We start from the raw sequence: 115,343 nt of genomic DNA on the forward strand, positions 1-115,343 counted from the left end.
GGAAGAGGTGTTCATCCATGCCCAGAAGGACAAGAACGTTCATATCAAGCACAACAATGGGGTGTTTGTTGGCAATGATCGCAGTGAGAAGGTCGAGCGCGATGAGCAGATCGAGATCGGCCACGACCGCAGCGAACGGGTCGGTAACGATGAGCGGGTTGAGGTTGGGCAGGATCAGTATTTGCAGGTGGGGCGTGATCGCTTTCAGACCATTGGCCGCAACCACTCGCTCAACATCGGTGGCGATCATATCGAGGAGGTAGCCAACAATCGAGTAGAGAAGATTGCCGCTGACTATCACTCCGAAGTTGGAGGCAACGCCCAACATTCGGTGAGAAACGCCTATCAGCTGTCTGCCCGCCACAGTATCGAGCAAAAGACTACCCGCTTCGAAGTTGCCGCAGGCGAGCGAATCGAGCTCAAGGCCGCTGGCGGGAGTATCACCATCGATTCCAGGGGCATCACCCTCGACGGATTGACCATCCATTTCAAGGGAACGGTGACCAGCGATGCAAACGGATCGGGTAATTCGTTTACCCATGCACCTCCCTCTCCCGCTCCACTCGGCAATTTCTTGGGCCGCTACACGCTGGTGAAGAACGATCAACGCGCCTTCTCAGGTTACCGGTACCGCATCAGCACTGGCGCGAGCGTACTCGCCGAAGGCTTGACCCGCACTTCAGGCGAAACCGATTGGGTGACAACCGAGAACGTCCAAGCCGTGCAGGTCCATAAGGCCGTCATGCGTGAAGACCAACGGATCACCGAGGACTGGCAGTCAAAAGTGGCTGCGATCGACTGGCAAGCTGCTGAGTACAGTGCCGATGAATTGTTTCCGGACGCATTGATTGACTATTACATGGGAGTAGAGGACTGATGCCAGCCCCCGCCGCTATTGCGCGTGTCATCGAGGCCGCCTATCGCGCCTACAGGGCGCATCAGGTTTCTGAGGCAGTAAAGAGCGCAGCAGATCTGGCCGAATTCGCGCACGAGATTACTGAACGCAGAAACAAGATCAAGCAAGTTCTTCAAACCACCATAGAGAAGATGGCGCAGGAAGTTGACACTAAGAGTTCAACCTTTGCTCAAGTCGACCACGGTGGCAATAGCACCGTCTCCAGAAGAGGCAATGAAAATATAACGTTCAAGGAGTTCATTGAGCGCAAGGTTCCCTTTCGCCCTGCCATTAGCCAAGTGTGTACCACTGCGTTGCAAATCCCCATCAAAACACCTCGACGGATTCGCAAGAAGATGGGTGATGAATTGGTCAACAGCACAATCGAGATCGCACTCAAGCAACTCACTGCCTCATTGTTTTTCGAAGCCATTGACGAAGCGCTGGACTGGCACAGCCCACTCAAGGCTGAACCCAATTACAACCGTGCCAGCAGCAAAGCTCTGCTAGGTGAACCACCGACACGGCCCAAGCGCTTTGGCAAGGTGACGTCATTTTGGCCGCGACCTCGGGGAAGCCTTGCACCGGACTTGGTGGTAGTCGAGTACCGACAAGAACCCTTTGAAATCGAAAACGTTTTTGCGGCAGTCGAAATCAAGTTCCCCAGGGATTGGGCCAAGGCGATACAGATAAAGGAATACGTCGACCTCATGACGCCAAAATCCGGGGTGAATCGAGAGAAGATCGGCAAAGAAAAAGTAGCACTGCTGCGGGTTCCGGAAGATTGCACTGGCTTCGAAGCGGAAGAAAAGAAAAAAACTGTACAGAAAGGCAAAGGTGGAAGGAGCTAGCCATGAGCACTACGCACGAACTATTTGATGACGAAGAGCGCCGCGACTTTATTGATTTACTCAAGGAGTGGCCAAATTCATATTGGGGGACAGATGAGGCTCGGCACAGTATCAGCCCATTTATAACCTTCTATTTCTTACCCAAAGAAGAAGAAAACAAAGAAGTTTCAGCACTGTTAGTTGATATTCACGAGGAGTTTGAACAGCTGGCCGGGTACCCCTATAGCATCTTCATGCACGGCGCCGCTGCACGCCCTCGTCGCTATGATGCATTGCACCGCCCTGACCTTAGAAAACTGGCCAGCAAGACTGAGCCGTACGAATACTTTGTCTTCGAGTTCACCGATGAAGAAAACCATGCCTCTTCACCGACGACGGCCGGCTACTTTTGGCGCAGCAAGTTCAAAGCGGCCGACTGGAAAACAGCCTATTCATCGATTGTCTTTTACTACCGCTGGCAATGGTGGCTGGACAACCGCGAGGCGTGGCGCACATTTGTGCTCAAGACCATCGACCGGCTCAAAGCCGACCAGGTCTATAGCGGCTTTGCCATGGCCAACCCGCTGGAGTTCGGCACACGTGCCGCCGTCACCACCTGGGAGCGCGCCTTGACACCTGCGTTCTACGGCTTGGATATCGATTACCCGTACGGGATGGACAACGAGTTACTCGACGGCATTCGCCCACCCACGTGGGCCTTTTTGCTCGCCGACCCCTGGCGCGAGAAACTTGACCTGACGCGTGAGCAAGTGCACAACGCCCTGGCGCATCCGCGCATCAGCATCACCGAGTTGCAAAGCGGCCTATGGATCGAACTGGGCGAACAACCGGAGCTCTATCCCGCCGAGTATGGCGTGCCTGAGTTGCCAATGCTGTTGAACAAATTGTTAAAGCCCATTCGCTACGACGACTTGGGCTTATTGGGATTTGGTCAATGGGACGGCGATCCCAACGAGCGCTTCACCGACGCGGACGGCCGTCGCTGGATGGGCCGCTTTGATGCCGACAGCGACTGGCCTACACCCTTCATGCGCGTTGGCGCGCTGCCGACGAAGACGTGCACTCTACCCCCTGCACCGGCATGCGCCGTCGCCGGTATGCCATGCCTCCAAGCCGGGGTTTGGCGCATGGTCGGCCAGGCGGACAGCCGCCGAGTGTTTGAACAGGGGGACATCCTGCCCCACTTGAGCAATGAGTCGGATGACGGCTTTGTTATCTGGCAGCGCGACCCCGACCAGACCCCGCCGGAACCGGCTCGTTACGCCAACAGCCATGAGCCAGCTCCTCGCGCAGGGCGCTGGGAACTTGAGAGCGACCCGTGCGTGTCATGCGAACTGCGCGTGAATGATCTGCTCCCGCTTCATGCAGATCAGATTGTGCGCTGGCGCTGGCTTGGCTTCGGGCTTCGTGTACTCAGTGGGTCACTGTGTCCATATCCTGGAACATGGGTATGTGAGTACAAAACTGGCAGCAAGCGCTTTTTCGAATACGAGGCCCCTATGCCGACCATCGACGGCGAAAAAGTCGTCTGGTTTTGGTTGACCCTATCGCCCCTGTGAGACTTGCTACTTGGTGATCATTGACTGCAACAACCACTCGCTACAGCCCAAGCAGAACGTACAAGCCGCGACCAAAACGCCATAGAGAGCACTTTCCAATGTACATATTCGACGACGCTATGAAATATAGTCCACCCTTTCTCGACAATCCGGCTCCAGGGCGCAAGTACGACCTGCCACGTCCGAACCAGCCACCAACTATGGAGCTGCCTGGGGGGTACTCCCGGTAGCATACGATTGGGATGACCTCCACGCAGAAGCCTGTAGAGGCTGTGTTCCTGGAACAGCCAGAGTAGAGAACATAACAATTAGTGTTCTTAAGCCAGGTACAAACGAGGTATTAGATCGTTTCCCGTTTTCCTGTGACATTCTACAAGGCGAAATGTACTGGGCCATGGCCCAACTATTCATGCAGCAAGGCCCGCAGGCATTACCCCACTTCACTCGCCCACCCCGGGACTGGAACAACGAAAAGGTCACCTTCAATCTCACCCGCCGCCTCGCGCCCAAGGTGAAATGGCCGGAAGATCTGGACCTGGAATCACGGACGGCCCCTTGATGCCCGTAAAAGAAACAGCCCCTAGTCAACAAAAATCCAGATCTCATCCGACATATCTGACAGACAAAAGCAAAGAGCTATGTAGGACGCTTCTGATTTCTATCTCGTCTCTTGAGGCACCAAGCCCCACCCACCTAGATTCCCCTGACGCGTCCCCTGCAGCCTCAGGCTCAGGCTCAGAGCGCTACCCCAATCAACGGCAAGGATGTCGACATCAATTCAAGGACCCACGATGGAATTTCACAACCAGACGCCCTTTGCCGCGGTGTGTTTCAGCGCGCTCGACCCGCGGGGCAACGAACATCCCGTGGTGGTCATCAAGGTTGGTTATCGCCTGCTGCCGATTGCCGGCCAGCCGGGGCACTGCAGTGCCGAAGTGATGGCTGAGGAACCGGCCCTGCTCTGCGCCGCCGATCGCTACTTCGGTGAACAAGGCCGCAGCAGTGTCTATGAAGAAAGCGACCTGGCGCCGTTCAAACCGCGCTGCGATGTGATCGTCAACGGCCATGCCCACGCCCCCGGCGGCGAACCGGCAACGTCCTGGACCGCCGGCATCCGCTTGAGTGCGCCCCAGGGCGAAACCGCGGGCGAAATCCTGCTCGACAAACAGCTGCGTTTCAGCGGCCCGCGCTACTTTGAACACGGTCTGTTCAGCGGCTGGCGCCTGTCTGCCGCGGAGCCGGCCACCTGCGTGCCGCTGCGTTGGGAGTATGCCTTTGGCGGCAGCAGCGTGTTGGCCAACCCCGGCTACCCGGGCACCAGCGCCGAGCCCTACCTGCTCCATCAGGTCTGCTACAGCAACCCCCTGGGCCGGGGCTGGATCGAAAAGCGTCACGAAAAGCACGCCTGGTCCCTGCAAACGCCACTGCAACGCCTGGCAGCCCCGCAAATCGAAACACTCGAGCGGCCGGTGACCCACCTGCACATCACTCACCACCCGGACGGCGACATCAGTGCGGCCGACATGGCCCAGCTGTCGGCCACCTACGGTTACTGCCCGGCAGGCTTCGGGGTGGTGGGCCGGGACTGGGCACCACGCCTGGCCCTGGCCGGTACCTATAACAAAGCCTGGCAGGCAAAGCCCTGGCCCGGGCTACCCGCCGACTTCGACTTTGCCTACTGGAACGCTGCCCCTATCGACCAGCAAATTGACTTTCTTCCCGCCAGGCTGCGCATCGAACTGTTCAACCTCACGGCTCCAGCCCTGGGCCACAACGGCCAACTCTGCGTCGAACTGCCCGCGCACCGGCCCTTCGTGCTGATGCACCTGCGCAGTGGCGAAGTCCTGGCGCTGCCCCTGTTCACCGACACCCTGCACATCGATACCGATGCCATGACCCTGTCGTTGACGCACCGGATCAGCCTGCCCCGCCCGGATGACATCGAGGCACTGGAGGCCTGCTTCGATGCCGAGCCGTGCGCGGCTGACTGAAAACTCCACGCCATTCCCTCCCGACGCTTTTTCGTTTCTGCGTCGCTTTTACGTTTCTGTGCGACACATCCCACTTCAGGCACTCCCGTACCAGGCCCTCATGGTGGTAGCTTGGAAATGTTTTGTTGCACCCATCCTTTCTCATTATTTGCCTGCAAAGGAATGCCCCCCGCAATGAATTTCGCCCTGAAAAAACTGGCTGCGGCCACCTTGATGCTGGCTGGCCTGGCGTCAATCACCACGCCTGCCTATGCCAACATCACCCCACAGCAAAGCGCGGCCATTCTCAAAAGCTTCAGCGACACTTCGGTCAAGGACTTCCGCCAGTTCCTCGCCAGCCTGGCGAAAAGCGAACTCGGCAAGGCCGACAAACTCGACCAGAGCATCGCCGCCTTCCTCGCCAACCAGCAGCTGACGGCTGAACAACAGAACGAAATCCATCGCCTGCTGGGCATCTATGCGCGGGTCAAGTACGGCGATGCGGCCACTCAGACCCTGCGTGAGCTGGTGGCCATCCCGACCTTCCGGGTCGACGGCGTCGAGCAGCACGACAACCCCGAGTTCATCAAGATCGCCGAGAAGATCAAAGGTCTGGCCAAGGCTTTCAACCTGAACTTTCGTAACATCGACAACCGTGTCTATGAGATTTCCCTTGAAGGCAAAGGCGATGAAGTGGTCGGCATCCACGCCCACGCCGACGTAGTACCGGTGACGCCAGAGAACTGGGTACTCAAGGACGGCACCCGCCTTGACCCGTTCAAGGTCACCCTGATTGGCGATCGCATGTACGGCCGCGGCACCGAAGACGACAAAAACGGCATCGTCGTGGCGATGTACGCGATGAAGATCATCAAGGAAGAAAAGCTGCCACTGGCGCGCAACTTCAAGCTGCTGGTCGACACCACCGAAGAGACCACCGGCGACGCCATCCCCTACTACTTCGAACGCAACCCCACGCCCAACTACAACCTGGCGCTGGACGGTGGCTACCCGGTGGTGATCGCCGAGAAAGGCTACGGCACGGTCATGGCCAGCTTTGCCCGCCGCGCAGGCGAAGGCAACGGCGCTGAAATCACCACCCTGAGCGGTGGCCTGGCCACCAACCAGATCCCTTCGACTTCGGTGGCGACCCTGGTGACCGACAAGCCCGCCGAACTGGCAGCCAGCCTGCAAAAAGCCGGCGCTGAGTACGTCAAGGCCAATGGCGGCAATTTCGAGGTCGGCGCCAAGGTCGACGGCAAGGATGTAAAGCTGACCGTCACTGGCGTCTCGGCGCACTCCTCTGAACCTGAGTCCGGGGTCAACCCGGTGGCGCGGATGCTCGGCTTCATCAACGGCCTTGATGGCAAGGTTGCGCTCAAACACAACCACATCACCGACGCCGCTCGCTACGCCGCCGACAACTGGGGCCTGGACTACCTGGGCGGCAAACTGGGCGTGGGTTTCTCCGACAGTTTCATGGGCCCGCTGACCACCTCGCTGACCTACGTTGGCCTCGATGACAAAGCCTTGAAACTGGCGGTCAACCTGCGGGTGCCAAAGGGCAAAAGCCCGCAAACCCTGAAGAGCGAAATCGCCGGCAAGCTGGATGCATGGAGCAAGCAGAGCCACATCAGCCCGACCTTCGACTACTCGATCGCCGAGCCGATGTACCGCAACCCCGAGGGCGAGTGGGTCAAGGCGCTGCTGGCGGTTGCCAGCGAGAACCTGGGCATGAAGCACGAATTCGGCACCTCCGCAGGCGCCACCTCGGTGCATGAACTGCCCAACGGCGTGCAGTTCGGCCTGGCCATGCCCGACGTCAAGTACACCGGGCATAACGACAACGAGTTCAAGACGGTGGAGCAGTTCCTTCTGGACCTGCAGGTGGTGACGGAAATGATGGGGCGTGTCGGGCAACTGCCCAAGCTCTGACCCATGCAGCAGGCCCGCTGTTGTGGCGGGCCTGCCTTGCGCAGTTTGTTAGACGCTATTGCACCACTTGCAGGTTATGATCCACCAACGTCCCTCCATGGAATGGATAAAACATGCACAAGCCCCCACCCAGGTCACGATTGCTCAGGGCCGCAGTGTCTGCACTGGCCATCGCCAGCATCAGTGGCTGCCTGACCAGCAAGTTGTACGAGCCGCGAGCCAGCGATGAAGTCTATACCGAGCAGGTTGGCCAGCTCTATGTGACGGCAGACCAGAAGAGCTTTGTGGTGCTGGGCAAAAAGTACCATTACTTCATCCTCGTCGAACCCGCGCTGTTGCAGGCGATTCGCTCAGGGTTGCATGCCAGGATGCAGGTCGAGTTTCTGCCGGTTCACGTCAGCATGTATGAAACCCTGGACGGCGAGTTCGAGCTCAGGATTCCCGGGCTTGCGCAACTCCAGGCACATGAGATCAACGAGGCAAAAGCGCTGGGCTTTATGGCCTCAACGCAACAGGACGCCCTGGTGCGTCGCTACAAAATTCAAGGCAGCCGATTCGAGGCGAGAAAGGACATCAGCGCCCTGGAGGGCAACACGCTGAACAGCACCTACACCCTTCAGGTTTCGGCCTACAGGGAAAAGAGCAAGGTCACCCAGGTGCTGCTGACACCGGTCACTGTCACTGCGGATGGCGTGTTGATGATCCTCGCCGTGCCGCTGCTGCCGGTGGCGTTCATGGCGGCGCAACCGTTCCGGGTCAAATAGCACTTGTACAGGCAAGTGATATCATTTTGACGTCAACTAATTTACCATCGCCGCGCTCTTCTGCGTGGCCCTGTCTTTTTGTCAGCGCAAGGTCCAGCCCCGCACGGAAGCGAAGCACTTAAAACGCCGCTAAAGGAATGAACCGTGACCCCCGTGATGTTCCGCAAAACCCTGCTCGCCCTGGCCGTAACCGCCACCGCCCTGCCCGCCCTCGCTGAAACCGTGCAACTGACCAACGCCGGCTTCAAAAGCGAGCACCAGCGCTACAGCGGCAACCTCGAGATCAACGGCGCCTACAGCGGCGGCAGCGACGAAGATGCCATCGAGCTCAATGGCTCGAGCATCGAGAAAGACCTGATTCTCAACGCAACCATCAACAGCACCGGCGACTTCGCCGGCGGCGTCGATATGGACGTGTGGGAAGGTACGCAGCCGTGGGTGGCCAACAGCGTTGGCGGCGACGTGATCAACAAGGGCAGTATTTCTGCCATCGGCGGTGGCGCCAACGCGCTGATGATCGACCCGGCCAAGATCGGCGGTAGCGTCATCAACGAAGGTTTGCTGTACGCCGAAGGTGCGCCATTGAGCGACGACGGCGGCCGTGATGTTGCCCGCGCCGTGGATTTCTCCGGCTCGTCGGTGATCAAGGGCGACCTGCTCAACGCCGCCAGCGGCAAGATCATCGCCAAGGGCGAAGATGCCAAAGGCATCAACCTGGAAGGCGGCGAGATCGTCGGCAAGGTCATCAACCGCGGCCTGATCGAAGTCACCGGCGCCGGCGCCACCGGCATCGACGCCACCACCAGCGGCTCGGGCATGTACACCGACATGGTCGACCTGGCCGGCATCGAGAACCACGGCACCATCATTGCCAATGGCGACGACGCCGAGGGCATCCGCATCGACGGCGCCAGCTTCACCGGCATGAACAACCACCTGGTCAACACCGGCACCATCCGCGCCGAAGACGCCGCCATCGCCATCGGCTTCAGCGACTTCGACAGCCCGGGTGCCCAGCCCTGGTACAAAGCCGAAGGCGACTTCAACATCTTCAACAGCGGTTCGATCATCTCTGCCGACGAAGCCATCGACGCCTCGCAAAGCAACCGCCCGGTCGAGCTGATCCTGCGCAAAGGCAGCGTCATCGTCGGCAACCTGATCGACCTGAGCAACATCGAGATCGAAGGCGACACCTCCTTCACCGGTACCGACAGCCGCGCTGACGGCGCCAACATCCGCATGAAAGACGGCGGCTGGATCGATGTCGGCGGCCTCAGCGAAGACCTGAAAACCACCCTGACCTTCGAAGCCCCGCACACCAGCATCGACGGTAACCTGTACGTCGCCGGCAACTCGGCCCTGGGCCTGAACCTGAGCAGCGCCACCGACGCCAACCGCGCCGTGCTCAAGGTCAGCGGCACCACTCAGTTCGGCCAGGGCGCCCAGTTGCAACTGGCGGCCAAGGGCGAAGACTTCAACGCCAATGGCAGCCGCTACACCCTGCTCCAAGCCGGCCAGATCGAACTGCTGGGCACCGACGGCGAAACAGTCGACCCGAATGGCAAACTCAACCTTGTCAGCAGCTCGGCGCTGCTCAAGGTCGACAGCTTCACCGTCGACAACAACCAGGTGGTGGCCGTGGTCACCGGCAAGGGCAAGGAAGAAGTCGAACAGATCATCACCAACCAGGGGGGCTCGGCCAACAGCCAGAAAGCCCTGGGCAGCCTGACCGCCGACGGCATGATCGCCAAGCTGGCCAACAACGACCCGTTCAAGCAGGCGCTGCTCAACGCCGACGAAGCCCAGGTCGCCAAGCTGGCCTCCGAGCTGACCCCGGAAACCAACGGCGGCGCGACCCAGGCGGCCACCACCAGCCAGAACCTGGTCAGCAACGTCACTGGCAGCCGCACCAGCTCGCTGCGCGGCGCCTCCTCGGGTGAAGGCTTCAAGGAAGCTGGCGTCTGGGTGCAGTCGCTGTACAGCGATGCCAGCCAGGACCTGCGTGACGGCGTGGCCGGCTACAACGCTTACAGCCGCGGTATCGCCGTCGGTGCCGATGGCAAGCTCAACGACAACCTGACCCTGGGCCTGGCGTACAGCTTCATCAACACCGACGTCAACGGCAAGAGCGGCAACCAGACCGAAGTCGACAGCCATGCTTTCACCCTCTACGGCGGTTTCGAGCACGGCAACTACTTCGTCGATGCCAGCCTGACCTACGGCTTCAACGACAACCAGAGCAAGCGCAGCATTGCCGGCACCCAAGCCAAGGCCGACTATGACAGCGACCTGCTGGGCCTGAACCTGGTCGGTGGCTACACCTATCACATCAACCCGCAAGTGCTGGTCGAACCGCGCCTGGCGGCCCGCTACAGCCTGGTCAACATCGACGGCTACCGTGAAAAAGGCTCTTCGGCAGCGCTCAAAGTCGAAGACCAGCGCTATGAAGCCATCGAGCTCGGTGCCGGCCTGCGCGTGGCCGGCAGCGTCGCCCTGGGCGCCGGTACCCTGGAGCCGCAAGCCAAGCTGATGGCGTATCACGACTTCGCCGCTGACGAAGCAAAAAGCACCTCGACCTTCCTGCTCGGCAGCACGCCGTTCGTGACCAGCGGTGCCAAGGCGGCGCGTGACAGCTATGAAGCCGGCGTGGGCGCCGACTACAAGCTGGGCGCGGTAACCCTGGGCGTCAACTACGACTACATCGGCAAGTCGGGCTTCGATGCCGACGTGTTCTCGGCGAAAGTCCGTTACGACTTCTGATGAGTCAACACCTTGCCGGCCCACACCCGTGGGCCGGCGTCGGTCGAACCTTGGGGGCGCTGCTGGTCAGCGCCCTTCTTGGTGCCTGCCAATCCCCCTTTCAAGCGCTGCAGGAGCTGGCTGAACAGCACGGTCGCCACGTACAAATCGTGCCGGGCCAGGCGTTCCCGCTGGTCCTCTTGCCGCCGTCTGAGCAACGCCCCAGCGAGCGCCTGCGGGTGTACCTGGAGGGCGACGGCCATGCCTGGGCCACGGCTAGCCAGCCGAGCCTCGACCCCAGCCCGCGCAACCTGCTGGTGGCGCGCCTGGCGATCAATGATCCAGCCCCCAACGCCTACCTTGCCCGGCCCTGCCAGTTTGTCTCGGCTGCAGGCTGCACGGCGGCGCTGTGGACCGATCGGCGTTTTTCCCAGGAGGTGGTGACCAGCCTCAGCCAGGCCCTGGACCGGCTCAAGCAGCGCGTTGGCAATCGCCAGTTCGAGTTGGTGGGCTATTCAGGTGGTGCGGCATTGGCCGTGCTGCTGGCCGCGCAACGGGACGATGTCGCGCAGATCCAGACCCTTGCCGGCAATCTTGATCCAGGCTTATGGGTACAGCTTAAAGGCTTGTCGCCCCTGAACGGTTCGCTCGACCCGATGGTCTATCGCCAACGCCTTGTAGCATTGCCCCAGCGCCATCTGCTGGGCGGCCGCGACCAGGTGATCAGCGCCGAGATCAGCGCCAGTTTTCGCGGCACGCAGGCCTCCAGCCGGTGCAATCAACGGGTGATCATCCCGGCTGCAACCCACGAGCAGGGTTGGGAGACCGCCTGGGCGCTTTGGCAAGGCCAGGCGATCGGGCCCTGCCCCTGAACCCAGGCATCGCCTCACTGTGCCCAGCGCGCCTCGCTGTTTTGTAGCGCCGAGGCAATGGTCGCCAATTTGCCGTCCGGCAGGGTGTCCGGCAACAGGTCGGTACCGGAGCTGACGTACAACTGCGCATAGGCATTACGCAATTCGGCATACGACAGGTCGCGCTTCAACTGTGTCTGCAGGTTGTTCAGCTCGCCCTGGATCAGCTCCAGCTCACCAATGTTCTGGGTCTGGTAGCGGTTGCGCAGTTGCTCGGCGATCTGCCCGTCCAGTGCCGCCAGCTCTTCGCTGGTGCGAAACTGCCGCGCGGCCTCGTTGTAGTTGGCGTTGGCCACGTACAACTGCGCCAGCACCGCCATCGACATCGCCTGGCGGCGCGCCGCCGCGACGTCTTCGCCGGCCTTGGCGACCTTGATGGCCGCCGGGGCCGAAAGCACGTTGAACAGGTTCCAGGTCACCTTGACGCCGTAATCCGCCCAGCTCTGGTTGACCAGGAAGGAGTTGCTGTCGTAGTGCCCGCCGGCCGAGAACTCCAGCCCCGGCAGCAGGCGCAGCATGGCCTTGCGGGTTTCGGCGGCACTGATCCGCGCCTGGTAGTCCTGCTCGCGCAGTTCCGGGCGGCTGGCCAGGGCCTGTTGCTCCAGGCGCGTGAAGTCGCCCTTGAACTGCGGCACCGTGTAGCCCTCTTCCGGCGCCAGGCTGAAGTCGGTGTTCAGCGGCAGGTTGATCAGCGCCGCCAGTTCCGTCTTGGCCAGCGACAGCGCGCGGCGCTGCTCTTCGAGCTGGCGGGTCGCCTCGATCAACGCACGCTGGTAGCTGAGCGACTGCACCGGGTCGCCAATGCGCTGGCTGCTCATGTGCTGGCTGTTGTCCCGGGCCTGGGCCACGCGGCCCATCAGGCTGTCGATCTGGGTCAGCAGGCGCTGCGCCGCGACCGCCCGCCAATAGGCCGAGCGCACGTCCTGGGTGATGGTGTGGATGACCTTGCGGCGCCGTTCCTGGAGGATCAGGCGCTGGTCGGCCTGCTGCTTGGCACTGACGTAGCTGACACCGAAATCCAGGACGTTCCAGACCATGGTCAGGTCCGCCACTTCACGGTCGCGGTCCTGGGAGGTCGACGGCTCCAGGGACTGGGTGCCGGTCTGCACGCTCTGGCTGCTCGAAGCGCTGACATTGTTGCGCCCGGCGTAGCCGGCTTCCATGGCCATGCGTGGCAGCATGTCGAAGCGCGCCAGGTCGACCTGGCGCTTGGCCAGGGCTTCTTCCATGACCTTAAGGCGTGATTCGAGGTTGTACTTGACCGCCCGGGCCATGGCCTGGTGCAGGGTCAGCGGGCCGTTGAGCGGCTCCTGGTCCTTGAACATACTGACCAGGTCGGTGCGCGCGCGCTCCTCGCTGATGCTGCGCTCGATCGGTTCGCTGGTAACCGCACATCCGCTGATTGCCAGCGCCAGCAAGCTGGCGCTGAACAGTTTCTGACTTTTTTTCATCCTTGGGCCGCCCCCTGGTACGGCTCGATCATCTCTGAATAAGTGCTGGCGTTTCAGGTCCGGTTGCCGATCTGTGTCGGCTGTGCCAGAGCCATGGCCAATTCGCGTACAGGACGCTGTTCGGCGTCCTTGATGTCCTGCAACTGCTGCTCCAGCGAGGCGGCGCCAAACACTGCGCGCAAGCCTTGGGCAGGGTCGGTGGTGCGCCACTGCTTGCCGTCGAAAACCCGCATCGACTCGCCCTCCGGCGCCGCCTCGCGGGCAAACAGGGCGGCAAAGGTACTGGTGCCGAACACGCCCCCATCACCGCCGCCAAAGCCGAGAAAGCCCTGCCCCGATCCGTCGCCGCTGCCATCGCTGCTGGCAAATACCTGGGCGATGAAGCTCGGCGCGCTGAGACCGTTGTGAATGAAAATGCTGCCCAGGGTGTCGATGCCACTGCCCAGCGTGCGCTCCTCGAACAGCGGCGCGGGCAGCATCGGCGACGTGCTGGCAACCGACGGCAACTGCGGGACTTGTGGCTGCAGCAGCGGTACGCTCACCGCCGGGTTGCTGACGGGCGAATTGACCCGGAATTCGAGATCGCCGACATCCTGGTTCGGCAACTGATACAGCGGGCTGCTCATCGACACCGCCAGGGCATTGCCGGCGCCGTCGCGGATGCCGCTGTTCAGCGCGTTGAGGCTCAGCCCCAGGCCGCCCTGGCCGCTGATACTGCCCAGGGTTACCCGGTAGGTACGCGCATCCAGTTGCTGCACCGACTGCACCACCCCCGTGGCGCTGCCGCTGGACAGCACGCTGAAGTCAGCGGCATCGACGCCGCTGACCGCCTCGTCAAAGCTCAAGGTGTAGCTCAGCGTCCGCTCGCCAGGCGTTGCCGGAGTTTGCACGACGATCTCGGCAGGCCGCGGTGCCCGGGCATCGACGAGGATGCCGGCGGTGCTGGCGACGTTGCTCAGGCCAGTGCCGGCATCGTTGCCGCGTGCATCACGCACGGTGCTGCCATTAAGGTCCAGGCTCGGCGCCACGCTCAGGCCATTGCTGGCCTGCAGGCCCGGGCTGATGGTCAGGCGGAACACCAGGGTGTTGCTGCCGGAGCCGGAAACGTAATCGGCATACACCACCCGGCCATTGTCCAGGGTGACCGCCAGGCGCGGCGCGCCAGCGGCGGTATCAACCAGCACCGCTTCGTCCAGCTGCACGCTGAACTCCAGCCCCTGCCCGGCGACATAACTGCCCGCCGCCGGCACCGCCACCGCAGTCACGCTTGGCGCCACGCGGTCGATACTGTAGCTGCTGCCTTGCAGGCCCCCTGCAAGGGCATTGCCGGCCGCATCGGTGATGCCGGTGCCGGTCGGATTCAGGTCCAGGCGCAGGGTGCCGACACCGCTGAGGTTGTCGACCAGGACGCTGTAGGTGCGCCCGTCAAGCTGCGTCACGCTGCTGATCCGCCCGCTGGCACTGGCGCTGAACGCCAGGCTGAAGTCGGCCAGATCGACGCCGCTGACGCTCTCGTCGAAGCTTACGGTGTAGCGCAGCGAACCGCTGTTGCTCGGGCTGACATCGACGCGAACGATATCCGCCACTTGTGGCGCTGCGGTATCGATACGCACCCCTGTGGTGCTGGCGAGCCCGTTCAGGCCCAGGTTAAGGGGGTTGCCTGCCGCATCGCGCACTGTGCCACCGTTCAGATCCAGGGTGCTGCCGACCTGGATGCCATCGGCATCGTTGTTACCGGCTTGCACGCTGTACTGGAACACCAACTGGCCGCTACCAGAGCCGGACACATAGCTGGCATAGCGGGTCAGCCCGCCAATAGTCAGCTGCAGGCGCGGCGTGCCGGCAGAGGTATCGACGATCAGCGCTTCACTGGCGTTGACCGTGAAGCTCAGCACGTCGCCAGCGTTGTAGCTGCCTGCTGCCGGTACCGACACGCTGGCCACCGTCGGCAGCACAGCGTCGACCAGTACGCCACTGGTGCTGGCGACGTTGTTGAGGCTGATCAGCGCGTCATTGCCAACGCTGTCGCGCAGTGCACCGCCATTGAGCACCAGGTCGCTGCCCAGGCTGATGCCGGTGCTGTCGAGCTGGCCGTTGCTGACCGTCAGGCGGAACACCAGCGCGCCAGTGCCAGAGCCGGACAGATAATCAGCGAACACTGTGCCGCCAGTGTCGAGGGTGATTTGCAGGCGCGGTGTACCGGTGACCATCACCGCCTCGCTGAGGTTGACGGTAAAGTCCAGGTGCTGGCCAGCGACATAGTTGCCGTCGGCCGGCACCGTAACGCTGTTGACCGTCGGTGCCACCCGGTCAATCTGGTAGCTGGCGCCGCTCTGCCCATTGCTCAGGCTGTTGCCGGCCGCGTCGCTGATGCCTGTGGCGCTGCTGTTGAGGTCCAGGCGCAGGCTGCCAACGCCGCTCAGGCCGGACACCAGTACGCTGTAGGTGCGCCCGTCCAGCGAGGTGACGCTGCTGATGCTGCCATTGGCCGTGCCACTGAACACCAGGCTGAAGTCGCTGGCATCGACACCGCTGACCGCTTCGCTGAAGGTCACGCTGTAGCGCACGCTGCCGGCATTGCTCGGGCTGGCATCGATGGCCAGCAGCGCTCCAGCGCTGGGTGCCAGGGTATCGACCAGCACGCCGGCGGTACTGCCCAGGCCATTGAGGGCCAGCACCAGGCCGTTGCCGGCGGCGTCGCGCAGCGTACCACCGTTGAGGTCCAGGGTGCTGCCGAGCTGAATGCCGTCGGCATCGTTGACGCCGGCATCGACACTGTACTGGAACAGCAACTGGCCGCTACCGGAGCCGGACACATAGCTGGCATAGCGGCTCAGCCCGCCAATGGTCAGTTGCAGGCGCGGCGTACCGGTGGAGGTATCGACGATCAGCGCTTCGCTGGCGTTGACGGTGAAGCTCAGCACGTCGCCGGCCTTGTAGCTGCCCGCAGCCGGTACCGCGACGCTGCCGATAACCGGCGCCACGGCATCGACATTGACGCCCGTGGTGCTGCCGACGTTGTTGAGTGTCGCGACTGCCAGATTGCCCGCCTGGTCGCGAACCGATCCGCCGTTGAGCACCAGGTTGCTGCCAAGGGTGATGCCGTTGCTATCGAGCTGACCGCTGCTGACTGTCAGGCGGAATACCAGCGCGCCGGTCCCGGAGCCGGAAAGGTAATCGGCGAACACGCTGCCGCCAGTGTCCAGGGTGATCTGCAGGCGCGGTGTACCGGTCACCGTCACTGCCTCGCTGAGGTTGACGGTGAAGTCCAGCTGTTGGCCGGCGACGTAGGTGCCATTGGCCGGCACGCTGACACTGGTAACCTGCGGCGCGATGCCGTCGATGACCAGGTTGTGGTTGGCCCCCAGCGAGTGGGCGGTGCCCGGCGTTGGCAAGGTCAAAACGGCATTGTCGAAGGTGGCGTTGCGAATCACGGCACCATTGAGGGCCAGGGCGGCGCTGCCGGCGTAGTCGAGGTCGGCGCTGGTATCACCGGCCTGCACGGTGTACTGGAAGGTCAGGGTGTTAGTGCCCGAGCCGGCCACATAGGTGGCATAGCGATCGATAAGGCCGGTTTCCAGCAGCAAGGCCGGGATGCCGCCAGTGGTGTCGACGCTGACCATCTGGTCGAAGGTCAGGGTCAGGGTAATGCTGTCGCCGGTCTTGTAGCTGCCATTGGCGCTCTGCGCCGAGACATCGGTAACCCGCGGGTTCAACGAGGCGACGTTGATGCTAACGGTGTCGGTGTCGGTCTGCGCCCCGCCGCTGCCGCTGCCGCCCAGGTCGCTGGTGGTGATCTGCAGGCTGGCCGTACCGTGATAGCCGGCCACCGGGGAGAACACCAGGCCGTTGAGCGCGGCATTGATATCGCTCTGCGAGCCGGTGAAGGTCATGCTCGCATCGCCCGCGCCGCTGCCGACGGTAAACACCAGGCCGCTGAAACTCGATAACGTCAGCAGGCCGTTGCTGGCGGTCAAGGTCACCTGCAGGGCGGCGCCGCCGACGTCAACATCGCTGATGCTGATCAGGTTGCCGTTGCCGTTGTTGAAGGTCAGCGAGCCGTCCTGAAGGACGTTCTGGCTACTCGGTACCTGGTTGACCGGCGCATCGTTGACCGCACCAATGGCCAGCGTCACCACCCGCTGAGTGAGCTGCGCCCCGCCGCTGCCCGTGTTGCCGCCATCGTTGTAGGTCACCGTCAGGTTGACGTTGCCGTTGCCGTTGGCGGCGCCGATGTAGGAGACCCCGTTGGCGGCGATAAAGGCGTTGATGTCCGCTACCGAGCCGGCCAGTATCAGACCGCTGCCAAACGGGTTAACCGTGACGCCGGCGCCGCTATTGGCGCGCAGTTGCCCGAAGACCACGCTCAGAGTCAGGGTGACCTGCCCGCTGCCGGCATCGGCATCGCTGATGGAAATGCCCGACACCGTGCCAGAAGCATCTTCATTGAAGTTCAGGCTGCTCGGTACGCTGAGGATCCCGGCGTCGTTGACGGCCTGGATATTGACGGCCTTGCTGGCGACGGCGCTGTCGCTGTTGCCGTCATTGACCGAGAACGACACGGTGCGTGTCGAGGTGTCGGGGTTGTCGGAAACGTTGCGATAGCCCACCGATTGCAAGGCGACCTGCCACTGCCAAAGGGTCGCGGTGGCCCCCGCCGAAGTCAGGGTCAGGACGCCGGTCGCGGCGTTGTAACTGGCGTTGATGTTGCCCGTAATCGGCGAACCGGAGCTGAACTCCAGTACATCCTGGCCGGCGCGGAAGTTGCCGGTGATGCTGATGGTAGCGCTGGCCAGGGTGTTGCTGTCGACGTCGCTGAGCGTCAGCCCGCTGTCGATTGCCACGGGCCCTGCGTTCTCGAAGTAGGTTTCGCTGCCGCCGCTGGTGGCGATCACCGGCGTGTCGTCTACTGTCGCCACGGTCAAGGTGCGCGTCGCGGCCGGGCTGTCCAGGGTGCCGTCGTTGACCACGAAACTCAGGGTCCGGGTAGCCGTGCTGGGCGATTCGCTCTGGTTGCTGAACGTCACCGAGGCCAATGCCGCCTGCCACTGCGCGAGGGTGGCAGCGGCGCCTGCGGAGGTCAGGGTCAGCACGCCGGTGGAAACGTCGTAGCTGGCGCTGATGTTGCCCATGGTTGCCGGGTTATTGGTAAATGCCAGCACGTCGAAACCGCCCTGGAAATTACCGATAATGCTGACCCTGGCGCTGGCCAGGGTGCTGTTGTCGGAATCGCTCAGGGTCAGGCCGCTGTCGATGACTACCGGGGTCGAGGGGCCGTTGTTGCCCTCGACGAAGTGCGCGCTGCCAGCGCTGGTGCTCAGGTTCGGCGCGTCATTGACCGCCGTGACGGTGATGCTGGCAGTGTCGCTGGCGATGGAAAACGCCGTGCTGGCGCCGCTGGCCGTGGTGTCGACCTTGCTGCCCTGCTGCCCTGCCGAGGCGCCAGTCTGGTCCCAGGCCTTGTAGGTCAGGGTTGCCACCATGGCGCTGGCGCCGTCGGGCACCAGGCGCAGCTTGTCGCTACCGCGCAGCAGCAAGGCGCTGTTGCCGGCCACGGCGCCGATATCGCTCCAGGTGCTGCCATCGGTGCTGTACTGCCAGGTGCCGGTGCCGCTGTTCAGGCCGGTGATGGCGATACCGACAAGGGCGCCGGTGTCGACATCGGTTACGCCACTGAGGAAGCTGGCAACGGTTTGCCCGGGGTTGTTCAGCTGGCCATCAGTGATGCCGATGAGCACCGGTGCAGTCGGGGTCAGCAGCGGCGCGTCGTTGACCGCGCTGATTGTGATCTGCGCCTGCGCGGTGCCGACCGAGAAGCTGCTGCTGCCGCCGTTAATGGTGGTGTCGCCAGTGTGGCGTACTGAGCTGCTGGAGGCCGTGCCGCTGGTCTGGTCCCAGGCCCGCAAGGTCAGGCTGGCGCTACCGGCATTGGCGCTATCGGGGACGAAACGCACTTGCGTAGTGCTCGACAGCAGCAGGCCGGCGCTGCTGGAGACCACGCCGATGTCGGCCCAACTGAATCCGTTGCTGGAGTACTGCCAGAAGCCATTACCGCTGCTGCCGATCACGGCGACGCCGCTCAGCGAACCGGCGCCGTCGACATCGCCATGGCTCAGCCCGGCGAGAATGCTTGCAATCAGCTGGCCGCTGGAACTGCTGTCTTCATCGGTGCCCGGCAGCACGAACGGCCCGCCCGAGAGGCTGGGCGCATCGTTGCTGGCCTGCACCGTGACCGTTGCGCTGATGGCCAGCGAAGTGCTGTCGGCACCGCCATTGCCGGTGCCGCCGGTGTCCGCCACGCCGCTCAAGGTGATCACCCGGGTGCCGATGGTCGGCGCATGGCTGAGGTTGCTGTATTGCACGCCATCGATCAGCGTCTGGGTCAGGCCGCTGCTGATGCCGGCGGCCTTGGTCAGGGTCACCGTCGCGGTCGCGCCGCTGAGCGTCACCGAATAGCTGAAGCCGTTGATGGCCGTGGTGCCCGAGGCGCCGTTGACCAGGTCGATGTTGCTGCCGTCGAGGGTCAGGCGCTCGTTGCCGGGATCACTGACATTGCTGACGGTGAAGGTCAGCTGCTTGATGCCCTGCCCGGCCTCGACGGTAGACACCACCACCGCGCTGAACAGGTCGACCGGCGCGCCACCTTCGGTGAAGGTCGGGGTGCCGCCGCTGGCGGTTACCGTCGGTGCATCGTTGACCGCGCTGACATTGACGCTGACCAGGGCGCTGGCGTCGCTGGCGCTGTCGCCATCGTTGATGCTGACCTGCACCGTACGCGCCGCGGTTGAGATATCGCCATTGTTGCTGTTGCTGTAGGTCAGGTTGCGCACCAGCGCCTGCACCGCAGCGGCGGTCGCGTTGCTGTTGAGCGAGATCACCAGGTTGCTGCTGGCGCTGCCGCCGGCAAAGCTGCCGATGATCACCCCGGCATAAGTCACGTTGCTGCCCGAGACACCGATCTGCCCGGCCCCGCTGCCCTGGTTGAAGATCCCCAGCAGGTCTTCGCCGCTGACCCGGTTGGCGGTGATCGCCACAGTGACGTTGCCGCCGTTGAAGTCCGCCGAGTCCAGGTCGGTGAGCAGCGCATTGCCGCCGGCATCGAGCAGCACCGGCGCCCCACCCTCGATAAAGGTGTTGCTGTCGCCATTAAGGTTGCTCAGCACCGGCGGGTCATTGGACTTGGTGGTGAAGTTCAGCGTGGTGTTGTTCTTCACCCCCTTGAAGATCGCGCCATCGCCATCGACGAAGGTCTTGGCGTCCAGGCGGATGGCATAGCCGGTGCCCAGTGCCAGGGGGACCGGCAGGGCGATGGTCCAGGTGGTGCCGGAGCCGCTGATCTGCGCACTGCCAATGGCGATGGTCTGGACCACGACATTGTCGAAGGTGCGCACGATGTAGATGTTGCCGCTGCTACCCTTGCTCACCGCTTCGTTGAAGGTCAGCACGATGTTGGCGTTGGTGTCGACGTTGCTGGCGTTGTCGCTGGGCGTCGAGCTGACCACGATCGGTGGGCGGTCGTTCTGTACATACAGGTTGCCGGCGGTGCCGTTGAACCCACCATACAGGTCGATATCGCCGTCGCCGTCGAAGTCGGCGGCGCGATAGGTGGTGCCGGTATGATCGACCAGGCTCAGGCCGGCCAGCGGCGACTGGGCCAGGGTCTGCAGGGTGAAGGTGCCGTCGCCGTTGCTGCGCGCATAGGCGAAGGCTGTGCCGTTGCCGCCAGTCTGGTAGAGGATGTCGGCATCGCCATCGCTGTCGAAGTCGGCCAGCACCATGCGGCCGAACGCTGCCGGGGCCGGGAACGAGGCGGTTGACTGGCTGCTGAAGGAGGCGCCGTCATTGCGCAGGTAGACCCCGGTGGTGGCGTTACTGCCGGCCAGTACGTCGATGTCACCGTCGCCGTCGATGTCGGCGGCGTAGTAGTTGCTGCCGTTGTGGTCCGGCAGCGTCAACCCGGCAAAGGGTGATTGCGCCAGGGTCAACAAGGTAAAGGTGCCGTTGCCGTTGCTGCGCGCATAGGCGAAGCCGGTGCCGTTGGCGCCGGTCTGGTACAGCAGGTCGGCGTCGCCGTCGTTGTCGAAGTCAGCGGCGAGCATCCGTGAGCCGGCCGCTGGCGCCGGGAAGCTTGCCGTCGACTGGCTGCTGAAACTGCCGCCGTCGTTGCGCAGGTAGGTGCCGGTAGTGCCGTTGACCCCGGCCAGCACATCGAGGTCGCCGTCGCCATCGAAGTCGGCAACGTGGTAGTTGGAGCCGGTATGGTCCGGCAGCGACAACCCGGCAAAGGGCGACTGCGCCAGGCTTTGCAGGGTGAAGCTGCCGTTGCCGTTGCTGCGCGCGAATGCCCAGAGCGTACCATTGCCCCCGGTCTGGTAGAGGATGTCGGCGTCGCCGTCGTTGTCGAAATCGCCCACCACCACCCGGCTGCCGGCGGCGATGGTGGTGCCGCTCAGCGGCGCGCTGCCGGTACTCCAGGAGGTGGCCAGCAGCCCCTGGTAATCGTTGAGCGCCAGGGCCGTGGTTGCCAGCGGGCCGCTGCTGCGCTCCAGGGTCCAGTTGCCGCCCAGCGCACCGCTACCGGTGTCGTCGCTGGAGGCGCCGATGTCGGCACCGGTCAGGCTTGCCAGCTGGCTGACAAAGGCCTGGCCAGCATCGTCCTTGCCGACCTGGCAGCCATACAGCATCAGGTCGCCGTCGGCCTTGAGCGACTGGCCGATGGACTGCAGCGTCTCGCCGTGATCGGCAAGGTTGCTGCTGCTCAGCCAGACATTGCCCAGCTGCACGGTACCCGACGCACCGTGGGAAAATACATGGATGGCATCCAGGTCGCTGCGGCCCTTGAGGTAGTCGGCCATTTGCTGCAGGCCGTCCTTGCCCGGGTCGAGCACCACCACTTCACTGCCCGCCGGCAGGCCCTTGAGGGCTTCCTGCGGGTTGCTGATCTGGCCATCGACAAACACCACTTCATGGCGTTCGCTGGCACTGGCGCCACGCGTATCGGCCGTGGCCAGCGCGGCCTTGTCGGCCTGCGCGGTATCGCTTGCGCTGTCTTTGCCGGTGTCCTTGGCGGCCTCGGCAGTTGCCTCCTGGGCAACCACCGCAACCGAGGCGTCGAACATGATCCGCGGTTCCAGGGCAAACAACAGCGGTGCCTGAACGGCAGGGGTGGGCACTGGCCGGCCCTGGCGTTTGAATCGGTCGATGAACTTCATGTTGCACCTCAGGCTGTACGGGTTGTTGCCCTAAAACTGCTATGGAACGGCTATGGCAGCGGTGGCGCGCATCACGCGCCACCGCGCCGGCTCATCAACCGCGCGAAGGAAAGATGCCTTCGGTGGCGATGATCATGCTCAGGCCCAGGTACGGGCTGAGGTTGTTGAAGGGCTGATTGCCACCGGCAACGCCACAGCTTTGCGCTGCCAGGTTGGTCAGCGCCGTGGGGTTGCCATAGATGTTGACCGTGCCCAGGTTGGCATCGCCGCTCTGCGCCAGAACCAGGCTTGCCGTGCCTTTGTCGGCGCCGGCAGCTTCCGTCGAGACCATTAGCGGATGGCTGTGCATCGGCATTTGCTGCACGGTCAGCGTGGTGTTCTGGCTACCTCCCGTTTCACCGAGATCGACTTCACCCAGGCCCGGGCCCTGGCCCCAACCGACGGGCGAGCGGCCGCGCAGGTCGGGCAAGCCGAAGGTGACCCGGCCGTCGCCGCCATAGATCGTGCCTAGGATCGAAAACAGCGCGGCGTTTTGCGATATCGCCATCAATTGCCCACTGCACATTGCATAACCACGGGGCGCAAAGTTGCCACCGAACATCTTGATCTCACCGAGGAAGGGATCACTCATCTGGCATTACCTGTTTTTGGGTTGTGGGTGTGAACAGATCAGTTCAGGGCGCTCAGGCCTGCGGCTCCCGCTCACGGTGCAGCACCGCCTGCAGCACATGGCGGCCATCGGGCTCGGGCTGCACCGGGGTCATCAGCAGCAACCATTCCTGCTGCTGCGGACCGATAACGCGGTACACGCCCTGCTGCGGCAGCAGGCCGGCGGGCAAGGCGAAAAACACCAGGAAGCATTCGTGGCGGGCGCTCATGGCCACGCCCTCACTCAGTTGCACGCGTTCGACGGCTACGCGCTGCTCCGGCCCCAGCCAGAGCGCAAAGGCATGGCGGTCGGCCGCTTGCAGCTCGGCGAAGGTGGGCATGGGGAACTGGCCGGCGGCGCTCATGAGGCCTGCGCCATCAGGCAGCCAGGCACCGGCTCACGCCGCAGGCGGCGGTAGACCCCCGACTCGCCGACCGGGATAAAACCAAGCCTTGCATACAGCCGTTGCGCCGGATTGTAGTGCTCGACACACAGCTCGCAGGCCAGCCCGCGCTGGTCGGCGCGGCGCAGCAAGTCGTCGAGAATGGCGCTGCCAGTGCCGTGGCCAATGCAGGCGGGCAACAAGGCGATATCGATGAGGTTGAGTGCAGTCTGCCCCCAGAACAGGTACAGGCGGCCGATGGCCTGGCCCTGGCGTTCGACCAGGAGGAACTCACCGTCCGGGTAATGGGCCTGGTAATACTGGTGCTGGGCATTGAATTGCTGGCGCAGAAACTGCGCAATCTGCGCGGCCGACCAGCCGCTGTGGCGCATTTCGCCGGCGCGGGTGGTGGCGTACAAATGCTCAAGGAAAGGCAGGTCGCCTTGGCCGATGGGGCGGAAACTCAAACCGAGTGGGTTCATCGTGTGTAGCGTCCCTGCGAGATGCTGAGCATTGATCCGTCCGCCCCAATGCCCCACGCCTGGCGTGAGATCATTGTGATGGCATTTTATTCTAATTGTCTGACAATCGCACTATCAAAATCCGCTTTCTCTTACCCCCAGCGCAGCCATTCGTCGCCATGCCGATGCCAGCAACGATTGACCCTTGCCTTCGAGCACCACCAGCCCGCGAACCGGGCGTTGCAGGCCCCCAGGCGGGCTGTTTTCGAGGGCAAAGCGTACGCCGTATTGCCCCTGCAGCGGCTGCGCCCGGCGGTTCTCGTCGCGGCGGATGGCGATGGGGCCCTGGTGCTCGGAAACCAGCGCCTCCTGATCGATGGCGCTGACCCCGGTGGTGTCGATATCGCTGAGGCTGACCCGCAGCGAATCGCGCAGCGGATCATCGGCAACAAAATGCCCGGGCGCGCCGGCCTCGACCCGCCACAAGTCCGCTTCGGCCAGGTAACCACGCAGGCGCAGGCCCTCCTCGACCACTGCAGCCAGCGGCAACTGCGCGGCAATCCAGCGGCCCGGTGCCAGGCCCACGGCCAGGTCGCGTATCACCCCGGCGTGCGGCGCGCGCAGGTTCAGGCGCTCGCGCTGGGCGGCCAGGCCGCGGTATTCGGCCACCGCCTCGGCCAGGCGCTGCTCGAGGATGCCGCTGTCGGCGGCGGTTTCACTGCGCCCGGCCTGGCGACGCAATTGCAGCTGCAGGATCTGGATTTCGCGCCGCACGATCTGCAGGCGCGATTCCAGGTCCGGTGACTCCAGCACCACCAGCAACTGATCGCGGGCCACGCGCTGGCCGTCCTGCACATGCACCTCGCGGATACGCGCTGCGGTCGGTGCATGCAGGGCACTGACCCGCGACGCTTCGAGCAGCGCCGGCACCTCGACATCGCTGCGCCACGGCAACACCAGCACCAGCAGCACCGCCAGCAGGCCGAGGCCCAGGCCCAGCACCTTGCGCGGTTGCGCTCGCTGGCGTTGCTGCCACCAGTGCTGGCCCTCCTTATAGACCGGCAAGGCGATGAACCAGGTCAGCTCGACCAGCATCAAAAAGATGCCCAGCGCCTTGAAAAACAAGTGATACACCGCCAGGGCGATGCCGAAAAACAGCACTGCGCGCCACAGCCAGGCGGCGTAACCCCAGCTCAACAAGCGCCGGCGCATGGCCGCCGACCACGGCTCGGGCGCCGCCTCGCCATAACCGAACAGCGCCTCGCGCAAGCGCCAGCGGCACAGGGCGAAGGCCCGGCCCTGGAGGTTGTCGACCGCCCACAGGTCGCTGAGCAGAAAGTAGCCGTCAAAGCGCATCAACGGATTGAGGTTGATCGCCAGGGTGGTGATCCAGGTGGCGCTGGCCAGCATGAACGCCGCCGTGCGCCCTGCCCCGTCCGGCAACAGCGACCAGGCCAGCAGGGCCAGGCAGGCCAGCAGCAACTCGGCGAGCACCCCGCCGGCGCCGATCAACAGGCGGGTGCGGCGGTCCTGCACGCGCCAGGCATCGCTGACATCGGTGTAGAGCATCGGCAACAGCACCATGAACGCCAGGCCCATACTCGGCACCCGGCAGCCGGCGCGTTTGGCCATGTAGGCGTGGCCGAATTCGTGGCACAACTTGGCAAAGCCCAGGGCGATGGCAAAGGCTGCAGCACCGCCGAGGCTCAACAGGTGGGGAAAGGTTGCGAGAAAACGCTGCCAGTCGCGCATGACCAGAAACAGCCCCAGGCACAGTACCGTGGGCAGGCCGTAGCGCAGCAGGTTCGGGCCGAACCGCGCCAGCCACGGCCAGGTACGGTTGAGAAAGGCATCCGGGCGCCACAATGGAATACGAAAGAACAGGTACTTGTGCAGCAACTGGGTCCACAGCCCCTGTCGCTGGCGGGCGGCCTTGTCGGCGTAGCTGGCCCGTTGCTCGTCATCACTGGCGGTGACCAGGTCATGGCCACGCAAAAAGCGCAACAGCTCCTCAATGGCCGTGCCCGGCAGCGGCATGCCCGGTTCGCGATTGGCTGCGGCCAGCACCCGCGCCGGATCGCCCAGCGCCCAGTGCCGCAACAGGCGCATGGCGGGCGCGCCGAGCTTGAAATAGCGCCCGCGCAGCGGGTCGGCCAGGGTCCATTGCGCAGCGCCGTCCAGCCCTGGCGCGGCGGGCGACAGTTGCAGGTCCGGGCGCAGTGCCGGCAGCATCAAAGGCCCACCGTCTGGCGCAGGGCCGCCAACGGCCGGCGCAGCAGGTACAGCGCCAGCGGTGCACGCTGGCCAAACAGCTTGGCGGTGCCACGCAGGCCGATGCGCGGCGGCGCGTCGGTAAAGCGTGCGTCCAGGCGATAAGCCAGTTGCCCGGCCGGAGTGTTCTGCGCTTCGTAGGCGGCGCGTTCGAGCTCGGCGCCATGACGGTGCAACGGGTCGCTATCAAGAAACAGCGCCACTTCGGCGCCGGGCTCAAGGCTCAAGGCATCGGCCACCGGCAGCTCGATGCGCAACTCGGCCTGGGCCGGGTCGGCGATTTCCAGCAGGCGCTCGCCGGTCTGCAATGGCTTACCGGTCAGGCGCTGGGCGTCGGCGAACACGGCAATACCGGCACGCTCGGCACGCACCTCGGCGCGCGCCAGCAGCTCGCGGGCATAATCGCGCTCGGCGCGCTTTTGCTCGACACGGGCGGCCAGCAGGTCAAGCCGGGCGCTGGATTCAGCATCGGAAAAGGCTCGCTGGGTGTTGGCCTTGAGCTCGGCCTCGGCGACTCCGAGGGTACGCTCGGCAACATCGGCCTGGGCCTTGAGGCTGGTGGCGTCGAAGCGCACCAGCACCTGCCCGGCCTGCACCGCCTGGTTGGGCTTGATCAGGAACTCGGCGATCACCCCATCCAGCGGTGCGGCCACCACCTGGCCGTTGCGTGGCACCACTTCGGCCGGCGCCAATACCGACTGGCGCACCGGCACCAACAGCACCAGCAGGGCTGCGGCGCCGATCGCCCAGCGGCTGCGTGCCGGCCAGCGCAGGCGCCATGGTTTGCCCGGCTGCAAGGCCAGCCAGGCATGGCTGTAACACTCGCCCAGGTGGTTGAGCAAGCTGTGCTCGGCCTCGACCCAAGGGTTGTCGCGGGCCAGCCACAAACCGCCAAAAACCACACCCTGGCGGTCCTTGAGCGGCAGCCAAAAGGCGTGGGCAGCTGACAACGACTGCCAGTCATCGCGGCTGGCCTGATCGAAACTGTCCGGGTTCAGCGGGCCGCTGGTGTCCAGGCGGGCACTGTTGCCCAGTTGCGCGGCGGCATGTTCGATGAAGGCCACGAACGGCGCGTTCGCCTCGACCACGCTGATCGCGGTCAACGCCCGCACCTTGCCGGCGATCAGCAGCGCGGCGTGGCGAAAGGCGAACAGTGGCTGGGGGTCGTTGACCATGCTGAAGGCCAGCGCCTCGACCGAGGCCGCAGCACGGGCCTGGTGCTCCAGGCGCAGGTAATGCGCCAGCAGCTGCTCCATGCCATTGGCTACTGGCGCGTTCATGGCTGGCCGGCGAAGTGCGCGGTGCCGCTCATGCCGGCCAGCAGGCCGCGGCTGTCGGCCGGCAGCGTGCCGATCAGCAGCAGGGTCTGGCTGCCTTCATCGATGCGCGCGCCCAGGCGCTTGACCACCGCCTGCAGCGGCGCGCCGGTTTCATCGGGGACGAAGCTGAAGGTCTGTTCCGGCTTGAGCTTGCCCAGCCAGCGCGAAGGCACCAGCAGGTGCACCTCCAGCGAACGGTTGTCGACGATTTCCAGCAACGGCGCGCCGCTGGCCACGCTTTCGTGGGCCTGGACCTTACGGGCAACCACCTGGCCGTCGAACGGGGCCTTGACCTGGCAGCGCTGCACCTGCACCTGATAAACCTGCGCCTCGGCCTGGGCCTGAGCCTGGCGCGCTTCGGCCAGGGTCACTTCGAAGCGCCCGACCGAATTGAGCGCCGCCAGTTGCTGCTTGTTGCGCAGCTCTTCACGGGCCGCACGCACGGCAGCGCCGGCGGCATTCTGCTGGGCCTGGTAAGCGCTGCAATCAAAACGCACCAGCACATCGCCCTTGCTGAACGACTGGCCTTCGGCGAACGGCATGTCCACCACCCGCCCGGCCAGCTCGCTGGCCAGCACCGCCTGCGAGCGCGCGCGCAGCACGCCGCGCACTTCGCTGACGCTCGAGGTCGCGCCCTCGAGCAGCGGATCGCTGTCGGCAGCCGCCTGCGCCAGGCTTGCGACCATCACCAACGCCAGGCACCAGGCTCCGTGCTTCATCTCGCTGCATCCTTTCATTATTGGTTGTATGCGTTGTGTATCGGTTGCAGCGGCGCGAACCTGATTACCGTTGGTCAGCAGCCGCTGGCTGGCAACCCAGGCACCGCCCTACGTGCCAGGCACAGGTGGCATGGCGAGTGTAGTAGCGGGGAACATGCGCGATGAAATGCGCGAACTGCAATCAAGGTAAGTGGCAGGATGCTATCAGTGTTTTTCGAGGCGCGGTAGCGGGTGCGAGGGGGTAAACACTATATTTTTTTGGCCCGGCGAGCTGGCCTTCGTCAGCGATGAGAACGATGCTGCTTTTGCGCACGGTTCTCTACCAGCAGCACGCTCAAACACGTCTGAATACATACTCCATAAAATACGAACTTACATCTTGTCAAAACATTTGCATTGACGCTTCAGCCCCTCTGGCGAAAACAATAAACCCAGACCGAGCGATACACAGAAGTTTGAAAAGCAAACATTAAAGATGCTTCCTACAAACAATAAAAAACATTAAACAACTTCCCCCAATACGTTGAATGTAAACGTTCACGCAGGGCCGCACATGCCATTAAAAAGTCGCTATATGGAAGAACGCCGGCGCCTGCGCGAACTGGCCGACGAATTTGCCGAAGACGATCCGCGCCTGGCGCACTTTCTCGGCAGCGAAGCCTCTGACCCCGACGTCGAGCGATTGATGGACGGCTTTGCATTCCTGACTGCAAAGCTTGCGATGAAGATCGACGACCACCTGCCGGAAATCACTCAGCCGCTGCTGCAACTGGTCTACCCCAATTTCCTTCGGCCCTTGCCCAGCGTCACCCTGGTGCGCTTCGACCCGATCGACCATGCGCTGAGCGAAAGCCAGCTGATCCCCAAGGGTACCACGCTGTTCTCCAGGCCGGTCGACGGCGTGAACTGTACCTTTCGCACCTGTACCGACGTGACCCTCTACCCCTTGGTCATCGATGAGATCTGCCACATCGACAGTGCCGACAAATCCATCGTCCACATCGACCTTGGCGCGCTGACCGAGCAACCGCTGCGCCAGCTCGACTGCGACCGGTTGAGCTTTCATCTGGGAGGCGCTGCAAGCAACGCCCTGACGCTCTACCAATGGCTGTCACAGCACCTGCACAAGGTGGTTTTGCACATCAACGACCATCGCTATTCCCTCCCGCCCGCGACCTTGACCTTTGCCGGTTTCGAACCCGGCGAGGCACTCCTGCCAAGCCCGGGCGAGCACCTGGATGGCTACCGCCTGATACAGGAGTACTTTTACTTCCCGCAGCGCTTTCACGGCTTCAACCTGACCGAACTGCGCCGCTACTGGCCGGACGCCGCAGCCGAGCATATCCGCCTGGAACTGCGTTTTGACGCGCCCTTCCCCAACGGTTTCCAGCTCGACCGCGACAGCCTTTCACTGTACTGCACACCGGCCATCAACCTCTTCGACCACCCGGCCAGGCCCATCCCGCTTGACGGGCAGGCCGTCTGCGAAGCCGTGCAACCCAGCGGGCGGCAAGCGCAGGCCTATGAGATTTTCAGCGTTGACAAGGTCGCTACCCGACGCCGGGACACGCAGACCTCGCAGGATCAACAAAGCCTGGAGTTCGCGCCCTACGAAGCACTGCCCCGGCGTGTCGAACGCGCCGAAGAGCGTAGCGCACACTATTACAGCGTGACGCTCGAACAAGACCTGATCAAAGAGCGGGCGCGCCATGTCATCCGCCTGCTGCACGGTGATCAACGCCCCTACCGGGGCCAGCAGCAGACCCTGAACATCGACCTCACCTGCTGCAATGGCAACCTGCCCCTGCAACTGGACATCGGCGATATCAACCTCACCACCCAGGCCACGCCCTCGTTTGCCACCTACCGCAACCTGACCCGCCCGACCCGCTGTTACCCACCGGCGCTGGATGACGACCTGCACGGGGATGTGCAGTGGGTACTGCTTTCCAACCTGGCCCTGAATGACCTGTCGCTGTCCTGCGCCGACGCGCTCAAGGCGGTGCTGCAAGTCTATGACTTCGTGGCGCCCTATGACCTGCAGCACAAGCGCGCAACCCAGCGCCGCCTTAACGCTATCGAACACGCCAGCACGGCGCCGACTGACTGGTTGATCAAGGGCCTGCCCGTGCGCGGCATGCTCACCACGCTCAGGGTCAACCCCAACGCCTTCGACAATGAGGGCGACCTGCAGCTGTTTGGCAGCGTGCTCTCGCACTTCATGGCGCTGTATGCCAGCAGCAACTCCTTTCACCAGCTGGAAATCATCAACAGCGTGCGTAACACCAGCTTCGTCTGGCCCGCACGCACCGGCCAGCAGCCGGTGATGTGAACCCGGCAGGCCGCCACTACCTGAGTATGAGCCGGGAAAAACTACGCGTGCGATGCGCTTAGTTGCGTTCAATAACGTGCACTTAAACCGCTCTGTAATCAGCAGAGCAAACGACTACGCCTGCAAAAAACACCCCAAAAACAACAAGTGACTTTTCCCACAAGCATTTAGGAAGCCCAACAAAGACAAGGCAGTAAGTTACCTCTTACTGTCTCCCCCCTCTGTAAGAACAAATCTTGTTGGACGTTCCATCCACGTCCATTCGACCTGCCCGACGCAATGAACAGCAGGAGTTGCCATGCCCGGCCAGCGCGATGTGCGTTTTACCTTCAGCTCGACGGCTGACATTGACTTTGATGTGGTGTCTTTTGAACTGAACGAGGGTATTTCCCAACTCTATCGTTTGACCATCGAGCTGGTCAGTGCAACCGCCGACGCCGACTTTGCCACCCTGCTCGACCAGCCTGCGGCTCTGACCCTCTGGCAGGGCAACCAGGCCGTTCGCCATGTGCATGGCCTGATCAGTCGTTTCGAACAGGGCCAGACCGGCTTTCGCCGCACCCGCTACCGCGCCGAGATCGAACCGCAGTTGGCCCGCGCGCAACTGCGCTCCGACTGGCGAATCTTCCAGAAACGCAGCGTGCCGCAGATCCTTGAGCAACTGTGCAAGGAGCGTCAATGGGGCCAGGCCCGCCAGCACCTGAGCGAAACCCACCTGCCCCGCGAGTACTGCGTGCAGGCGGGCGAACTGGACCTGGACTTCTACCTGCGCCTGGCGGCAGAAGAAGGCTTGCTGTCGAGCTTCGAGCACAGCGAAGCCGGCCATCGGCTGATCCAGGCCGACCATATCGCGACCTTCGGCGCCATCGAGGGCGGGCCGGTGCTGTATGAGGCCAATCCGGGCGGCGAAGCCTGGCAACCGTCCCTGCGCCAGTTCACCTACCGCGAACAGGTACGGACCAGCTGCCAGACCCAGCGTGACTACACCTTCAGCCATCCGCGCTACAACCTGGAGCAAAACGTGCTGGCCGCCGAGATGGGCAGCCAGACCGTCGACTACGAGCGCTACGACTACCCCGGTCGCTACAAGCACGACGACGCCGGCAAACCCTTCACCCAGACCCGCCTCAAGGCCCTGCGCGGTGATGCGCGCACCGCCGAGGTCGAAGGCGACGATGCGCGTCTGCTGCCGGGCAAGGCCTTCACCCTCAGTGGCCATCCGCGCGAAGACCTCAACAGCGGCTGGCGGCCAATCCAGATCAAGCACCAGGGCCGCCAGCACACCGCCCTGGAAGAAGAGTCTGCCGAAAGCGAACACGGCACCTGGTACAGCCTGACCGCCACCTTGATCCCCGATACCGTTGAATGGCATGCCCCGGCGCGCCCCAAGCCATGCATCGAAGGGCCACAGATCGCCATGGTGGTCGGCCCGGCCAAAGAGGAAATCTACTGCGACGAGCATGGCCGCGTGCGCGTGCAGTTTCCCTGGGACCGCGAAGGCTGCGAAGACGATCGCAGCTCGTGCTGGGTGCGCGTCGCCCAGACCTGGGCCGGGGCGGGCTGGGGGCATGTGGCCCTGCCGCGGATCGGCCAGGAAGTGGTGGTGGGCTTTCTCCACGGCGATCCGGACCAGCCAATGATCATGGGCCGCAGCTATCACGCGATCAACCGCACACCGTACCGCTTGCCCGAGTTCAAGGCACTGAGCCCGCTGCGCAGCAAAGAGCACCACGGCCAGCGCCACAACGAACTGCGCCTGGACGACACCAGCGGGCAGATCAGCGCCACCTTGATGAGCGATCACGCCGCCAGTGCCTTGAACCTGGGCTACCTGACCCACCCCCGGCCCGGTGGCGGGCAGCCCCGGGGTGAAGGCTTCGAACTGCGCACCGACGCCCACGGCGTGGTGCGTGCCGGCGGCGGCCTGCTGCTGACCAGCGAACTGCGCGCCCGCGCCGCCTCCCACCACACCGACCTGCCGCAAACCGCCGAACGCCTGAAGACCGCCCAGCAATACCACGCCACTTTCGCCAGCGAAGCCCGCGACCACCTGGCCCAGGAAAGCGGCGACCAGGACGAAGTCGCCGATGCGCTGCAGGCCCAGCACGACGGCATACGCGGCCGCGGTACCGGCAACCCCAATGCCAATCAATACCCCGAGTTCAGTGAACCCTTCCTGGTCCTCGACAGCCCGGCCGGGATCGCCAGCAGCACGCCGCAATCCACCCACCTGGCCAGCGGCGAACACCTGGGCCTGAGCAGTGGCGGGCATACCAGCCTGGCCGTCGGCAAGCGCCTGCTGATCAGTGTCAGCCGAGGCCTGCGCACCTTCGTGCAAAGCCTCGGCTGGCGCCTGGTCGCAGCCTCCGGCGATATCGACATCCGCGCCTTGAAAGACAGCATCAACTTGCTGGCCAAACTCAAGGTCACCGTCAGCGCCGAACGCATCATCCTCAGCGCCAAGGAGGAACTGGTGATCCAGGCGGCGGGCAGCAGCACCACCTACAACGCCGGCGGCATCAGCCACGCCACCAGCGGCGTGTACACAACCCACGCCACAGACTTTGTCTACAAAGGCGCAAAGAGCCAGGCGGCGGCCTTTCCTGAAGGGCCAAAAGCCGGCAAAGGCAATCTTGAGCTGTTCCAGCACTACGCCAATGGTTTTGCGTTCAAGGGCTCGGAGTATCAGGTCGAGGATGCACTCGGGCAGGTTTTCAAGGGCACGCTGGATGACAACGGGTTTGCGGCGGTGGCAGGCCTGGCGCCAGGACCGGTCAAGGTGCTGTTCGGCACAGACCAGACTCGCGCCGCCTCGGCAGCGCCATTTGCAGAGCAAGCAGCACGATCAGCCGCGACGCCAGGCGCCATGACTACCTTGCGGCCGTCGCAGGTCATCCAGCAGACGCTGGACCGCCTCTTCGCAATGGAGTCCGCAGATAAAGGACTGCCCCTCTCCCTTCCCGCTATTCCCGCAAATCGAACCAGTAACGGAGGCGGCCCGAATGGCTCGATGTGAAGGTGCGGTCGCGCCCAAGAATACTTTTACCGAAGAGGATGTAAGGGCTGGCACCGACAAACTGGCGCAGTGGCTGACCGGGCTCACCGGTGATGCCGTCAACTGGCGCACTGTTATTACTGTCGGTGAACTGCTACCCGTCGCGGGCTCGATCTTCGCTGCGGCCGATGCGATCGGCGACATCATTGAGCTGGCCCAGGGCGACGCCACCTACAGGGCCGATCTCTACAATTGGGTCGGCCTGGGGATCAACCTGTTCGGCCTGGTTCCGCTCCCTGGAGTCGGAGCAGCCCGAGCGGTCATGCGCCCTTCACTGAAGACCCTCAGAACCACCAAAGGCGACATCAGCCAGGCGCTGCTGACCACCATAGAAAGCGCGCTGGCCGATGTCTGCCCCGGCGATCTCGAGGCGTTCATCAAGGAGGTTGAAGCCACCCTGCACAGCATCCTCAAGGCCTTTGCACAAAAGGTCATCGAGGTTTGTAAATTCCTTGCTGACCTCATCCGCTCGGTGGCAAGCGGCGCTGTACAGGACGTGGCACTGACCGTGCTCTTTCCCGGAATCAGCCTGGTAGTTGAAGCGGCCGATGCCTTCAAGAGACGCACCGGCTTCGGCTTTGGAAAAGACGATATCGGCTTAGGCGACAGACAAAAGCAACAGTTGCAGAAAACCCTTGAGCCCGTTGCGGCGAGCATCGAGCAGATTGGCAATATCGCCAGCGACAAGATCATCCAGACAGGCAGTGAAACCAATCCGGACAGCCTTCTTAGCATCATCAGGGCGCTTTCCAGTGCCTTGCAGCGACGCAAGAATGCCCCACGCCAGGCCAATATGGCGCCTGGCAGAACCAACGAAGCCAGAAGGCCACAGCCGCAAAATGGCACTCAAGCCAGTCCGGCCCAGCGCTCTGCCCGTGCTGACGGTAACTGCCAAAAGCAGGGAAGCAAAGCTGGCACCCAGTGCAGCATCAGCTTCGCCATGGGCAGCGAAACTATTGTCCATACCGACTTCGAGCTTCCCGGCACCTTCCCCCTGGTGTGGAACAGGACCTACCGCTCCTCACTCTCAGCCTTCGACAACAACCCGTTCGGTGCCCGCTGGATCACGCCGTTCTCCAGCCGCTTGGATCTGAGCGAAGATCAACTCACCTACCATGCGACCGATGGGCGTAGCCACCACTACCCGCTTCCCGACGTTCACCATCACCATCTCGACCCGATTGAAAACCTGGTCATTGCGCGCACCAGCAAAAACAAATTGGTACTGCTTCGGGGGCATGACAGCCAGGAGCACTACGAACGGGTAAGCAATCAGTTCCGCCTGACAGCCATCAGCCTGCGCGGCGGTGCCCGCATTGCCTTGCACTACGAGCACCAACACGCTGAACACAGCGTGCTCTCGGATTTGCTCACCTACCAGAACGACACCCCGCACCAACACATCCATACCCAGATCGACGACCAGGGCCGAATCAAGGCACTTTGGCTCATGCATGACGGCCAAGCGCTTCGACAGTTGGCACGTTATGAGTTCGACCACCAGGGTGACCTGCGCGCCGCCCGCGACGAGCACGATGCTCAATGGAACTATGACTACCAGCACCATCTGCTAACCCGCTACACCGACCGCACCGGTCGCGGCATGAACCTGCAATGGCAAGGCAACGGGCCGGATGCCAAAGCGGTTCGAGAATGGGCCGACGATGGCAGCCAGGACACCCGCCTGAGCTGGGACCCGAACATCCGCCTGACACGCCTGCTCGACGCCAACGGTCAAGAGACGCTGTATTACTACGATGTCCTCGGCTACACCTACCGCATCATCCATCCCGATAGCAACGAGGAGTGGTTCTATCGCGACGACGCCAAGAACCTCACCCAGCACATCCACACCGACGGCAGTGTCGACAGCTACGCCTACGATGACCGCGGCAACCTGGTCCAGCACACCCGCCCCGACGGCACCAGCGTCCACCATGCCTACGACGACCAGGACCTGCGCTTCAAGACCCGCGATGCCGAGGGCGGGCTGTGGAAGTACGACTACGACCCGCGTGGCAACATCATCGAAACCCTCGATCCGCTGGAGCACAAGACCCAGTACAGATACAACAGCGACAACCTGCCCGTTGCCATCATCGACGCCAACGGCGCAGAGAAAAAACTCGCCTACAACGCCGACGGCCAGCTGATCCGCTACACCGACTGTTCCGGCAAAACCAGCCAATGGCGATACAACGCGCTGGGGCAACTGTCCCAAGTCACCGACGCCGCGGGCATGGTCACCAGCTACCATTACCAGGCAGGTCAGCTCAGCCGTATTGTTCACCCGGACAAGACCGAGGAGCGTTTCGAGCGCGATGCCGAAGGCCGTCTTCTCGACCACATCGACGCCCTGCAGCGCCGCACCGTCTGGCAATACAACGAAGCGGGGCTGATCCAGCAACGCCGGAACGCCGATGGCAGCATCCTCAACTACCGCTGGGACCGGCTTGGCCAGCTTGTCGAGCTGCGCAACGAGAACAACAGCACGGCTACCTTCAAGTACGACCCGGTTGGCCGCCTGCTGAAGGAAACCGGTTTCGACCAGCAAACCACCCACTACCTCTACGACAACGGCAGCAACCAGCCTACCCGCCGCCTTGATGGCGATCGCGTCACCTGTTTCGAATACGACCCCCTGGGCCGACTGCTAATGCGCCAGGCAGGCCAGAGGACGGCGCAGCAATGGCAAACCGAAACGTTCGCCTACGACGGTAACGGCAATCTGCTACTCGCCGAGAACGACGCCTGCAAGCTGCAATGGTTCTACGATAGCGCTGGCAACAACACGCGCGAACACCAGTACCTGCGTTACCTGAAAAAGCCCCATGTTGCCATCTGGCGGCACGAGTATGACGCGCTGAACCAGCGGGTTGCCACGGTCCGCCCTGATGGCCATCGGGTCAGTTGGTTGACCTATGGCAGCGGCCACCTGCTGGCGCTGAAGCTGGACGATCGGGAACTGCTGAATTATCAGCGTGACGACCTGCACCGAGAAATTGGCCGCGAGCAAGGCAACGGCCTGCAACAACGCCAGAGCTGGACACCGAACGGTCACTTGCAGGAACAGACCGTCGCTCGACGCGGTGAGTCAAGCCGCTTGTCAGTGCGCAACTACCGTTACGACGTTGCCGGTCAGCTCACCAACATCCAGGACCTGCGCCGTGGCGCCATCAACTACCGCTACGATCCTGTTGGCCGCCTGCTCGAAGCAGGCAGTTTGGCAAATAGCGAACATTTCGCCTTCGACCCGGCCAGCAACCTCCTCGACCCGCAGGCACCCCAGGAGCGCAACGGCTACCCGCGCAGCAAACTGCTCGACAACCTGCTGCGCGACTACTGTGGCAAGCACTACCTCTACGACGAACGCGGCAACCTCAAGGAGCGCATCGAGAACGGCAAGAAAGCCAGCTTCAGCTGGGACCTCTACGACCGCTTGACGCACTACGAGGATGATCGGCTGACTGTCTACTATGCCTATGACGCCCTCGGCCGGCGCCTGTGCAAGCGCTCCCGCGCCAAGTACCAACACCGCCGCGAGGCCGGTCCCGCATGGAACCAGAACGAACAGCGCAAACTCGATCAACAGTACGGTTGTGGCAACACCCTCTACGGCTGGGATGGCGACACCCTGGCCTTCGAAAACCGCACCCATGACCTTGGCGCCCGCCTGACCCACTACGTGTACGAGCCCGGCACCTTCGTGCCCGTTGCTCAAGCGGTGGAGCACCGCTCCATCAAGTTGCTGCTCGAGCCCGTCTACGACTTTCCCTACGACATCGAGCGTGACCCCGTCTGGCAGCACAAGCCCGCGCCAGCGCCCTTCGATGCGTTTGCCTGGTACCAGTGCGACCACCTGGGCACGCCCATGGAGCTGACCGACGAACAGGGCGAAGTGGCCTGGAGCGGCACCTACAAGGCCTGGGGCGCGACACAGGAGAAGCGCAGCGACACCGCCAAGCGCGCGGGCATCCACAATCCGTTGCGCTTTCAGGGGCAGTACTTCGATGTCGAGACAGGGCTGCATTACAACCGGTATCGATACTATGATCCGGGGGTCGGGCGGTTTGTTGGGAAGGATCCGATCGGGTTTGCGGGTGGGTTGAATGTATTTGCTTATGCGCCGAATCCAACCCATTGGACAGACCCATTAGGATTAAAGGCAAAGATCAACTGCCCAATATGTTGTGATGGATCACACGGAAGATCAAATAAGCAGGAGCGGCTTCTAGAGCTTGCAAACGACCCTAATCAGCCCAGACATGTTCGCGGATGGATACGCAATGAAATTCGTCACATTGAAACAGGGAACCGCACATCAATTCGCCTCCCTGGGAATTCGAGGAACTCCAGAGCTCCTGGCCGAGAGCTCGCCCATGGACGCAACACTCCCGCGAAAACAGGACACTGCTATCGTCACTCAGCTCTCCAGGACGCCGACTTGCACAAAGCACAACACAAAATAGGAGGTTATTAAGTGCAACACCACCCCAAAAAAATCAGCAACATCGTATCTCTATCAAAGAAAGAGCGATACGAGTATTTCCTTCGAAAAGTCACTGACTCCATGAAACTATGGGGACTATTCGATGCTGGATGGGCAACCCTCCAAGCCGAGAATTCGACTATAGTTCCTCTCTGGCCCGAGGAGTGCTTTGCCAAAATTTGCGCCACCAATGAATGGAGTAACCTAGAACCCCAACACATTGATCTGCAAAGTTTTATAGACAAGTGGATTCCAGGACTAGAAGGTGATACCCATTTGTGCTTAATATTCCCTACCCCTAGCGATCAAGGAATGATAATCACTGCCCACTCTCTACATCACGACTTGAAGAGGGAACTTTCCCAATATGAATAACCCGACACTACGATCATGGGTAGTTTGTTGTTGAAACGCAAACTGTTGAGAATCGCTCCATCAGCAGTACCTTTGCCTGGAACCAGTGCAATCACCTCGATACGCCGATGGAAGTTACCGACGAACGATGTGAAGTCGCCAGCGCCGCAACACTCTGACTGGCTGAATGCTCTTTAAAACCCAATCGACTTACCTAATTCTAGCGCGGCGCCGAAACCGACTAGAAGGATCAAACCATAACCCCACCGTAAAACAACTTAATTCTAGCTTCGAAAATAAAATGCAACTGAAAACGACCTACCGAGGTTCAATTCAGACCATAATGCCCCTGCAAAACCAAAGGACAACCTTAAGTGGACATAAATATATTCATGACACTCGATGAATTCATTGAAATAGTTACGAAATTAACATCAAGCACCCAGCTAAATCTATATGCATCCGATGACTATTCCAAACCGTACACACCAATCGAAACCACCACGCTACCTACTAGACATCATCAAACTTCCTTCCTTGTTGGCCCAAAGGACAAAGACGAAAATACACTGGGGCCTGAGCAAAAAAACCTAACCAGAGAGAACAAGGTTGGATTTGTAACAGCTACATTTGGCGGAGAGGACGAGTTTGCCATTGGCGCATCGCACTTTGGGGCTGACTCTTCTCAAACCGCAACATTAATTAATCGCGAGCTAAGAAAGCTACTCAAAACTCTCGCACACAAAAATCTAATTGACGCTAACGGCAATACAATTCACAACCACTACTGGACGAACTCCGCCCTCGCTAGCGGAAAGAACTGGCATCGCTTCTTACGTAAAGGTGAGCAAAAGCGACACAACTTAAACTTAGGGTACCGCCCCGGACCAACCTAGCCCTACAAACAGTATATATTCTATTGTTGAGCACTGAATGAGATCCATAATAAGAATTGACGATATAACGGACCACGGCGGTTCAGTTATTAGCTCTATCCCTCACACCAGCCTTGGCGGTCGCTCGATGGCCGGCAAAGGCAACCTAGTCTCCTGCCCGCTCTGCAAAGGCATCTTCCCCATCATAGAAGGCAGCAGCACCTACAGCGTCAATGGCATCCCCGTTGCGCTCGACGGCATGAAAACCGCCTGTGGCGCCAGCCTGATTGCCAGCGCCTCTCACGGCAGCGTGCATCAATAACCCGAAACCAAAGAGCACTTTGTTTCGCACGGATTGCGACCACACCTCAGCGTCATGGACCAACTGAAAACCCGAATTGCCGAGCTGAAGCAAGCCCTGCATCAGCTTGTCGAGCACAACGTCCACAACCCGGACGACGATGACCACTGGAGCGGCGTGCTGTTCTTCTGCGCCACTGACGAACGTACCCGTACATTTGTCAAAAATACCAGGAAAGTCCATCGATTTATCCGGAAACTGCTCCCCCCTAAAGGGAACCACTGCAAAGAGATACGCAAACGCATCTCAAGAGATTTTGATTATTGGAAACGTCCCACCATCAGCGATACGGTTAGTAAGGTGACCACAATGGACATAGACGAAAAATGGGAAGAAGCCATAGTTTCTTTAACTTTAGCCGCAAGAACCAACGCGGGTGTATCCCAAGACAGGATTGACCAAGCACTGCAATGCACAATTGAGCTTTGTCACAAATACAAAGGAAAGAGAGGCATCCCAATGAAAATTGTGAATACATTAATTGACATGCAGTCCAGCCTAATTACTTGTGGGGATAGACACCTTAACGAACTAAACAATGAGGACCAAGCTAGAAAAATTTACGGTGTAGCGACGAACCTGTCCTCCATTGCTCGAGAGATGACCACATGACCCACGTTTGTCGTGCATGTTAGTGCAGCGATTTGCCTGCATTTATTTGATAAGTAAACTAATTGCGCGACGCAATTCCTCCGAACAATAACACTCAGTTGGGCAGCGCGTAACGAGAAAGATAGTTCGCCTTGGAGATTCCACAGATCACGGAGGCTCAGTCATTGAGTCCTTATCTCCCACCAACCTCAACGGCAAACCAATAGCCGGCAAAGGCAATCTAGTTTCCTGCCCACTCTGCAAAGGCATCTTCCCCATCATCGAAGGCAGCAGTACCTACAGCGTCAATGGCATCCCGGTTGCTCTCGACGGCATGAAAACCGCCTGTGGCGCCAGCCTGATTGCCAGCGCCTCTCACGGCAGCGTGCATCGATAAACAGAAACCAAAGAGCACTTTGTTCGCACGGATTGCGACCACACCTCAGCGTCAACGGAGGATGAGGCCATGGGCCAACTGAGAACCCGAATTGCCGAGCTGAAGCAAGCCCTGCATCAGCTTGTCGAGCACAACGTCCACAACCCGGACGACGATGACCACTGGAGCGGCGTGCTGTTCTTTTGCGCCACTGACGAACGTACCCGTACATTGGTCGAGCAAGTTGAAATCCTCGCCAGCGAGCTGTTCTTCGAACATCCTCGACAACCTTTTGCGCGACTATTGCGCCAAGCACTACGTCTACGACGAACGCGGCAACCTCGGGTGACCACTCAACCAATTTGCAAGACAATGTGTCCAGGCGACCGGTCAGTCGAGTGTATGAAATGTCGTTGAGGCGCGTACCAGAGCCTTGGCTGAAAGCATTTAGCAAAACCGGCAGGCTTCGCGCCCTGACCACTTGCGATTTCTCCCCATCCCGCCGCTTGCCCTGTGCACGCTCCTTGCCCGAAGATCCAGCCTGGCGATAGCAGATCGTCGAAACAACTCAGGCAAAGGACTTACCGTGAACAACAAGAAATCGCCAAACTCAGGCGACAGCCTCTCACCGCCCTGGACCACCCATATGCCGCGCGCACTGCACCAGCTGGAGCAGTTTCGCCGCGAGTACACCCGCAATTGGCGGGTCAATGCCAACAGCCACCGCAACCAGGGACACTATGCCTGGATGACCGCTCAGGTTGAGGGCTACCTGCGCCTCCTGGAGATTGGTTGCGGCGTCGGCCATTCCACCCTGGCGCTGCTGAAGAATGGTCACAGCGTGGTCTGCGTGGAAGAGAACCCCCACTGCATTGCAGCCACTCAGGCCCTGCTCTCAGAACACGGCTACTCGGTCGCGGTCATTGCACGCGAATCTGCCCAAAGCCTGGACGACAACGCCTACCGACTCGACTACTGCGCGCCGGGTGATGCGCCCAAGGCCGACTGCCTGCTGATCGAAGGCGATGCCCTGGGTGACCCGCAGCTTGAGCAGTGGCTCAAGGCCCAACCTCGATTCGACGCAGTGGCCTGCTGGCTGCTCGGCACCCACAACGCCCGAGGCCACAACGTCGCGGTGGACACTCGCCTGATGCCAACCGCCTTCGAGCACCGAATTTTCGTGCAGAACAGCGTCTATGAACTGGCCGATGAAGTGCTGCGTCCCGGCGGATTGTTGAGCGTGATCGACCGTGGGCAAACACCCGACACGGACGTTCTCAAGCACGCCGTCCTTGGCGGTCACCGTGATCAGGCCAGTGTCACCTCATTGCAGGTCGAGAAGCTGGAGCACACGCCCTACATGCACACCCGCGAGGAAGGTGCGATGGGGATGCAACTGACAGCCCCCGTAGCCTCTGCCGTAGCGACCGGTCCCGTGACGCTGTCGCTGACGGCGGTGACTTCGCGCAAACCCTGAAGCGGCTGCCCCGTCCTGCGTGGGCGGGCACTGCCACTTCACAGACCGTCAATGGAGAGCCAATGGACAACCCGCACCGAAACCTCAAGGCCGCTGCCGATATCCGCCAAACCCTGAAGGCCCTGCAAGAAAGCCTGCCACTTTTGGTAGCCAAAGGCTTTGCCAAGGAAGCGCATCGAATTGGCGAAATCGTCAAAGACACGCAGAAGACGATGGACCGCATTGCCGTAGACACGGATGGTGAATTCACCTCAAGGCACTGATGGTTCACCGATGCGTCAGAGCCCTGGACCAGACACCTGCCCAGCACCGAACAGCAGAAACGAAAAAAGGCCCCGAAGGGCCTTTTTTCTATCACCACAGCACTCTGCTGAATGCTGTAGCGCCATATTTGGAGCGGGAAACGAGACTCGAACTCGCGACCCCGACCTTGGCAAGGTCGTGCTCTACCAACTGAGCTATTCCCGCGTCGTGATGGGGGCTATTGTAACGATTCAATAAATCTCGTCAAGCCCTTGATTCAAAAAAGCTTTATTTCTGCTCCGAGCCTTCGCGCAGGTGCGGCCAGGCGGCGCGCAGGTAGTGCACCATCGACCACAGGGTCAGGCCGGCAGAAATCATCAGCAAGGCGTAGCCAAGAATCACCCAGAAGGTCAGCACCGGCGGGTTGGCCAGCAGGATCACCAGGGCGAGCATTTGCGCTGCGGTCTTCCACTTGCCCAGGTTCGACACCGCCACGTGCGCCCTCGCCCCAAGCTCGGCCATCCACTCGCGCAGCGCCGAGACCACGATCTCGCGGCCGATGATCACCGCCGCCGGCAGGGTCAGCCAGAAGTTGGCGTGCACTTGCACCAGCAATACCAGGGCCACCGCCACCATCAGCTTGTCGGCCACCGGGTCCAGGAAGGCACCGAACGGCGTGCTCTGCTGCAGGCGACGGGCCAGGTAACCGTCCAGCCAGTCAGTGGCCGCGGCGATGGCGAAGACACTGCTCGCTGCGATATAGCTCCAGTGATACGGAACATAGAACAGCAAAATGAAGATCGGAATGAGCAGGACACGAAGAACGGTAAGCAGATTTGGAATATTCATCGGCACAACTGGCTGCAAAGTGAGCGGGCATTCTACTCGCTATGCAGGTTGGCATAAATCGACTCGGCAAGCTTTTTACTGATTCCCGGTGCTTTGGCGATTTCTTCGACGCTGGCGCGGGTCAGCTCCTGCAAGCCACCGAAGTGTTTGAGCAGGTCGCGGCGGCGTTTCGGGCCGACCCCGGCGACGCCTTCAAGGGTCGAGGTGCGGCGGGTCTTGCCGCGGCGGGCGCGGTGGCCGGTGATGGCGAAGCGGTGGGCTTCGTCGCGAATCTGCTGGATCAGGTGCAGCGCTGGCGAGTCGCCCTTGAGGGTGAACTCGTGGGCCACGTCGTTCAGGTACAGGGTTTCGAAACCGGCCTTGCGCGTGGTGCCCTTGGCCACCCCGAGCAAAATCAGGTCGGGCACCGCCAGTTCCTGCAGCACTTCACGGGCCATGTTCAGCTGGCCCTTGCCGCCGTCCACCAGCAGCACGTCGGGCAGCTTGCCCTCACCGTCCTTGAGCCGGCCAAAGCGCCGGGTCAGGGCCTGATGCATGGCCGCATAGTCGTCGCCCGGGGTTACGCCTTCGATGTTGTAGCGGCGGTAATCGGACTTGAGCGGCCCTTCCGGGCCAAACACCACGCACGAGGCGACGGTGGCTTCGCCGCTGGAATGGCTGATGTCGTAGCACTCCAGGCGCTGCGGGGTTTCGTCCAGGGCCAGCACCTGGGCCAGGGCCTCGAAGCGCGAGGCCATGTGCTGGCGGTTAGCCAGGCGCGCGCCCAGTGCCTGCTCGGCATTGGTCACCGCCAGTTGCTGCCAGCGCGCACGGGTGCCGCGCACCCGGTGGCTGATGGTCAGCTCGCGGCCGCGCAGGGTTTCGATCGCGGCGGTGATGGCGGCAAAATCCTCGTGGACGACGTTGACGATCAGCTCGCCCGGCAATTCGCGCTCGGCGTTGCCCACGTAATACTGCGAGAGGAATGCGGCCATGACCTCGGCCACCTCCTCCTCGATGCCCACTTGCGGGAAGAAGTTCTTGCTGCCCAGCACCCGCCCGCCGCGCACGCTGATCAGGTGCACGCAAGCACCGCCGGGGTTGACGAAGGCGGCGACGACATCGACGTCGCCGCTGCCGCCTTCCATGCTCTGCTGGTCCTGCACGCGGCGCAGCAAGGCGATCTGGTCGCGCAGCTCGGCGGCCCTCTCGAATTCCAGAGCCATGGCCGCCTGTTCCATCTCGGCGTTCAGCTCGTTGGTCAGCTGGTGGCTACGGCCTTCAAGGAACATCACCGAGTGGCGCACATCCACCGCGTATTCTTCGGGTTCGACCAGGCCGACACAAGGCGCCTTGCAGCGCTTGATCTGGTACTGCAGGCACGGCCGGGTGCGGTTGCTGTAGTAGCTGTCTTCACACTGGCGGACGAAAAAGGTCTTTTGCAGCAGGCTCAGGCTTTCGCGGATGGCGCCAGCGCTGGGGTACGGGCCGAAGTATTTGCCCTTTTGCTTCTTCGCCCCACGGTGGATGCCCAGGCGCGGGTAGTCGCCGTCGGAAAGAAAGACATAAGGATAGGATTTGTCGTCGCGCAGCAGGATGTTGTACGGCGGCCGCCATTCCTTGATCAGGGTCTGCTCGAGCAGCAGCGCCTCGGTCTCGTTGGCGGTGATGGTGGTTTCGACCTGGGCGATGCGCGCCACCAGGGCAGCCGTCTTCGGCGCCAGGCCAGCTTTGCGAAAGTAACTGGCGAGGCGCTTCTTGAGGTTCTTGGCCTTGCCCACATACAGCAGCCGGGCCTCAGCGTCGAACATCCGGTAGACGCCCGGGCGACCGCTACAGGTCGCCAGGAATGCGCTTGAATCGAACACAGGTGTCATGAATGCGCTCAGAGACTGGCGTCAACCATGCCGTGGCGGACCGCCAGCAGCGTCAGCTCGACGTCGCTGGTGACCGAGAGTTTTTCGAAGATCCGGTAACGGTAAGTATTGACCGTTTTCGGTGACAGGCACAGCTTGTCGGAGATGATCTGCACCTTCTGGCAACCGACGATCATCAGTGCGATCTGGATTTCCCGCTCCGACAACGCATCGAACGGCGAGCCTTGCGGCTGGAACGACTTGAGCGCCAGTTGCTGGGCAATCTGCGGGCTGATGTAGCGCTGGCCGGCAAACACCAGGCGAATGGCCTGGACCATTTCGTCCAGCCCGGCGCCCTTGGTGAGATAGCCGGCGGCGCCAGCCTGCAACAGGCGGGTGGGGAACGGGTCTTCTTCGCAGACGGTCACCGCCACCACTTTCACGTCCGGGTGGCTGCGCAGCAGTTTGCGCGTTGCCTCCAGGCCGCCGATACCGGGCATTTTCACATCCATCAGGACCACGTCGGGCTTGAGCTCGCGCGCAACCTTCAGCGATGCCTCGCCAGAGTCGGCCTCGCCCACCACCTGCAAGCCATCGATATCGGCCAGCATGCGCGTGATGCCCGTACGCACCAGATCGTGGTCATCGACCACCAGCACCCTAATCAAGCAGACACCTCGCACTGCGGCGGTAATTGGATCCCGCCACCTTAGCAAAAAATACAGCCGTAGACCTAACGGAAGACGTCATTTACCTGACGTCATTTTTTCATTTACCCGACAGTCGCCCGTACATCCCGCGCTCATAGCCGCCCGCTCTCGCCGGCGGCATCTGGGCACGCTCGGCCAGGCTGCCGAGCAACTGCCGGACGGCAGCCTGGTCGGCCTCTTGCAGCAGGCGAAAACTGCTGAGCAACTGTTCTTCCTGGGTGTTCAGGCTGCTGTGTTCGACCGGCGTGTGCACTCCGCTCAATACATACAACGCGTCGACCCCGCGCGCCGCCACTGCCGCCAGGTAGTCGGCCTTGGGCGTGCGCTCGCCGCTTTCATACTTGCCCTGGGCGTTGGGCTCTACCCCGCCAATGTCGCCAAAGGCGCGCTGGGTCAGGCCCAGCCGTTCTCTTTCTTCCCTGATACGCGAACCGATTCCGTTCATTTGCTTGGCGTCCTTTATCCAGCATCCGGATGGATGAGCACACAGCCGTCAATGGCGTGCCTCGAACGAAGCCCGAACTATGCCGCGATCAGCCGCGCGGCACAAGTCAAAGCCCGCCCTACCTGTCCGGGGTTGTCTGGACAACCTGCAACTCTGCCCCACACTTGTTACTCAAGGCGCTAATAAGCCAACAACTTTGCTTAATAGCTAAAGTGCCATCACCGACGAAATCAACCGCCACTAATACAACAGCGCGGGGAGAATAAAGAAGTTCCATAGCGCATGCAAAAGCCCCGTCAAAAAAACCGTGAAAATCGTCAAAAGCCACAGATGCAACGGCTTTCTGGCGCCATTTTCTCGGCAAAATGCCGATATCGGATTTTTGACGCCGAACTAACCACAAACTTTATCTTATTGATTTATAAGGGTTTTTAAACTTTAACAGAGCAGATTTAAACTTTATCCAAGCAAGAGTTAGAGACTGCTTGCCGAAGTTAAAAAAACTCCCTTAGGATGTAATAAGACAACGAAAAAACGCTTGCATCGCCTCCTTTTAGCGCGCTGCTTTTTCTTGCGCGTCTGCCGCGTCGACCATGCCGTTTAACTGAGTATCTCGGTCAGCTTTCGCTGCACCTTGGGAGAGGGAACTATGAATATCAGTATTTTTGGATTGGGTTATGTAGGCGCTGTCTGTGCCGGTTGTTTGTCTGCACGGGGCCATCAGGTGCTGGGCGTGGATATCTCGCCGGCCAAGATCGACATGATCAACCAGGGCAAGTCGCCCATTGTCGAGCCGGGCCTTGAGCAACTGCTGCTCGATGGCGTGCGCCATGGCCGCCTGCGCGGCACCACGGATGTCCAGGCTGCAGTACTGGCTACAGAGATGTCGCTGTTGTGCGTGGGTACCCCAAGCAAGAAAAACGGCGACCTGGACCTGGTCTACATGGAAGCGGTGTGCCGCGAAATCGGCACCGCCATGCGCGACAAGGCCAGCCGTCATACCGTCGTGGTGCGCAGCACCGTGCTGCCCGGCACGGCCAAGAACGTGGTGATTCCGATCCTCGAGAAGTACTCCGGCAAGCGCGCCGGCATCGACTTCGGCGTGGCGGTCAACCCCGAGTTCCTGCGCGAAAGCACCGCGATCCAGGACTACGACTTTCCGGCCATGACCGTGATCGGCGAACTGGACGCGCAATCGGGCGACCTGCTGCAGTCGCTGTACCAAGGCCTGGACGCCCCGGTGATCCGCAAGTCGATCGAAGTCGCCGAGATGATCAAGTACACCTGCAACGTCTGGCACGCGACCAAGGTCAGTTTTGCCAACGAGATCGGCAACATCGCCAAGGCCTCCGGCGTCGATGGCCGTGAGGTGATGGATGTGGTCTGCCAGGACTACAAGCTCAACCTGTCGCGCTACTACCTGCGCCCCGGCTTCGCCTTCGGTGGCTCGTGCCTGCCCAAAGACGTGCGCGCCCTCACCTACCGCGCCGGCCAGCTGGACGTCGAGCACCCGCTGCTGGCCTCGATCATGGCCAGCAACCGCAACCAGGTGAAGAACGCCTTCGAGCTGATCACTCGCCAGGACAAGCGCCGCATCGGCCTGCTGGGCCTGAGTTTCAAGGCCGGCAGCGACGACCTGCGCGAAAGCCCGCTGGTGGAGCTGGCGGAAATGCTCATCGGCAAAGGCTACGAGCTCACCATCTACGACGCCAACGTCGAGTACGCGCGGGTGTTCGGTGCCAACCGCGAATACATCGAGTCGAAGATCCCCCACGTTTCGTCGCTGCTGTGCAACGACCTGCAGCAGGTGATCCGCGACGCCGAGGTGGTGGTGCTGGGCAACAACGATGACCGTTTTGCGCAAGCCCTGGATGCCAGCGACGGCAAGCAGATCATCGACCTGGTCGGCTTCATGGCCCACGGCAGCGATGCCCGGCGTGAAGGTATCTGCTGGTAAGGCCCCGTACTCCAGCACAGAGCACTCCAGCCAGAAAGTACTCCATCCAGAGAGTACCCGGCGATTGACCCAGGCGCCCCGCCTGACTGACTGCCCACCTGCCTCCTGCCCGGCCGGCCTTGTCCTGGCCAGGCGCGAACAGTGCGCATGTCATTCAGCCGGGTGCGGCCCGAACACAGGAGCAACGACTACATGGAACGACAGCAACAGCCGCCCTCGGGCCGGCCGGACTACCTGCAGGCAGGCGCGCGGTTTTGCGCCTGGGCCTGCCTGTTCGGCCTGATTGCGCTGGCGTCGGAGATGGTCGCGCCGCAGTACCTCGACCCTGCGCACCATAAGTTCATCTTCATCATCGGTGCACTGGGCATGTGGCGCTATGGCAACGCCATCGTCCATTACCTGCGCGGCATGTACTTTCTGCACTGGAAGTTCCCGCGCATGCGCAAGGCGGTCGAGCGCATGGGCGATGCGGCGCTGCCGGCGCACATGTTCATGGTAGTGACCAGTTTTCGCATCCCCACCCACACCACCTTCAAGGTTTACCAGTCGGTGTTTCAGGAGGTGCAGCGGCTGAAGGTGCCGTGCACGGTGATTGCCTCGATCGTCGAGAAAGGCGACGAGCAGTTCATCAAAGAGATCATGCGCAACGAGGTCAAGGACCGCGATGACATCAAGCTGGTCATCGTCCGCGCCCGTGGCACCGGCAAGCGTGACGGCCTGGCCCATGCCTTTCGCGCCCTGTCACGGCAGATGCCGCTGGAGGATTCGGTGGTCGGCGTGGTCGATGGCGACACCATGATGCTGCCCGGCTGCGTCGAGCGTGCAGTCAAGCTGTTTGCCTACCTGCCCAACGTCGGCGGCCTGACCACCAACGAGTTCTGCGAAGTCGAAGGCAGCAGCCTGATGCGCCAGTGGCACTCGATGCGCTTCGTCCAGCGGCACATCAACATGTGCTCGATGGCCTTGTCGCACCGGGTGCTGACCCTGACCGGACGGCTGTCGTTCTTTCGCGCCAGCGTCATGACCGACCCGGACTTCATCCGCGACGTCGAGGCGGATTTTCTCCAGCACTGGCGCCTGGGGCGCTTTCAGTTTTTGACCGGGGACGACAAGTCGTCGTGGCTGAGCCTGATGCGCGCCGGCTGGGACACTTTCTACGTGCCCGACAGCAACACCCTGACCGTCGAGCATCCACCAGACAACAGCTTCTGGCGCGCCACCCGCCAGTTGATGTTCCGCTGGTACGGCAACTCGCTGCGCCAGAACTTTCGTGCCACCGCCCTGCTCGGCCGCGCTCGCCTGGGCCTGTTCACCCTGTATGTGCTGCTCGATCAGCGGGTGTCGATGTGGACCTGCCTGATGGGCCTGACCGCCTCGGTGGTCGCCGGCATCGTCTTCGGCATCCAGTACCTGCTGGTGTACCTGTTCTGGGTGCTGCTGTCGCGCAGCATCGTCACCGTGCTGTTTCTGTTCGCCGGCCACCCGGTCAGCCCGGTGTACCCGTTCGTTCTTTATTACAACCAGATCATCGGCTCGCTGATGAAAGTCTACGCCCTGTTCCACATGGACCAGCAGAGCTGGACCCGGCAAAAAACCACATTAAGCAACGGCGCCGTCAACTTCGATGCCGCCCTGAACCGCTGGTCCTCGAAGGCGATGCTGTTTTCATCCATCGCGATTTTCTTCGGGGTCATCTCGGTTCTTCTCGAACTCACGCAACGTTAAGGAAAGGCGCCTGCCATGAGTAGCTCAAGCACACCCGCAGTACCGGCCAACGTAGTCCACGAAGCCATCGACGAACGCCAGTACGTGCGCACCAAACTCAACGCCCGGGTCAAGCTCAGCGCGGCCGGCCAGCCGCCGTTCGACAGCACCCTGCAGGACATCTCCCTGGGCGGCATCGGCCTGGTCCACCCCGAGCCGCTGAAGATCGGCAGCCTGTACCACGCCTCGATCCAGCTGCGCCTGAACCAGGTCGACCTGAACATCGACAGCCAGATCAAGATCGTCTCCCAGCGCGGCCAGGAAGTCGGCGCCCAGTTCGTCGAGCTCGATTCGCAAAAGCGCGACATCCTGCGCTACATCATCAGCGCCTACCTGTCGGGCGAAATCGCCGACATCAATGGCCTGTTCAACGTGATGCAGCGGGAAAACTACATCAAGGAACGCAAGCACAAGTACGCCAGTGCGCGCAGCTCCAGCGAGCGCCTCAAGGCCACCCTCGGCACCCTGCTGTATGCCGCCGCCGGCCTCGCCGCGCTGGGCTTTGTCGCCTACAAGTGCTACCTGCTGTTCTTCCGTATCCCGGCAGTACAGGCCCAGGTCTCGGCCAATGCCCAGGTCATCAGCATGCCCGACAACGGCTATGTGAAGTTCCTCCTGGCGCCGGGGCAGACCGAGGTCAAGGCCGGCGCGCCGGTGGCGAGCATTTCCACCCAGCTGGCCACCAGCTTCACCAGCCCGGCCGACATGAAGGCCCTGGCCGATCTTGCGCCCGGCGACCTGCAGACCCTGCTCGGGCGCGCCACCATCGAAACCGTGATCAACAGCCCGTGCGACTGCGAGCTGTACTTCCCGAGCAAGCCCCTCGACGGCTTTGGCTACAAGCAGGCGCCACTGGTGCATCTGCTGCCCAGGGATGAAGGCCTGTTCGTCACCGCCAACGTGCCGTTCGACAAGCTCGCCGACATCGGCCGGGTGACCTCGGTGGACCTCAAGGTGTTCGGCCTGGATGAGACCTTCAGCGGCAAGGTCATCGACTCTCGCGTCGATGAAGCCAACAAGAACCTGGCCCTGACCATCGCCCCCGACAGCCCGCTGCCACGCGCCGCGTACCAGAAGCCGGTGGCGGTGGACCTGTACCTGGGCCTGCCGTTCACGGCGTCGCGCTAAGCACCCCCAAGGAAGGAATAGGCAATGAATGCGAAGACGCCCTCCCGCCTGCTGCTGGCAGGCTTTGGCCTGGCCTGTGCCGGTAATGCCCTGGCCGGGCAAAGCCTGGAGCAGATCCGCTACGCGCTGTACAAGGATCCGAGCGCCAATGTCAGTGCCGACCTGCGCATCCTGGCCGAGCGCGGTGACCTGGCGTCCAAGCTGTTGCTCGGTGATGTGCTGGCTAACAGCGATGGCGCCAGCCGCGCAGACGTCATCGCCCTGTACAAGGAGGCGTTTGCCGACGGCCGCGGCCAGGTGCCGGCGCTGGCCTCGCTGGCGCGCCTGCTGGACCGCACCCCGAGCCTGCAAAAGGGCCAACAGCAGTGGATGGCCCAGGCCCTGACGCGTTACCCGGCGACCCTCGACCCGCGCAATGCCAGTACCACCCTGGAGGTGTTCCTGGTGTACCCGCAGCTGGTCTCCAGCGAACAGGCGGCGCAGTTGCTGGCGCTGTACCAACAGTCGTGCCTGCTCAACTGCCGTCCCGAGCTGTACCAGGCGGTGCTGGCCGAGCGCCAGGGCGACCGCGCCGGCGCCGAGCGCTGGTACCAGCAGGCAGTGCGTGTCGATGTGCGGGCGATCGACCGCTACTACCGCTTTCTCGGCGACGACCAGGACCGCACCTTCGCGGCCTTTGCCCGCAGCCTCGAAGCGCTGCGCCCGACCCTGGCGGTTGAAATCGTGCACCGCATCGGCTCGCTGCTCGACAGCATCAACAGCGTGCAGCGCGCCGAGCAGGAAGCCGACCGCTACCAGCGCCAGGCCAGTGCCATGGGCCCGGCGCGGGTGCAGCCGGACGCCGCGCAACTGGCCCTGGAGAAACAGCGCAGCGATGCCCTGGACCTCGCCCGCGGCGAAGCCCATCGCTGGCGTGACAACGCCGTCGAGCGCGGCTTCGTGCCGGCGATGGTGTCCAAGGCCAACTTTATGATTTCCAACCCCACCGAGCACAACGCCGAAGAGACCCAGGCGCTGATCGACCAGGTGCGGGCCCGCGAAGCGACCCGGGCCAAGGCGCTGCAGGCCTCGTTCTACATGGTCAACAACTGGCTGACCCTGGACCCGGACAAGGCCCGCGTACTGATCGACGAGCTGGTTGCCAGCCGCTACCCCGACGCCGAGCTGCTGCTGGCCGAGTACTACAGCAAGGGCGTGGCCGACCAGCCCGACCAGGACAAGGCCCTGCAGATCTTCCAGGCCCAGGCCCGGGCCGGCTCCACCGCCGCCTGGTACCGCATGGCCACCCTGCACGCTTACGGCCGTGCCATCTGCCATGACCCGGTCAAGGCCTACACCTATGCCCAGGTGGCCGTGGCGCTGGGCGAGAACGGTGCCCGCAGCCTGGTCACGCGCCTGGAAAAGACCCTGAAAAAGGATGACATCGCGCGCGCCCTGGCGGCACGCAACGATCTGTTGAAGGAGGCAACCCTGTGAAAGCCCACCACACCCTGTTCGGCGCCCTGCTGGCCCTGGCACCGCTGTACCCGGCGCACGCCCTGGAAGAAGTCACCGGCCCCGAGGCCGACAGCAGCGAGCCGGTGCGGGTCGCCGATGGCAGCGAGCCGGTGATCACCTCGGAGTTTTTCAACAAGCTCACCGTGCAAACCGGCTACGGCCCGGAAAACTCCGAAGTCGGCCGCAGCCGCGAGATGTTCTACAGCTTGCGCTACGAGCCGTCGTTCGCCTGGTACTCGCCGGAAAAACGCTGGGCCAAGTGGATGGTCTATGGCCGCCTGTGGCTTAACTACGACTCCAGCGAGTCGGCCAGCGTGCAGAACGAAAACGCCAACAACCTCGACCGCGAACAGCCCGAAGGCTGGTACGCCGAACTGCGCGAGCTGTATGTGAAACGCAACCTGCTCGGCGACGACCCGCGTTTTTCGCTGTCGGCCGGGCGCCAGCGCTATTTCGACGATTACGGCATCTGGTGGGACGACAGCATCGAGTCGCTGCGTTTCAACTACAACGACACCTTCTCCCGTGGCTTTGTCGCCGTGGCGCAGAAGTTCTACAACTACAACAGCGACGTCAATCGCCTGGCCGACAGCGAGGAGCGCACCACCTACCTGATGGGCGAGTACGCCTACCGCTGGAGCGAGCACAACTGGGCCGGCGTGCGCCTGATGCACGAGAATGACCACAGCGGCCACGACGCCGAAGACCGCTACGACTTCAAGGGCATGCGCTACGGGCTGTTCTTCAAGGCTGACGATCTTGACCTGACGCCGCTGTTCAGTGACTACCACCTGGAACTCGCGGGCCTGGACGGCAAGGTCGACAACACCGATGTCAACGGCCTCACCAGCAGCGGCCACAACGCCAGCGGCTGGGCGGCCCTGGGCGAAATCGGCAAGCGCTTCCACGACCTGCCATGGACACCACGGGTGGCCCTGCGCGGCGGCCTGACCGACAAGCCGAGCAACGACAACGACGGCTTTCGCCTGAATGCCATCCAGTCCGACCGCATCACCCGCCAGGGCAGCTACAGCACGCGCCTGGCCAGCTCTTTCGTCAGCCTCGACCTGCGCAACCTGAGCTACTACGGCATCGCCCTGGAAACCAACCCGACACCGCGCAGCGCCCTGGATTTTCGCCTCACCGAGCTCAAGCTGCGCGATGCCAACGGCACCCTGCCGATTCGCCTTGAAGGCGACCAGCGCAGCGAGCGCAACCGCGCCATTGCCCAGGGCAACCACGGCGGCGGCAAGGACGTCGGGCAGATGCTCGACCTCAACTACTACTGGAAGATGTTTCCAGTGGCCATCGACGGCAAGCACCTGGACGTCAACGCCCTGGTCAGCGCCAGCTACCTCAACGCCGGCAACGCCCTGGACAGTGGTGATGACTACCAGCTGACCTTCGGCGTCGTGGTCAGCTACTAAGGACGGAACCCGAGATGATCTTCGCCTCCAACGTCTTCCTGTTCCTCTACCTGCCGTTGTTCCTGGCCGTGTACTTCCTCGCCCGGGCGCCGTGGCGCTCGACGGTGATCGTCGCCGCCAGCTACATCTTCTATGCCTGGTGGCGGCCGGACTTTTTGCTGCTGTTCGTCGCCATCACCTACTGGAACTACTGGTTCGGCCTGCGCATCAAGGCGCGCCTGGATGCCGGCGACAAGCGCTGGGCGTTCCGCCTGCTGTGGATCGGCATCATCGGCAACCTGTCGACCCTGGGCTACTTCAAGTACGCCAACTTCGGCGCCGAGGTGCTGGCCGCCCTGCTCGCGCCGCTGGGCATCAACACCTTCACCCTGGAGACGATCTTCCTGCCGCTGGGTATCTCCTTCTATGTGTTCCATGCCCTGAGCTACATCGTCGACATCTACCGCAAGGACGCCACGCCGACCAACAACTTCATCGACTTCGCCGCCTTCGTCGCGCTGTTCCCGCACCTGGTGGCCGGCCCGATCCTGCGCTACAGCCAGCTGGCACCGCAGCTGCGCCAGCGCACCCATTCGCTGGAGCTGTTCTCGCTGGGCGTGTGCCGGTTCATGCTCGGCTTCATCATGAAGGTGCTGATCGCCGACCAGCTGGCGCCGATCAACGTGCTGTTCATCAGCGAAGGCACCCTGCAGTTGAGCGATGCCTGGTTCGGCCTGGTGGTCTCGACCCTGCAGCTGTACTTCGACTTCGCCGGCTACAGCCACATGGCCCTGGGCCTGGCCTTGATGATGGGTTTCCGTTTTCCGGAAAACTTCAACCAGCCGTATGTGTCGCAGAGCATCACCGAGTTCTGGGCGCGCTGGCACATGACCCTGGCGCACTTTCTGCGCGACTACGTGTACATGCCGCTGGTGCGCAAGCGCATCGCCGGGGCGCTGCCGGCGCTGGTCTACACCATGCTGCTGTCGGGGCTGTGGCACGGCGCCAGCTTCGCCTTTATCTGCTGGGGGCTGTTCTTTGGCTTGGGCATGGTCATCGAGCGCAAATTCAACCTGGCGACCAAGATCACCACGCCCTATCACCTGGGCCGCAACCTGCGCACCTTCGTGCTGATCATCCTGAGCATGCCGCTGTTCTTCACCAACGACCTGCGCCACAGCATCGACATCTACCAGGCGCTGTTCGGCCTCAACGGCCTCGGTTCGCTGGACCTGTACGTGCTTGGCGCCTCGAAGATGGCCATGTCGTTCGCCGCCATTGCCCTGTGCTGGCTGGTGCTGGCCGGCAGCAACAACGTGCGCTTCTACGCCGGCAACAAGGAGCAGTACTTCATGCGCCATGTCGGCGGCCTCAAGGCCCTGCTGCTGTGGGCCGGCTTTGCCCTGGCGCTGAGCAGCCTGGCGGCGCATTCGTTCTCGCCCTTTTTGTACTTTCAGTTCTAGGAGACCGCCATGTACCCGGTCATGAATTCGGCCAGCAAGGTCAACGGCATTGCCTTCGGCGTCCTGCTGGCAGGCATGTTTGTCTACTCGCTGCCCCCGGTGTTGAGCTTTGCCCGCAACCAGAGCGACGCCTGGAACCTGTTCGTCGACGGCAAACTGCTGCGCAAATTCGAGCAGGTCTACGACAAGCGCTTCTTCCTGCGTGAGCCGTCGGTCGAGCTGTGGGCCAACGCCCAGTACCGACTGTTCGAGGAAGGCACCAAGGGCGTGGTGCTGGGCAAGGACGGCTGGCTCTACACCAACCAGGAATACCGCGTGCCGAACAACCTTGAGGCCAACCTCGACGGCCAGCTCAAGCAGATCGCCGAGGTCGAGCAGCAGCTCAAGGCCCACAACAAGCGCCTGATCGTGCTGCCGCTGCCGATGAAGGTCGATGTCTATGCCGCGCACACCCAACGCGCCGTCGACCCACGGGCGATCAGCCTCTACGACCGTTTCGTCGAGCGCCTGCAGGCGCAGGCCATTGCCGTCACGCCGTTGCGCTCGGCACTTCTGGCCAACCTTGCCGGCCCCGAGCTGTTCCTCAAGTCCGACACCCACTGGAGCCCGCAGGGCGCGCGCCTGAGTGCCTACGAGCTGGCCCGCCAGCACCCGGAACTGCTCGGTGACCAGCGTTACCTGTCGCACAAAGTCGCCGACAAGACGGTCAAGGGCGACCTGATGAACTACATCCAGTTCAACCACGCGCAACTGGCGCCGCAGTTCGGCCCCAACCAGATCGCCCTGTACGAAACCCTCAAGGCCGAACAGAGCGCCAGCGACCTGTTCGCCAGCGAAACCCAGAGCCTGATGCTGGTGGGTACCAGCTACAGCAAGATCGATGACTGGAACTTCGTCGGCTTTCTCAAGGAGGCACTCAATCGCGATTTGCTGAGCGTGTCGGTGGAAGCCCGCGGGCCGTTCGAGGCCATGAGCCAGTTCCTTGCCAGCGACCAGCTGAGCAACCCCGAGATCGACACCGTGGTCTGGGAATTCCCCCTGCGCACCCTGCTCGCCCACCGCCTCGGCTCGCTGAGCCGCCCCGGCCAGACCCAACATTTCTAAGGAGAGACTGATGAACACTGCACTGCAACGCCTGCTCGCCACTTCCGCCCTGCTGCTGGGCAGCGCCGCCGTTCATGCCGCCGAAGGCAACGCCGACCTCTACGACGCCGTGGCCCCGGCCGACTCGGCCTTCGTGCGCGTGCTCAACCTGTCCGGCAGCAACATCGATGTGACCCTGAGCGGCAAGATCACCGCGCAACGGGTCGCCGCCGGCCAGCTCAGCGGTTACCGCTTCACCCCGGCCGGCGCGCACAAGATCGCCGTCGGCGGCTATGCCATCGAGCCGCAGCTCAAGGCTAACGCCGCCAGCACTGTAGTCTTTGATGGCAGCAAGCTGACCCTGATCGCCGACAAGTACGTCAACGAGCCGAAGAAGGCCCAGGTCGCCTTCTACAACCTGACCCCGGCCCAGGCAGCGCTGAAAACCGTCGATGGTAAGCACGTGATCGTCGACCCGCTGGGCAAGGACCAGACCGGCAGCCGCATGGTCAACGAGATCAAGATCGGCTTTGCCGCCTACGTCGATGAGCAGAACGTTGCCCAGTTCGACGAACTGTTCCTGAAAAAGGGCCGCTCCTATAGCTATGTGCTGCTGCCCAAGGGCGCCGGCTACCAGAGCATGAGCCTGGCCAACAGCATCGACCCGAGCGAGTGATCATGAAGCGCATTCTTCCCCTTGGCCTGGCGGCGCTGCTGGGCCCTCTGCTGAGCGCGCCGAGCGTGGCCGCAGAGCCCGCCAAGGCCAGCTGCACGAGCCTTGAGTGCATGGTCTGCCCGGGCCTGAGCAACCCGCAGAATTACGCCGAAGGGCGCATGAAGCTGATGCGCGAAATCGTCCCGGCCAAGGACCGCTGGCTGTTCCGCTCGGCGGTCGACCTGACCAACGACTTCGGCATCCCGGCGCCCATGCGCCCGGAGTTCGCACGTTTGATGGCCGCCTTTCGCCAACAGGGCATCCACGTGGCCATGGCGGTGCAACCGACCCGTGGCCTGATGCACCGCGACAAGCTTTACGCCGACAAGCTGCATGGCTTCGACTTTGCCCGCGCCAGCGGCAACCTGGAGAACTACCTGCAGCAATTGCGCGCCGGTGGCGCGGTGGTGCCGCCGTTGATGCAACTGGTGCACACCCCGCCCAAGGGCGAGTTCTTCTTTCGCCGTGACCACCACTGGACCCCGGCCGGTGCCCAAGCTACGGCGCGGCTGGTTGCCGAAGAAATCCGTCGCCAGCCGTTCTACGCCGACCTGAGCAAAAAAAGCTACCGCACCGAACCCGGGGTCATGGTGCCCAAGGACGGCACCCTGAACCTGGCGCTGAGCTATATCTGCGGCAACAACTACGGTTTCCAGTACGTGCGCGGCTACCAGACCATCCCCGAGGCCGCTGGTGCCGATGCGCTGTTCGACGACGCGCCGGACCCAGAGGTGATCCTGGTTGGCGACAGTAACGCCGCCGCCCGTGAAGACGAGAGCAAGCAGTTCAACTTCGACGGCTACCTCAAGCAGTACCTTGAGGTCGACATCCTCAACTACGCCCTGCCCGGCGTCGGCCAGGACGGCTCGCTGCTCGAATACCTGCTGTCAGAGAACTACAAGCCCAAGGCACCACCGAAGCTGATCATCTGGGAGCTGCCGGCCAACTACCAGCTGGAATCCGAGCAGATGTACCGCCAGCTGATCCCGGCGATCAAAGGCGGTTGCCCGGTGTCGACCGAAGTCCTGGCCAACCGGGTAGAGCGCCCGCCGCTGCGGGTCAACGAGCGCATCGAACTGCTCAGCAACGCAGGCGAAAACCGCAAGCACCTCGGCAACGGCCAGGGCTTTCTCGATATCCGCATCAGCGACAAGAACGTCAAGGATTTCTACGTGATCGTCTATTACGACAACGGCGCCCGCGACAAGGTCTGGTTTCGCCGCGAGGCGGTGGTTAGCGGCGGCCAGTACTACCTTGAATTGAGCCGGGCCAAGGAATTTGCCGGGGCCAACCTGCTGTCGGTGTTCATGGAGCCGACCAAGCCCGGCACCGCCGCCACCCAAGTGGAAACCCGCGTATGCCTGTAAAGACCTGGACTGCGCTGGGCCTGGGTCTGTGCGCCAGCCTGCAGTTGGCCGACAGCCTGGCGGCCAGCTCGATCTGGCCACCGCGGGCCACCGCGCAATCGGCGATGATCGCCGACTACCGCACCTTGAGCTGCAGCAAGGAAGTACCGCCGCCCTACACCGGCAGCCTGCAGCTACAAAGCAAATACGACCAGCGCGACGCCAGCAAGTCGACCCTGCGCAGCAGCCCGGACGCCAACAGCGAACAGATCGGCAAGCAGGTCAAACAGTTCATCGGCGGCCTGATCTACGCCAGCAAGCGCTTCCAGCGGGCAAAAAATCCGCAGGAGGCGAACATGGCCCTGGCTTGCCAGGACCAGTGGCTGGAGCGCTGGGCCGAGGCCGGTGCGCTGCTCAACCCCGACGCCAGCAGCACCGGCATGGCCGCGCGCAAATGGGCGGTGGCGGCCATGGCCTCGACCCTGCTGATGACCCAGGCCGCCAGTGACGCCAAGCTGCAACTGTCACCGGCGCAGCAGGCCTGGTTCAACCAGTTGGGCGAGCGCATCATCGCCGAGTACCAGCCGCGCCGCACCCCGGGCTTTACCTGGTTCAACAACCACGACTACTGGGCGGCCTGGGCGGTGGCGGCGACCGGCATGCTGGTGCAGCGCGACGACTTCATCCAGTGGGCCGACGGCAACCTGCGCCGCGGCCTGCAGCAGGCGGTGAAGTCCGCTGACGGCAGCTACGCCTACCTGCCGCTGGAAGTGGCGCGCAGCAAACTGGCCGCCACCTACAGCCAGTACGCCCTGGTGCCGCTGGTGTTGCTGGCCGAGTCGGCGCGGGCCAACGACCTGCCGTGGAGCAGCGACGATCAGCAGACCCTGGAGCTGCTGGCCAACTTCGCCGCCCGCAGCATCCTCGACCCCGACGGCCTGCCCGAGCTCAAGGGCAAATCGCAGAGCGACGTCGCCCCGTACAAACTGGCCTGGCTGATCCCCTTCCTGCAGCGCGCCCCGGGTAACCGCCTGGCCCGCCAGCTGTATGACAGCGAGGATGGCGAGGTCGACAACTACAGCCAGATCGGCGGCCCGCTCAAGCCGTTCTATCCCACACTGCCGTAACCCAAGGACGAACCGTCATGGCCATGCTTGCCCGCCCGCTTACCCTTTCCTGCCTGGCGCTGCTGTTCAGCGCCCTGACCCAGGCTGCCAGCCAGAGCTTGCCGCTGCAGCAAACACTGAGCGCGGTAGACAGCGCCGAACACCAGCGCGACCTGCAGCAGTTGCAGCAACAGGTCAGCCAGGCCGTGCAACTGCAGGTCAGCGAACGCCTGCGCCCGGCCGGCCGCGCCAGTGTCAGCCTGCAACCGATGTTCTCGTCACAGGCCGGCAGCTGGCCGTTCGAGCCGTTCGTCAACAACGGCCTGTTCCGCGCCATCGCCGGCTACCAGGCGCATCACCCGCAAGCGGTAATGGTGCGCGGCGGCAGCATCAGCCTGGCGCAACTGCACGAGGCCCTCAACGACCCGAAGATCATCAAGCGCTACAAGGACGGCTACCTGCTCAGCTACCCGCTGGTGATCGCCAGCGATGGCGGCCTGCTGCTCGAAGGCACCAGCCTGTACCTGTACAGCTACTCCGGCACGGCGCTGATCAACCAGGGCTGGCTGGGCCTGAACCAATCGCGCCTGGAGAGCGTCGCCGGCGACAAGCCGGGCAGCACCGAGCGCGCCTGGCGGCCGTTCGTGGTGGCCTGGGCCGGTAGCCACACCCAGGTGATCGGCTCGACCCTCAACCGCCTGGGCTACAACGCCAACCTCTCGCGCGGCCTGAGTACCTCCCTGAGCAGCCAGCAGGCAGCCTCTACCGGCCCGGCCACGCTGATCATCCGCGACAGCCAGTTCAATGAACTGTCCAGCGCGGTAGAGCTGCAACACAGCCAGGCGCAGATCGACAACAGCCAGTTCGGCCAGTCCCAGCAGTACGCCATCGACGTGCGCGACAGCCAGGTCGTGGTACGCAATAACCAGCTACGCGGCATCGACAACAACAGCGGCATCCGCCTGCGCGGCCAGACCCGCGCACGTATCGAGCACAACCTGATCCTTGGCGCGCACAAGGCGGCCATCGAGGTCAGCGAGCAACAGGGTGCCCTGCTACTGAGCGGCAACTTGATTGGCGATAGCCGGGGCAACGGCATCCAGCTGCGCAACCTGACGCCGAGCGCAGCCGCACCGCTGCTGATCAGCGACAACCTGATCGGCAACAGCCAGGGCAGCGCCGTGGATGCCAGCGAGGTCGGCGCCGTCAGCCTGATCGGCAACCGCATCGGCAACAGCCCGGAATACGCCGTCAGCCTGCGCAATGCCACGCCGCTGGCCGGCCCCCTGACCTTGAGCGGCAACACCCTGGGCAAGGTCGGCAAGGCGGTGGTGCGGGTCGAGGGTGTGCAGCAGGTGGTGCTGGGGCCGAATACCTTCGAGGGCAAGCCGATTTTGCAGAACCTGCTGATTGGCGACCTGTTGCCGGTGCAGGGCAAACTGCTGGAGGCCACCGTTGGTCAGCAGGGGGTCGTCCTTATGACGACACGGGGAGCTCGCTAGCGAGATTATTGCTTGTCACGGAAGCTGACGTCAGCGTGGAAATACTCATCACCGATAAAAGCCTGGAGGGTGCCCTTGCCCCCCAGGCCGGGTTTTATGGGCACAGTGCCATTTCTCACTTCACAGGTCGCCCGGCCATTGGCGTCAGTGGCATTGGTGGGGTTTTCAATCTCGATTTGCTTTTTACCATCACGCTCACTCCATTCCACTTGAACACCCGGTACCGGTTGGCCATTGGCGTTGCGGATAGTCAGGGTGGCGTGAATGACAGCGTCGTAATCAGCTTCTGCTGGCGACACGTCCAGGCTGGAATTAGATCGAGAAAACGGTTTGACAGTGCTCATTTGAATTCACCTTGAGTCAGTTGATCCGGTTACTGCCATGCCCGGTCGACTCTATGCCCGAGGTTCACTCAGCCGCTACTGGTAAAAATGTCAGTTCGCCGCTGCATGCGTACGAAACATTCGTCCTCGCCAACTGCCTCGAAGCCATGACGCAAGTACAACGCCTGCGCCGGGTTGCTCCTGAACACCATCAGGCGCAGCAGCGGCAAGTGCCGTTGGCCGGTCCAGTCGGCCAGTTGCGTTAATACCCAACTGCCGATGCCGCGGCCGCGAAAACCTTCGAGCAGGTGCAGTTCACGGATGAACAGGGCCTGGCGGTCCTGGCTGAGGCTGAAGTAACCCAGCGGCTGTTCGGCGTCGCTGATCAGCCATTGCTCGCGCCACCCCCAGGCCTGGTCGAAGGCGTCTTCCTGCCAGAGCAGGTCGAACTCGCAGTAATAGGGCAGCATGGCCCGCCGGGTGAGGTCGCGGGCGAAGGTGCGGTGCTGGTCGCTGGCGGGGGTCAGTTGCACAGTCATAGTGGTTCTCTTCGCGGGTCAAGGTTTGAACTCGTCGGCATAACACACCGGCGAACTCCCCGGCCCTTGGCGCTCCAGCTCATCCTCAAGCCATTGCGCCAGCACCATGGCATTGTTGTGCCCGGTGTCCTTGCCGGCATACAGCAAGGTCAGGTCGCCCTGCCCGGCCATGCCCAGCAGTTTCCACCAGTGCGCCGGCTGCGCCGTCAGTTCCTGGCGATAACGCTGGGCAAAGCCGGCATAATCCACTTCACCCTGATGAAACGCCTGGCGCAACGCCGTTGACGGCGCCACCTGCGGCAGCCACAGGGCCTGCAGCTGGTCCTTGCGCGTGTTGCGCGGCCACAGGCGGTCGACCAGCACCCGCTGGCCATCGGCAGCGTCCTGCGGGTCATAAACGCGTTTGCAGCGGATCATCGTTACCCTCCATCGGCAGGTTCCTTGATCCTAGGACTTTCCTTGACCGAGGTCACGGTGCTGTCACCGATTGTTTTTATCATGGCCGGGCAAGGCTAGACCCTTTCTGGTAACCCGGACCCGTCATCATGACCACCCCGACCCTGGCTGGCAGCCCATCGCTGGCCAACCACGATCCACGCCCACGTCTGGATCACAAACCCGGCCGTACCACCCTGACCCTGTTTTTCGGCCTGCTGGTGGCCGGCCTTGTATACACCGCCTGGAGCGTGTTGCGCGACATCGACGCCACCGGCACCGTCGTCACCACCTGGACCCCCTTCCTGCTGCTCGGCCTGGCGTTGCTGATTGCCCTGGGCTTCGAGTTCGTCAACGGTTTTCACGACACCGCCAACGCCGTCGCCACGGTGATCTACACCCATTCATTGCCACCGTCGGTGGCCGTGGTGTGGTCCGGCTGTTTCAATTTTCTTGGCGTGCTGCTGTCCAGCGGCGCGGTGGCCTTCGGCATCATCGCCTTGCTGCCGGTGGAGCTGATTTTGCAGGTTGGCTCTTCGGCCGGCTTCTCGATGGTGTTCGCCCTGCTGCTGTCGGCGATCATCTGGAACCTGGGCACCTGGTGGCTGGGCCTGCCGGCTTCGTCCTCGCATACCTTGATCGGCTCGATCATCGGCGTTGGTATCGCCAACGCACTGATGCACGGGCGCGACGGCACCAGCGGCGTGGACTGGGCCCAGGCCAGCAAGGTCGGCTATTCGCTGCTGCTCTCGCCGCTGGTGGGCTTTACCTGCGCGGCGCTATTGCTGCTGGCCCTGCGCATGCTGGTCAAGCGCCGCGAGCTGTACCAGGCGCCGGTCGGCAACACGCCGCCGCCCTGGTGGATTCGCGGGCTGTTGATCCTCACCTGCACCGGGGTGTCGTTCGCCCATGGCTCCAACGACGGGCAAAAAGGCATGGGCCTGATCATGCTGATCCTGGTCGGCACCCTGCCCATGGCCTATGCCCTGAACCGGACCATGCCGGCCGACCAGTCGCTGCAGTTCGCCGCCGTCGCCGAGGTCACCCAGCAGGCTTTGCAGCGCAGCGCCCCGCAAGCAGCGCCGGCGGACCCACGACAGACCCTCAGCGCCTTCATCCGCCAGCCACAGGCCAGCGACGAACTGCTGCCGGCCCTGGCGGCGCTGGCCGGGATGATCGGCAGCGAAGTCAAAGGCTACGGTTCGCTCAACCGGGTGCCCGCTGAGGCCATGGCCAACGTGCGCAACGACATGTACCTGACCTCCGAGGCCATCCGCCTGATCGACAAGCACCAGCTGGCGCAGTTCGATGCCGATACCCGGGCCAAGGTGCAGCTGTTCAAGCAACAGATCGACAGCGCCACCCGCTACATTCCGTTGTGGGTGAAGATCGCCGTGGCCATCGCCCTGGGGCTGGGCACCATGGTCGGCTGGCGGCGCATCGTGGTGACCGTCGGCGAGAAGATCGGCAAGACCCACCTGACCTACGCCCAGGGCGCCTCGGCGGAGCTGGTGGCGATGTGCACCATTGGCGCGGCGGACATGTACGGGCTGCCGGTGTCGACCACCCACGTGCTGTCGTCCGGGGTGGCCGGGAGCATGGTTGCCAATGGCTCGGGCTTGCAGATGCGCACCCTGTTCAACCTGCTGATGGCCTGGGTGCTGACCTTGCCGGCGGCGATTGTGCTGGCCGGGGGGTTGTACTGGGTGTTTCGGCAGGTGTTCTGATTTGAATGTACCGGCCTCATCGCTGGCAAGCCAGCTCCCACAAGGACTGCTCCAATCCTGAGAACAGCGCTAATCCTGTGGGAGCCGGCTTGCCGGCGATAAGGCCGGCAGGGGCAGCATACAAATACCGGAGACTACCCCGGGATCTTCAGCCCCCGCTCCACCGCCGGCCGCGCCACAAACGCCGCGAGCACGCGCTTGACGTTGGCAAAGTCGTCAAAGCCGACCAGCTCGCCCGCCTCATAAAAACCGATCAGGTTGCGCACCCAGGGCACAATGGCGATGTCGGCAATGCTGTACTCGTCCATCACCCAGTCGCGCCCTTCAAGACGCTTGTCGAGCACCCCGAGCAAACGCCGCGACTCGGCCACGTAGCGGTCACGCGGGCGCTTGTCTTCATAGTCCTTGCCGGCGAACTTGTTGAAGAACCCTAGCTGGCCGAACATCGGCCCGATGCCGCCCATCTGGAACATCAGCCACTGCAGGGTCTGGTAGCGCTTGGCCGGGTCGGCCGGCAGCAGCTTGCCGGTTTTTTCCGCCAGGTAGATGAGGATCGCCCCGGACTCGAACAGCGCAAGCGGCTGGCCGCCAGGGCCGTTGGGGTCGAGGATCGCCGGGATCTTGTTGTTGGCGCTCAGGGAGATGAATTCGGGGGTGAGCTGGTCATTGCTCTCGAAGCTGACCTTGTGCACCTCGTAGGCCAGGCCGATCTCCTCGAGCATGATCGACACCTTGACGCCGTTGGGCGTGGGAAGCGAATACAGCTGCAGCAGCTCGGGCTGTTTGGGCGGCCATTTGCGGGTGATCGGGAATGCGCTGAGATCAGTCATGAACACAACCTTGAGCAATAAGAGGTGAACGCCACTTTAACCAGTTTTATCAACGCCGCGCGACCATCACCCAGTCGCGGTGGCGCTCCGGGCCGCATTCGAACACGGCCTCGCCGACCTTGTTAAAGCCATTGCGCTGGTAGAAGCGGATCGCCCGGGCGTTTTGTTCGTTGACGGTCAGGCGAATGGCGCCGCTCACCTGCGCCAGGGTGTCGTCGAGCAGCCGCTGGGCGCCGCCGTGGCCATGGTGCTCGGGTAGCACGTAGCAGCGGCTGAGCTCCGGCAAGCCGTCCGCTTCAGCAATTCCCAATACCTCGGGTGTGCTGTCGACCAGGCTGTAGCCCACCACCGTGCCCTGGTGCTCGAGCACGCGCAGGCGCTTGCGCCGATTGAGCAGGTGCAAGACAAAGTGCTCGGGCTGCAACTGCGTGTCGATGTACGCCTGTAATGCCGGCGCGCCAGCGTCTGGCGGGCTGGCCAGGGCAAAGGTCTGGCCAGCGATGATGCTCAGCGCCTCGGCATCACTGGGCCGGGCAACGCGGGTAGTGAATGGCATGCAGCAACATCCTGTCGAACGGGCGATCCGGCATGGTAGCCCGAACCCGGCGACGGCGTCAGCGTCGACGAAACAGCGGCCGTGGTTCGATCACCGAACGCCCGTACAGCACGCTCATGCCGGCCAGGCCCTTGAGGGCATCCTCGGCACACTTGTCTTCGCGCACGGCATAGCTGTCAAAACCGCACTGGCGCATATGGCTGAGCTGGTCACGCAGCACGTCGCCCACCGCGCGCAGCTCGCCATGCCAGCCCAGGCGGCTGCGCAGCAGGTAGGCCTGGCTGTAGCCACGACCGTCGCGAAAGCTCGGGAAATCCACGGCAATCAGTGGCACCTGGGGCAGCCACGGGCGCAGCGGCTCAAGCTCGTCATCCGGGCCCAGCAACACGCCATCACGGCCGAAGGGCCGCTGGGTACGGCGGGCAATCCAGCTGGCCAGGGGCAAGATCACCAGGCCGTCAGGCAGCAGCTCGCCGGGTTCGCGCAACAGCTGCCAGGAATCGTCCTCGATCAACTGCGCTTCACCGTTGCGCAGGCCAATCACATTACGCATATCAGCTCCTCCGGGCGCTTGGCATAGACACGTTCCTTGAAGGGTTCCAGGCCGACCCGGCGCACGGTGTCGACAAAGGGTTCATCCTGCTCGCGATAGGCGCAGTAGGTGGCGATGATCTGCTCGATGACCTGGGGGATCTCGGCGGCGCTGAACGACGGGCCGATGACCTTGCCCAGGGTGCTGTGCTTGCCCTGGGCGCCACCGAGGGTCACCTGGTACCACTCGCTGCCGTTTTTATCGACGCCGAGGATGCCGATGTTGCCGATGTGGTGGTGGCCGCAGGCGTTGATGCAGCCGGAGATATTCAGGCTCAGCTCACCCAGGTCGTGCAGGTAGTCAAGATCATCGAAGCGGCGCTGGATCGACTGCGCAATCGGGATCGAGGTGGCGTTGGCCAGGGCGCAGAAGTCGCCGCCCGGGCAGGCGATGATGTCGGTCAGCAGGCCAATGTTGGCGGTGCCCAGGCCGCGCTCGCAGGCCAGGCGCCATAGCGCGTGCAGGTCGCGCTTGCGCACGTCGGGAAGGATCAGGTTCTGCTCGTGGGCAATGCGGATCTCGCCGAAACCGAACTGCTCCGACCAGTCGGCCACCGCGTCCATCTGCGCATCGGTCAGGTCGCCCGGTGGCGAGGCATCGCCCGGTTTGGTCGAGAGCACCACGCTGGCATAACCCGGGACCTTGTGCGCCTTGACGCAGCAGGCCACCCAGCGGGCGAAGGCGTGATCCTGGGCCAGGTGGGTGTCGTAGGCCAGCTCATCATCGATGACGCTGTCGTAGGCCGGTGGTTCAAAGGCGGCGGCGACACGCTGGAATTCGTCCTCGGTCAGTTGCGCCGGGCCGTCCTTGATGTGTTGCCACTCCTCCTCCACCTCGCGGGAGAACGCCTCGATGCCCAGCGCCTTGACCAGGATCTTGATCCGCGCCTTGTACTTGTTGTCGCGCCGGCCATGGCGGTTGTACACGCGCAAGATGGCTTCGACGTAGGACAACAGGTGTTGCCACGCCAGCCCTTCGCGAATCTGCAAACCGAGGATCGGCGTGCGCCCCAGGCCGCCGCCGACCATCACCCGCAGGCACATCTGGCCGCGGCCGTCGCGGTAAAGATAGAGGCCGATGTCATGCATCATGATCGCTGCGCGGTCTTCGATGGCCGAGCAGATGGCGATCTTGAACTTGCGCGGCAAGAACAGGAATTCCGGGTTGATGGTCGACCACTGGCGCAGGATCTCGGCCAGCGGCCGCGGGTCGAGCAACTCGTCGGCGGCCACCCCGGCGAAGGCCTCGGTGGTGATATTGCGCACGCAGTTGCCGGAGGTCTGGATCGCATGCATCTCGACCTCGGCCAGGCGCTGGAGGATGTCCGGCACCTGGGCCAGTTCGATCCAGTTGAACTGGATGTTCTGGCGCGTGGTGAAGTGGCCGTAGCCACGGTCGTACTCGCGCGCGATCTGCGCCAGGGTGCGCAGCTGCCGGGCACCCAAGGTGCCGTAGGGAATGGCCACGCGCAGCATGTAGGCATGCTTTTGCAGGTACAGGCCGTTTTGCAGGCGCAGGGGCAGGAACTCTTCTTCACTCAGTTCGCCTGCAATGAACCGGCGCACCTGATCGCGAAATTGCGCCACGCGCTCGAACACCAGCGCACGGTCATACTCGTCATACTGATACATGGTTCGGACCTCATCAGGGAGGCCGTTACTATGGCTTTTGGGTGTACTGAGTTACAGATTCAGGTTGGCGGTATTTATACGGATCAGATGCTCGAATTGCGCTGACCTCATCGCTGGCAAGCCAGCTCCCACAGGGACTGTATGCACCGGACCCTGTGGGAGCGGGCTTGCCCCGCGATGAGGCCCTAAAGGGCGACACCGTCCGCGCGCTTCAACTCACCAATTTTCTCCAGCCGCGCCCGCACGATGTTGCGGCTGATATTCAGCAAGCGCCCGGTCTGCAACTGGTTGCCATGGCAGAAGCGGTACGCGGTACGAAACACCGTCTCCTCGATATGCTCGTACAAGTCCGGGATGTTCTGCTCGAACAGCGCCGTCAGCGCCGCTTCAAGGCTTGGCGGCTCGCTGGCGATGCGCAGCGGCTGGCTGTGTTCTTCCTGGCGGATGCCCACCGAGCGCATGTCCACCAGGTGCAGGTCGGCCGGCTGCACCACTTGTTGCCGGCACACCAGCAGCGCATGGTGAATGGCGTTTTCCAGCTCGCGGATGTTGCCCGGCCAGCTGTGCGAGAGCAGCTTGCGTTCGCTTTCCAGGCTCAGGCTGGCGCGGCTGTAACCCAGGCGCTGGCAGTGCTCTTCAAGGAAAAACTCAGCCAGCGGCAGGATATCCCCAGGCCGTTCGCGCAGCGGCGGCAGGCGGATGGTTGCCACGTGCAGGCGGTAGAACAGGTCTTCACGAAAATGCCCGGCCACCACCGCATCGGCAAGGTTGACGTTGGTCGCCGCCACCAGGCGCACGTTGATCGGGATCGGTGTGCGCGAACCGAGGCGCACCACTTCGCGCTCCTGCAGCACGCGCAGTAATTTCACCTGCATGTTCAACGGCAGGTCGCCGATTTCATCGAGGAACAGCGTGCCGCCATTGGCCGCTTCGAACCAACCGGCCTTGCTGTTGGTGGCACCGGTAAAGGCGCCCTTCTCGTGGCCGAACAGTTCGCTCTCGACCAGGGTTTCGGCGAAGGCGCCGCAGTTGACCGCCACGAACGGCTCGCGCCCGCGGCGGCTGAGTTGATGGATATGGCGGGCGACCAGCTCCTTGCCGGTGCCGGTCTCGCCGATGATCAGGGTGTTGGCTTCACTCGGCGCCAGGCGTTCGATGCGGCTGAGCAGTTCCTGGGAGCGCGGGTCCTTGAACACCAGAACGGTGGCGCGTACGGATTTGGTCAATTCCCGGGCGTGGGGATGGGTTATCAGCGACATGGTGCATTCCTGGCAGTGAAAGCGCAGGGCCATAGTGCCCGAAACAAATTAGAACAAATAATTATTAATTAGTATTTATATATTCCAATTAGAGATATGAACTTGACGCTGCTGCCACAGCAGCAGTCGCCCAGCAACCCGTGGCTGCCAGCCAGCATCGACGCGCCGCCAGGATTGCCCTTGAAGGCATTTCGGCCCCGCAAAACCGGGCCCTGCAGCGCCCTGGCACGCATTTCGCTCAGGCCTGGCAAACGCACCGTGCAAGGACCTCTCGATGAAACTGGAAAAAACCTTCGCCTTTGGCCTGAGCCTTTTGGCCCTGTCGCTCAGCGCCGTGGCCGCAGAAACCTTCGCGCCAAAGCCCGACCCGCTGCAAGGCGATGGCCGGGTCTCGGCGTTCTACAGCTGGAGCCAGGCGATCCCTGGCAAACCGGGCAAACTGCTGCGCAGCGAACCGCTGGAAAAGACCCTGAGCCTGCCTGGCGCCGCCTCGCAACTGCGCATTCTCTACAGCTCTACCGACGGCATCGACGGCAAGACCCCGGTGGCGGTCTCCGGCGCGCTGTTCATTCCCAAAGGCCAGGCGCCGGCAGGCGGCTGGCCAGTAGTGACCTGGGGCCATGGCACGGTGGGCGTGGCGGATATCTGCGCGCCGTCCTGGGCCGGGCGCTCGTACCGCGACGTGCAGTACCTGACGCGCTGGCTCAACGAGGGCTACGCCATCGTCGCCACCGACTACCAGGGCCTGGGCGTGCCCGGCGGCCATCCGCTGCTGAACAACCGCATGGCCGCCTACGGCATCCTCGATGCCGCCCGCGCGGTGATCGCCGGGGTGCCGGGGCTGGCCAACAAGGTGCTGGTGGTCGGCCAGTCCCAGGGCGGCGCCGGCGCCTTCGCCTCGGCCGCCTATGCGCCCACCTATGCCCCGGACCTGGGCCTGAAGGGCAGCGTCGGCACCGGGGTGATCTACACCGTCGGCGCCAAGAACGTCGGCGAACAGGACCAGGACAAGGTCGACGCCTCGCTGGCCTACGGTTTCTACACCCTGCTGGCGGCGCAGCAGTACGACCCGAGCATCGACCCACGCGACTTCTACACCGACAAGGCCCTGCCGCTGTTCGAACAGGCGCGCAGCACTTGCCTGTCGTCGCTGGTGGCCGATGTGCTCGGCACCGGCCTGACCCCGGCCAACACCCGCAAGGCCAACAACGGCGAGCAGCTCAAGCCGTGGCTGGCGCAAGTCTCCTACCCGACCCTGAAACTCGCCCAGCCGATCTTCATCGGCACCGGCGCCGAAGACAAGACCCCGGCGGCTGCCACCCAGGTGGCGCTGATGCAGGACGCCTGCAAGACCGGCTCGATCGTCGAAGGCCACCTGTACAAGGGGCTGGGCCACAGCGAGACGGTCAACGCCTCGCTCAAGGACTCGCTGCCGTTTGCCCGCAAGGTGTTCAACGACCAACCCATCGCCCCCCTCTGCAACCCCACCGTGCAATAAGGACGCTGACCGTGAGCATTGAATTCTTCACCCGCCTGCCCTTGCACGGCGAAACCCAGTTCCTCCCCGGCGATCCGCGCAACCGCGGCGACTGGCATGCCGGCGGCGACAGCACCGGCGCCGTGTCGAACTTTGCCGTGGGTGATCACTTCACCTACATCGACTACCTCGGGCAGATCGCCCGCGCCGCCGAAATCAACGGCTTCGGTGGCGCGCTGATGGTCAACGCGCCGTCCGGCGAAGAGCCCTGGACAGTGTGCTCGCTGCTGGCCCGCGAAACCCGCACGTTGAGCTACGTCACCGCCTTCCAGCCCTTCCACTACACGCCCTGGGTCGCGGTGCAGCAAGCGGCGACCTACCAGCGCGCCAGCGGCAACCGCCTGGTGTGGAACATCATCAATGGCGGCTCGGATAGCGTGCAGCGCCAGGTCGGCGACTTCAGCGACCACGATGAACGTTACGAGCGCGCCACCGAGTTCATGGACGTGGTCAAGGGTTACTGGCACTCAGAGAACTTCCACTACCAGGGGCGCTTCTACAAGGCCGAAGGTGGCGGCCTGCGCGGCCCGCAGAAAAAGGCCGAGTTGCCGCTGATCTGCACCGCCGGCTCGTCGATCGCCGCGCGGGAATTCGCCGCCCGCCACGCCGACTTCTACCTGATGCGCGCCGAGCACCCGGACGAGATCCGCGCGCTGATCGCCGACATTCGCGAGCGCGCGCTCAAGCATGGCCGCAGCCATATCCGCTTCGGCCTGTCGATCGATGTGATTACCCGCGAGACCGAAGCCCAAGCTTTGGCCGAGGCCAAGCGCTTTTTCGACGAAGGCGTGGCCAAGGGTGCGGTCAAGGCTGTGGCCGCCCATGCCGGGCTGCGCACCGCGCGCAAGCTCAGTTACGAAAACGAGTACGCGGCCAAGGACGAAACCCGGCCGTTCGACGACTTTTTCATCTACCCCAACGTCTGGGCCGGCTTCGGCTATATCGGCATTCCGCCGGGCCTGGCGCTGGTCGGCAGCTATGAGAACGTGGTGGCGCGGATTCGCGAGTACAACGCGCTGGGCATCGACTTGTTCTTCCTCGCCGGCTACCCACACCTGGAAGAAGCCTACCGCCTGGGCGAGCACATCCTTGCGCACTTTCGCGGCGAGCGCGCGCCGCTCAAGCGCATCGACACCCAGGCGCCAGCCCTGCGTGCAGCAGGAGCCTGAAGCCATGGACCTTTTCGATCAGCAGCGCCGACGCTTTCTCGGCTACAGCCTGGCGCTGGGCGGCGGCCTGCTGCTCAGCGGCTGCGGCCCTGACGCACCGGCCGCCAGCAGCCCGGCCAGCGACCAGCCGCACCATGGCGGGCGCCTGCGCCTGGGCGTGCTGGCCGGCGGTCAGGTCGGCAACCTCGATGCCCACAAGCCGATCGGCAGCGGCATCGTCCGCGGCTTTGCCCTGTACAGCAAGCTGTGGGAATGGGACGAGCAGATGCAGCCGCGCCTGGCCCTGGCCGAAGAAGCCGAGGCCAGCGCCGACGCCAGCAGCTGGACCGTGCGCCTGCGCCAGGGCCTGGAGTTTCACAACGGCAAGAGCATCGATGCCGACGACCTGATCTTTTCCATTCGCCGCCTGACCGACCCGCAACTGGCCTCGCCCTATGCCGCGCTGCTGCACTGGGTCGATCGCGACAACCTGGAAAAGCTCGACGCGCGCACCGTGCGCATCCGCTTCAAGGACGGGCGCAGCTACCTGCCGCTGGCGGAAACCTGGGTCAACTTCGGCGGCATCGTCCCGGTCGATTACCACCCGGTGACCAACCCGGTGGGTGCCGGGCCGTACAAGTTGAAAAGCTTCAGCCCCGGCCAGCGCTCGGTGTTCAGCCGCTTCGAGAACTACTACAAGGACGGCAAACCCTACGCCGACGAGCTGGAGATCATCGACTTCAAGGACCAGGTCTCGCGCCTCGCGGCCCTGCGCGCCGGGCAGATCGACATGGCCAACGGCCTGCCCAGCGAGCAGTTGCAGATCATCGAACGCGACCCGCGCCTGCAACTGGTGACTTCGGTCAGCGGCAACTGGTTGTCGTTCGAGATGAACACCAGCAAACCGCCGTTCGACAACCCCAAGGTGCGCGAAGCCTTTCGCCTGCTCGCCGACCGCCCGGAGCTGGTACGCCGTGCCTTGAACGGCCAGGGCCGGGTGGCCAACGACCTGTACGCACCTGATGACCCGACCTTCAACCACAGCCTCGGCCCGCGCCCCCATGACCCGCAACGGGCGGCGCAATTGCTGCGCGAAGCCGGCTACGAGCAGTTGCAAGTCGAGCTGGTGACCACCAGCGGCCCGGCCCTGGCCTCGGCGCTGGTGTTCGCCGAACAGGCCAAGGCCATCGGTGTGAACCTCAAGGTGCGCCAGGTCGACCAGGCCACCTTCGACGGCCCGCAGCACGACCAGTGGCAACTGAGCACCGGCGGCACCATCGGCGCGCCGTTCCTGGCCAGTGCCATGCACATCGATGCGCCCTTCGCCGTGGCCAACAAGACCCACTTCAACGACCCGCAGTTCAGCGAACTGTTCCTCCAGGCCATGGCCCAGCCGGACCTGGCCAAGCGCAGCGCGCTGGTGCACCAGGCCCAGCAGATTCAGTATGAGCGCGGCGGCTTGCTGATCTGGGGCTATGTGAATCTGCTCGATGCGTTTTCGCGCCAGGTCGGCGGCGCCGCAGCCGAGCAGACACTGTTCAGCACCTGGCGTTTCGACAACCTCTGGCTGCGCGGCCAGGCCTAGCGCAATCCAGCCTGACGCTGACGGTACTCCCCCGGCGTCAGCTGCGCATAGCGCAAAAAGAACCGGCTGAAGTACGCCGGGTCTTTGAAGCCCAGGCGGTAGCAGATCTCGTTGGCCGAGCTGCCGGTGTACAGCAGCAGGCGCCGTGCTTCCTGCATCAGGCGTTCGAGAATCAGGCGCTTGGACGGCAGGTCGGCGATGCGCCGGCACACTTCGTTGAGCCGCGCTTCGGTGACGCCGATGCCCTGGGCATAGCGCGCCAGCGGCCAGTGCTCAAGGTAGTGGGCCTCGATCAGTTCATTGAAACGATGAAACACCTGCAAGTCTTCATGACGGGTTTGCCGCGCCGGCAGCGAGCGCGCGCACAGGCGCAGCAGGCTGGTCATGATCAGCCGCGTCAGGCTTTCCAGCGCCGCCCCGCGCCCGGCGGCGCTGGCGTTGATTTCACTGTGCAGCTCATCGAACAGCAGCGCCAGGCGCCGCGCCTCGGCGGCGTAGCTTGGTTCCAGGCCGCTCAAGGCCACACAGGCCGGCGCCACCTGCGGCCCCGGCGCCAACCCGGGATCGGCTTCAAGTAGCTGCCAGACCAGTTGCTGGCGCACGGTCAGCACATGGCCGTCGGCATCGGGTTCGGTTACGAAGGAATGCGGGATGGTCGGTGGCGTAAGGAAAAACATCGGCCCCGATTCGACGTACTGCTGGTCGTCCAGGTACACCCGCACCGTGCCGCTTTTGACGTAATGCACCTGGAAAAACCGGTCATGGCGGTGCACCGGCATATTGCGGCCGAAAAACCCGGCGAGGTTGCCGAGCTTGTCGTAGTGCACCTCGGCATCGCTGTAGCGCTGATCGTAGACCTGGCCGATGTTGATGTTGGGGATTGGTTGTTGCTCGCGCATGGCCCTGCTCACGCTTGTTGTTATGCGGCCAGCTTACTCCTGCAGCAAGCCGCTTGCATTTCGTTAACATCTTAATTATAACGTTAACACATTAACAATTATTCGAGCAGGGACCCTGCCCCTGCCCCAGCCAGGAGAACCCCATGAGCCGTGCCTTGCACGATGCTGCCAGCGGTACCTTGTTCGGCGTTGCGCTGAACTACCAGGGCCTGCTTGACCAGCGTCTCGCCGAATTCGAACAGCCGCCCTATCAAAAGCCACCGGTCAAGCCGGTGCTGTTCATCAAGACCCCCAACACCCGCAATGGCCATGGCCAGCCGGTGGTCTACCCGCAAGGCATCGAGCACCTGCAACCGGGCCCGGCCCTGGGTGTGGTGATCGGCAAGCGTGCCACCCGGGTCAGCGTCGACGAGGCCCTCAGCCATGTCGCCGGCTACACCATCGTCAACGAATTCAGCCTGCCCGAAGACAGCTACTACCGCCCGGCGGTCAAGGCCAAGTGCCGCGACGGTTTCTGCGCCCTGGGCCCTGAACTGGTGCCGGCCGCGCAGGTCGCCGACCCCCAGCAACTGAGCATCAAGCTGTTCGTCAACGGCGCCCTGCGCCAGCACAACAGCACCGCCAACATGGTTCGCAGCGTCGCCCAGCTGATCGCCGAGATCAGCGAATTCATGACCCTGCACGAAGGCGATGTGCTGATTACCGGCACCCCCGAAGGCCGCGTCGATGTGCTGCCCGGGGACCAGGTTGAAGTCGAGATCAGCGGCCTCGGACGCCTGACCAACAGCATCGTTGCCGCGCAGGAGAAGCGCTGATGAAACACGCACGTATCCGTTACCAGGGCGAAGTCCACGCCGTCACCGTCGAGGCCGACAACGCCGTGCGCCTGGCCGATGGCCGCTTGCTCGCCGAGCAGCAGGTCGAGTGGCTGCCACCGGCCACCGGCAATATGTTCGCCCTGGGCCTGAACTACGCCGACCACGCCGCCGAGCTTGCCTTCACGCCGCCCACCGAACCGCTGGCGTTCGTCAAATCGGTGGGCACCTACACCGGCCACAACCAGGTCAGCTGGCGCCCGGACAACGTCGCCTACATGCACTATGAGTGCGAGCTGGTGGCAGTGATCGGCAAGCCTGCGCGCAACGTCAAGCGCGAGGATGCGCTGGAGTACCTGGCCGGCTACACGGTGTGCAACGACTACGCGATTCGCGATTACCTGGAGAACTACTACCGGCCCAACCTGCGGGTGAAGAACCGCGACGCCACCACCCCGGTCGGGCCGTGGATCGTCGATGTCGCCGATGTGCCGGATGCTTCCAACCTGACCTTGCGCACCTGGATCAACGGTGAGCTCAAGCAGCAAGGCAGCACCAAGGACATGATTTTCGACATCCCCTACCTGATCGAATACCTGTCCAGCTTCATGACCCTGCAGCCGGGCGACATGATCGCCACCGGCACCCCTGAAGGCCTGGCCGACGTGGTGCCGGGCGATGAAGTGGTGGTCGAAGTCGAAGGCGTCGGGCGCCTGGTCAACCGTATTGTCAGCGAAGCCGAGTTCTTCGCCCTCAACCGCCAAGAGGCATGAGCAGCATGATCAAACACTGGATCAACGGCCGTGAGGTCGAAAGCAAAGACGTGTTCGTCAACTACAACCCGGCCACCGGCGAGGCCATTGGCGAAGTCGCCAGCGGCGGCGCCGAAGAAGTGGCCCAGGCGGTAGCGGCAGCGAAAGAGGCGTTCCCGAAATGGGCCAACACCCCGGCCAAGGAGCGCGCGCGGCTGATGCGCAAGCTCGGCGAGCTGATCGAGCAGAACGTGCCGCACCTGGCTGAGCTTGAAACCCTCGACACCGGTTTGCCGATCCACCAGACCAAGAACGTGCTGATCCCGCGGGCCTCGCATAACTTCGACTTTTTCGCCGAAGTCTGCACACGCATGGACGGCCATACCTACCCGGTCGACGACCAGATGCTCAACTACACCCTGTACCAGCCGGTGGGCGTGTGCGGGCTGGTGTCGCCGTGGAACGTGCCATTCATGACCGCCACCTGGAAGACCGCGCCGTGCCTGGCCCTGGGCAACACCGCAGTGCTGAAGATGAGCGAACTGTCGCCGCTGACCGCCAACGAACTGGGGCGCCTGGCGGTGGAAGCCGGCATCCCCAACGGCGTGCTCAACGTCATCCAGGGCTACGGCGCCACCGCTGGCGACGCCCTGGTACGCCACCCCGACGTGCGTGCCATCTCCTTTACCGGTGGCACCGCCACCGGCAAAAAGATCATGCAGACTGCGGGCCTGAAGAAGTACTCCATGGAGCTGGGCGGCAAGTCGCCGGTGCTGATTTTTGAAGACGCCGACCTTGAGCGCGCCCTGGATGCGGCGCTGTTCACCATCTTCTCGCTCAATGGCGAGCGCTGCACCGCCGGCAGCCGTATCTTCATCCAGCAGAGCGTCTACCCGCAGTTCGTCGCCGAGTTTGCCGCGCGGGCCAAGCGCCTGATCGTCGGCGACCCGCAAGACCCGCAAACCCAGGTAGGCTCGATGATCACTCAGGCCCACTATGACAAGGTCACCGGTTACATCAAGATCGGCATCGAAGAAGGCGCGACCCTGCTCGCTGGCGGCCTTGAGCGCCCGGCCAACCTGCCGGCGCACCTGGCCCGCGGGCAGTTCATTCAGCCGACGGTGTTTGCCGACGTGAACAACAACATGCGCATCGCCCAGGAAGAAATCTTCGGCCCGGTGGTGTGTTTGATCCCCTTCAAGGACGAAGCCGAGGCGCTGCGACTGGCCAACGACACCGAGTATGGCCTGGCCTCGTACATCTGGACGCAGGACATCGGCAAGGCGCATCGTCTGGCCCGCGGCATCGAGGCCGGCATGGTGTTCATCAACAGCCAGAACGTGCGCGACCTGCGCCAGCCGTTCGGCGGGGTCAAGGGTTCAGGCACCGGCCGTGAGGGCGGGCAGTACAGCTTCGAGGTGTTTGCCGAGATCAAGAACGTGTGTATCTCGATGGGCAGTCACCATATTCCGCGCTGGGGCGTCTGACGTCATCGCTGGCAAGCCAGCTCCCACAGGGCTGCCTCAATACCTGTGGGAGCCGGCTTGCCGGCGATAGCGATGGCACTGACAGCACACAAGAACAACAATTTCCAGGAGTTCCATCATGGGCGAAGTCGTCCTGGCAGCCAAAGTCTGCCACGTACCCTCGATGTACCTGTCCGAACTGCCCGGCAAGCACCATGGCTGCCGCGAGGCAGCGATCGCCGGGCACAAGGAAATCGGCCGCCGCGCCCGCGAACTGGGCGCCGACACCGCCGTGGTGTTCGACGTCCACTGGCTGGTCAACAGCGGCTACCACATTAACTGTGGCGAACACTTCAAGGGCACCTACACCAGCAACGAGCTGCCGCACTTCATCAAGAACATGGACTTCGAGTACCCCGGCTGCCCGCAACTGGGCGAGCTGATCGGCCTTGAAGCCAACGCCGCCGACGTGCGCACCCTGGCCCACAACATCCCAAGCCTTGAGCTTGAATACGGCACCCTGGTGCCGATGCGCTACATGCACATGGACGTGCCCGACGCGCACAAGTTCAAGGTCGTGTCGATTGCCGCCTGGTGCGCCTGGCACCGCCTGGAAGACAGCTTCGCCTTCGGCGCCGCGGTGCGCCGGGCCATCGAAAAGAGCGACCGCAAAGTGCTGGTGCTGGCCTCCGGTTCGCTGTCGCACCGTTTTTCCGATGACCGCAACGCCGAAGCCAACATCCACAACTGGACCCGCGAATTCGACAAGCAGATGGACCTGCGCGTGGTCGAGCTGTGGAAGCAGGGCCGCTTCAAGGAGTTCTGCGCGATGCTCCCGGACTACGCCAACCACTGCTACGGCGAAGGCGGCATGCACGACACGGCGATGCTCCTGGGCCTGCTTGGCGGTGCCGACTACAACAAGCCGGTCGAGGTCCTGACCGAGCCGTTCGGCAGCTCCGGCACCGGGCAAATCAACGCCATCTTCCCGCTGTAGCGCGAAGGCAGCAGCCACAAGCTTCAAGCCACAAGCTGCAAGCGAAGAGCACGCGCTCTTGGCGCTTGTAGCTTGCCGCTTGCCGCCGTTCAAACGGAGATCTTCATGCCGCATTTCATCATTGAGTACACCGACAACATCGAGCAACAGGCCGACCTGCCCGGCCTGTTCGCCAAGGTCCACGCCAGCCTGGGCGCCAGCGGCGTGTTCCCCCTGGGCGGCATCCGCAGCCGTGGCGTGCGCCTGGACAGCTGGCGCATGGCCGATGGCAAGCACGACTACGCCTTCGTCCACATGACCCTCAAGGTCGGCCACGGCCGCGATCTGCAAACCCGCACCGAGGTCGCCGAGGCGCTGTTCGCGGTGATCACCGCGCACTTTGCCGAGCTGCAAAGCCAACGCCTGCTGGCGCTGTCGTTCGAGATGATCGAGCTGCACCCGCAGCTGAACTTCAAACAGAACAACGTTCACGCCTTTTTGCAAAACCAGGCGGGCTGAACCACAGCCACCCGCCCTCCCCAACGGCCCTCTGACAAAAAGTACAAGATCATGAGCACAGCCAATACTGCCCAACACGCTGCCCTTGCCCAACATGACTCGACCCACAGCAAGATCACCTGGCGGCTGATGCCGCTGCTGCTGATTTGCTACCTGTTCGCTCACCTGGACCGCATCAACATTGGTTTTGCCAAGATGCAGATGAGCAGCGACCTGCACTTCAGCGACACGGTCTACGGCTTTGGTGCCGGGCTGTTCTTCATTGCCTACGCGCTGTTCGGCGTACCCAGCAACATGGCCCTGGACCGCGTCGGCCCACGGCGCTGGATCGCCACCCTGATGGTGGTCTGGGGCACGCTGTCGACCAGCATGCTCTGGGTTGAATCGGCCTCGGGCTTCTATGTCCTGCGCTTTTTGCTCGGCGTCGCTGAAGCCGGCTTCTTCCCCGGCATCCTGGTTTACCTCAACCGCTGGTACCCGGCCCGCCGTCGTGGGCAGATCACCGCGCTGTTCGCCATCGCCGTGCCCATGGCCGGGGTGGTCGGCGGGCCGCTGTCGGGCGGCATCCTCGAGCTGTTCCACGACGCCGCCGGCCTGCGTGGCTGGCAGTGGATGTTCCTGATCGAAGGCGCGCCGGTGGTGTTGCTCGGCCTGGTGGTACTCAAGTGCCTGCCCGACAGCTTCGAGAGTGTCAGCTGGCTGAACGGCACTGAAAAGCAGCAACTGCGCGAGCAACTGAACCAGGAAGAGCAGCGCAAATCCATCACCTCGTTTGCCGGCATCCTGCGTGACAGCCAGGTCTGGCTGCTGGTGGCGGTGTACTTTGCGGTGATGCTGGCGGTCAACACCTTGGCATTCTGGATGCCGACCCTGATCCACGGCGCCGGCATCGGCAGCGATGGCCGCGTCGGGCTGTTGAGCGCCGTGCCGTACCTGGCCGGGTGCTTCTTCATGATCGCCTGTGGCCGTTCCTCCGACCGTCAGCGTGAACGCCGCTGGCACCTGTGCGTGCCGCTGCTGATGTCGGCCACCGGCATCGCCGTGGCCGGCCTGGCACCCGGCAACCCGGTGATGGTGCTGGGCGGCCTGATCATCGCCGGCATGGGCGCCAGCGCTGCCTTGCCGATGTTCTGGCAGCTGCCGCCGGCATTCCTGTCGAACACCACCCAGGCCGCCGGTATCGCCCTGATCAGCTCGTTCGGCAGCATCGCCTCGTTCCTCGCCCCGTACCTGATCGGCTGGATGCGCGACACCACCCAGAGCGCCAGCCTGGCCCTGTACGTACTGGCAATGTTCATCACCCTCGGCGGCTTGCTGGTGCTGCGCACCAAGGCTGCCATCGTCAACCCTCAGTAAGAGATTTCGCCATGCTTGACCACAGCCAGATCCTGCAAGCCGCCGCCCAGCTCGAGCGCGCCGAACGCAGCCGCGAACAGGTGCGGCAGTTCTCCCTGGAGCACCCGGGCATCAGCATCGAGGACGCCTACGCCATCCAGCGCGCCTGGGTCGCACAAAAAATCGAGGGCGGGCGCAAGCTGGTCGGCCACAAGATCGGCCTGACCTCACGGGCCATGCAGGTGTCATCGAACATCACCGAACCGGACTACGGCGCGCTGCTCGATGACATGTTCTTCGACGAAGGCAGCGACATCCCCTTCGAGCGCTTTATCGTGCCGCGGGTCGAGGTGGAGCTGGCGTTCGTCCTCGGCAAGCCGCTCAAGGGCCCGAACGTGACCCTGTTCGACGTACTCGACGCCACTGAATGGGTAATCCCGGCGCTGGAGATCATCGATGCGCGCATCCAGCAGATCGACCCGCAGACCCAGGCCACCCGCAAGGTCTTCGACACCATCTCCGACAACGCCGCCAACGCCGGCGTGGTCATGGGCGGGCGCGCGGTGCGTCCGGGCGATATCGACCTGCGCAAGGTGCCGGCGGTGCTCTACCGCAACGGCGTGATCGAAGAGTCCGGGGTCTCGGCGGCGGTGCTCAACCACCCGGCCAAGGGCGTCGCCTGGCTGGCCAACAAGCTGGCGCCGTACGACGTCACCCTTGAAGCCGGGCAGATCATTCTCGGCGGCTCCTTCACCCGCCCGGTGGCGGCCAACCCCGGCGATACCTTCCATGTCGACTACGACATGCTCGGTTCGATTGCCTGCCGTTTCGTTTGAGGAATTGCCCATGGACATGCCCGTCAACCGCTTCAAACAACGCCTGCAACGCGGCGAGGCGCAAATCGGCCTGTGGCTTGGCCTGGCCGAGCCGTACTGTGCCGAGCTTGCCGCCAACGCCGGTTTCGACTGGCTGCTGATCGACGGCGAACACGCGCCCAACGACCTGCGCGGCATGCTCGGCCAGTTGCAGGCCATCGCCCCCTACCCGGCCCAGGCGATCATCCGCCCGGTGATCGGCGACACCGCGCTGATCAAGCAGGTGCTGGATATCGGCGCACAAACCCTGCTGGTGCCGATGGTCGAAAGCGCCGGGCAGGCCCGCGAACTGGTGCGCGCCATGCACTACCCGCCCAAGGGCGTGCGCGGCGTCGGCAGCGCCCTGGCGCGGGCCTCGCGCTGGAACAGCATCCCCGGCTACCTCGACCAGGCCGATGAGCAGATGTGCCTGCTGGTGCAGATCGAAAGCCTTGAAGGGCTGCGCAACCTTGAGGCGATTGCAGCGGTCGAGGGCGTTGACGGGGTGTTCATCGGCCCGGCGGACTTGAGTGCCTCCATGGGCTATCGCGGCAACCCCGGGCACCCCGAGGTGCAGGCGGCGATTGAACAGGCGATCGTGCAGATCCAGAAGGCCGGCAAGGCGGCGGGGATTCTCAGTGCCGATGAGGGCCTGGCGCGGCGCTACCTGGAACTGGGCGCAGGCTTCGTCGCGGTGGGGGTCGATACCACGGTGTTGATGAAGGGCTTGCAGGGGTTGGCGGGTAAGTTCAAGGGGGATGTGCACGTGTCATCTGGGCCCTCGGTGTATTGACTGTACCGGCCTCATCGCTGGCAAGCCAGCTCCCACAAGGTCCTCTGTACACAGGTCCGGTGGGAGCTGGCTTGCCAGCGATGCAGTCACCGCCCCACCTGCTTCAACTCCTCCAGCAACCCCAGCAACGCCTGCAGCTTCTGCTCGCCGAACTGCTCCTGAATGCGCCGGTAATTGCTCTCCATGCACTGGCTCATCGAAGCAAAAATCTCCTCGCCCTTTGGCGCCAGGTTGACCAGCACCCGGCGCTGGTCCTGTTCGGCCTTGCGCCGGCTGACCAGGCCGGCCGCCTCCATGCGCACCAGCACCCCGGTCATGCTCGGCTTGAGGATGCAGGCCAGTTCCGCCAGGCGGTAGATCTCCATTTCGCCCTGTTGGCGCAGGATACGGATCACCCGCCACTGCTGCTCGGTGAGCCCGTGCTGGTTGAGCGAGGGGCGAAAAAAACGCATGGCCGCTTCGCGGGCTTGCAACAAGGTCAGGGTCAACGACGGGCGCGGCTGGGGCATGGGAAGGCTAATCATCAGGCTACTTTGTTAACACTTTAACAAAATCAACGCCTTGCCACAGCCCTGGCACCGGCAGTCAAGCCCGGCGGCACGCAGGGTCAAGACGCAGGCGCCGGGCAAGGCCTTAATAGAGCCCATCAGTACTTCACTTTTCAGGCTGCGCCATGATCAACATCGAAACGCCGACCTACTACACCGCCACCAAAAAATACAACCTGAGCTTCCCGACCCTGGAACAGGACGTGGACGCCGACGTGGTCATCATCGGCGGCGGCTTTTCCGGGATCAACACGGCCCTGGAGCTGGCGGAAAAAGGCATCACCAACATCGTCGTGCTCGAAGCCCGCTACCTGGGCTTTGGTGGCACCGGGCGCAATGGCGGGCAGATCATGGCCGGCATCGGCCATGACCTGGAGAAGATCAAGCAGCACGTCGGCGACGATGGCCTGCGGCAGATCTTCGAGATCAGTGACCTGGGCGCCGACATCATCAAGAACCGCATCGCCAAGTACGCCATCGACGCCGACTTCTGCCACGGCTATGGCTACATGGGCTTCAACGCCCGCCAGGAAAAAACCCTGCGCGCCTGGGAAAAGGACTTCAAGTCGGTCAACTCCCAGCATGAGATCCGATTTCTCGGTGGCAGCGAGGTCAAGCAGATCATCGGCTCCGACGCCTACAGCAGCGCCTTGCTGCACATGGGCGGTGGCCATGTGCACTCGCTGAACCTGTTGCTCGGTGAAGCCAAGGCGCTCAGCGAACACGGCGTGCGCATTTTCGAGAACAGCCCGGCGCTGCAGGTGCAGTACGGCGAGCGCATCCGCGTGCGCACCGGGCGCGGTTCGGTGACCGCCAGCAAGCTGCTGTGGGCTTGCGACAGTTTCCTCAACAAGCTGGAGCCGGAGCTGCACCGCTCGACCATCAACACCTACGCTTTCCAGATGATGACCGAGCCACTGCCGGACGAGCTGATCCAGCGCATCAGCCCGATTCGCGGGGCCTACAGCGACATCCGCCCGGTGATCGATTACTACCGGGTGACCAACGAGAACCGCCTGCTGTTTGGTGCCGCCACGCCGCTGGTCGAACACATCCCGGGTGATCTCAAGGCCTGGAACCGCAACCTGATGCTGAAGATTTTCCCCTACCTCAAGGACGTGAAAATCGACCTGGCCTGGGGCGGGCCGATGGCCTGCAGCCCCAACCTGTTCCCGCAGATCGGCACCCTGCCCGGTCGGCGCAACGCTTTCTACGTGCAAGGTTATTCCGGTTTTGGCGTCACCCCCAGCCACATCATCTGCAAGGTCCTGGCCGAAGGCATGAGCGAAGGCTCGGCGCGCTATGACCTGATCAGCTCGGTGCCACGCCCGACCATCCCGGCCAAGGATCAACTGCGCTCGCTGCTGCTGACCGCCGGCAAATCCTGGCACCAGCTGTCCGGCTACTGGAATGGCCGGCGCTAAGCCCTAACGCTTTCAACCCTCAAGGAACACTGCCATGACCCTGACTGCCGTCACCCCGAACCTCCAGCTCAGCCAACTCGACGCCTGGGGCACCGTTGCCGACCTGGGCTCGGAGATACTCGAAGGCGAAGTACGCGCCTTCGGCAAAATGACCTTCGGCGCACCGACCGACCCGGTCAGCAGCGCCTACTTTGGCACCACCACCGGCAAGTTCCGCATGGTCTACCCGTTCAACGAACAGGCCGTGGTAGTCACCGGCCAGGTGCGCCTGACCGACGAAGCCACGGGTGTGAGCCGCACCTACAACGTGGGTGACAGCTGGTTCGTGACCAAGGGCACGCCGGTGCTCTGGGAGATTCTCAGCGAGAGCTTTGTGAAGCATTACTTTGCGGTGGTCTGACTGAAAGCATCGCTGGCAAGCCAGCTCCCACAAGTACTGCATGCACCGAACCTGTGGGAGCTGGCTTGCCAGCGATGAGGCCCTAAAGCCTCGCCAACGATTCCCCAAACAAGCGCCACAATGCCGCCAACCGCCGCTCAAACGCCTCCGCCCCCGCATAGATCAACTCGACATTCAAACTGTCGACGATCCCCAGGTAGGCATCGCCATACAAGCGCTGCTGCCCCTCCTCCAGCCCCGGCGCGAACGTGCGCAACGCCTGGGCAAACAACTCGCCCAACCTTGCCAGGTAGGCCTCGAAGCCGGCACAGATCACCGGCCGCAGTTCACTGGGCGGGAAGAACGCCGTGCGCAGCATGAAGCGCAAATGCGCCGAGGCCTGGTAGCGCGCGTTCAAGCGCTCGGCAAAACGTTGCCCCGGCAGCTCGCCGGTCGGCACCTGCTCGGCAAAGCACGCCTCCAGGTACTCGTGCTCGGCGTGCAGGGCCCGGGCATAGACCACCTGGAACAGGTCGTCCTTGCCGGCAAAATGCGCGTACAACGACGGCTTGCGCATGCCCGCCGCGGCGGCGATATCGTTGAGCGACGAGGCGTCGTAACCCAGCTCGGCAAACTGCTCGACGGCAATCGCGCAGATCTTTTCCGCCGACGGCGTCAGGCTTCTCATAGCGGTGTCTCCCCCAACAAATACGGATCAATGCCCAGCCAGGCTGTGCACCTGCGGCTCGGCATGGCGGGTGCTGATGTGCACCAGCAGCGCCACGCACAGCGCCGAAAGGCCGAGCAACAACGCCCAGTGCGCCGCGCCCAAAGGCGCCATGATGCCCGACAATGGCGTGGCGAACGACGAAATGATCAACTGGAAGGCACCGAGCAACGCCGCAGTCGAGCCCAGCGCGGTGCTCTGCGAAGACATCACCAGCGACATCAGCGTGGCCTCGGCAATGCCCAGGCCGAACATGGCAACCGCCATGCCGGCAACGATACCCACCAGCCCCGCCGCACTCAGCGCACCGGCCAGCACCAGCACGGCGCCGACCAGCATGCACGCCGCGCCCCAGCGGGCCAGGCGCACCAGGCCCTTGCGCGCCACCAGGCGGCCCGCGGTGATGGCGCCGAGCAGAATGGCCACGCCGGTGGCGCCGAACAGGGTGCCGAACGCCTCGACCGACAGCCCGAAGTGATGCTGGTAAACGAAAGCGGCCCCGCCGATGTAGGCAAACAGAAAGAAGAACACCGCCGACAAGGCCAGGGCCGGGCGCAGGAACTGGCGGTCGCGGGCGATCCGTACGTAGGTGCGCAAGAATTCCCGAGGCTGCCAGGCCATGCGTTTGTCCTCGGGCAAGGTTTCCTTGAGCATCAGCGCCGAGTTGATCAGCACCAGCACGCCCAATGCCGCCAGCACCAGCATGATCGCCCGCCAGCCAAAGTGCGCACCGACAAAGCCGCCCAATGCCGGGGCGATCACCGGCGCCAGGCCTTCGATGGTCATCAGCAAGGCGAAGATCTGCGCCGCCCGCGCGCCTTCGGCAACGTCGCGGACCATGCTCATGATCACCACCAGGGTCAGGGCGCTACCCAGGCCCTGGATGAAACGCGCCAGCAGCAGGCTGTTGAGGTCGGGCGCGGCAGCGGCGGCCAGCGAGCTCAAGACAAACACCAGCAAACCGGCGAGCAACGGCCGGCGCCGACCGAGGGTGTCGACCAACGGCCCGAACAACAACTGCCCGGCGCCCATGGCCAGGAGGAACACGGTCAGGGTCAGTTGCACCCCGGCATAGGAGGTGGCGAACTCGCTGGCGATGCTCGGCATGCTGGCCAGGTACATGTCGACCGCCGAGGGCCCGAGGGCGCCGATCAGGGCCAGGGAAATGGCGAAGCCGACCCGGGCGGTCGGCGTGGAGGCTGCACTGTGCATAGGCTTGATTCCAGATAAAAACGGGACCTGGCTGGCGCTTGGCGCTCTACCTACCTATCGGTAGGTAGCCAGGTCGGACGAGCCTATACAGACCGCATCCTGCGGTCAAGCCAGCAACGATCAAACGCTGATCAGGCCAGGCTGCTGGCGCGGTAGTCCTTGGGCGACTGCTCGAACTGCTTCTTGAACGAGCGGCTGAAGTGCGCCGAGTCGGTGAAGCCCCATTTGTAGGCAATGGTGGTGATCGACTCGCGCTTGAGCACCGGGTTGGCGAGGTCGGCGGCGCTGCGTTTGAGGCGCGCGCGCTGGATGTAGCGGCAGACGCTGTCGCCCTGCTCTTCGAACAGGCGGTAGAGGTGGCGCACGGAAATGTTCAGGCGGTTGGCGAGGTTGACCGGGGTCAGGTTGGCCTGGCCGAGGGAGTCATCGATGACTTTTTGCACATAACTGCGCAGGTTGGCGCCCTGCAATGAGGCCGGCAACGCGCAGAGGTCGTCGCTGCCTTCAAGGGCCGAACCGAGCAGCGACAGGAAGGCGCTGTGTAGCGCCTGACCTTCGCCCTGCTCGTCTTCGCCGGCGCTTTGCTCTTTGCACAGCTGGTCCATCAGCAGGTGCAGCATGCGCCCGCAGGCGCGGGTCTGGGAGATCTTGCCGAAGGTGCGGCTGTCGCTGCCCAGTTGCTTGCACACCTCGGCTCGCGACAGCGACAGCGAAGCGTGCTCGATCAGGCCGAAGGGCATTATTTCGCAGGCACCGGCGGCGTCCATCAGGAGCATTTCGCCGGGTGCCAGCTGGATGCTGACGCCGTTCTGGGTGATCTGCGAGAAGCCGGTGCGCTGGCTGACCAGAAAGCAGTGCTGGTCGTTGTCGCGGTCGCTGTTCAGGCCCTTGCGGCGGATCAGCCCGGCGTTGGTACGCAGGTTGGCCAGGGCCAGGCCGCCGCGCGACCAGGTGGAAATCTCGCCGATGAACAGCGAGGGGTTGAACGCCAGTTCCGTCTCGTACACCCCGCAGATGTTCTGCATCGTTGCGTTCCAGCGTTCCAGCGCAGGGCTGCTGGCGTGATGGATACTCATGGGTACCTCCACAATGGCATCTTGTTTTTGTTGGGCAATAGTTAACATGTTATCTATGTGCGCGCAACTTGCGTGAAGCAGCCAGAGTGAAAGCAGGTTTGATGCCAGATGGCCGGCTCAGAGCCCGGCCAGCAGCCCCGGCACGCCTTGCAGGGTTGCCAGCAGGTGCTGGCATTGTTCGGGGCTCAGGCGAATGTAGCGACGAAAGGCCGGCAGGCGGTTGACCACCTCGCTGGCGCCGATGTGTTCGAGGGTCAGGGTCCATTGGCCGTCGCTTCTGTGCAGGCGCAGGCGCTTGAAGTCCAGCGGCATCAGCGCCTGCAGCAACGCGCTATCGGCCAGCAGGCGCCGTTGCAGTTCGGCCTGCAACGCCGGCTCGCCCTGACGCAGCTGAACCCGCAGGCCGCTGCGGCGCAACGACCCGCTGTGGTGCAGTTCAAGGTGGGCGCTGCCCTGCCCTGTGGCAGGCAGGCTCAGGCTGAATTCGCTCAGCACCAGGTGCATGAGCAACTGCGCTTCGCAGCGCTCGCGCACCTGCACCGCCTGCCCGGCCCAGTTGAAGCGACCAAGGCCCGGGCCGAGCACCTCGAAGCTGTCCAGACCGAGGTTGCGTTGCAGCTTTTCAAGGGTCAGCCCCGGCCGATAGCCGGCCGGCGCCCGTTCAGACAGCCTTTGCCACAGTTGGCGCAGGGCAATAGCCATGTGCAGTCCCCGGTTGATGAGCGAATTCGCGCGCCAGCACCTCTTCCACCGAAGCCGGCTTGAACGGGTTGACCTTCTGCACCAGTAGCGTCCAGAACAGCGCATACACCGCGGTGCCGGCCAGCATCAGGCCAAAGGGCACGTAGATGTCGGCCGGGTCCATGCCCGGCGGGGTGATGAACCACATGCCCAGGACAATACCGACGCTCGAGAGGATTTGCGGCAGCGGGAACCATGGCGAGCGATAGGCCCGTGGCAGGTCCGGGCGACGGATGCGCAGGATCACCACCGACAGGGTCACCAGCAGGTACGCGGTGCTCCAGGCGCACACCGCCGCCAGCACCAGGTGCATGATGCGGTCGGTGTTGCCGCCCAGCCACAGGGCGTGCAGGCATGGAATCAAGGCGGCGACGAGGATACACAGCAGCGGCGTTTTAAAGCGCGGGTGCAGGTAGGTGAACACCTTGGGCAAGGCGCCGTCCACGGCCATGCCGTAGAGGATCCGCGGCACCCCGGCCATCAGCGTGTTGATGGTCGCCGCACCGGCGAACAGAAAGCCGATGCCCAGCCACAGCGGGCCGATATCGCCCATCACCTGTTCGGCAAAGCGCGGGATGGCCATGGGCGTGTCGAGCAAGTGCACGCCGCTGGCGGCATCGAGCAGCACGTTGTCGACCTGGCGCTTCATCGCCGCGCCATAGATGAACATGCACGTCGCCACCCCCAGCAGACCCAGGGCCATGGCCCGCGGCATGCTTTTCGCCGACTGGCGCAAATCCGGCGCCAGCGGCGTAACGAACTCGCAGCCGACGAACATGAACATGGCCATGCCCACCAGCGAGAGGATGGTCACCAGGTCCGTGCCGACCAGCGACACGCCGAACCAGCCCTCCAGCTCCACCGCCGGCGCGGCCATCAGGCCGAGCACGCCGAAGACCATCAGCGTGGTCCACATGCCGAAGGTGAGGATGATCTCGGCCTTGCCGAAGGCGCTGACGCCAAAGGCATTGAGGATGGCGAAGATGATCACGAAGCCGACACCCAGCAGCCACGAACCACCGGCCGATTCGGCCAGGGTGTTGAGGTGCTCGAAGTTGACCAGGGCCATGACCCCGGCCAGCATGGTCTCGGCGGTGCCGGCAAAGACGTGGACGATCAGGTAGGCCGACAGCGTGCCGGTGATGGCGAAAAAGCGCCCCATGCCGCAGTTGATGTAGTCGTACACCGCGCCGGTGGTCGGCAGGATCGACGCCGCCTCGGCAAAGGTGGTCGCCTGCGCCAGCATCATCACCACCGCGATCAGCATGGCCACGGCGAAGGCACTGCCGCCGATACCGAAGCCCATGGTCGCGGTGAGGATCACCGGGCTTGCCATGATCAGGCCGATGGTACTGGCAAGGGCGGTGGGAAAGCCGACCGTGCCGCGATTCAGGTGCGCACTGAGCGTGTCGTTGAGCGACATGGCAAAAGACCTCGAGCAGAAGGATGACAGTGGTCCTACTCTGCGCGCGCTGGCAATGGCCGTCTTGCCCGTGGCTGCCGTGAAGGTTGTAGCTGGCTGCCAGGCTCAGCCCCGGGCCGGCAGGCGCACGCAGTCGTGCGGGCCGAGCAGGCGGCCGTCAGCGGCGCGCAGCTGCAGGGCCTGGACCGGTTTGCCGTGTTCGCGATCGACCAGTTGCGAATGGGCCTCGCCCTCGGCGAAGTAGAACGCCTCGCCCCATTGGCGCAAGCCGACGATCAACGGGAACAGGCCCAGGCCTTTCTCGGTGAGCACGTATTCCTGGTAGGCGCTGCCCTCGGACACCGGCACCAGTTCGAAGATCTGGTGCTCGACCAGTTGCCGCAGGCGGGTGCTGAGGATGTTCTTGGCCATGCCCAGGTTGCGCTGGAACTCACTGAAGCGCTTCAGGCCATCGAAGGCATCACGCACGATCAGCAGCGACCACCAGTCACCAATGGCATCGAGGGAACGCGCCACCGGGCATTCGGCGTCTTGCAGGCGGGTACGTTGGACCATGGGAAATCTCGCCAGTGAAAGTGGTTGCAATATAAAACCAGTTTCTCTAGCGTACAACTGGTTTCATTATGCAACCAGAAGGATCGACCCCATGCAGCCCCAACACCGAATGTCATCCGCCGTCATCTTGCTGTTCTCCGTGGCCTGCGCCCTGGCGGTTGGCAATGTCTACTACGCGCAACCCTTGCTCGAAGCCATGGCCCGGGAATTTGCCATCGACCCCGGCCTGGTCGGCCTGGTGGTGACCCTGACCCAGGTCGGCTATGGCCTGGGCCTGTTGTTGCTGGTGCCGTTGGGCGATCGCCTCAACCGCCGGCGGCTGATCGTCGGCCAGTCGCTGCTCTCGGCCCTGGCCCTGGTGCTGATCGCCTGGGCGCCGAGCACGCCCTGGCTGCTGCTGGGCATGGGCCTGACCGGCCTGCTGGCGGTGGTCACCCAGGTGCTGGTGGCCTACGCCGCGACGCTGTCGGCGGCCAGCGAGCGCGGTCATGTGGTGGGGGTGATTACCAGCGGCATCGTCATCGGCATCCTGCTGGCGCGTACCTTGTCCGGGGCCATGGCTGACCTCGCCGGCTGGCGCTCGATCTACTGGCTGTCGGCGGCCTTGACCCTGGTGATTGCCGCCCTGCTCTGGCGCGTGCTGCCTCGGCAACAACCGGTGCAGGCGGCGGGCAGTTACCGCGAGCTGCTGCATTCACTGGCGTTGCTGCTGCGCGATGAACCGCTGCTGCGCCGGCGCTCAGTGCTGGCCCTGCTCAGCTTCGCCTCGGCGATGGTGCTGTGGACGCCGCTGGTGTTGCCCCTGAGCGCCCCGCCGCTGTCGTTGTCGACCAGCGAAGTGGGCCTGTTCGGCCTGGCGGGCGCAGCAGGTGCGCTGGCGGCGGCGCGGGCCGGGGCGCTGGTGGATCGCGGCCTGAGCCAGTGGGTCAGTGGCGGCTCGCTGTTATTGATGCTGGCGTCCTGGGCGGCCGTCGCCCTGACTGAATATTCGCTGTGGGCGCTGCTGCTCGGCGTGGTGGTCTTCGACCTGGGCCTGCAGGCCGTGCACGTCGCCAGCCAGAGCCTGATCTACCGCCTGCCTGAAGCCACCCACAGCCGGCTGACCGCTGCTTACATGCTGTTCTACTCGGTGGGCAGTGCCTTTGGCGCGCTGACCTCGACCCTGGCCTATGCCTGGGGCGGCTGGCTGCTGGTGTGTGCCTATGGCGCGCTACTCAATGCCGTGGCCCTGGGTTACTGGTGGCTGAGCGAAGGCGCACGGGCTCAGAACTGCACGTCGAGTATTACGTTGTCCAGGTAAGTGCCGGCGGGCGGTGTGGCCTGGTCGGTGTAGACCTTGGCGTTGTAGTTGAAGATCTGGCTGCCGGTGCCGGTGCCCACACCGGGGTTGATATCGGCGTCGCTGCTGGCCCGCCGGGCCGTGGTGACGCTGCCCCAACGCACGCTGCCGGCGCTCTTGAAGATGTCATAGGCCATATAGTTGTTGGCCGCCGACTTCATCCGCCGGCGCCCGGCGGAGACATTCTGGCCATCGTCCAGGCCCACGGTGTAGTTGCTGCCCTTGGTGCAGGAGACATTGACGTTGCTGTTGACCGTGCTGAAGCCGCCGACCACCGGCGCGCTACCGAAGCTGATGTTGGGGCTGGTGATCTGGCAGTCATTGGTGACCGTCAGGCTCACGGTCAGGCTGGTGGTGCCGGTGAGGTTCTGCCGGCCCAGGCAGATGCTGCCGATGCCGATGCCCCAGCAGTAGCTGATGTTCCAGTACACCGTCAGGACTTCCTGATAAAGGCCGGCGGCGACGTTGCTGCCGCTCAGGCTCTTGAGGTAGAGCGGCACCGACTTGGGCGTAGTGCCGTTGAGCAGGCCGAGGGCATCGAGGATGCCGTTGCGGGCAAAGTCGTAAGGCAGGCTGCGGGCAATCGGGTAGTTGCTGGTGTTGTTGGCGTACAGGGTGTAGCCGATCACATCGCCCGTGGGGCCGAGCAGGCCGGTACTGCCGGCCGGTGGGGTGAAAGTGGCGTAGAAGTGATCGTCGCTGGCCAGCAGGCTGACCAGCGAGCCGGTGCATTGCAGCCCGCCATTGAGGGTCGAGGCCGACTGCACGGTGGTGCGCACCAGGGTCGAGCTGACACTGCCAAAGCTTGCCGGCGCGGTATCGATCACCGAGCACAACGCGTGCACCTGGGGGCTGGCGAGCACGGCCAGCAGCGTTAGCAGGCGCTTCATTGGCACACCAGCGGGCCGATCAGCGGCACCTGGTCCTGCTCGGGCGCCAGCTTGAACTGCACCCGGCAACTGCCGCCATTGGCAATCTGCACCTGCAGGCTGTTGTCCGCGGCCAGCCCTTCCAGGTACACCAGCCCGTCCCAGCCGACCACCGCCAGCGCCCCGCTCTGCTCATGGCGCACCTGGCTGCCCAGCGGCAGCTCCTTGTGGTTGCCATCGACCAGGACAATGCTCGCCGCCACCACCCGTTGCAGCGGGAATTCCAGCAGGTAGCCGCTGCCCCGGCGCACCGCCACCCGCTGCTCGACCTGCGGGCTCTGGACGTTGGCCGGCAGTTCCATAGGGTCGATCTCGTACTTGGCGCGGTAGTAGGCGCTACTCCAGGGCACCAGCAGGTGGCCATTCTTGTCGGTGCGCCCGACCAGCTGGTTTTCGTAGCGTACCGGCACTTGGGCAAAACCCTCGGTGCTGACCACCACGAAGGCATCGTCGATACGGTTGGCGGCGAACAACCCGGCGTCCATCCACACCAGCGAACCGCTGGCATCGGCCCAGCGGGTCATGCTGTCGCTGCTGCCATAGGCACCGGCCTGCAGTTGCACCGACTGCAGGCGCCAGGTGACGTCGGCCTGGCGGTAAGCCTCGCGATCGCCATCGGCGTAGCCGAGGTTGAAGCCCAAGCCGCCTTCGCTGGGCACCGCGCGGCTGTAGTTGACCCGTTGCTGGTTCTGGCCCTCCTTGTTGCGCTCAACGCTAAAGCTCAGGGTGCCGCGCAGGTCGAACGGAATCACCAGTTGCGCCTGCACCGCCCACTGGCTGTCGCCGATTTCGCGGTTGGCCGACAGGTACAGGCTGCTGTTGCGCCACAACGGCTTGCTCCAGCTGAGGTTGAGCAAACGGGTGCGCGAGTTGTCACCGGCGCGCACATCGAAGTAACCGGCGCCGAGGCTGCCGTAGCGTTCGAGGTTGACGCTCATGGTCACCTGTTCGCTGCGCTGGCTCAGGCGCGTGTAGGGGCTGTCGACCAGCGACAGGTCGGCATAGTCGCCGCGCCGTTGCAGGCGCTGGTAATTGAAGCCCAGGCGCTGGCTATTGTACTGGTAGCCGACGCTCAGTTGCTGGCCGCTGCGGCTGTCGAAGCTGCTCTGGCTCAGCGCCGCATTGACCACGCCCCAGTTGCCCACCTGCCAGTTGCCGCCCAGCCCGCCAAGGGCCAGGGACTCGGCCGCCTCGGCGTGGCTTTCGAGGGTGAAGCTGTCGCTCAGGCCGTAGCGCAAACTGGCGGCGGCCACCCCCGGGCCATAGGCAAAGTCGCGAAGCGCGTAGTCCCGGCGCAGGCTGCCGGCGGCCAGCGAGAAGTCCGCCAGGCCTTTTTGCAACAAGCTGCTGGTGACATAGAACGGCAAGGTGGTCGACACCTGCCGGCCGAGGGCATCGGTGGTCACCACCACCGCTTCGCCGGCGCCGTTGATGAACGGCACGTTGGTCAGGGTGTAGGGGCCTGGCTGCAAATCGGCGCTGGAGCTTTTGTAGCCGTTGATGAACAGATCCACCGAGGACGGCACCGCCGCTTCCCCGGCGAAGGCCGGCAATGGATAGGTGACCAGGTCCGGGCGCACGGCAAAGTCGCGCGACAGTTGCAGGCCGCCCAGGCGCACCGAACTGGTCCAGGGCAAGGCGCCGCTGAGCACGTCGCCGACTTCCAGGGTCAGCAGGCGCGCCTCGTCGGTGTACCGCCAGGTGGTGTCGTAGCGGCGAAAGCCTTCCTGGCTGTCGGCGTAGTCGTTGCCGCCCAGGGACTGACGCCACTGGCCGGTGGTCGACAGCGTGCCCCAGCTGTCGAACAGGCGCAGCTCGTTCCAGGCCGCCAGGTAGCGGCCACCGTCGTCGGTATCGTTGAAGTACAGGTCATAGTTGAGCAAGGCGCCAAAACTGCTGCGCGCTTCGCTGGCCGGGTACAACTGGCGGCTGCCGATGCGCTGGGTCGGCAACCAGGCCGGTGGCACCTGCAGCACCAGGCGCTGGCCCTGGCTGTCGTAGTCGCTGTGCAGGCCGGGGATGCTGTCCAGCGCCACTTCGTCACCGTACTCGCCGGGCAGCTCGATGCCAGCCGCCTGCAGGTCGGCGGTGGCCATGTACAGGCGCCCGGCGCGCTGCTGCACCGCCACCAGTTCAGGGCTGCTCATCTGGTTGACCAGCAGTTCCAGGAACAACGGCGCATCGGCGACCGCCTCGAGGCTGGCCGGGGGCGGCGGCAGTTCGCCAGCCAGCAGCGATCCACAGCCCAGCACGGTCAGGCCACAGGCCCGCAGCGCCGAAGAGATGCTCACACACAGTATCCGACCATTACCGGGTCCTCCCTGGCCCCTGTAGTGCTGCTAGCTGTCGTTCATTGCCCCTGGCTCAGGGTTTGCGCAGGCTCCTGGCCATTGACCCGGCCCTTGAGCACTGAAGCGGCGCCCAGCGGCTGCGGCGCCGGCCAGCGCATGCTGGCGCCGGGCAGCACATAGCCGAGCAAACCCTCCACCAGCGGCCGGCTCTGGCTGCCCTGCTGTAGCACCACGTCAGTCAGGCGCGCGTGCACCGGGCCGCTGTTGCGGATTTCCACATAGGGCTTGCCTTGTACAGAGACCTGACGCCAGCTCAGCAACGGCTTGCCCACCGCACTGTCACCGCGCTGGCCACTGGGGTCAGGCTTGCCCCACAAGCCTTCGCCATAGACGAACAGCGGCACCGAATAACGCATCTGGAAGCGGATCGCCGCCTGGGCCTTGTCGGCGCTGGCCGCAGCCGGCAAGGCCGGGGGAATTTCATCGATGATGATCCGGTAGGCCTGCTCCTGGCCCACCGGCGAGCTGCCGGTGCGGGTCAGGCGAATCAGCTGCTTTTGCCCCGGGGCGATATTGGCCACTGGCGGGCTGCCGATAATCTCGCGCTGGGCCTGGTACTGGTCGTCGAACTCGCCCTGGCGCCAGGCGAACACCCGCACCTGCAGGTTGGCCGGCGCATCGCCACGGTTCTCCAGCCACAGCGCGCCGGCTTTCTGATTGGCCTCCAGCACCGGATCGATCGGCCAGATCAGTACCGAGGTGGCGGCCTGCAACGGCGCACTGCACAACAGCGCCAGGGTGTAGCTCAACAGGGTGTAGCTCAAGCGCGAACTGCCGGCGCCTACTTCCATGCACACTCTCCTTATTGTCAAATTCATCCGGCGGCGCCGATCAAAAGGTCAGCACCACCTGCACCACATCGGTGTAACTGCCGGCCGGCAGGTTGCCGGTCAACTGGGCCCGGGCGTAAACCGGCAACTTGATCGTGGTCGGATCGCTGTAGCTCACCGCCACGCTCTGGTTGATGCCCAGGCTCTGGCTGAAGCCGGCGTCGCGAAACAATTGGTAGGCCACCAGCGAGGTGCCGCTGCTGCGCTTGAGGTTGCGCGTGCCGCTGGCGCTGTTCAGCCCGGCATCGACGCTCATGCTCAAGCTCACCCCCGGCGTGCATTGCAGGGTCACCGTGGTGCCGCCCAGGGCGGTGGTGACGCTGCTGGTCGACAGCGCCGAATAGCTGCCGAAATTGAGGTTGCCGTAGTTGCTCACGCCGCCCACCACCAGGCAGCCGGCCGCCACCGTGGCGCTGACCTGGAAAGTGCTGGTGGTGACCGCCGCCAACGGCAGCGGCAGGCAGCAGGCAACCATGGCCAGCAGCCCGGACCAGGTGCGGCTCACGGTTCAGAAGCTCAGCTCGACCGCCACCGTGTCGGTGTACACCCCGGCTGGCAGGCCCGCCTTGCCCTTGGCCTGGCCATACAGGTTGACGGTCTGGGCCACGCCGGTACTGGTCGGCAAGGTGATGGTGCCGTCGATGACCAGCAGTTGGGTATGCCCTGAATCGGTGTAGAAGTCATACGGCACGTAGTTGGCCACGCCGTCGTAGAGCGCACGGCTGCCGCCGGGCGACTGGCTGTCGTGGGCGCCGGCACGCACCTTGATCACCGGCACCGTGCCGCTGGAGCAGAGGATGCTCATGGCGCCACCGCCGCCGCCCAGCACCTGCCCGCCGGCAGTGGTGAACAGCGCTTCCTGGGTGCCGAAGTTCAAGGTACCGAAGTTCAGGCCGCTGGCACCGCCGCCACCGTTGACCTGGCAACTGGCGATCAGCGTCAGGGTGGCGGTGATGTTGCCGGTTACCGTGGCCGCCTGGGCCTGGGTGGCAAGCGCCAGGCCTAGGCCTGCGAAAATCAAGCGTGAGAGGTTCGGGTGCATGAGTCACTCCTTGCGTATTACCAGTCCAGGGTCACCATCAGGGTGTCGCGGTAAATGCCGGCCGGCAGCGCCTTGGGATGGGCGACTACTGCACCGTAAATCGGAATCGGAATCTGCGCGGCGCTGCTGACCGAAAAGTTGCGGGTCTGGCCGATGTTGTAACGGGCCCGGCCCGACGGGTCGGCGGACAGCTCATAGGGGATCAGCTCGCGGCCATTGCTCAGGCGCCGGGTGGCGCCATCACCGTTGGCGCCGCCGTTGATGCTCACGGTAAAGGCGCGCACCGCCGGGTTGCAGCGCACTTGCAGGCGGCTGTCACCGGCGGCTTCTTCGAGGCCGGAGCGCAGCGGGTTGGTCCAGCTCGGGCCCTGGCTGCCAAAGTCCAGTACACCGCCGCCTGGGGTTTCCAGGGTGCCCGGCCCGCCGCTGATCTGGCAGGCGCTGCTGATCACCAGGCGCGCCTGGACATGCCCGCTCATGGCCGCGAAGGCATCGGGGCTGATCAACAGCAGCGGGCCAAGCGTCAACAGCATTATCCCTTTCATACTGCCAGTTCCTTTAGCAGGCGCCGCCCCGGTTACCAGGTGACGGTGACTTTGAGCAGGTCCGAATAACGCCCTACCGCCGGCACTTCGGCCAGGCGCTCGATACGCGCATACAACGGCAGCGCCACCGAGCCCGAGTCAGGTACCCGTGCATGCTGGGCAACATTGACCGGCAGCGGCAGGCGCCAGGCCGGGTCCTGGTACAAACGGTAGGGGATGGGTTTCGCCGCAGGCTGGTTGCTGGCCAGGTAACGCACCTCGCCGATGCCGCCGTGCTGGCCACCATCGACCTGCACCTGGTAAGCGGTGTCGGGGTTGCATTCCAGGCGTGGCGGGCGTAGCGCGAGCAACTGGCTGCTGAGCGGGCCGGCCGGGTCGTCCAGCCGCGCCGTGCGGCCGAAATCGAGCACACCCAAGGCCTGGGCGCCGGCATCGCGGGGCTGGTGGATGAGCAGGCAGCCGCGCTCCACTTGCACTTTGACTTCAACCATGAAATCGGCGGCGCCTGCGGTGCTGGCCATGCTCAGCCCGAGCAGCGTCGCCAAAGAGCGTCCCTTCACCTTGTCATCCTTCAACGCAGGAGTGATCTGACCTTGAGGGTAGCAGTGAAGGAAAAACCTGCCAGTTTGCAGGGAAATGTATAAGCCCCGTACAAGATCTATCTGTAGGATCGGGCTTGCCCCGCGATAGAAGCCATCACTTATCCCGCTCAGAGATCGCTGGCCGGCCTTATTCATATTGGTTAAATTAGCCGCCCTCGCTCAAGCTGGCCCTTGAGTGCCGTTGCCCCGAGGAGCCCGGTTTGCCTGCCCTGCCCCCTTCCTGGATACGTTCGCCGTTGCGCGCCTGGCGTCGCTTGCGCACGCCGGTGGCCGAAGACAACAGCGTGGCGGCGACCGTTCGTCAGCATTTTGCCGCCAAGGCCCAAGCCCGCGGCTACACCCTGAGCGCCGGCCAGCTGCGGGTCATCGAGCATATGGCTACCGAGGCGGCGCGGCTCGACAGTGGCCAGGCGCGCAGCCTGTACCTGTACGGCGCGGTCGGGCGCGGCAAGAGCTGGCTGCTCGACGGTTTCTTCCAGGCCCTGCCCCAGGCGCGCAAGCGCCGCCTGCACTTTCATGACTTTTTCGCCCGCCTGCACCAGGGCATGTTTGATCATCGCCAGCAGGACGACGCCCTGGCCTGCACCCTGGATGAGTTGCTCGACGACTGCCAGGTGCTGTGTTTCGACGAGTTCCACGTGCATGACATCGGCGATGCCATGCTCATCACCCGGTTATTTCAGGCCTTGTTCGAGCGGCGTATTTTTCTCCTGGTAACCTCCAACTACGCGCCGCAAGGCTTGCTGCCCAACCCGTTGTATCACCAGCGTTTCGAGCCGGTGATCCGCCTGATCAACAGCCGGATGCAAGTGCTGGAAGTCGGCGGTGAGCAAGACTTTCGCAGCCTGCCCGGCGCGGCTGGCCAGCAGCGCTTTACCCAGGGCCATTACCTGTGGCCGGGCAGCCGCGAACAGCGCCAGGCCCTGCAGTTGCCCGAGCCGGGTGACGTGCCGGTTGTACTGGAGGTAGGCAAGCGCACCCTGCGCGCCCGCCTGAGCGAGCAGCGCACCGTGGGCTTTGACTTTGTCGAGCTGTGCGAACAACCCACGGCGGTGATCGACTACCTGGAGCTGGCGCGGCGTTTTGACCACTGGATCATCGACTGCTTGCCGAACCTTGAAGACTGCTCGATTGCCGCCCAGCAGCGCTTCGTCAACCTGGTGGACGTGCTCTACGACCAGGACAAGCACCTGGTGCTGATCGGCAGCCTGCCGCTGGCCGCAAGCCTGGGCGGCAGCGCCAGCGACCTGGCCCGCACCCGTAGCCGGTTGGGGCAGTTGCGCCAGGCTGGCTGCTGAGATCTGTGGGCGCTGGCTTGACCCGCGATGAAAGCCCTACCCAACCCGCGCCAGGCTCGCCAACACCGCTTCAATCTCCACCAACACCGCCGGATCATCCAGGGTCGAAGGCGGTGTATACGGCTGCTGATCGGCAATCTTGCGCAGCACCGCGCGCAGGATCTTGCCCGAGCGGGTCTTGGGCAGGCGCTTGACCACCCGCACCTGGTTGAAACAGGCCAACGCACCAATCTGCTCGCGCACGCTGGCCACCAGCTCGCTCTGCAACTGCGCCTGGGCAATGTCCTGGCCGTCCTTGAGCACCACCAGCGCCAGCGGCACCTGGCCCTTGATCTCGTCGTGCACGCCGATCACCGCGCATTCGGCCACCGCCGGATGGCGGGCCACCAGGTCTTCCATCTCGCCGGTAGACAGGCGATGGCCGGAGACGTTGATGACGTCGTCGGTGCGGCCCATGATGTAGACGAAACCGTCTTCATCCAGATAGCCGCCGTCGCCGGTGTGGTAATAGCCGGGGTAGGTCTTCAGGTAGGCATCCAGGTAGCGCTGGTGGTCGCCCCACAAGGTCTGGCTGCAGCCAGGCGGCAGCGGCAAGGCAATGACGATCGAGCCTTGCTGGTTGGCGCCGAGCAGATGCCCGTCATCATCCAGCACCTGTACGTTGTAGCCCGGCACCGCCCGGTTGCTCGAGCCCGGCCGCGCTGCACTGCCCTCCATACCCACGCACGGTGCGGTCACCGGCCAGCCGGTTTCGGTCTGCCACCAGTGGTCGTGGACGGTCTTGCCGCTGGTCGCCTCCAGCCATTGATGGGTGCTGGAATCAAGCTTCTCGCCGGCCAGAAACAGCTGGCGCAGGGAGCTCAGGTCATAGCGGCGCAGCAATTCGCCGCCGGGGTCTTCCTTGCGGATCGCGCGCATGGCGGTGGGCGCGCAGAACAGGCCGTTGACCCGGTACTGCTCGACCACCCGCCAGTAGGCGCCGGCATCCGGGGTGCGGATCGGCTTGCCTTCGTAGAACACCGTGGTGCAGCCATTCATCAGCGGCCCGTAGACGATCAGCGAATGGCCAACCACCCAGCCAACGTCGGAAATCCCCCACCACACGTCGCCCGCCTGCATGCCATAGATGTGGCGCATGGCAAAACTCAGGGCCACGGCGTTGCCGCCGTTTTCGCGCACGATCCCCTTGGGTTTGCCGGTGGTGCCCGAGGTATACATGATGTACAACGGGTCAGCGGCGGCCAGTTCCACCGGCGCCACTGCTCTGGCCGTGGCCACCGCTTCGAGCCAGTCGAGGTCGCGGCCTTCGACCAGGGTTGCGGTGGCTTGCGGGCGTTGCAGCACCAGCACCTGGCGCGGCTGGTGTTTGGCCAGCTGCAAGGCGCGGTCGACCAGCGGCTTGTAGTCGACGACCCGGTCGAATTCCAGCCCGCACGAAGCAGTCAGCAGCAGGGTGGGCCGGGCATCGTCGATGCGCAGCGCCAGCTCGTTGGCGGCAAAGCCGCCAAACACCACCGAATGCACCGCGCCGATACGCGCGCAGGCGAGCATGGCCATGGCCGCCTGGGGCACCATGGGCATGTAGATGATCACCCCGTCGCCCTTCTCGACCCCAAGCTCGCGCAGCAAGCCGGCCAGGCGCGCCACTTCATCGCGCAGCTGGTTGTAGCTGAACTGCTGCTGGCTGCCGGTTACCGGCGAGTCGTAGATCAGCGCGGTCTGCTCACCACGGCCCTGTTCGATCTGATGGTCGAGGGCCAGGTAGCAGCTGTTGAGGCGACCGTCGGCGAACCACTGGTGGCTGCCATCGGCATTTTCAACAAGGGTTTGCAGGGGCTTGCGGTACCAGGCCAGGTGATCGGCCTGTTCGGCCCAGAAGGCGGCAGGATCGGCGATGGAGCGGGCGTAGCTGTGCTGGTATGTCATCGAATGTAGAACCCTGAACTTGTTGTTATTAATAAAGGGCGAGCTTCGAGTATGGACCGCAGTTGTCAGTCTGCCATGGGACTTAAGTCGCATCTTGCCGGTATGATGACCGGCGTTTATTTACGAGCCTGCCGCCAACCCCATGCATACCCTTGAAGACCTCAAAGCCGGCCGTCTGGCGGGCATTACCCGCCTCGACCTGGCCTGCGGGCTGGAACACTTCCCCCGGGAAATTTTCGACCTGGCCGACAGCCTGCAGGTACTCAACCTGACCGGTAACAACCTAAGCGACCTGCCCGGGGACCTGGGCCGGCTGCACCAGCTCAAGGTGCTGTTCTGCTCGCAAAACCGCTTTCGCCACCTGCCCGAAGGCATCGGCCAGTGCCCGATGCTGGAAATGGTCGGGTTCAAGAGCAACCAGATCGAGCAGGTCAGCGGCGCGGCGCTGCCACCACGGCTGCGGGCCCTGGTGCTGACCGACAACCGCATCGAAACCCTGCCCGAAGCCCTGGGCGATTGCCCGCACCTGCAAAAGCTGATGCTTGCCGGCAACCGCCTGCGCGAACTGCCGGCAAGCCTTGCGCGCTGCACCAGGCTTGAACTGCTGCGCCTGTCGGCCAACCGGCTGCCGGCCCTGCCCGACTGGTTGCTGCAGATGCCGCGCCTGGCCTGGCTGGCCTACGCCGGCAACCCCATGGCGGCGGGCTACTGCACACCGCAAGATCCTGGCCATTGCCAGGTGATTGACTGGCAGCAGATCGACCTTGAACAGGTATTGGGCCAGGGCGCGTCCGGGGTCATTCACCAGGCCCGCTGGCAGCAGCAGAGCGCACCGGTGGCGGTCAAGCTGTACAAGGGCGAGATCACCAGCGACGGCTTGCCGCTCAACGAAATGAGCGCCTGCATTGCCGCTGGCGATCACCCGCAACTGGTGCGCCTGGCCGGGCGTATCGACAACCACCCGCAGCAACTGCCGGCGCTGGTGATGCAGTTGATCGAGCCGAGCTGGTTCAACCTGGCCGGGCCGCCGAGCCTGGATTCATGCACCCGCGACTGTTATCCGCCCGAGCGGCGTTTGCGCCTTGCCAGCGTGCGGCGCCTGGCCGCTGCCATTGCAGCGGTAGGCGCGCATTTGCACGGGCACGGCATCACCCATGGCGACCTGTATGCGCACAACGTGCTGTGTGACGAGCATGGCGACTGCTTGCTGGGGGACTTTGGCGCGGCGTCGTTCCATCCGCTGGATGGCAGCGTGACGACTGAAGCGCTGCAGCGGATCGAGGTGCTGGCGTTCGGGGTGTTGCTGGGGGAATTGCTGGCGTGTTGCGAGGGCGATTGCGAGGTGTTGAAGGCACTGCAGCGGGATTGTGTGCAGCCTGAGGTGATGCGCCGGCCAAGCTTCGACGAGGTCTGTCAGCAACTTCGCGGCGTTTGAATCGCTGGCAAGCCAGCTCCCACAGGTCCGGTGCATGCTGTACCTGTGGGAGCCGAAGGCTTACATCAACCCGCCAGACCTACATAGACGTTCTGCACGTCATCGTTATCGTCGATGGCTTCCAGGAAGGCTTCAACCTCTGCCATCTGCTCATCGCTCAGGGTGCTGACCGGGTTTTTCGGGGTGTAGCCGATTTTTGCCGAGACCACGGTGAAGCCTTGACCCGGCAGGGCTTTCTGCACGGCGTCGAGGTCGGTGGTGTCGGTGATGAACAGGGTCGCGCCCTCTTCTTCGCCTTCGGCAAAATCCTGGGCGCCGGCTTCGATGGCGGCCATTTCCGGGTCAGCGTCAGGGCTGGCCGGCGTGGCTTCGATCAGGCCGACATGGTTGAAATCCCAGGCCACCGAACCCGAAGCGCCCAGCTGGCCCTTGCGGAACAGCACGCGGATTTGCGCCACGGTGCGGTTGACGTTGTCGGTCAGGCACTCGACGATCAGCGGCACCTGGTGCGGGGCAAAACCTTCGTAGGTGACGGCGGTGTACTGCACCGCGTCGCCGTCCAGGCCGGCACCCTTGCGGATGGCACGTTCAAGGGTCTCGCGGGTCATCGAAGCCTTCTTGGCTTGCTCGATGGCCAGGCGCAGGCGCGGGTTCATGTCCGGGTCGGCGCCGGACTTGGCCGCGATCTGGATCTCTTTGGACAGCTTGCCCATGATCTTGCCTTTGGCGTTGGCTGCGACTTCTCTATGCTTGGCTTTCCACTGTGCGCCCATCTCGACTCTCTTGTTTCAGGTGCCGGTTCAGGTAGCGACCGGCCAAAGTGGCAAGCAGTTTATACGCTCCGCAGGCCATCGACAAAAAAACCCTTCAGCCCTTGTCGGCCTTGCCCGCAGCAGCGGCAAAACGCGCCAGGCGCACGTCAAGGTGGCGCGGGCGGCGGCCGTTGTCTTCGGCCTGCTCCTTGCGACGGATGGCATTGCGCACCATCAGCGAGCCCAGGTAGCGGATCGGCTCCGGCGGGAAATAGCCCAGCGGGCCGTTGACCAGCGGCGAGCGGGTCCATGGGTTGTCCAGGCCCAGGGCCAGCGACGAAAGGATCTGCCCGCCCATGTGGCAGGGGCCGACGCCGCTGCCCGAGTAGCCAAAGCCGTAAAACACATTGCCCTGGCCATTGAGCCGGCCAAAAAATGGCAAGCCGGTCACCGAACGGTCCGACGGCCCGTTCCAGGTCGCGGCAACCGGCACCTGGGCCAGGGCCGGGAAGAACTCGCCAAGGCTGCGGCGCAGCAACGGCTCATAGGGCGAAGGCTGGTCGAACACCGGCAGCATCCGCCCGCCATAGGCGAAGGTATTGCCGCCCTTGCCGAGCATCAGCCGGCCATCACTGGTGTTGTGGTAGTAATGCACGAAGATCCGCGAATCGAGCACGCTGATGCCGCTGGTCAGGCCGATCTGCTCGAGCAACTGCGGTTGCGGCTCGGTGATGATCATGTCGCTGGAGACGATCGCCACGCTGCGCTCGAACTGCGGGAAGGCCCGCGCCATCCAGGCGTTGAGGGCCAGCACCACGCGACCGGCGCGGATGTTGCCACGGGCGGTTTCGACCAGCGCCTGCGGCCCTTGCTGCAAACCGCTCATGGCCGTGCCCTCATAAATGCGCACGCCCTTTTGCAAAGCGATCCGGCGCAGGCCGCGCACCAGTTTGCCCGGCTGTACCGTGGCAGCGGCCGGCGAGAACCAGCCTTCCAGGTGCTTGGCCGAGCCTGCCAGACGCTGCACCTGCGTAACCGCCAGGCGCCGGAACGAGTTGATGCCCTGGCGCTCAAGCGCTGCAATCACGCCATCGGTGGCGCCGACCTGGGCGCGACTGGTGGCCGTGTACAAGGTGCCGTCCAGGCGGTAGTCGGCGTTGATGCCATGGGCCTGGCAGAACTCGCCGATGGCGTAGATGCTCTGCTCCGAAGCCTTGACCAGGCGCACCGCCTCCTGCGCCCCGAACAGCCGTTCGAGGGTGAAGTACTTGGCCGACCACGACAGCGCGCAGCCGCCGTTGCGCCCGCTGGCGCCGGCGCCACAGATGTCGGCCTCGATCAGCACCACATCCAGCGCCGGGTTGTGCTCCTTGAGCATGAGCGCCGTCCACAGGCCGGTGTAGCCGCCACCGACGATGCACACCTGGCAGTCGGTATCAGCCGCCAGCGGCGGGCACGCGGGTGCAACTTCCTGGTCCAGCGCCTGTTGCAGCCAGAACGGTCTCATGTCGGTTTCCTTATAGGTTCAAGTACGCAGCGGTTTGATCGCCATGGCCGTGTTGGGGGCAACGGCCGGGGTGTGCTCGGGGCTGGCCGGGCGGCTGTTCCAGTGCGGCAGCAGCACCAGGGCGGAAAACAGCGCGCAGCCGGCAAAGACGATGAACACCGTGACGCTGTCGAAGTAACCCGGCAGCAGGCCGCCGAGAATCGCCCCGACCGAACCACAGCCGTTGACGAAGCCTGCGGCAGTGGCGCCGGCCTTGGCGGTGCCGAAGTCGATGGCGGCAGCGCCGCTGATCATCGAGTCTGGCCCGTACAGGGTCAGGCCCATGACAAACAGCAAAGCCACCACCAGCAATACGCTGCCGGTATGCAGGGCGGCCATGAACAGCCCGAGCACCACGGTCAGCACCACCAGGCTGATCACGCAGGCCGGCATGCGCCGGGCGCCGAAGAGTTTGTCCGAGGCCAGGCCAATCATGATCGGGCCGAGCAAGCCGGCCAGCTCGAAGGCGGTGGGGATGATTGCCGCGCCAACCTTGCCCACCGACGGCATCTGTTCGAAGACGATTACCGGGCCCCAGAGCAGAATCGCGTAGCGCGCAGGTTTTAACAGAAAGTACGCCAGCCCCAGGGTCAGCACCGTGCGGTTGCGCAGGATCTCGCGCAACGGCGCCCAGATGCTGCAGATCGTCGAGCCCGGCAGCATGCTTTCGGGCTCCGGCTCCACCGCCGGCAAACCGACGTCTTCAGGCTTGTTGCGCTGGAAGATGAAGAACAGCACCGCTACCAGCGCCACCACCGCCGCGCTGGAGATGAACGCCGCATGCCAGCTGCCGATCAGGGTGTAGGCCCACCAGCCAGCAAACGGCGAGGCCACCAGGCCGCCAAAGGCATAGCATGAACTCCACAGCCCCAATACCCGACCGCGCTGGGAGGACGGGAAGAAGCTGCCGATGTTCTTGCACAGCCCGGCCCAGCCGGTCGATTGCGCCAGGCCCTGGACCAGCATGCAGGTAGCAAAGATCGGGAAGGTCGCGTAACTGCCCATCACCACGGCAGCGGCGGCAGAAATCACCAGGCCGCCGAGCACCACCACCCGCGGGCCGAAGCGGTCGGCGAGCATGCCCCAGGTAAATTGCCCGAATGCGTAGGCGGTCAGGTAGATGGCGTCGAGGTTGGCCATGGCCATTTTGTCGAGGGTAAAGCTTGGGTCTTCGGCGATGCCGAGCTTGGCCACCGAAAAGGCTTTGCGGGTGAAGTAGAACGCGGCGTAGGCCAGCCAGGTGATGGCAAAAATCTGCACGCGCCAACGTTTGATATCTGCAACGTGTTTGTTCATGGTGGGATCTGACCTCGAGAGCTGAGTGTGCCGGCAGAATTTGAAAAAAAACGCCTGTCTTGTTGTTGTGTTGCGCACTGCGTGACGGCCGGTCGAACCCGTCACCTGCTCAGATAGAAACAATTACTGACTGATAAATAAAATCGATTTATCGTATTTCACAAATAAGCTCAGCTTGTAACAGGTGCTGCGATGTCGGTGTCCCACGCTCAGTTGAAGGCTTTTCACGCAGTTGCCCTGCACGGCAGCTTCACCCGCGCCGCCGAACGGTTGTTCCTGACCCAGCCGGCGATCTCCGACCAGGTGCGTAAACTCGAAGAACGTTTCGGGGTTTTGCTGTTTCACCGCAACAAGCGTTCGGTGCAACTGACCGATCTGGGCGAGCGTTTACTGGCGATCACCCAGCGCTTGTTCGTCTGCGAGGCCGAAGCCCATGAGCTGCTGCAGGATTCGCGCGCCTTGCAGACCGGCACCCTGGTGCTGGCGGTGGATGCGCCGGTGCACGTGCTGCCGCAGATTGCGCGCTTCTGCCAGCAGTACCCGGGGATCAGCGTCAAGGTCGAGACCGGCAATACCGACGAGTCGCTGCTGCGGCTGTTCAACTACCAGGCCGACCTGGCCCTGCTCGGCCGCGACGTTGATGATGACCGGCTGCTGTGCGTGCCGCTGCGCAGCGACCCGATGGTGGCCTTCGTCTCGCACAACCACCCCTGGGCCAGCCGTGGTTCGATCAGCCTGGCCGACCTTGACGACACGCCAATCGTGCTGCGTGAACCGGGTTCGGTCACCCGCCAGACCCTGGAAGAAGAAATGGCCCGCGCCGGCCTGCGCATCCGCGCGGCGATCCAGGTCGAAGGCCGCGAAGCGGCGCGCGAGGCGGTGGTGGTGGGGATTGGTGTGGGCGTGGTGTCGGCCGCCGAGTTCGGCGCCGATGCGCGGGTGTGTGCGTTGCCGATTGTCGATTGCCAGCGGCGTTTGACCGAGACCCTGGTGTGCTTGCGCGAGCAGAGCTCACGGCGGCTGGTGGCGACGTTTTTGCAGATGGTGCAGGACAGCCTCTGAAACCACGGCGCGGCTATCGCCGGCAAGGCCAGCTCCCACAGGTCCTGGTGTGCACCGATTCATTTGACTGCCCCCAAAGATTGGCTTGGTGATCCACTTCTTGGATAAAGTCCACCATTCGATCGCTGGCTTAACCAGCGATCGAATGGTGAGAAGCGCCCAACACATGAAAATCGTGAAGTCATTTGGCTTCGCGATCAGCGGCACCAAAATTAAAAAGCTTATCAACTTACCACGCCACTGCGGCAAGTTGATCGGCGATTATTCAGAGCGGTAAAATAAGTCGCCCCCTCTTCCTTTTCATCTTGAAGGTGGCCTGGGGCGCTTACAGTGGCGTGACATTTTTTGCTACCCGCCCTTTAGGTCCAGCCTCGATGGTGTAAGTAACTACCTGGCCTTCGCGCAGGTCCTCAATTCTAACAGAGACTACGTCCGCGCTTGAGAAATAAATATCGCCATCAACGTCTTGAATAAATCCAAAGCCTTTATCTGTTAAGCGTCGGATACGTCCGTTATGCCTTTCAGTATCAGCAGAATCCTCGTTCATTTTGAAACCTCCTGATTACCTCACGTAGTGCCCGCCCAGAACGGATACCTTCACTGGCAACACTAGTGCCTCATGGCGCGCAGGCACAACTAACAAAAATGTCAGCTCTCAAGAACAAGAGGAAATATTGCTTATTTGAAAACAGCTAAACTTTATATATCTCGACTACTTAATCGGCACTGAAGCGGTGTAAAGGTATTGCCGCCTGCCAACCAAATCCAAAGGCCTTTTATTCGATACTCGCAAACTCGCTTAGGGCACCTACAAATGCGAGCGGGAGCCGTTCAACCCGGCACCCGTTCGCATATTCATGCACAAAACCACCGGCAAGGCTCCCACAATGGATCGGTGTACACCAAACCCTGTGGGAGCCGGTGTTGCCGGCGATGAGGCCAGCAAAAGCGCCTGCAGTTCAGCTCAAGCCGCCTCCCTGCCCCGCGCCAGCGCCTGGGCCGCCGCTAACATCGAGCGCAACAGCACCGCGCAGCCATCGGCCAGGTCTTGCGGCGCGGCATTCTCGATTTCGTTGTGGCTGATGCCGCCCTCGCAGGGGACGAAGATCATCCCCGCCGGGCCCAGTTCGGCGACGAAGATCGCATCATGCCCGGCGCCACTGACGATATCCATGTGCGACAACCCCAGGCCCTGGGCTGCGCTGCGCACCGCCTGCACGCAACCCTCATCGAAGTACAGCGGTGGAAAGTCTGCGGTCGGCGTCAGGCTGTAGGTCAGCCCATGCTGCTGGCAGGTGCTGCTGATCACATCCTTGACCTGGGCGATCATCGAGTCGAGCCGCGCCGGCTCCAGATGCCGGAAATCCAGGGTCATGCGCACCTCGCCAGGAATGACGTTGCGCGAGCCGGGATAAGCCTGCAGGCAACCGACCGTGCCGCAGGCGTGGGGCTGGTGCTCCAGGGCCACGCGGTTGACCGCCGCCACCACCGCGCTGGCGCCGACCAGGGCGTCCTTGCGCAGGTGCATCGGCGTTGGCCCGGCGTGGGCCTCGACGCCGCGCAGGGTCAGGTCGAACCACTTCTGCCCGAGCGCGCCAAGCACCACGCCGATGGTCTTGTGCTGGTCTTCAAGAATCGGCCCCTGCTCGATATGCGCTTCGAAATAGGCGCCCACCGGATGACCACTGACCGCCCGCGGCCCGGCATAACCAATGGCGTTAAGCGCCTCGCCGACGCTGATGCCGTCGGCGTCGGTCTTGGCCAGGGTCTGGGCCAGGGTGAATTTTTCGGCAAACACCCCCGAACCCATCATGCACGGAGCAAAGCGCGAGCCCTCTTCGTTGGTCCACACCACCACTTCCAGCGGCGCTTCGGTTTCGACCTTGAGGTCGTTGAGGGTGCGCAGCACTTCCAGCCCGGCCAGCACGCCAAAGCAGCCATCGAACTTGCCACCGGTGGGCTGGGTATCGATATGGCTGCCGGTCATCACCGGCGGCAATTGCGGGTTGCGCCCCGAGCGGCGGGCGAAGATGTTGCCGACGCCATCAATGCTGACGGTGCAGCCGGCCTCTTCGGTCCACTTGACGAACAGGTCGCGGGCCTGGCGATCGAGGTCGGTCAAAGCCAGCCGGCAAACGCCACCCTTGACCGTGGCGCCAAGCCGGGCCAGCTCCATCAGCGACTGCCACAGGCGTTCGCCGTTGATATGCCGTTGGGTCGATTGCAGAACATCCTGAGCGGTTTGCATGTGCGTCTCCTGCATCACGTGCCTGGCCTCTGCGGGCCATGGGCTTACACGGTGGGTTTGAGGTTGGCCGTGCGGGCGGCCCTGAGGCTGCCGAGGGCGTAGTAGATCAGCCCGCCCAGGGCAGAGCCGGTGAACCAGCCAAAGTCGTAGAACCAGCTGAAGGCGCTGCTGTGCAGCGACAGCAGGGTCAGCGCCACCGGCACGCCGAAGGCAATGAAGCCAGCGGCGTTCCAGGCCGGGTAGACGTCGTCGCGGTACAGGCCGGCGAGGTCCAGGGTCTGTTTGCGGGTGATGAAGTAGTCGACCACCATAATCCCGGCTATCGGCCCGAGCAGGCTCGAATAGCCCAGCAGCCAATTGGAATAGACGCTCTCCAGGCTGACGTCGCTGACGATCCAGCCGAGCTTTTTCAGCAGCTCATGGCCCATCAGCAGCAAGCCCACCAGGCCGGTGAGCAGCACCGCCGTGGTGCGGCCGATCCATTTGGGCGCCAGGTTCTGGAAGTCATTGGTCGGCGAGACGATATTGGCTGCGGTGTTGGTCGACAGCGTGGCGATGATGATCAGGGCCATGGCCAGCGCCACCCACATCGGGCTCTGGATATGGCCAATGAGGCTGACCGGGTCGGACACGGTTTCACCCACCAGCGAGGCAGAGGCTGCGGTCAGCACCACGCCGAGGGCGGCGAACAGGAACATGGTCAGTGGCAGGCCGAAGATCTGCCCGAGGATCTGGTCCTTCTGGCTTTTGGCGTAACGGCTGAAATCGGGGATGTTCAGCGACAGGGTGGCCCAGAAACCGACCATCGCAGTGAGCCCGGCAAAGAAGTAGCCGTAGACGCTGGCGCCCTCGGGGCGCTTGGGCGGCTGGGCCATCAACTCGCTGATCGAAACGTTGGGCAAGGCCCACACCAGCAGGCCCGCTCCCACCAGTACCAGCAGCGGCGCCGACAAGGTTTCCAGCCATTTGATCGACTCGGCGCCGCGCAGCACCACCCACAGGTTCAGGCACCAGAACAGCATGAAGCCGATCACCTCGCCGGTGCCGCCGAGGGCTTTCCAGTCCGCCGACAGCGAGCCGAGAAACAGGTGAATGGCCAGGCCGCCGAACATCGTCTGGATGCCGAACCAGCCGCAAGCCACCAGGGCGCGGATCAGGCACGGTACGTTGGAGCCGATGATGCCGAAGGACGAACGCAGCAGCACCGGAAAGGGAATGCCGTACTTGGTACCGGGAAAAGCGTTCAAGGTCAGCGGGATCAATACCACGGTGTTGGCCAGCAAAATCGCCAGCAGCGCCTCGCCCACGGTCAGGCCAAAATAGGCGGTGAGCACGCCGCCCAGGGTGTAGGTCGGCACGCAGATCGACATGCCGACCCACAGCGCGGTGATGTGCCATTTGTTCCAGGTGCGCTCGTGCACCTTGGTCGGGGCGATGTCGTGGTTATACCTGGGGCTGTCGAGGACGTCGCTGCCGGCGTCGAGTTCGAACAAGCCGTCGCGTTCGCTCACCTGCGATCTGGTCTGCTGCATGGCCGCTCCACTGTTGTTGTGTTTTTGGGAGTTGGTTGCATTGCACGGGCATGTGGGCAATCACGGTTGCCCATGAGAAATCTTGACCATTTCTACAACCTGTCAAGAACGACAGGACCACTGGTCGTTTTCCCTCAGCACCACTCAAATCATATAACTCTTATAAATCAGTAAGTTAACCTTGTTATATGCATATAAATTAAATATTTTCCCTATCTGAAATCGCCGACTAGATTCATTTCCTGACAGCGATGCCAGGTTTTCGCCTACGCTGAAAAAAGTACAAAACCTAGAACCGGTAACAACCGGTCAAGCCTGCGAGGAGCATCTGATGACGCTTATGATTCGTGGCGCCACCCTGATTACCCATGAAGAAAGCTACCGCGCCGATGTCTTGTGTGCCGCCGGTGTGATCAAGGCCATCAGCCCTGACCTTGAGGTGCCAGCCGGCTGTGAAGTGCTCGACGGCAGCGGCCAGTACCTGATGCCCGGCGGCATCGACCCGCACACCCACATGCAACTGCCCTTCATGGGCACCGTGGCCAGCGAAGACTTCTACAGCGGCACTGCCGCGGGCTTGGCCGGCGGTACCACCTCGATCATCGACTTCGTGATTCCCAACCCGCAGCAGTCCTTGCTCGAAGCCTTCCACCAGTGGCGTGGCTGGGCCGAGAAGTCGGCCAGCGACTACGGCTTTCACGTCGCCGTGACCTGGTGGAGCGAGCAGGTGCGCGAGGAGATGGGCGAACTGGTGCGCCTGCACGGGGTCAACAGCTTCAAGCACTTCATGGCCTACAAGAACGCGATCATGGCCGCCGACGACACCCTGGTCGCCAGCTTCGAGCGCTGCCTGGAGCTCGGCGCGGTGCCGACCGTGCATGCCGAGAACGGCGAACTGGTCTATCACCTGCAACGCAAGCTGATGGCCCAGGGCATTACCGGGCCGGAAGCGCACCCGCTATCAAGGCCCTCGCAGGTCGAAGGCGAAGCCGCCAGCCGCGCCATTCGCATCGCCGAAACCCTCGGCACGCCGCTGTACCTGGTGCATGTTTCGACCCGCGAAGCCCTGGATGAAATCACCTACGCGCGCAACAAGGGCCTGCAGGTCTACGGCGAAGTGCTGGCCGGGCACCTGCTGCTGGATGACAGCGTCTACCGCCACCCCGACTGGCAAACCGCCGCCGGTTACGTCATGAGCCCGCCGTTCCGCCCGCGCCAGGACGGCCACCAGGAGGCGCTGTGGCACGGCCTGCAATCGGGCAACCTGCACACCACCGCCACCGACCATTGCTGCTTCTGCGCCGAACAGAAAGCCGCCGGGCGCGACGACTTCAGCCGCATCCCCAACGGTACTGCCGGCATTGAGGACCGCATGGCAGTGCTGTGGGACGAAGGGGTCAACAGCGGCAAGTTGTCGATGCAGGACTTTGTCGCCCTGACTTCGACCAACACCGCGAAGATCTTCAACCTGTTCCCGCGCAAGGGCGCCCTGCGCGTCGGTGCCGACGCCGACCTGGTGCTCTGGGACCCGCAAGGCACACGGACCATCTCGGCGGCCACGCACCATCAGCAGGTGGACTTCAACATCTTCGAAGGCAAGACCGTGCGCGGCATCCCCAGCCACACCATCAGCCAGGGCAAGCTGGTCTGGGCCAACGGCGACCTGCGCGCCGAGCGCGGCGCCGGGCGCTACATCGAACGGCCGGCGTACCCGGCGGTGTTCGACCTGCTCAGCAAGCGGGCCGAGCATTCCCGGCCGGTCGCCGTTAAGCGCTGAAGAGCATCGCGGGTCAAGTCGGGTCGCCGCACCGACTTGACCCGCGATGGAAGGCAAAGCCTTCCCCAAAAAAAATAAAAAAATGAGGAACCCACCGTGATCGATTCCCTCAACCACCTCCCCCGACCGTCCGAAAGCAACGCCACCCTCGCCGAACACTTCAGCGACCTGGCGCCAGCGTTGAACGCCCGCCAGGCCGCGCTTGAAGCCTCACGCTGCCTGTATTGCTACGACGCGCCTTGCGTCAACGCCTGCCCCAGCGAGATCGACATCCCCTCGTTCATCCGCAACATCCACCAGGAGAACGTCCAGGGCGCGGCGCAGAAAATTCTCTCGGCCAACATCCTCGGCGGCAGTTGCGCGCGGGTGTGCCCCACCGAGATTCTCTGCCAGCAGGCCTGCGTGCGCAACAACCACCAGGAGTGCGCGCCGGTGCTGATCGGCCTGTTGCAGCGCTATGCCGTGGACCACGCCGAGTTTGCCCAACACCCGTTCCAGCGCGCCGCCAGCACCGGCAAACGCATTGCCGTGGTCGGCGCCGGCCCGGCGGGGCTGTCGTGCGCTCACCGCCTGGCCTGGCACGGCCATGACGTGGTGATCTTCGAAGCCCGGGACAAAGCCGGCGGCCTCAATGAATACGGGATCGCCAAGTACAAGCTGGTCGACGATTTCGCCCAGCGCGAGCTGGACTTTGTCCTGCAGATCGGCGGCATCGAAATCCGCCACGGCCAGGTACTGGGCGACAACCTCAGCCTGGCCGAGCTGCAACTGCAGTTCGACGCGGTGTTCCTCGGCCTGGGCCTGAATGCCGTGCGCCAGCTAGGCCTGGCCAACGAGGCAGCACCGGGCATGCTCGCCGCCACCGAGTTCATCCGCGAACTGCGCCAGGCCGATGACCTCACCACCCTGCCCGTCGCCGACCGTTGCATCGTCCTCGGTGCCGGCAATACCGCCATCGACATGGCCGTGCAGATGGCCCGCCTCGGCGCCCGCGACGTCAACCTGGTGTATCGCCGTGGCGTCGAGGACATGGGCGCCACGGCGCACGAGCAACACATCGCCAAGGACAACCAGGTACGCCTGCTGACCTGGGCCCAGCCCGAACAAGTGCTGCTCGACGATCAGGGCCGGGTGCGCGGCATGCGCTTTGCCCGCACGCAGTTAAGCGATGGCCGCCTGCAGCCAACCGGCGAGACCTTCGAACTGGCTGCCGACGCGATCTTCAAAGCCATCGGCCAGGCCTTCGATGCCAGCGCCTTGAGCGACAGCAGCGGCCAGCAGCTGGCCCGCGAGGGCGAGCGCATTCGCGTCGACGAGCAGCTGCGCACCAGCCTGCCCGGCGTCTATGCCGGCGGCGACTGCACCCAGCTCGGCCAGGACCTTACCGTCCAGGCCGTGCAGCACGGCAAGCTGGCCGCCGAGGCCATGCATGCGCACCTGATGCTCAATGTGGAGGCTGCATAATGGCTGACCTTTCGATCGAATTCGCTGGCATCAAGGCGCCCAACCCGTTCTGGCTGGCCTCCGCACCGCCCACCGACAAGGCTTACAACGTGGTCCGTGCCTACCAGGCCGGCTGGGGTGGCGTGGTCTGGAAAACCCTGGGCGAAGACCCCGCCGCAGTCAACGTCTCGTCGCGTTACTCGGCGCATTACGGGGCCAACCGCGAGGTCATGGGCATCAACAACATCGAGCTGATCACCGACCGTTCGCTGGAAATCAACCTGCGCGAAATCACCCAAGTGAAGAAGGACTGGCCAGACCGCGCACTGATCGTCTCGCTGATGGTGCCCTGCGTCGAAGAATCCTGGAAAGCCATTTTGCCGCTGGTCGAAGCCACTGGCGCCGATGGCATCGAGCTCAACTTCGGCTGCCCCCACGGCATGCCCGAACGCGGCATGGGCGCGGCGGTCGGCCAGGTGCCGGAGTACGTCGAACAGGTCACCCGCTGGTGCAAGACGTACTGCTCGCTGCCGGTGATCGTCAAGCTGACACCGAATATCACCGACATCCGCCAGTCGGCCCGCGCCGCCCATCGTGGTGGCGCCGACGCAGTGTCGCTGATCAACACCATCAACTCGATCACCAGCGTCGACCTCGAACGCATGGTTGCCCACCCCATTGTCGGCGACATGAGCACCCATGGCGGCTACTGCGGCTCGGCGGTCAAGCCGATCGCCTTGAACATGGTTGCCGAAATCGCCCGCGACCCGGCCACCCACGGCCTGCCGATCTGCGGTATTGGCGGCATCGGCAGCTGGCGTGACGCAGCCGAGTTCGTCGCCCTCGGCTGCGGCGCGGTGCAGGTGTGCACGGCGGCGATGCTGCATGGCTTTCGCATCGTCGACGAGATGAAGGACGGCCTCTCGCGCTGGATGGACAGCCAGGGCTACCGCAGCCTCAAGGAGTTCCAGGGCCGCGCCGTGGGCCACACCACCGACTGGAAGTACCTGGACATCAACTACCAGGTGGTGGCCAGGATCGACCAGGCGGCGTGCATCGGATGCGGGCGCTGCCACATCGCCTGCGAAGACACCTCGCACCAGGCCATCGCCAACCTCAAGCAGACCGACGGCAGCCACCGCTACGAGGTGATCGACGCCGAATGCGTGGGCTGCAACCTGTGCCAGATCACCTGCCCGGTACAGGACTGCATCGAGATGGTCCCGCAGGACACTGGCAAGCCGTTCCTCGACTGGCTGCATGACCCACGCAACCCCTATCGCGAAGCGTCCTGAGGCAGGCAGCAAAAACAGCGAGGGAGGCCTGGCGGCTCTCCCTCGCTGAAGGCAATCGTAGCGCTGCACGAATGCCTATATCATGACGGTTACAGGAATATCCCCACGAGGAAGGAATCGTCATGCTTTACCGCCTGGGCGCCGATGGTCTGGTGCTGTTTCACTTGTTGTTCATTGTCTTCGTGCTGTTTGGCGGTTTGCTGGTGCTCAAATGGCGCGGTGCGATGTGGTGGCATCTGCCGGCGATGAGCTGGGGCATGGCCGTGGAGTTCTTTCACCTCACCTGCCCGCTCACCGAGTGGGAAAACCGCCTGCGCCAGGCCTCGGGCCTGGCCGGTTATGAAGGCGGCTTCATCGAGCACTACATTTGGCCGATCATCTACCCGGCGGGG

93 protein-coding genes, 1 tRNA gene and 2 pseudogenes (1 of these 96 running past the window's edge) are annotated in these 115,343 nt (G+C 63.4%); 52 read left to right on the forward strand and 44 right to left on the reverse strand.

What is annotated here, in order from left to right; genetic code table 11:
- The 9 genes and pseudogenes from UB48_RS27920 to UB48_RS02925 form a co-directional block, all read left to right on the forward strand.
- Positions 1-877 (forward strand): annotated as a pseudogene (locus tag UB48_RS27920) (type VI secretion system tip protein VgrG); the annotation flags it as partial.
- Complete coding sequence (locus UB48_RS02890; RefSeq protein WP_045193994.1) at positions 877-1,746, forward strand: hypothetical protein; 870 nt, start codon at positions 877-879, stop codon at positions 1,744-1,746. The pseudogene UB48_RS27920 and the gene UB48_RS02890, both read left to right, overlap by 1 nt.
- Positions 1,747-1,748: 2 nt before the next feature.
- A complete protein-coding gene (locus tag UB48_RS02895; protein ID WP_045193995.1) occupies positions 1,749-3,305 on the forward strand; it encodes a type VI immunity family protein in 1,557 nt (518 codons plus the stop codon).
- Between the two features lie 211 nt (positions 3,306-3,516).
- Positions 3,517-3,864: pseudogene (locus UB48_RS28395) on the forward strand (DUF6708 domain-containing protein); the annotation flags it as partial.
- Positions 3,865-4,096: 232 nt separating this feature from the next.
- The gene (locus UB48_RS02905; protein ID WP_045193997.1) at positions 4,097-5,296 is read left to right on the forward strand and encodes a DUF2169 domain-containing protein; all 1,200 of its coding nucleotides are present in this window, start codon (positions 4,097-4,099) and stop codon (positions 5,294-5,296) included.
- 174 nt (positions 5,297-5,470) lie between these two features.
- Complete coding sequence (locus UB48_RS02910) at positions 5,471-7,210, forward strand: dipeptidase (protein WP_045193998.1); 1,740 nt, start codon at positions 5,471-5,473, stop codon at positions 7,208-7,210.
- 113 nt (positions 7,211-7,323) lie between these two features.
- Positions 7,324-7,974: a hypothetical protein gene (locus UB48_RS02915; RefSeq protein WP_045193999.1), complete on the forward strand. Its 651-nt coding sequence runs from the start codon at positions 7,324-7,326 to the stop codon at positions 7,972-7,974.
- Between the two features lie 156 nt (positions 7,975-8,130).
- Positions 8,131-10,734, forward strand: a complete 2,604-nt coding sequence (locus UB48_RS02920; protein ID WP_045194000.1) for an autotransporter outer membrane beta-barrel domain-containing protein — start codon at positions 8,131-8,133, stop codon at positions 10,732-10,734.
- The gene (locus UB48_RS02925; RefSeq protein ID WP_045194001.1) at positions 10,734-11,585 is read left to right on the forward strand and encodes an alpha/beta hydrolase; all 852 of its coding nucleotides are present in this window, start codon (positions 10,734-10,736) and stop codon (positions 11,583-11,585) included. Before UB48_RS02920 ends, UB48_RS02925 begins: the two co-directional genes overlap by 1 nt.
- A 14-nt stretch (positions 11,586-11,599) precedes the next feature.
- On the opposite strand, the gene UB48_RS02930 is transcribed toward UB48_RS02925, so the two are convergent.
- From UB48_RS02930 to UB48_RS02965, 8 genes are all read right to left on the reverse strand, one after another.
- Positions 11,600-13,075, reverse strand: coding sequence for a TolC family protein (locus UB48_RS02930; protein ID WP_045194002.1), 1,476 nt, complete (start codon positions 13,073-13,075; stop codon positions 11,600-11,602).
- A 53-nt stretch (positions 13,076-13,128) separates the two neighbouring features.
- On the reverse strand, positions 13,129-22,287 hold the full coding sequence (locus UB48_RS02935; protein ID WP_045194003.1) for a DUF4347 domain-containing protein: 9,159 nt from the start codon (positions 22,285-22,287) through the stop codon (positions 13,129-13,131).
- A gap of 94 nt (positions 22,288-22,381) precedes the next feature.
- Positions 22,382-22,918, reverse strand: coding sequence for a phage tail protein (locus tag UB48_RS02940; RefSeq protein ID WP_045194004.1), 537 nt, complete (start codon positions 22,916-22,918; stop codon positions 22,382-22,384).
- 52 nt (positions 22,919-22,970) lie between these two features.
- Positions 22,971-23,300 carry a hypothetical protein gene (locus UB48_RS02945; RefSeq protein ID WP_052676460.1) on the reverse strand — a complete coding sequence of 110 codons (330 nt, stop codon included), beginning with the start codon at positions 23,298-23,300 and terminating at the stop codon, positions 22,971-22,973.
- A complete protein-coding gene (locus tag UB48_RS02950) occupies positions 23,297-23,800 on the reverse strand; it encodes a GNAT family N-acetyltransferase (RefSeq protein WP_045194005.1) in 504 nt (167 codons plus the stop codon). Before UB48_RS02950 ends, UB48_RS02945 begins: the two co-directional genes overlap by 4 nt.
- 114 nt (positions 23,801-23,914) lie before the next feature.
- A complete protein-coding gene (locus UB48_RS02955; protein WP_177329136.1) occupies positions 23,915-26,014 on the reverse strand; it encodes a biotin/lipoyl-binding protein in 2,100 nt (699 codons plus the stop codon).
- Complete coding sequence (locus tag UB48_RS02960) at positions 26,011-27,330, reverse strand: efflux RND transporter periplasmic adaptor subunit (RefSeq protein WP_045194007.1); 1,320 nt, start codon at positions 27,328-27,330, stop codon at positions 26,011-26,013. The genes UB48_RS02955 and UB48_RS02960 overlap by 4 nt, the downstream gene beginning before the upstream one ends.
- Positions 27,327-28,055: an efflux RND transporter periplasmic adaptor subunit gene (locus UB48_RS02965; RefSeq protein ID WP_045195624.1), complete on the reverse strand. Its 729-nt coding sequence runs from the start codon at positions 28,053-28,055 to the stop codon at positions 27,327-27,329. Before UB48_RS02965 ends, UB48_RS02960 begins: the two co-directional genes overlap by 4 nt.
- Positions 28,056-28,641: 586 nt before the next feature.
- Between UB48_RS02965 and tssF the strand changes: the two genes are divergently transcribed.
- From tssF to UB48_RS27205, 8 genes are all read left to right on the forward strand, one after another.
- A complete protein-coding gene (gene tssF / locus UB48_RS02970; protein WP_045194008.1) occupies positions 28,642-30,420 on the forward strand; it encodes a type VI secretion system baseplate subunit TssF in 1,779 nt (592 codons plus the stop codon).
- A gap of 298 nt (positions 30,421-30,718) precedes the next feature.
- Complete coding sequence (locus tag UB48_RS02975) at positions 30,719-33,436, forward strand: type VI secretion system Vgr family protein (protein WP_052676461.1); 2,718 nt, start codon at positions 30,719-30,721, stop codon at positions 33,434-33,436.
- Complete coding sequence (locus UB48_RS02980) at positions 33,423-37,955, forward strand: RHS repeat-associated core domain-containing protein (RefSeq protein ID WP_052676462.1); 4,533 nt, start codon at positions 33,423-33,425, stop codon at positions 37,953-37,955. Before UB48_RS02975 ends, UB48_RS02980 begins: the two co-directional genes overlap by 14 nt.
- Positions 37,956-38,339, forward strand: coding sequence for a DUF2750 domain-containing protein (locus UB48_RS28440; RefSeq protein ID WP_082075377.1), 384 nt, complete (start codon positions 37,956-37,958; stop codon positions 38,337-38,339).
- 371 nt (positions 38,340-38,710) lie between these two features.
- Positions 38,711-39,214 carry a hypothetical protein gene (locus UB48_RS27665; RefSeq protein ID WP_156160160.1) on the forward strand — a complete coding sequence of 168 codons (504 nt, stop codon included), beginning with the start codon at positions 38,711-38,713 and terminating at the stop codon, positions 39,212-39,214.
- Between the two features lie 37 nt (positions 39,215-39,251).
- Positions 39,252-39,515 (forward strand): PAAR domain-containing protein, encoded by a 264-nt coding sequence (locus tag UB48_RS27195; RefSeq protein ID WP_082075378.1) that lies wholly within the window; start codon positions 39,252-39,254, stop codon positions 39,513-39,515.
- A 54-nt stretch (positions 39,516-39,569) separates the two neighbouring features.
- A complete protein-coding gene (locus UB48_RS27200) occupies positions 39,570-40,166 on the forward strand; it encodes a hypothetical protein (protein WP_082075379.1) in 597 nt (198 codons plus the stop codon).
- 121 nt (positions 40,167-40,287) lie between these two features.
- Positions 40,288-40,542 (forward strand): PAAR domain-containing protein, encoded by a 255-nt coding sequence (locus UB48_RS27205; RefSeq protein WP_082075409.1) that lies wholly within the window; start codon positions 40,288-40,290, stop codon positions 40,540-40,542.
- A 51-nt stretch (positions 40,543-40,593) separates the two neighbouring features.
- Here the strand turns inward: UB48_RS27205 and UB48_RS02990 are convergent, their stop codons facing one another.
- Positions 40,594-40,800 carry a hypothetical protein gene (locus UB48_RS02990; protein WP_045194010.1) on the reverse strand — a complete coding sequence of 69 codons (207 nt, stop codon included), beginning with the start codon at positions 40,798-40,800 and terminating at the stop codon, positions 40,594-40,596.
- A gap of 367 nt (positions 40,801-41,167) precedes the next feature.
- On the opposite strand from UB48_RS02990, the gene UB48_RS02995 reads away from it, so the two are divergent.
- The gene (locus UB48_RS02995) at positions 41,168-41,998 is read left to right on the forward strand and encodes a hypothetical protein (RefSeq protein WP_045194011.1); all 831 of its coding nucleotides are present in this window, start codon (positions 41,168-41,170) and stop codon (positions 41,996-41,998) included.
- 62 nt (positions 41,999-42,060) lie between these two features.
- Positions 42,061-42,261, forward strand: coding sequence for a hypothetical protein (locus UB48_RS03000; RefSeq protein ID WP_045194012.1), 201 nt, complete (start codon positions 42,061-42,063; stop codon positions 42,259-42,261).
- Positions 42,262-42,390: 129 nt separating this feature from the next.
- Here the strand turns inward: UB48_RS03000 and UB48_RS03005 are convergent.
- The 5 genes from UB48_RS03005 to UB48_RS03025 all read right to left on the reverse strand — a co-directional run bounded on the left by UB48_RS03005 (position 42,391) and on the right by UB48_RS03025 (position 46,080).
- A tRNA-Gly gene (locus tag UB48_RS03005) sits at positions 42,391-42,466 on the reverse strand.
- Positions 42,467-42,529: 63 nt separating this feature from the next.
- Positions 42,530-43,090, reverse strand: coding sequence for a CDP-diacylglycerol--glycerol-3-phosphate 3-phosphatidyltransferase (gene pgsA, locus UB48_RS03010; protein ID WP_010221879.1), 561 nt, complete (start codon positions 43,088-43,090; stop codon positions 42,530-42,532).
- Positions 43,091-43,122: 32 nt separating this feature from the next.
- Positions 43,123-44,946 (reverse strand): excinuclease ABC subunit UvrC, encoded by a 1,824-nt coding sequence (gene uvrC, locus UB48_RS03015; RefSeq protein ID WP_045194013.1) that lies wholly within the window; start codon positions 44,944-44,946, stop codon positions 43,123-43,125.
- Between the two features lie 8 nt (positions 44,947-44,954).
- Complete coding sequence (gene uvrY / locus UB48_RS03020; protein WP_010221877.1) at positions 44,955-45,593, reverse strand: UvrY/SirA/GacA family response regulator transcription factor; 639 nt, start codon at positions 45,591-45,593, stop codon at positions 44,955-44,957.
- Between the two features lie 100 nt (positions 45,594-45,693).
- On the reverse strand, positions 45,694-46,080 hold the full coding sequence (locus UB48_RS03025) for a helix-turn-helix domain-containing protein (protein ID WP_045194014.1): 387 nt from the start codon (positions 46,078-46,080) through the stop codon (positions 45,694-45,696).
- Positions 46,081-46,729: 649 nt separating this feature from the next.
- Between UB48_RS03025 and UB48_RS03030 the strand changes: the two genes are divergently transcribed.
- The 11 genes from UB48_RS03030 to UB48_RS03080 all read left to right on the forward strand — a co-directional run bounded on the left by UB48_RS03030 (position 46,730) and on the right by UB48_RS03080 (position 61,047).
- Positions 46,730-48,037: a nucleotide sugar dehydrogenase gene (locus UB48_RS03030; RefSeq protein ID WP_045194015.1), complete on the forward strand. Its 1,308-nt coding sequence runs from the start codon at positions 46,730-46,732 to the stop codon at positions 48,035-48,037.
- A 192-nt stretch (positions 48,038-48,229) separates the two neighbouring features.
- Complete coding sequence (locus UB48_RS03035; RefSeq protein WP_082075380.1) at positions 48,230-49,762, forward strand: glycosyltransferase; 1,533 nt, start codon at positions 48,230-48,232, stop codon at positions 49,760-49,762.
- Positions 49,763-49,777: 15 nt separating this feature from the next.
- Positions 49,778-50,929, forward strand: a complete 1,152-nt coding sequence (locus tag UB48_RS03040) for a PilZ domain-containing protein (protein ID WP_045194016.1) — start codon at positions 49,778-49,780, stop codon at positions 50,927-50,929.
- A gap of 24 nt (positions 50,930-50,953) precedes the next feature.
- A complete protein-coding gene (locus tag UB48_RS03045; protein WP_045194017.1) occupies positions 50,954-52,405 on the forward strand; it encodes a sel1 repeat family protein in 1,452 nt (483 codons plus the stop codon).
- The gene (locus UB48_RS03050) at positions 52,402-53,853 is read left to right on the forward strand and encodes an alginate export family protein (RefSeq protein ID WP_045194018.1); all 1,452 of its coding nucleotides are present in this window, start codon (positions 52,402-52,404) and stop codon (positions 53,851-53,853) included. Before UB48_RS03045 ends, UB48_RS03050 begins: the two co-directional genes overlap by 4 nt.
- A gap of 14 nt (positions 53,854-53,867) precedes the next feature.
- A complete protein-coding gene (locus tag UB48_RS03055) occupies positions 53,868-55,295 on the forward strand; it encodes an MBOAT family protein (protein WP_045194019.1) in 1,428 nt (475 codons plus the stop codon).
- A 9-nt stretch (positions 55,296-55,304) separates the two neighbouring features.
- Positions 55,305-56,399 (forward strand): alginate O-acetyltransferase, encoded by a 1,095-nt coding sequence (locus UB48_RS03060; RefSeq protein WP_045194020.1) that lies wholly within the window; start codon positions 55,305-55,307, stop codon positions 56,397-56,399.
- Between the two features lie 10 nt (positions 56,400-56,409).
- Positions 56,410-57,054 carry an alginate O-acetyltransferase AlgF gene (locus tag UB48_RS03065; protein ID WP_045194021.1) on the forward strand — a complete coding sequence of 215 codons (645 nt, stop codon included), beginning with the start codon at positions 56,410-56,412 and terminating at the stop codon, positions 57,052-57,054.
- A gap of 2 nt (positions 57,055-57,056) precedes the next feature.
- Positions 57,057-58,460, forward strand: coding sequence for an alginate biosynthesis protein AlgX (locus UB48_RS03070; protein ID WP_045194022.1), 1,404 nt, complete (start codon positions 57,057-57,059; stop codon positions 58,458-58,460).
- Positions 58,451-59,566 (forward strand): polysaccharide lyase, encoded by a 1,116-nt coding sequence (locus UB48_RS03075; protein WP_045194023.1) that lies wholly within the window; start codon positions 58,451-58,453, stop codon positions 59,564-59,566. Before UB48_RS03070 ends, UB48_RS03075 begins: the two co-directional genes overlap by 10 nt.
- Positions 59,567-59,583: 17 nt before the next feature.
- Positions 59,584-61,047 (forward strand): right-handed parallel beta-helix repeat-containing protein, encoded by a 1,464-nt coding sequence (locus UB48_RS03080; protein WP_045194024.1) that lies wholly within the window; start codon positions 59,584-59,586, stop codon positions 61,045-61,047.
- 5 nt (positions 61,048-61,052) lie between these two features.
- Here UB48_RS03080 and UB48_RS03085 read toward each other — a convergent pair whose 3' ends face one another.
- The 3 genes from UB48_RS03085 to UB48_RS03095 form a co-directional block, all read right to left on the reverse strand.
- On the reverse strand, positions 61,053-61,391 hold the full coding sequence (locus UB48_RS03085; protein ID WP_045194025.1) for an Ig-like domain-containing protein: 339 nt from the start codon (positions 61,389-61,391) through the stop codon (positions 61,053-61,055).
- Between the two features lie 68 nt (positions 61,392-61,459).
- Positions 61,460-61,909, reverse strand: coding sequence for a GNAT family N-acetyltransferase (locus tag UB48_RS03090; protein WP_045194026.1), 450 nt, complete (start codon positions 61,907-61,909; stop codon positions 61,460-61,462).
- 18 nt (positions 61,910-61,927) lie between these two features.
- Positions 61,928-62,326 carry a DUF488 domain-containing protein gene (locus tag UB48_RS03095; RefSeq protein WP_045194027.1) on the reverse strand — a complete coding sequence of 133 codons (399 nt, stop codon included), beginning with the start codon at positions 62,324-62,326 and terminating at the stop codon, positions 61,928-61,930.
- Positions 62,327-62,454: 128 nt separating this feature from the next.
- On the opposite strand from UB48_RS03095, the gene UB48_RS03100 reads away from it, so the two are divergent.
- A complete protein-coding gene (locus UB48_RS03100) occupies positions 62,455-64,071 on the forward strand; it encodes an inorganic phosphate transporter (RefSeq protein ID WP_045194028.1) in 1,617 nt (538 codons plus the stop codon).
- A 134-nt stretch (positions 64,072-64,205) separates the two neighbouring features.
- On the opposite strand, the gene UB48_RS03105 is transcribed toward UB48_RS03100, so the two are convergent.
- The 5 genes from UB48_RS03105 to UB48_RS03125 all read right to left on the reverse strand — a co-directional run bounded on the left by UB48_RS03105 (position 64,206) and on the right by UB48_RS03125 (position 68,939).
- A complete protein-coding gene (locus UB48_RS03105; RefSeq protein ID WP_045194029.1) occupies positions 64,206-64,901 on the reverse strand; it encodes a glutathione S-transferase N-terminal domain-containing protein in 696 nt (231 codons plus the stop codon).
- A gap of 49 nt (positions 64,902-64,950) precedes the next feature.
- The gene (locus UB48_RS03110) at positions 64,951-65,457 is read right to left on the reverse strand and encodes a GNAT family N-acetyltransferase (protein ID WP_045194030.1); all 507 of its coding nucleotides are present in this window, start codon (positions 65,455-65,457) and stop codon (positions 64,951-64,953) included.
- Between the two features lie 58 nt (positions 65,458-65,515).
- Positions 65,516-66,010, reverse strand: coding sequence for a DUF934 domain-containing protein (locus UB48_RS03115; RefSeq protein ID WP_045194031.1), 495 nt, complete (start codon positions 66,008-66,010; stop codon positions 65,516-65,518).
- Complete coding sequence (locus UB48_RS03120; RefSeq protein ID WP_045194032.1) at positions 65,998-67,680, reverse strand: nitrite/sulfite reductase; 1,683 nt, start codon at positions 67,678-67,680, stop codon at positions 65,998-66,000. Before UB48_RS03120 ends, UB48_RS03115 begins: the two co-directional genes overlap by 13 nt.
- Before the next feature lie 185 nt (positions 67,681-67,865).
- Entirely contained in the window at positions 67,866-68,939 is a 1,074-nt protein-coding gene (locus tag UB48_RS03125) for a sigma-54-dependent Fis family transcriptional regulator (protein ID WP_045194033.1), read from the reverse strand.
- 274 nt (positions 68,940-69,213) lie between these two features.
- On the opposite strand from UB48_RS03125, the gene UB48_RS03130 reads away from it, so the two are divergent.
- Genes UB48_RS03130 through UB48_RS03140 form a run of 3 tightly spaced genes read left to right on the forward strand, consistent with a single transcriptional unit; the run spans position 69,214 to position 73,209 of the window.
- Entirely contained in the window at positions 69,214-70,437 is a 1,224-nt protein-coding gene (locus UB48_RS03130) for a lipase family protein (protein ID WP_045194034.1), read from the forward strand.
- Between the two features lie 11 nt (positions 70,438-70,448).
- A complete protein-coding gene (locus UB48_RS03135) occupies positions 70,449-71,645 on the forward strand; it encodes an LLM class flavin-dependent oxidoreductase (protein ID WP_045194035.1) in 1,197 nt (398 codons plus the stop codon).
- Positions 71,646-71,649: 4 nt separating this feature from the next.
- Positions 71,650-73,209 (forward strand): ABC transporter substrate-binding protein, encoded by a 1,560-nt coding sequence (locus UB48_RS03140; RefSeq protein ID WP_045194036.1) that lies wholly within the window; start codon positions 71,650-71,652, stop codon positions 73,207-73,209.
- On the opposite strand, the gene hpaA is transcribed toward UB48_RS03140, so the two are convergent.
- Positions 73,206-74,108, reverse strand: a complete 903-nt coding sequence (hpaA, locus tag UB48_RS03145) for a 4-hydroxyphenylacetate catabolism regulatory protein HpaA (RefSeq protein ID WP_045194037.1) — start codon at positions 74,106-74,108, stop codon at positions 73,206-73,208. The genes UB48_RS03140 and hpaA overlap by 4 nt on opposite strands.
- Before the next feature lie 143 nt (positions 74,109-74,251).
- On the opposite strand from hpaA, the gene UB48_RS03150 reads away from it, so the two are divergent.
- The 8 genes from UB48_RS03150 to hpaI all read left to right on the forward strand — a co-directional run bounded on the left by UB48_RS03150 (position 74,252) and on the right by hpaI (position 81,618).
- On the forward strand, positions 74,252-74,923 hold the full coding sequence (locus tag UB48_RS03150; protein WP_045194038.1) for a fumarylacetoacetate hydrolase family protein: 672 nt from the start codon (positions 74,252-74,254) through the stop codon (positions 74,921-74,923).
- On the forward strand, positions 74,923-75,696 hold the full coding sequence (locus UB48_RS03155; RefSeq protein WP_045194039.1) for a fumarylacetoacetate hydrolase family protein: 774 nt from the start codon (positions 74,923-74,925) through the stop codon (positions 75,694-75,696). The genes UB48_RS03150 and UB48_RS03155 overlap by 1 nt, the downstream gene beginning before the upstream one ends.
- A 5-nt stretch (positions 75,697-75,701) precedes the next feature.
- A complete protein-coding gene (gene hpaE, locus UB48_RS03160; RefSeq protein ID WP_045195632.1) occupies positions 75,702-77,162 on the forward strand; it encodes a 5-carboxymethyl-2-hydroxymuconate semialdehyde dehydrogenase in 1,461 nt (486 codons plus the stop codon).
- 118 nt (positions 77,163-77,280) lie between these two features.
- Positions 77,281-78,138 (forward strand): 3,4-dihydroxyphenylacetate 2,3-dioxygenase, encoded by an 858-nt coding sequence (gene hpaD / locus UB48_RS03165; RefSeq protein WP_045194040.1) that lies wholly within the window; start codon positions 77,281-77,283, stop codon positions 78,136-78,138.
- 105 nt (positions 78,139-78,243) lie between these two features.
- Entirely contained in the window at positions 78,244-78,636 is a 393-nt protein-coding gene (locus UB48_RS03170; RefSeq protein WP_045194041.1) for a 5-carboxymethyl-2-hydroxymuconate Delta-isomerase, read from the forward strand.
- Between the two features lie 51 nt (positions 78,637-78,687).
- Entirely contained in the window at positions 78,688-79,992 is a 1,305-nt protein-coding gene (locus UB48_RS03175) for an MFS transporter (RefSeq protein ID WP_045194042.1), read from the forward strand.
- 11 nt (positions 79,993-80,003) lie between these two features.
- Positions 80,004-80,807 (forward strand): 2-oxo-hept-4-ene-1,7-dioate hydratase, encoded by an 804-nt coding sequence (gene hpaH / locus UB48_RS03180; protein ID WP_045194043.1) that lies wholly within the window; start codon positions 80,004-80,006, stop codon positions 80,805-80,807.
- 10 nt (positions 80,808-80,817) lie between these two features.
- Positions 80,818-81,618 carry a 4-hydroxy-2-oxoheptanedioate aldolase gene (gene hpaI, locus UB48_RS03185; protein ID WP_045194044.1) on the forward strand — a complete coding sequence of 267 codons (801 nt, stop codon included), beginning with the start codon at positions 80,818-80,820 and terminating at the stop codon, positions 81,616-81,618.
- Positions 81,619-81,704: 86 nt separating this feature from the next.
- Here hpaI and hpaR read toward each other — a convergent pair whose 3' ends face one another.
- Positions 81,705-82,127 (reverse strand): homoprotocatechuate degradation operon regulator HpaR, encoded by a 423-nt coding sequence (gene hpaR, locus UB48_RS03190; protein WP_045194045.1) that lies wholly within the window; start codon positions 82,125-82,127, stop codon positions 81,705-81,707.
- Positions 82,128-82,291: 164 nt separating this feature from the next.
- Between hpaR and UB48_RS03195 the strand changes: the two genes are divergently transcribed.
- Together UB48_RS03195 and UB48_RS03200 are read left to right on the forward strand one after the other, a co-directional pair.
- Entirely contained in the window at positions 82,292-83,590 is a 1,299-nt protein-coding gene (locus UB48_RS03195) for an FAD-binding oxidoreductase (RefSeq protein WP_045194046.1), read from the forward strand.
- A 34-nt stretch (positions 83,591-83,624) separates the two neighbouring features.
- A complete protein-coding gene (locus tag UB48_RS03200; RefSeq protein ID WP_045194047.1) occupies positions 83,625-83,990 on the forward strand; it encodes a cupin domain-containing protein in 366 nt (121 codons plus the stop codon).
- Between the two features lie 82 nt (positions 83,991-84,072).
- Here UB48_RS03200 and UB48_RS03205 read toward each other — a convergent pair whose 3' ends face one another.
- The 6 genes from UB48_RS03205 to UB48_RS03230 form a co-directional block, all read right to left on the reverse strand.
- Positions 84,073-84,657: a TetR/AcrR family transcriptional regulator gene (locus UB48_RS03205; RefSeq protein ID WP_045194048.1), complete on the reverse strand. Its 585-nt coding sequence runs from the start codon at positions 84,655-84,657 to the stop codon at positions 84,073-84,075.
- A gap of 27 nt (positions 84,658-84,684) precedes the next feature.
- Positions 84,685-85,908 (reverse strand): multidrug effflux MFS transporter, encoded by a 1,224-nt coding sequence (locus UB48_RS03210; RefSeq protein WP_045194049.1) that lies wholly within the window; start codon positions 85,906-85,908, stop codon positions 84,685-84,687.
- A gap of 131 nt (positions 85,909-86,039) precedes the next feature.
- Entirely contained in the window at positions 86,040-86,984 is a 945-nt protein-coding gene (feaR, locus tag UB48_RS03215; RefSeq protein WP_045194050.1) for a transcriptional regulator FeaR, read from the reverse strand.
- 117 nt (positions 86,985-87,101) lie between these two features.
- A complete protein-coding gene (locus tag UB48_RS03220) occupies positions 87,102-87,686 on the reverse strand; it encodes a DUF3156 family protein (protein ID WP_045194051.1) in 585 nt (194 codons plus the stop codon).
- Entirely contained in the window at positions 87,646-89,148 is a 1,503-nt protein-coding gene (locus UB48_RS03225) for an APC family permease (protein ID WP_045194052.1), read from the reverse strand. The genes UB48_RS03220 and UB48_RS03225 overlap by 41 nt, the downstream gene beginning before the upstream one ends.
- Before the next feature lie 105 nt (positions 89,149-89,253).
- A complete protein-coding gene (locus UB48_RS03230; protein WP_045194053.1) occupies positions 89,254-89,703 on the reverse strand; it encodes a helix-turn-helix domain-containing protein in 450 nt (149 codons plus the stop codon).
- Positions 89,704-89,794: 91 nt separating this feature from the next.
- Between UB48_RS03230 and UB48_RS03235 the strand changes: the two genes are divergently transcribed.
- Entirely contained in the window at positions 89,795-91,003 is a 1,209-nt protein-coding gene (locus UB48_RS03235; RefSeq protein ID WP_045194054.1) for an MFS transporter, read from the forward strand.
- Here the strand turns inward: UB48_RS03235 and UB48_RS03240 are convergent.
- The 7 genes from UB48_RS03240 to UB48_RS03270 all read right to left on the reverse strand — a co-directional run bounded on the left by UB48_RS03240 (position 90,967) and on the right by UB48_RS03270 (position 97,299).
- Positions 90,967-91,932: a spore coat U domain-containing protein gene (locus tag UB48_RS03240; protein ID WP_045194055.1), complete on the reverse strand. Its 966-nt coding sequence runs from the start codon at positions 91,930-91,932 to the stop codon at positions 90,967-90,969. The genes UB48_RS03235 and UB48_RS03240 overlap by 37 nt on opposite strands.
- Positions 91,929-94,256, reverse strand: coding sequence for a fimbria/pilus outer membrane usher protein (locus UB48_RS03245; RefSeq protein ID WP_230090969.1), 2,328 nt, complete (start codon positions 94,254-94,256; stop codon positions 91,929-91,931). The genes UB48_RS03240 and UB48_RS03245 overlap by 4 nt, the downstream gene beginning before the upstream one ends.
- A 65-nt stretch (positions 94,257-94,321) precedes the next feature.
- Positions 94,322-95,113 (reverse strand): molecular chaperone, encoded by a 792-nt coding sequence (locus UB48_RS03250; protein WP_045194057.1) that lies wholly within the window; start codon positions 95,111-95,113, stop codon positions 94,322-94,324.
- A 40-nt stretch (positions 95,114-95,153) separates the two neighbouring features.
- Entirely contained in the window at positions 95,154-95,627 is a 474-nt protein-coding gene (locus UB48_RS03255) for a spore coat U domain-containing protein (RefSeq protein ID WP_045195634.1), read from the reverse strand.
- A gap of 33 nt (positions 95,628-95,660) precedes the next feature.
- Positions 95,661-96,194 (reverse strand): spore coat U domain-containing protein, encoded by a 534-nt coding sequence (locus UB48_RS03260; RefSeq protein WP_045194058.1) that lies wholly within the window; start codon positions 96,192-96,194, stop codon positions 95,661-95,663.
- Between the two features lie 17 nt (positions 96,195-96,211).
- Entirely contained in the window at positions 96,212-96,739 is a 528-nt protein-coding gene (locus tag UB48_RS03265; protein WP_045194059.1) for a spore coat U domain-containing protein, read from the reverse strand.
- 32 nt (positions 96,740-96,771) lie between these two features.
- Complete coding sequence (locus tag UB48_RS03270; protein WP_093381651.1) at positions 96,772-97,299, reverse strand: spore coat U domain-containing protein; 528 nt, start codon at positions 97,297-97,299, stop codon at positions 96,772-96,774.
- A gap of 278 nt (positions 97,300-97,577) precedes the next feature.
- Here UB48_RS03270 and zapE point away from each other — a divergent pair, with 278 nt between their 5' ends.
- Positions 97,578-98,639, forward strand: coding sequence for a cell division protein ZapE (zapE, locus tag UB48_RS03275; RefSeq protein ID WP_156160180.1), 1,062 nt, complete (start codon positions 97,578-97,580; stop codon positions 98,637-98,639).
- A gap of 36 nt (positions 98,640-98,675) precedes the next feature.
- Here zapE and UB48_RS03280 read toward each other — a convergent pair whose 3' ends face one another.
- On the reverse strand, positions 98,676-100,565 hold the full coding sequence (locus UB48_RS03280) for a propionyl-CoA synthetase (protein WP_045194061.1): 1,890 nt from the start codon (positions 100,563-100,565) through the stop codon (positions 98,676-98,678).
- Between the two features lie 142 nt (positions 100,566-100,707).
- On the opposite strand from UB48_RS03280, the gene UB48_RS03285 reads away from it, so the two are divergent.
- A complete protein-coding gene (locus UB48_RS03285; protein WP_045194062.1) occupies positions 100,708-102,000 on the forward strand; it encodes a leucine-rich repeat-containing protein kinase family protein in 1,293 nt (430 codons plus the stop codon).
- Positions 102,001-102,065: 65 nt separating this feature from the next.
- Here the strand turns inward: UB48_RS03285 and UB48_RS03290 are convergent, their stop codons facing one another.
- From UB48_RS03290 to UB48_RS03300, 3 genes are all read right to left on the reverse strand, one after another.
- Positions 102,066-102,773, reverse strand: a complete 708-nt coding sequence (locus tag UB48_RS03290) for a YebC/PmpR family DNA-binding transcriptional regulator (RefSeq protein WP_045194063.1) — start codon at positions 102,771-102,773, stop codon at positions 102,066-102,068.
- Between the two features lie 94 nt (positions 102,774-102,867).
- Positions 102,868-104,259: an FAD-dependent oxidoreductase gene (locus UB48_RS03295; protein ID WP_045194064.1), complete on the reverse strand. Its 1,392-nt coding sequence runs from the start codon at positions 104,257-104,259 to the stop codon at positions 102,868-102,870.
- 18 nt (positions 104,260-104,277) lie between these two features.
- The gene (locus UB48_RS03300; RefSeq protein ID WP_045194065.1) at positions 104,278-105,594 is read right to left on the reverse strand and encodes an MFS transporter; all 1,317 of its coding nucleotides are present in this window, start codon (positions 105,592-105,594) and stop codon (positions 104,278-104,280) included.
- 192 nt (positions 105,595-105,786) lie between these two features.
- Between UB48_RS03300 and UB48_RS03305 the strand changes: the two genes are divergently transcribed.
- Positions 105,787-106,656, forward strand: a complete 870-nt coding sequence (locus UB48_RS03305; RefSeq protein WP_045194066.1) for a LysR family transcriptional regulator — start codon at positions 105,787-105,789, stop codon at positions 106,654-106,656.
- A gap of 325 nt (positions 106,657-106,981) precedes the next feature.
- Here the strand turns inward: UB48_RS03305 and UB48_RS27210 are convergent, their stop codons facing one another.
- From UB48_RS27210 to UB48_RS03320, 3 genes are all read right to left on the reverse strand, one after another.
- On the reverse strand, positions 106,982-107,203 hold the full coding sequence (locus tag UB48_RS27210) for a cold-shock protein (RefSeq protein ID WP_082075381.1): 222 nt from the start codon (positions 107,201-107,203) through the stop codon (positions 106,982-106,984).
- 417 nt (positions 107,204-107,620) lie between these two features.
- Complete coding sequence (locus tag UB48_RS03315) at positions 107,621-108,904, reverse strand: Zn-dependent hydrolase (protein WP_045194068.1); 1,284 nt, start codon at positions 108,902-108,904, stop codon at positions 107,621-107,623.
- Between the two features lie 44 nt (positions 108,905-108,948).
- Positions 108,949-110,436, reverse strand: a complete 1,488-nt coding sequence (locus UB48_RS03320; RefSeq protein WP_045194069.1) for an NCS1 family nucleobase:cation symporter-1 — start codon at positions 110,434-110,436, stop codon at positions 108,949-108,951.
- A gap of 331 nt (positions 110,437-110,767) precedes the next feature.
- On the opposite strand from UB48_RS03320, the gene hydA reads away from it, so the two are divergent.
- The 4 genes from hydA to UB48_RS03340 all read left to right on the forward strand — a co-directional run.
- Positions 110,768-112,213, forward strand: coding sequence for a dihydropyrimidinase (gene hydA, locus UB48_RS03325; RefSeq protein ID WP_045194070.1), 1,446 nt, complete (start codon positions 110,768-110,770; stop codon positions 112,211-112,213).
- A 96-nt stretch (positions 112,214-112,309) separates the two neighbouring features.
- Complete coding sequence (locus UB48_RS03330) at positions 112,310-113,677, forward strand: NAD(P)-dependent oxidoreductase (RefSeq protein WP_045194071.1); 1,368 nt, start codon at positions 112,310-112,312, stop codon at positions 113,675-113,677.
- Complete coding sequence (preA, locus tag UB48_RS03335; protein WP_093387493.1) at positions 113,674-114,951, forward strand: NAD-dependent dihydropyrimidine dehydrogenase subunit PreA; 1,278 nt, start codon at positions 113,674-113,676, stop codon at positions 114,949-114,951. The genes UB48_RS03330 and preA overlap by 4 nt, the downstream gene beginning before the upstream one ends.
- Before the next feature lie 122 nt (positions 114,952-115,073).
- Positions 115,074-115,343, forward strand: partial view of a DUF2784 domain-containing protein gene (locus UB48_RS03340; protein WP_045194073.1) — the 5' portion only. It continues 114 nt past the right edge of the window; the window shows 270 of its 384 coding nt (coding positions 1-270); it begins with the start codon at positions 115,074-115,076; its stop codon lies beyond the right edge, outside the window.

Origin of the sequence: Pseudomonas sp. 2(2015) (genome assembly GCF_000955865.1) — a bacterium.
GTDB lineage: Bacteria > Pseudomonadota > Gammaproteobacteria > Pseudomonadales > Pseudomonadaceae > Aquipseudomonas.

What these genes read in the sequence shown, in the direction of transcription:
- UB48_RS02890 (WP_045193994.1), top strand. Translation starts at nt 877, where the DNA reads ATGCCAGCCCCCGCCGCTATTGCGCGTGTCATCGAGGCCGCCTATCGC.
- UB48_RS02895 (WP_045193995.1), top strand. Translation starts at nt 1,749, where the DNA reads ATGAGCACTACGCACGAACTATTTGATGACGAAGAGCGCCGCGACTTT.
- UB48_RS02905 (WP_045193997.1), top strand. Translation starts at nt 4,097, where the DNA reads ATGGAATTTCACAACCAGACGCCCTTTGCCGCGGTGTGTTTCAGCGCG.
- UB48_RS02910 (WP_045193998.1), top strand. Translation starts at nt 5,471, where the DNA reads ATGAATTTCGCCCTGAAAAAACTGGCTGCGGCCACCTTGATGCTGGCT.
- UB48_RS02915 (WP_045193999.1), top strand. Translation starts at nt 7,324, where the DNA reads ATGCACAAGCCCCCACCCAGGTCACGATTGCTCAGGGCCGCAGTGTCT.
- UB48_RS02920 (WP_045194000.1), top strand. Translation starts at nt 8,131, where the DNA reads ATGTTCCGCAAAACCCTGCTCGCCCTGGCCGTAACCGCCACCGCCCTG.
- UB48_RS02925 (WP_045194001.1), top strand. Translation starts at nt 10,734, where the DNA reads ATGAGTCAACACCTTGCCGGCCCACACCCGTGGGCCGGCGTCGGTCGA.
- UB48_RS02930 (WP_045194002.1), bottom strand. Translation starts at nt 13,075, where the DNA reads ATGAAAAAAAGTCAGAAACTGTTCAGCGCCAGCTTGCTGGCGCTGGCA.
- UB48_RS02935 (WP_045194003.1), bottom strand. Translation starts at nt 22,287, where the DNA reads ATGAAGTTCATCGACCGATTCAAACGCCAGGGCCGGCCAGTGCCCACC.
- UB48_RS02940 (WP_045194004.1), bottom strand. Translation starts at nt 22,918, where the DNA reads ATGAGTGATCCCTTCCTCGGTGAGATCAAGATGTTCGGTGGCAACTTT.
- UB48_RS02945 (WP_052676460.1), bottom strand. Translation starts at nt 23,300, where the DNA reads ATGAGCGCCGCCGGCCAGTTCCCCATGCCCACCTTCGCCGAGCTGCAA.
- UB48_RS02950 (WP_045194005.1), bottom strand. Translation starts at nt 23,800, where the DNA reads ATGAACCCACTCGGTTTGAGTTTCCGCCCCATCGGCCAAGGCGACCTG.
- UB48_RS02960 (WP_045194007.1), bottom strand. Translation starts at nt 27,330, where the DNA reads ATGAACGCGCCAGTAGCCAATGGCATGGAGCAGCTGCTGGCGCATTAC.
- UB48_RS02965 (WP_045195624.1), bottom strand. Translation starts at nt 28,055, where the DNA reads ATGGTCGCAAGCCTGGCGCAGGCGGCTGCCGACAGCGATCCGCTGCTC.
- tssF (WP_045194008.1), top strand. Translation starts at nt 28,642, where the DNA reads ATGCCATTAAAAAGTCGCTATATGGAAGAACGCCGGCGCCTGCGCGAA.
- UB48_RS02975 (WP_052676461.1), top strand. Translation starts at nt 30,719, where the DNA reads ATGCCCGGCCAGCGCGATGTGCGTTTTACCTTCAGCTCGACGGCTGAC.
- UB48_RS02980 (WP_052676462.1), top strand. Translation starts at nt 33,423, where the DNA reads ATGGCTCGATGTGAAGGTGCGGTCGCGCCCAAGAATACTTTTACCGAA.
- UB48_RS27665 (WP_156160160.1), top strand. Translation starts at nt 38,711, where the DNA reads ATGACACTCGATGAATTCATTGAAATAGTTACGAAATTAACATCAAGC.
- UB48_RS27195 (WP_082075378.1), top strand. Translation starts at nt 39,252, where the DNA reads ATGAGATCCATAATAAGAATTGACGATATAACGGACCACGGCGGTTCA.
- UB48_RS27200 (WP_082075379.1), top strand. Translation starts at nt 39,570, where the DNA reads ATGGACCAACTGAAAACCCGAATTGCCGAGCTGAAGCAAGCCCTGCAT.
- UB48_RS02990 (WP_045194010.1), bottom strand. Translation starts at nt 40,800, where the DNA reads ATGTTCGAAGAACAGCTCGCTGGCGAGGATTTCAACTTGCTCGACCAA.
- UB48_RS02995 (WP_045194011.1), top strand. Translation starts at nt 41,168, where the DNA reads ATGCCGCGCGCACTGCACCAGCTGGAGCAGTTTCGCCGCGAGTACACC.
- UB48_RS03000 (WP_045194012.1), top strand. Translation starts at nt 42,061, where the DNA reads ATGGACAACCCGCACCGAAACCTCAAGGCCGCTGCCGATATCCGCCAA.
- pgsA (WP_010221879.1), bottom strand. Translation starts at nt 43,090, where the DNA reads ATGAATATTCCAAATCTGCTTACCGTTCTTCGTGTCCTGCTCATTCCG.
- uvrC (WP_045194013.1), bottom strand. Translation starts at nt 44,946, where the DNA reads ATGACACCTGTGTTCGATTCAAGCGCATTCCTGGCGACCTGTAGCGGT.
- UB48_RS03025 (WP_045194014.1), bottom strand. Translation starts at nt 46,080, where the DNA reads ATGAACGGAATCGGTTCGCGTATCAGGGAAGAAAGAGAACGGCTGGGC.
- UB48_RS03030 (WP_045194015.1), top strand. Translation starts at nt 46,730, where the DNA reads ATGAATATCAGTATTTTTGGATTGGGTTATGTAGGCGCTGTCTGTGCC.
- UB48_RS03035 (WP_082075380.1), top strand. Translation starts at nt 48,230, where the DNA reads ATGGAACGACAGCAACAGCCGCCCTCGGGCCGGCCGGACTACCTGCAG.
- UB48_RS03040 (WP_045194016.1), top strand. Translation starts at nt 49,778, where the DNA reads ATGAGTAGCTCAAGCACACCCGCAGTACCGGCCAACGTAGTCCACGAA.
- UB48_RS03045 (WP_045194017.1), top strand. Translation starts at nt 50,954, where the DNA reads ATGAATGCGAAGACGCCCTCCCGCCTGCTGCTGGCAGGCTTTGGCCTG.
- UB48_RS03055 (WP_045194019.1), top strand. Translation starts at nt 53,868, where the DNA reads ATGATCTTCGCCTCCAACGTCTTCCTGTTCCTCTACCTGCCGTTGTTC.
- UB48_RS03060 (WP_045194020.1), top strand. Translation starts at nt 55,305, where the DNA reads ATGTACCCGGTCATGAATTCGGCCAGCAAGGTCAACGGCATTGCCTTC.
- UB48_RS03065 (WP_045194021.1), top strand. Translation starts at nt 56,410, where the DNA reads ATGAACACTGCACTGCAACGCCTGCTCGCCACTTCCGCCCTGCTGCTG.
- UB48_RS03070 (WP_045194022.1), top strand. Translation starts at nt 57,057, where the DNA reads ATGAAGCGCATTCTTCCCCTTGGCCTGGCGGCGCTGCTGGGCCCTCTG.
- UB48_RS03075 (WP_045194023.1), top strand. Translation starts at nt 58,451, where the DNA reads ATGCCTGTAAAGACCTGGACTGCGCTGGGCCTGGGTCTGTGCGCCAGC.
- UB48_RS03080 (WP_045194024.1), top strand. Translation starts at nt 59,584, where the DNA reads ATGGCCATGCTTGCCCGCCCGCTTACCCTTTCCTGCCTGGCGCTGCTG.
- UB48_RS03085 (WP_045194025.1), bottom strand. Translation starts at nt 61,391, where the DNA reads ATGAGCACTGTCAAACCGTTTTCTCGATCTAATTCCAGCCTGGACGTG.
- UB48_RS03090 (WP_045194026.1), bottom strand. Translation starts at nt 61,909, where the DNA reads ATGACTGTGCAACTGACCCCCGCCAGCGACCAGCACCGCACCTTCGCC.
- UB48_RS03095 (WP_045194027.1), bottom strand. Translation starts at nt 62,326, where the DNA reads ATGATCCGCTGCAAACGCGTTTATGACCCGCAGGACGCTGCCGATGGC.
- UB48_RS03100 (WP_045194028.1), top strand. Translation starts at nt 62,455, where the DNA reads ATGACCACCCCGACCCTGGCTGGCAGCCCATCGCTGGCCAACCACGAT.
- UB48_RS03105 (WP_045194029.1), bottom strand. Translation starts at nt 64,901, where the DNA reads ATGACTGATCTCAGCGCATTCCCGATCACCCGCAAATGGCCGCCCAAA.
- UB48_RS03110 (WP_045194030.1), bottom strand. Translation starts at nt 65,457, where the DNA reads ATGCCATTCACTACCCGCGTTGCCCGGCCCAGTGATGCCGAGGCGCTG.
- UB48_RS03115 (WP_045194031.1), bottom strand. Translation starts at nt 66,010, where the DNA reads ATGCGTAATGTGATTGGCCTGCGCAACGGTGAAGCGCAGTTGATCGAG.
- UB48_RS03120 (WP_045194032.1), bottom strand. Translation starts at nt 67,680, where the DNA reads ATGTATCAGTATGACGAGTATGACCGTGCGCTGGTGTTCGAGCGCGTG.
- UB48_RS03125 (WP_045194033.1), bottom strand. Translation starts at nt 68,939, where the DNA reads ATGTCGCTGATAACCCATCCCCACGCCCGGGAATTGACCAAATCCGTA.
- UB48_RS03130 (WP_045194034.1), top strand. Translation starts at nt 69,214, where the DNA reads ATGAAACTGGAAAAAACCTTCGCCTTTGGCCTGAGCCTTTTGGCCCTG.
- UB48_RS03140 (WP_045194036.1), top strand. Translation starts at nt 71,650, where the DNA reads ATGGACCTTTTCGATCAGCAGCGCCGACGCTTTCTCGGCTACAGCCTG.
- hpaA (WP_045194037.1), bottom strand. Translation starts at nt 74,108, where the DNA reads ATGCGCGAGCAACAACCAATCCCCAACATCAACATCGGCCAGGTCTAC.
- UB48_RS03150 (WP_045194038.1), top strand. Translation starts at nt 74,252, where the DNA reads ATGAGCCGTGCCTTGCACGATGCTGCCAGCGGTACCTTGTTCGGCGTT.
- UB48_RS03155 (WP_045194039.1), top strand. Translation starts at nt 74,923, where the DNA reads ATGAAACACGCACGTATCCGTTACCAGGGCGAAGTCCACGCCGTCACC.
- hpaE (WP_045195632.1), top strand. Translation starts at nt 75,702, where the DNA reads ATGATCAAACACTGGATCAACGGCCGTGAGGTCGAAAGCAAAGACGTG.
- hpaD (WP_045194040.1), top strand. Translation starts at nt 77,281, where the DNA reads ATGGGCGAAGTCGTCCTGGCAGCCAAAGTCTGCCACGTACCCTCGATG.
- UB48_RS03170 (WP_045194041.1), top strand. Translation starts at nt 78,244, where the DNA reads ATGCCGCATTTCATCATTGAGTACACCGACAACATCGAGCAACAGGCC.
- UB48_RS03175 (WP_045194042.1), top strand. Translation starts at nt 78,688, where the DNA reads ATGAGCACAGCCAATACTGCCCAACACGCTGCCCTTGCCCAACATGAC.
- hpaH (WP_045194043.1), top strand. Translation starts at nt 80,004, where the DNA reads ATGCTTGACCACAGCCAGATCCTGCAAGCCGCCGCCCAGCTCGAGCGC.
- hpaI (WP_045194044.1), top strand. Translation starts at nt 80,818, where the DNA reads ATGGACATGCCCGTCAACCGCTTCAAACAACGCCTGCAACGCGGCGAG.
- hpaR (WP_045194045.1), bottom strand. Translation starts at nt 82,127, where the DNA reads ATGCCCCAGCCGCGCCCGTCGTTGACCCTGACCTTGTTGCAAGCCCGC.
- UB48_RS03195 (WP_045194046.1), top strand. Translation starts at nt 82,292, where the DNA reads ATGATCAACATCGAAACGCCGACCTACTACACCGCCACCAAAAAATAC.
- UB48_RS03200 (WP_045194047.1), top strand. Translation starts at nt 83,625, where the DNA reads ATGACCCTGACTGCCGTCACCCCGAACCTCCAGCTCAGCCAACTCGAC.
- UB48_RS03205 (WP_045194048.1), bottom strand. Translation starts at nt 84,657, where the DNA reads ATGAGAAGCCTGACGCCGTCGGCGGAAAAGATCTGCGCGATTGCCGTC.
- UB48_RS03210 (WP_045194049.1), bottom strand. Translation starts at nt 85,908, where the DNA reads ATGCACAGTGCAGCCTCCACGCCGACCGCCCGGGTCGGCTTCGCCATT.
- feaR (WP_045194050.1), bottom strand. Translation starts at nt 86,984, where the DNA reads ATGAGTATCCATCACGCCAGCAGCCCTGCGCTGGAACGCTGGAACGCA.
- UB48_RS03220 (WP_045194051.1), bottom strand. Translation starts at nt 87,686, where the DNA reads ATGGCTATTGCCCTGCGCCAACTGTGGCAAAGGCTGTCTGAACGGGCG.
- UB48_RS03225 (WP_045194052.1), bottom strand. Translation starts at nt 89,148, where the DNA reads ATGTCGCTCAACGACACGCTCAGTGCGCACCTGAATCGCGGCACGGTC.
- UB48_RS03230 (WP_045194053.1), bottom strand. Translation starts at nt 89,703, where the DNA reads ATGGTCCAACGTACCCGCCTGCAAGACGCCGAATGCCCGGTGGCGCGT.
- UB48_RS03235 (WP_045194054.1), top strand. Translation starts at nt 89,795, where the DNA reads ATGCAGCCCCAACACCGAATGTCATCCGCCGTCATCTTGCTGTTCTCC.
- UB48_RS03240 (WP_045194055.1), bottom strand. Translation starts at nt 91,932, where the DNA reads ATGAAGCGCCTGCTAACGCTGCTGGCCGTGCTCGCCAGCCCCCAGGTG.
- UB48_RS03250 (WP_045194057.1), bottom strand. Translation starts at nt 95,113, where the DNA reads ATGGAAGTAGGCGCCGGCAGTTCGCGCTTGAGCTACACCCTGTTGAGC.
- UB48_RS03255 (WP_045195634.1), bottom strand. Translation starts at nt 95,627, where the DNA reads ATGGTTGCCTGCTGCCTGCCGCTGCCGTTGGCGGCGGTCACCACCAGC.
- UB48_RS03260 (WP_045194058.1), bottom strand. Translation starts at nt 96,194, where the DNA reads ATGCACCCGAACCTCTCACGCTTGATTTTCGCAGGCCTAGGCCTGGCG.
- UB48_RS03265 (WP_045194059.1), bottom strand. Translation starts at nt 96,739, where the DNA reads ATGAAAGGGATAATGCTGTTGACGCTTGGCCCGCTGCTGTTGATCAGC.
- UB48_RS03280 (WP_045194061.1), bottom strand. Translation starts at nt 100,565, where the DNA reads ATGACATACCAGCACAGCTACGCCCGCTCCATCGCCGATCCTGCCGCC.
- UB48_RS03285 (WP_045194062.1), top strand. Translation starts at nt 100,708, where the DNA reads ATGCATACCCTTGAAGACCTCAAAGCCGGCCGTCTGGCGGGCATTACC.
- UB48_RS03290 (WP_045194063.1), bottom strand. Translation starts at nt 102,773, where the DNA reads ATGGGCGCACAGTGGAAAGCCAAGCATAGAGAAGTCGCAGCCAACGCC.
- UB48_RS03295 (WP_045194064.1), bottom strand. Translation starts at nt 104,259, where the DNA reads ATGAGACCGTTCTGGCTGCAACAGGCGCTGGACCAGGAAGTTGCACCC.
- UB48_RS03300 (WP_045194065.1), bottom strand. Translation starts at nt 105,594, where the DNA reads ATGAACAAACACGTTGCAGATATCAAACGTTGGCGCGTGCAGATTTTT.
- UB48_RS03305 (WP_045194066.1), top strand. Translation starts at nt 105,787, where the DNA reads ATGTCGGTGTCCCACGCTCAGTTGAAGGCTTTTCACGCAGTTGCCCTG.
- UB48_RS27210 (WP_082075381.1), bottom strand. Translation starts at nt 107,203, where the DNA reads ATGAACGAGGATTCTGCTGATACTGAAAGGCATAACGGACGTATCCGA.
- UB48_RS03315 (WP_045194068.1), bottom strand. Translation starts at nt 108,904, where the DNA reads ATGCAAACCGCTCAGGATGTTCTGCAATCGACCCAACGGCATATCAAC.
- UB48_RS03320 (WP_045194069.1), bottom strand. Translation starts at nt 110,436, where the DNA reads ATGCAGCAGACCAGATCGCAGGTGAGCGAACGCGACGGCTTGTTCGAA.
- hydA (WP_045194070.1), top strand. Translation starts at nt 110,768, where the DNA reads ATGACGCTTATGATTCGTGGCGCCACCCTGATTACCCATGAAGAAAGC.